The 115343-nt window shown below is 38.8% G+C and carries 95 protein-coding genes, 2 tRNA genes, 1 other RNA gene, 1 pseudogene and 1 other annotated feature (2 of these 100 cut by a window edge); of the genes and pseudogenes, 32 read left to right on the plus strand and 67 right to left on the minus strand.

Annotated elements, in window-relative coordinates:
* The 3 genes in view from ACSYTE_RS05760 to ACSYTE_RS05770 are tightly spaced (at most 58 nt apart) and all read left to right on the plus strand, a layout consistent with a single transcriptional unit that may run on beyond the window.
* Nucleotides 1-1193 carry the 3' portion of a replication-associated recombination protein A gene (locus ACSYTE_RS05760; protein ID WP_491716492.1) on the plus strand. The gene continues 91 nt to the left of window position 1, outside the view, so the window shows 1193 of its 1284 coding nt (coding positions 92-1284); its start codon lies beyond the left edge, outside the window; its stop codon occupies nt 1191-1193.
* 13 nt (nt 1194-1206) lie between these two features.
* Nucleotides 1207-1494: a hypothetical protein gene (locus ACSYTE_RS05765; protein ID WP_491716493.1), complete on the plus strand. Its 288-nt coding sequence runs from the start codon at nt 1207-1209 to the stop codon at nt 1492-1494.
* 58 nt (nt 1495-1552) lie between these two features.
* Nucleotides 1553-2023 (plus strand): universal stress protein, encoded by a 471-nt coding sequence (locus ACSYTE_RS05770; RefSeq protein ID WP_491716494.1) that lies wholly within the window; start codon nt 1553-1555, stop codon nt 2021-2023.
* A 46-nt stretch (nt 2024-2069) separates the two neighbouring features.
* Here ACSYTE_RS05770 and ACSYTE_RS05775 read toward each other — a convergent pair whose 3' ends face one another.
* The 30 genes from ACSYTE_RS05775 to ACSYTE_RS05920 form a co-directional block, all read right to left on the minus strand.
* Complete coding sequence (locus ACSYTE_RS05775; RefSeq protein WP_491716495.1) at nt 2070-2963, minus strand: helix-turn-helix domain-containing protein; 894 nt, start codon at nt 2961-2963, stop codon at nt 2070-2072.
* 51 nt (nt 2964-3014) lie between these two features.
* Nucleotides 3015-3593 carry a DNA-3-methyladenine glycosylase I gene (locus ACSYTE_RS05780; RefSeq protein WP_491716496.1) on the minus strand — a complete coding sequence of 193 codons (579 nt, stop codon included), beginning with the start codon at nt 3591-3593 and terminating at the stop codon, nt 3015-3017.
* An 82-nt stretch (nt 3594-3675) separates the two neighbouring features.
* The gene (locus ACSYTE_RS05785) at nt 3676-4794 is read right to left on the minus strand and encodes a D-alanine--D-alanine ligase family protein (protein ID WP_491716497.1); all 1119 of its coding nucleotides are present in this window, start codon (nt 4792-4794) and stop codon (nt 3676-3678) included.
* Between the two features lie 82 nt (nt 4795-4876).
* The gene (locus ACSYTE_RS05790) at nt 4877-5467 is read right to left on the minus strand and encodes a hypothetical protein (protein WP_491716498.1); all 591 of its coding nucleotides are present in this window, start codon (nt 5465-5467) and stop codon (nt 4877-4879) included.
* 198 nt (nt 5468-5665) lie between these two features.
* The gene (locus ACSYTE_RS05795) at nt 5666-6442 is read right to left on the minus strand and encodes a hypothetical protein (protein ID WP_491716499.1); all 777 of its coding nucleotides are present in this window, start codon (nt 6440-6442) and stop codon (nt 5666-5668) included.
* Nucleotides 6432-7310 carry an ATP-binding cassette domain-containing protein gene (locus tag ACSYTE_RS05800; RefSeq protein ID WP_491716500.1) on the minus strand — a complete coding sequence of 293 codons (879 nt, stop codon included), beginning with the start codon at nt 7308-7310 and terminating at the stop codon, nt 6432-6434. Before ACSYTE_RS05800 ends, ACSYTE_RS05795 begins: the two co-directional genes overlap by 11 nt.
* The gene (locus ACSYTE_RS05805) at nt 7297-7674 is read right to left on the minus strand and encodes a GntR family transcriptional regulator (protein ID WP_491716501.1); all 378 of its coding nucleotides are present in this window, start codon (nt 7672-7674) and stop codon (nt 7297-7299) included. Before ACSYTE_RS05805 ends, ACSYTE_RS05800 begins: the two co-directional genes overlap by 14 nt.
* Before the next feature lie 128 nt (nt 7675-7802).
* Nucleotides 7803-8627 carry a MetQ/NlpA family ABC transporter substrate-binding protein gene (locus ACSYTE_RS05810; protein WP_491716502.1) on the minus strand — a complete coding sequence of 275 codons (825 nt, stop codon included), beginning with the start codon at nt 8625-8627 and terminating at the stop codon, nt 7803-7805.
* Between the two features lie 16 nt (nt 8628-8643).
* Complete coding sequence (locus tag ACSYTE_RS05815) at nt 8644-9336, minus strand: methionine ABC transporter permease (RefSeq protein WP_491716503.1); 693 nt, start codon at nt 9334-9336, stop codon at nt 8644-8646.
* Nucleotides 9329-10363, minus strand: a complete 1035-nt coding sequence (locus tag ACSYTE_RS05820) for a methionine ABC transporter ATP-binding protein (RefSeq protein ID WP_491716504.1) — start codon at nt 10361-10363, stop codon at nt 9329-9331. Before ACSYTE_RS05820 ends, ACSYTE_RS05815 begins: the two co-directional genes overlap by 8 nt.
* 313 nt (nt 10364-10676) lie before the next feature.
* Nucleotides 10677-11810 carry an FtsW/RodA/SpoVE family cell cycle protein gene (locus ACSYTE_RS05825; protein WP_491717306.1) on the minus strand — a complete coding sequence of 378 codons (1134 nt, stop codon included), beginning with the start codon at nt 11808-11810 and terminating at the stop codon, nt 10677-10679.
* Between the two features lie 115 nt (nt 11811-11925).
* Nucleotides 11926-12147, minus strand: a complete 222-nt coding sequence (locus ACSYTE_RS05830) for a DUF2969 family protein (protein WP_491716505.1) — start codon at nt 12145-12147, stop codon at nt 11926-11928.
* A 43-nt stretch (nt 12148-12190) separates the two neighbouring features.
* A complete protein-coding gene (gene yidD, locus ACSYTE_RS05835) occupies nt 12191-12466 on the minus strand; it encodes a membrane protein insertion efficiency factor YidD (RefSeq protein WP_491716506.1) in 276 nt (91 codons plus the stop codon).
* Between the two features lie 24 nt (nt 12467-12490).
* Nucleotides 12491-13486, minus strand: a complete 996-nt coding sequence (locus ACSYTE_RS05840) for a rod shape-determining protein (RefSeq protein ID WP_491716507.1) — start codon at nt 13484-13486, stop codon at nt 12491-12493.
* A 119-nt stretch (nt 13487-13605) separates the two neighbouring features.
* Entirely contained in the window at nt 13606-14919 is a 1314-nt protein-coding gene (murA, locus tag ACSYTE_RS05845) for a UDP-N-acetylglucosamine 1-carboxyvinyltransferase (RefSeq protein ID WP_491716508.1), read from the minus strand.
* A 14-nt stretch (nt 14920-14933) separates the two neighbouring features.
* Complete coding sequence (locus ACSYTE_RS05850; RefSeq protein ID WP_491716509.1) at nt 14934-15173, minus strand: DUF1146 family protein; 240 nt, start codon at nt 15171-15173, stop codon at nt 14934-14936.
* Between the two features lie 134 nt (nt 15174-15307).
* On the minus strand, nt 15308-15730 hold the full coding sequence (locus ACSYTE_RS05855) for a F0F1 ATP synthase subunit epsilon (RefSeq protein WP_491716510.1): 423 nt from the start codon (nt 15728-15730) through the stop codon (nt 15308-15310).
* A gap of 12 nt (nt 15731-15742) precedes the next feature.
* Nucleotides 15743-17158 (minus strand): F0F1 ATP synthase subunit beta, encoded by a 1416-nt coding sequence (gene atpD, locus ACSYTE_RS05860; RefSeq protein ID WP_491716511.1) that lies wholly within the window; start codon nt 17156-17158, stop codon nt 15743-15745.
* 21 nt (nt 17159-17179) lie between these two features.
* Nucleotides 17180-18070: a F0F1 ATP synthase subunit gamma gene (locus ACSYTE_RS05865; RefSeq protein WP_491716512.1), complete on the minus strand. Its 891-nt coding sequence runs from the start codon at nt 18068-18070 to the stop codon at nt 17180-17182.
* A 20-nt stretch (nt 18071-18090) separates the two neighbouring features.
* Nucleotides 18091-19626 carry a F0F1 ATP synthase subunit alpha gene (gene atpA, locus ACSYTE_RS05870; RefSeq protein ID WP_491716513.1) on the minus strand — a complete coding sequence of 512 codons (1536 nt, stop codon included), beginning with the start codon at nt 19624-19626 and terminating at the stop codon, nt 18091-18093.
* 32 nt (nt 19627-19658) lie between these two features.
* Nucleotides 19659-20204, minus strand: a complete 546-nt coding sequence (gene atpH / locus ACSYTE_RS05875) for an ATP synthase F1 subunit delta (protein WP_491716514.1) — start codon at nt 20202-20204, stop codon at nt 19659-19661.
* Nucleotides 20191-20709 (minus strand): F0F1 ATP synthase subunit B, encoded by a 519-nt coding sequence (gene atpF / locus ACSYTE_RS05880; RefSeq protein ID WP_491716515.1) that lies wholly within the window; start codon nt 20707-20709, stop codon nt 20191-20193. Before atpF ends, atpH begins: the two co-directional genes overlap by 14 nt.
* A 43-nt stretch (nt 20710-20752) precedes the next feature.
* Complete coding sequence (gene atpE, locus ACSYTE_RS05885) at nt 20753-20965, minus strand: F0F1 ATP synthase subunit C (protein WP_491716516.1); 213 nt, start codon at nt 20963-20965, stop codon at nt 20753-20755.
* A 39-nt stretch (nt 20966-21004) separates the two neighbouring features.
* Nucleotides 21005-21721 (minus strand): F0F1 ATP synthase subunit A, encoded by a 717-nt coding sequence (gene atpB / locus ACSYTE_RS05890; RefSeq protein WP_491716517.1) that lies wholly within the window; start codon nt 21719-21721, stop codon nt 21005-21007.
* A gap of 252 nt (nt 21722-21973) precedes the next feature.
* On the minus strand, nt 21974-22606 hold the full coding sequence (upp, locus tag ACSYTE_RS05895; protein WP_491716518.1) for a uracil phosphoribosyltransferase: 633 nt from the start codon (nt 22604-22606) through the stop codon (nt 21974-21976).
* 17 nt (nt 22607-22623) lie between these two features.
* Nucleotides 22624-23868 carry a serine hydroxymethyltransferase gene (gene glyA, locus ACSYTE_RS05900; protein ID WP_491716519.1) on the minus strand — a complete coding sequence of 415 codons (1245 nt, stop codon included), beginning with the start codon at nt 23866-23868 and terminating at the stop codon, nt 22624-22626.
* A 53-nt stretch (nt 23869-23921) separates the two neighbouring features.
* Nucleotides 23922-24944 carry an L-threonylcarbamoyladenylate synthase gene (locus ACSYTE_RS05905; protein ID WP_491716520.1) on the minus strand — a complete coding sequence of 341 codons (1023 nt, stop codon included), beginning with the start codon at nt 24942-24944 and terminating at the stop codon, nt 23922-23924.
* A 14-nt stretch (nt 24945-24958) separates the two neighbouring features.
* Entirely contained in the window at nt 24959-25801 is an 843-nt protein-coding gene (gene prmC / locus ACSYTE_RS05910) for a peptide chain release factor N(5)-glutamine methyltransferase (RefSeq protein WP_491716521.1), read from the minus strand.
* Nucleotides 25794-26888 carry a peptide chain release factor 1 gene (gene prfA / locus ACSYTE_RS05915; protein ID WP_491716522.1) on the minus strand — a complete coding sequence of 365 codons (1095 nt, stop codon included), beginning with the start codon at nt 26886-26888 and terminating at the stop codon, nt 25794-25796. Before prfA ends, prmC begins: the two co-directional genes overlap by 8 nt.
* 19 nt (nt 26889-26907) lie before the next feature.
* Nucleotides 26908-27486, minus strand: a complete 579-nt coding sequence (locus tag ACSYTE_RS05920) for a thymidine kinase (RefSeq protein WP_491716523.1) — start codon at nt 27484-27486, stop codon at nt 26908-26910.
* A 175-nt stretch (nt 27487-27661) separates the two neighbouring features.
* Here ACSYTE_RS05920 and ACSYTE_RS05925 point away from each other — a divergent pair, with 175 nt between their 5' ends.
* Nucleotides 27662-29017, plus strand: coding sequence for a MurT ligase domain-containing protein (locus tag ACSYTE_RS05925; RefSeq protein ID WP_491716524.1), 1356 nt, complete (start codon nt 27662-27664; stop codon nt 29015-29017).
* On the plus strand, nt 29017-29724 hold the full coding sequence (locus ACSYTE_RS05930; RefSeq protein WP_491716525.1) for a type 1 glutamine amidotransferase: 708 nt from the start codon (nt 29017-29019) through the stop codon (nt 29722-29724). Before ACSYTE_RS05925 ends, ACSYTE_RS05930 begins: the two co-directional genes overlap by 1 nt.
* A 34-nt stretch (nt 29725-29758) precedes the next feature.
* Here the strand turns inward: ACSYTE_RS05930 and ACSYTE_RS05935 are convergent, their stop codons facing one another.
* The 5 genes from ACSYTE_RS05935 to ACSYTE_RS05955 form a co-directional block, all read right to left on the minus strand.
* The gene (locus ACSYTE_RS05935; RefSeq protein ID WP_491716526.1) at nt 29759-30751 is read right to left on the minus strand and encodes a serine hydrolase domain-containing protein; all 993 of its coding nucleotides are present in this window, start codon (nt 30749-30751) and stop codon (nt 29759-29761) included.
* Nucleotides 30752-30763: 12 nt separating this feature from the next.
* Complete coding sequence (locus ACSYTE_RS05940; protein ID WP_491716527.1) at nt 30764-31621, minus strand: VOC family protein; 858 nt, start codon at nt 31619-31621, stop codon at nt 30764-30766.
* Nucleotides 31622-31711: 90 nt separating this feature from the next.
* Nucleotides 31712-33535: an ABC transporter ATP-binding protein gene (locus tag ACSYTE_RS05945; protein ID WP_491716528.1), complete on the minus strand. Its 1824-nt coding sequence runs from the start codon at nt 33533-33535 to the stop codon at nt 31712-31714.
* Entirely contained in the window at nt 33522-35264 is a 1743-nt protein-coding gene (locus tag ACSYTE_RS05950; RefSeq protein ID WP_491716529.1) for an ABC transporter ATP-binding protein, read from the minus strand. The genes ACSYTE_RS05945 and ACSYTE_RS05950 overlap by 14 nt, the downstream gene beginning before the upstream one ends.
* 195 nt (nt 35265-35459) lie before the next feature.
* Nucleotides 35460-35531, minus strand: a tRNA-Gln gene (locus tag ACSYTE_RS05955).
* Between the two features lie 119 nt (nt 35532-35650).
* On the opposite strand from ACSYTE_RS05955, the gene ACSYTE_RS05960 reads away from it, so the two are divergent.
* The 5 genes from ACSYTE_RS05960 to ACSYTE_RS05980 all read left to right on the plus strand — a co-directional run bounded on the left by ACSYTE_RS05960 (nt 35651) and on the right by ACSYTE_RS05980 (nt 39814).
* Nucleotides 35651-35724: transfer RNA gene (locus tag ACSYTE_RS05960), tRNA-Glu, on the plus strand.
* Between the two features lie 151 nt (nt 35725-35875).
* A complete protein-coding gene (locus ACSYTE_RS05965; RefSeq protein WP_491716530.1) occupies nt 35876-36343 on the plus strand; it encodes a hypothetical protein in 468 nt (155 codons plus the stop codon).
* Between the two features lie 210 nt (nt 36344-36553).
* Complete coding sequence (locus ACSYTE_RS05970) at nt 36554-37408, plus strand: CAP domain-containing protein (protein ID WP_491716531.1); 855 nt, start codon at nt 36554-36556, stop codon at nt 37406-37408.
* Between the two features lie 346 nt (nt 37409-37754).
* Nucleotides 37755-38399: a YoaK family protein gene (locus tag ACSYTE_RS05975; RefSeq protein ID WP_491716532.1), complete on the plus strand. Its 645-nt coding sequence runs from the start codon at nt 37755-37757 to the stop codon at nt 38397-38399.
* 83 nt (nt 38400-38482) lie between these two features.
* A complete protein-coding gene (locus tag ACSYTE_RS05980) occupies nt 38483-39814 on the plus strand; it encodes an MFS transporter (protein WP_491716533.1) in 1332 nt (443 codons plus the stop codon).
* A 77-nt stretch (nt 39815-39891) separates the two neighbouring features.
* On the opposite strand, the gene ACSYTE_RS05985 is transcribed toward ACSYTE_RS05980, so the two are convergent.
* A complete protein-coding gene (locus ACSYTE_RS05985; protein ID WP_491716534.1) occupies nt 39892-40584 on the minus strand; it encodes a C39 family peptidase in 693 nt (230 codons plus the stop codon).
* A gap of 147 nt (nt 40585-40731) precedes the next feature.
* Between ACSYTE_RS05985 and ssrA the strand changes: the two genes are divergently transcribed.
* Nucleotides 40732-41106: a transfer-messenger RNA gene (ssrA, locus tag ACSYTE_RS05990) on the plus strand.
* A 447-nt stretch (nt 41107-41553) separates the two neighbouring features.
* On the opposite strand, the pseudogene ACSYTE_RS05995 reads toward ssrA, so the two are convergent.
* Nucleotides 41554-46266: pseudogene (locus ACSYTE_RS05995) on the minus strand (type ISP restriction/modification enzyme).
* Between the two features lie 261 nt (nt 46267-46527).
* Here ACSYTE_RS05995 and ACSYTE_RS06000 point away from each other — a divergent pair.
* Nucleotides 46528-46974, plus strand: a complete 447-nt coding sequence (locus ACSYTE_RS06000; protein ID WP_491716535.1) for a hypothetical protein — start codon at nt 46528-46530, stop codon at nt 46972-46974.
* Between the two features lie 185 nt (nt 46975-47159).
* On the opposite strand, the gene ACSYTE_RS06005 is transcribed toward ACSYTE_RS06000, so the two are convergent.
* Nucleotides 47160-47735, minus strand: a complete 576-nt coding sequence (locus ACSYTE_RS06005) for a hypothetical protein (RefSeq protein WP_491716536.1) — start codon at nt 47733-47735, stop codon at nt 47160-47162.
* Between the two features lie 335 nt (nt 47736-48070).
* Between ACSYTE_RS06005 and ACSYTE_RS06010 the strand changes: the two genes are divergently transcribed.
* Nucleotides 48071-48211 (plus strand): hypothetical protein, encoded by a 141-nt coding sequence (locus ACSYTE_RS06010; protein WP_491716537.1) that lies wholly within the window; start codon nt 48071-48073, stop codon nt 48209-48211.
* A 56-nt stretch (nt 48212-48267) separates the two neighbouring features.
* Here the strand turns inward: ACSYTE_RS06010 and ACSYTE_RS06015 are convergent, their stop codons facing one another.
* Nucleotides 48268-49239: an Abi family protein gene (locus ACSYTE_RS06015; protein WP_491716538.1), complete on the minus strand. Its 972-nt coding sequence runs from the start codon at nt 49237-49239 to the stop codon at nt 48268-48270.
* 298 nt (nt 49240-49537) lie between these two features.
* Here ACSYTE_RS06015 and ACSYTE_RS06020 point away from each other — a divergent pair, with 298 nt between their 5' ends.
* A complete protein-coding gene (locus ACSYTE_RS06020) occupies nt 49538-50110 on the plus strand; it encodes a hypothetical protein (RefSeq protein WP_491716539.1) in 573 nt (190 codons plus the stop codon).
* A 388-nt stretch (nt 50111-50498) separates the two neighbouring features.
* Nucleotides 50499-51986: a reverse transcriptase/maturase family protein gene (locus tag ACSYTE_RS06025; RefSeq protein ID WP_491716540.1), complete on the plus strand. Its 1488-nt coding sequence runs from the start codon at nt 50499-50501 to the stop codon at nt 51984-51986.
* A gap of 81 nt (nt 51987-52067) precedes the next feature.
* On the opposite strand, the gene ACSYTE_RS06030 is transcribed toward ACSYTE_RS06025, so the two are convergent.
* The 13 genes from ACSYTE_RS06030 to eno form a co-directional block, all read right to left on the minus strand.
* Nucleotides 52068-53708, minus strand: coding sequence for a UvrD-helicase domain-containing protein (locus ACSYTE_RS06030; protein ID WP_491716541.1), 1641 nt, complete (start codon nt 53706-53708; stop codon nt 52068-52070).
* 108 nt (nt 53709-53816) lie between these two features.
* On the minus strand, nt 53817-55475 hold the full coding sequence (locus ACSYTE_RS06035; protein ID WP_491716542.1) for a hypothetical protein: 1659 nt from the start codon (nt 55473-55475) through the stop codon (nt 53817-53819).
* Nucleotides 55465-57342 carry an McrB family protein gene (locus ACSYTE_RS06040; protein ID WP_491716543.1) on the minus strand — a complete coding sequence of 626 codons (1878 nt, stop codon included), beginning with the start codon at nt 57340-57342 and terminating at the stop codon, nt 55465-55467. Before ACSYTE_RS06040 ends, ACSYTE_RS06035 begins: the two co-directional genes overlap by 11 nt.
* A gap of 168 nt (nt 57343-57510) precedes the next feature.
* Nucleotides 57511-58053 carry a hypothetical protein gene (locus ACSYTE_RS06045; protein WP_491716544.1) on the minus strand — a complete coding sequence of 181 codons (543 nt, stop codon included), beginning with the start codon at nt 58051-58053 and terminating at the stop codon, nt 57511-57513.
* Between the two features lie 120 nt (nt 58054-58173).
* The gene (locus ACSYTE_RS06050; RefSeq protein WP_491716545.1) at nt 58174-58536 is read right to left on the minus strand and encodes a hypothetical protein; all 363 of its coding nucleotides are present in this window, start codon (nt 58534-58536) and stop codon (nt 58174-58176) included.
* 132 nt (nt 58537-58668) lie between these two features.
* Complete coding sequence (locus ACSYTE_RS06055; protein ID WP_491716546.1) at nt 58669-59742, minus strand: ABC transporter ATP-binding protein; 1074 nt, start codon at nt 59740-59742, stop codon at nt 58669-58671.
* 14 nt (nt 59743-59756) lie between these two features.
* Nucleotides 59757-60575 carry a carbohydrate ABC transporter permease gene (locus ACSYTE_RS06060; protein ID WP_491716547.1) on the minus strand — a complete coding sequence of 273 codons (819 nt, stop codon included), beginning with the start codon at nt 60573-60575 and terminating at the stop codon, nt 59757-59759.
* Entirely contained in the window at nt 60565-61158 is a 594-nt protein-coding gene (locus ACSYTE_RS06065; protein ID WP_491716548.1) for a carbohydrate ABC transporter permease, read from the minus strand. Before ACSYTE_RS06065 ends, ACSYTE_RS06060 begins: the two co-directional genes overlap by 11 nt.
* A 376-nt stretch (nt 61159-61534) precedes the next feature.
* Nucleotides 61535-62380, minus strand: a complete 846-nt coding sequence (locus ACSYTE_RS06070; RefSeq protein ID WP_491716549.1) for a metallophosphoesterase family protein — start codon at nt 62378-62380, stop codon at nt 61535-61537.
* 22 nt (nt 62381-62402) lie between these two features.
* Nucleotides 62403-63695 carry an ABC transporter substrate-binding protein gene (locus ACSYTE_RS06075; RefSeq protein ID WP_491716550.1) on the minus strand — a complete coding sequence of 431 codons (1293 nt, stop codon included), beginning with the start codon at nt 63693-63695 and terminating at the stop codon, nt 62403-62405.
* Between the two features lie 308 nt (nt 63696-64003).
* Nucleotides 64004-64294 carry a hypothetical protein gene (locus tag ACSYTE_RS06080; RefSeq protein ID WP_491716551.1) on the minus strand — a complete coding sequence of 97 codons (291 nt, stop codon included), beginning with the start codon at nt 64292-64294 and terminating at the stop codon, nt 64004-64006.
* A 40-nt stretch (nt 64295-64334) separates the two neighbouring features.
* Complete coding sequence (locus ACSYTE_RS06085; RefSeq protein ID WP_491716552.1) at nt 64335-65627, minus strand: MFS transporter; 1293 nt, start codon at nt 65625-65627, stop codon at nt 64335-64337.
* Between the two features lie 129 nt (nt 65628-65756).
* A complete protein-coding gene (eno, locus tag ACSYTE_RS06090) occupies nt 65757-67043 on the minus strand; it encodes a phosphopyruvate hydratase (protein ID WP_491717307.1) in 1287 nt (428 codons plus the stop codon).
* A 168-nt stretch (nt 67044-67211) separates the two neighbouring features.
* Between eno and ACSYTE_RS06095 the strand changes: the two genes are divergently transcribed.
* Entirely contained in the window at nt 67212-68126 is a 915-nt protein-coding gene (locus tag ACSYTE_RS06095) for a DMT family transporter (RefSeq protein WP_491716553.1), read from the plus strand.
* Between the two features lie 2 nt (nt 68127-68128).
* On the opposite strand, the gene ACSYTE_RS06100 is transcribed toward ACSYTE_RS06095, so the two are convergent.
* Nucleotides 68129-68725: an NADPH-dependent FMN reductase gene (locus tag ACSYTE_RS06100; protein WP_491716554.1), complete on the minus strand. Its 597-nt coding sequence runs from the start codon at nt 68723-68725 to the stop codon at nt 68129-68131.
* A gap of 114 nt (nt 68726-68839) precedes the next feature.
* Between ACSYTE_RS06100 and ACSYTE_RS06105 the strand changes: the two genes are divergently transcribed.
* The 11 genes from ACSYTE_RS06105 to ACSYTE_RS06155 all read left to right on the plus strand — a co-directional run bounded on the left by ACSYTE_RS06105 (nt 68840) and on the right by ACSYTE_RS06155 (nt 75050).
* Nucleotides 68840-69313 carry a MarR family winged helix-turn-helix transcriptional regulator gene (locus ACSYTE_RS06105; protein ID WP_491716555.1) on the plus strand — a complete coding sequence of 158 codons (474 nt, stop codon included), beginning with the start codon at nt 68840-68842 and terminating at the stop codon, nt 69311-69313.
* 85 nt (nt 69314-69398) lie between these two features.
* Entirely contained in the window at nt 69399-70358 is a 960-nt protein-coding gene (locus ACSYTE_RS06110) for an NAD(P)H-quinone oxidoreductase (RefSeq protein ID WP_491716556.1), read from the plus strand.
* 87 nt (nt 70359-70445) lie between these two features.
* A complete protein-coding gene (locus ACSYTE_RS06115) occupies nt 70446-70790 on the plus strand; it encodes a hypothetical protein (RefSeq protein WP_491716557.1) in 345 nt (114 codons plus the stop codon).
* A gap of 26 nt (nt 70791-70816) precedes the next feature.
* Nucleotides 70817-71239 (plus strand): hypothetical protein, encoded by a 423-nt coding sequence (locus tag ACSYTE_RS06120; RefSeq protein ID WP_491716558.1) that lies wholly within the window; start codon nt 70817-70819, stop codon nt 71237-71239.
* Nucleotides 71240-71415: 176 nt separating this feature from the next.
* Nucleotides 71416-71667: a hypothetical protein gene (locus ACSYTE_RS06125; RefSeq protein ID WP_491716559.1), complete on the plus strand. Its 252-nt coding sequence runs from the start codon at nt 71416-71418 to the stop codon at nt 71665-71667.
* A 285-nt stretch (nt 71668-71952) separates the two neighbouring features.
* Nucleotides 71953-72423 carry a hypothetical protein gene (locus tag ACSYTE_RS06130; RefSeq protein ID WP_491716560.1) on the plus strand — a complete coding sequence of 157 codons (471 nt, stop codon included), beginning with the start codon at nt 71953-71955 and terminating at the stop codon, nt 72421-72423.
* A 20-nt stretch (nt 72424-72443) separates the two neighbouring features.
* Nucleotides 72444-72950, plus strand: coding sequence for a hypothetical protein (locus ACSYTE_RS06135; protein WP_491716561.1), 507 nt, complete (start codon nt 72444-72446; stop codon nt 72948-72950).
* A gap of 33 nt (nt 72951-72983) precedes the next feature.
* A complete protein-coding gene (locus ACSYTE_RS06140) occupies nt 72984-73481 on the plus strand; it encodes a hypothetical protein (RefSeq protein ID WP_491716562.1) in 498 nt (165 codons plus the stop codon).
* 14 nt (nt 73482-73495) lie between these two features.
* Nucleotides 73496-73999: a hypothetical protein gene (locus ACSYTE_RS06145; protein ID WP_491716563.1), complete on the plus strand. Its 504-nt coding sequence runs from the start codon at nt 73496-73498 to the stop codon at nt 73997-73999.
* 31 nt (nt 74000-74030) lie between these two features.
* Nucleotides 74031-74540: a hypothetical protein gene (locus tag ACSYTE_RS06150; RefSeq protein WP_491716564.1), complete on the plus strand. Its 510-nt coding sequence runs from the start codon at nt 74031-74033 to the stop codon at nt 74538-74540.
* Nucleotides 74541-74588: 48 nt separating this feature from the next.
* Nucleotides 74589-75050, plus strand: a complete 462-nt coding sequence (locus ACSYTE_RS06155; RefSeq protein WP_491716565.1) for a hypothetical protein — start codon at nt 74589-74591, stop codon at nt 75048-75050.
* Nucleotides 75051-75100: 50 nt separating this feature from the next.
* Here the strand turns inward: ACSYTE_RS06155 and ACSYTE_RS06160 are convergent, their stop codons facing one another.
* Nucleotides 75101-75754, minus strand: a complete 654-nt coding sequence (locus ACSYTE_RS06160) for a restriction endonuclease subunit S (protein WP_491716566.1) — start codon at nt 75752-75754, stop codon at nt 75101-75103.
* 751 nt (nt 75755-76505) lie between these two features.
* Here ACSYTE_RS06160 and ACSYTE_RS06165 point away from each other — a divergent pair.
* Entirely contained in the window at nt 76506-77600 is a 1095-nt protein-coding gene (locus ACSYTE_RS06165) for a restriction endonuclease subunit S (RefSeq protein ID WP_491716567.1), read from the plus strand.
* 47 nt (nt 77601-77647) lie between these two features.
* Here ACSYTE_RS06165 and ACSYTE_RS06170 read toward each other — a convergent pair whose 3' ends face one another.
* Together ACSYTE_RS06170 and ACSYTE_RS06175 are read right to left on the minus strand one after the other, a co-directional pair.
* Nucleotides 77648-79261, minus strand: coding sequence for a type I restriction-modification system subunit M (locus ACSYTE_RS06170; protein ID WP_491716568.1), 1614 nt, complete (start codon nt 79259-79261; stop codon nt 77648-77650).
* Nucleotides 79262-79272: 11 nt separating this feature from the next.
* Nucleotides 79273-82386 carry a type I restriction endonuclease subunit R gene (locus ACSYTE_RS06175; RefSeq protein ID WP_491716569.1) on the minus strand — a complete coding sequence of 1038 codons (3114 nt, stop codon included), beginning with the start codon at nt 82384-82386 and terminating at the stop codon, nt 79273-79275.
* 210 nt (nt 82387-82596) lie between these two features.
* Here ACSYTE_RS06175 and pnuC point away from each other — a divergent pair, with 210 nt between their 5' ends.
* On the plus strand, nt 82597-83400 hold the full coding sequence (gene pnuC, locus ACSYTE_RS06180) for a nicotinamide riboside transporter PnuC (RefSeq protein WP_491716570.1): 804 nt from the start codon (nt 82597-82599) through the stop codon (nt 83398-83400).
* Nucleotides 83401-83442: 42 nt separating this feature from the next.
* Here the strand turns inward: pnuC and ACSYTE_RS06185 are convergent, their stop codons facing one another.
* The 10 genes from ACSYTE_RS06185 to ACSYTE_RS06230 all read right to left on the minus strand — a co-directional run bounded on the left by ACSYTE_RS06185 (nt 83443) and on the right by ACSYTE_RS06230 (nt 98734).
* Complete coding sequence (locus ACSYTE_RS06185) at nt 83443-84303, minus strand: metallophosphoesterase family protein (protein ID WP_491716571.1); 861 nt, start codon at nt 84301-84303, stop codon at nt 83443-83445.
* Nucleotides 84304-84443: 140 nt separating this feature from the next.
* On the minus strand, nt 84444-85622 hold the full coding sequence (locus ACSYTE_RS06190) for a DUF3290 family protein (RefSeq protein WP_491716572.1): 1179 nt from the start codon (nt 85620-85622) through the stop codon (nt 84444-84446).
* A 90-nt stretch (nt 85623-85712) separates the two neighbouring features.
* On the minus strand, nt 85713-88646 hold the full coding sequence (locus ACSYTE_RS06195; RefSeq protein WP_491716573.1) for a mucin-binding protein: 2934 nt from the start codon (nt 88644-88646) through the stop codon (nt 85713-85715).
* 176 nt (nt 88647-88822) lie between these two features.
* Entirely contained in the window at nt 88823-93400 is a 4578-nt protein-coding gene (locus ACSYTE_RS06200; RefSeq protein WP_491716574.1) for a beta strand repeat-containing protein, read from the minus strand.
* Nucleotides 93401-93551: 151 nt separating this feature from the next.
* Nucleotides 93552-95543, minus strand: a complete 1992-nt coding sequence (locus ACSYTE_RS06205; protein WP_491716575.1) for a collagen binding domain-containing protein — start codon at nt 95541-95543, stop codon at nt 93552-93554.
* Nucleotides 95544-95607: 64 nt separating this feature from the next.
* Nucleotides 95608-96456, minus strand: a complete 849-nt coding sequence (locus ACSYTE_RS06210) for an aldo/keto reductase (RefSeq protein ID WP_491716576.1) — start codon at nt 96454-96456, stop codon at nt 95608-95610.
* Between the two features lie 72 nt (nt 96457-96528).
* Nucleotides 96529-96888, minus strand: a complete 360-nt coding sequence (locus tag ACSYTE_RS06215) for a hypothetical protein (RefSeq protein ID WP_491716577.1) — start codon at nt 96886-96888, stop codon at nt 96529-96531.
* A gap of 124 nt (nt 96889-97012) precedes the next feature.
* A complete protein-coding gene (hxlB, locus tag ACSYTE_RS06220; protein ID WP_491716578.1) occupies nt 97013-97549 on the minus strand; it encodes a 6-phospho-3-hexuloisomerase in 537 nt (178 codons plus the stop codon).
* Between the two features lies 1 nt (nt 97550).
* Nucleotides 97551-98186 (minus strand): 3-hexulose-6-phosphate synthase, encoded by a 636-nt coding sequence (hxlA, locus tag ACSYTE_RS06225; protein ID WP_491716579.1) that lies wholly within the window; start codon nt 98184-98186, stop codon nt 97551-97553.
* An 86-nt stretch (nt 98187-98272) separates the two neighbouring features.
* A complete protein-coding gene (locus ACSYTE_RS06230) occupies nt 98273-98734 on the minus strand; it encodes a winged helix-turn-helix transcriptional regulator (RefSeq protein ID WP_491716580.1) in 462 nt (153 codons plus the stop codon).
* Between the two features lie 65 nt (nt 98735-98799).
* Between ACSYTE_RS06230 and ACSYTE_RS06235 the strand changes: the two genes are divergently transcribed.
* The 3 genes from ACSYTE_RS06235 (at nt 98800) to brnQ (ending at nt 103818) form a co-directional block, all read left to right on the plus strand.
* Nucleotides 98800-101064, plus strand: coding sequence for an ATP-binding cassette domain-containing protein (locus ACSYTE_RS06235; protein ID WP_491716581.1), 2265 nt, complete (start codon nt 98800-98802; stop codon nt 101062-101064).
* A gap of 25 nt (nt 101065-101089) precedes the next feature.
* Nucleotides 101090-101971: a GRP family sugar transporter gene (locus ACSYTE_RS06240; protein WP_491716582.1), complete on the plus strand. Its 882-nt coding sequence runs from the start codon at nt 101090-101092 to the stop codon at nt 101969-101971.
* 111 nt (nt 101972-102082) lie between these two features.
* Nucleotides 102083-102311, plus strand: a binding site (T-box leader).
* Nucleotides 102312-102438: 127 nt separating this feature from the next.
* Entirely contained in the window at nt 102439-103818 is a 1380-nt protein-coding gene (brnQ, locus tag ACSYTE_RS06245) for a branched-chain amino acid transport system II carrier protein (protein ID WP_491716583.1), read from the plus strand.
* 275 nt (nt 103819-104093) lie between these two features.
* Here brnQ and ACSYTE_RS06250 read toward each other — a convergent pair whose 3' ends face one another.
* A protein-coding gene (locus tag ACSYTE_RS06250) for a beta strand repeat-containing protein (RefSeq protein ID WP_491716584.1) crosses the window boundary here: on the minus strand, nt 104094-115343 show its 3' portion. The gene runs 4833 nt beyond the window's last position; the window shows 11250 of its 16083 coding nt (coding positions 4834-16083); the start codon falls outside the window, past its right edge — the gene reads right to left on this strand; the stop codon is at nt 104094-104096.

Here is a 115343-nt window from a genome sequence, read left to right on the forward strand (position 1 = left end):
GTCGAATGGTAAAAGCAAAGACCCTCTCATCAATGATTCTATATGGTCCCCCTGGTACAGGTAAAACCAGTATCGCCAGTGCCATTGCCGGTTCTACTAAATATGCATTTCGCAAACTAAACGCCGCAACTGATTCTAAAAAAGACCTACAAATCGTTGCCGAAGAGGCTAAAATGAGTGGCACCGTGGTTTTGTTATTAGATGAAATCCATCGATTAGATAAAACAAAACAAGATTTCTTATTACCACTCCTAGAGAGTGGGCGCATCATTTTAATTGGTGCTACTACCGAAAACCCATATATTAATATTAGTCCAGCAATTAGAAGCCGAACTGCAATTTTTCAAGTATACCCGCTCACCCCATCAGATATTAAAAGTGCGATCAATCGAGCATTAAAGGATTCTGAGCATGGACTCGGTAAGTTATCGATTCAATTAGATGAAGACTCACTAGCGCTACTAACTACCGCTACCAATGGTGACTTAAGAAGTTCATTGAACGCTTTGGAACTAGCAGCTAATTCAACTGACCCTAGTAAAGATGGTATAATCCACATTCAATTATCAGACGTTGAGGATTGTTTACAAAAAAAGCTGCTCAGTGCTGATAAAAATGGGGATGCCCATTATGATGTTATTTCAGCATTTCAAAAATCAATCCGTGGGTCTGACGCTAATGCCGCTCTTCATTATGCAGCACGATTAATCGAAGCTGGTGATATCAATTCTTTAACGCGTAGATTAATGGTGATTGCATATGAAGACATCGGTCTAGCAAACCCACCATTGTGTGCTAGGACTGTAACGGCAGTGCAAGCAGTGGATAAACTCGGTTTACCAGAGGGACGGATTCCGCTTGCAGACGTTATTATTGAACTTTGCGTCTCGCCAAAATCAAATTCTGGAATCTCAGCAATTGATGCTGCTATTAAAGATGTTAAAAATGGTAACTTTGGTGAAATTCCACCCTACCTTAAGGATGCCCATTATCAGGGGGCTAAAAAGTTAGGCCATGGGCTTAACTACCAATATCCACACGATTTCCCTAGTGATTGGGTAAAACAACAATATCTACCTGATCAGATTAAAAACGCTAATTACTACCAACCAAAGGCTAATGGGAAATATGAAAGAGCCTTTGGTAATCAGTATCAAAAAATTCAGAATGCCCAACGTGGCTATCTGAAATAGAATGGAGAAATTTATGTTAGTCATCATCTTAACGATTATTTTTGCGGCACTTATGTTTGGAATTGGTATCTTTTTATTTAGACATCAAAACAAACCATTCTTAGTGTTCCATCCCGAAAGCATTCCCGCACTGAGTTTATTAGTAAAGGTTTTTGGGATCATTTTCATCATCTGTGGGGGATGTTTTCTAATTCCCCTCTTCATTGCTAATGATAAACTATTATTTTGGATGATGATCATTGCCTGCTTTTTAGTCATTGGTTTTCAGATCGCAATGGCACAATACTTTGGCAAAAAATAAAGTTGCTTTAGCTTGATTTAATTACTAACTAATTTAAAATATATTTGGAGGCGATAGTATGCTAAGTAACTACCAAAACATTTTAGTTCCTGTTGATGGTTCCAAGGAGGCTAAACTAGCTTTCGATAAGGCCGTTGCAATTGCTAGTGAAACTAAGGCTAGTATCCACATGGTCCACGTAATCGATACGCGTTCATTTCAAAATATTTCTAGCTTTGATAGCTCGATGATTGAAGAAGCAACCGAAAACGTTAAAAAAATCCTTGATGATTATCTAGATCAAGCCAATCGATCAGGAGTTACTAACATTGACTATTCAATTGAATATGGAGCTCCCAAAGTAGTCATCGCAAGAGAAGTCCCAGAAAGATACCATACAGATGTAATCATTATGGGTGCCACTGGTTTAAGTGCATTTGAACGGTTAATGATGGGATCAGTTACTGATTATGTCAGCAAAGCTGCTAACTGTGATGTTTTAATCGTTAGAACTGATCAAAATAACCAACCGATTAATAAAAAGAAATAACAATCATAAAAAATCACCTTCCTCGAACGTTCAAGGAAGGTGATTTTTATTTAATAACTTGATTTCTAAGCTGATGAACTTGATCAACAATGTGGGAGTCATCGTTGACATCTCCAAAATGATGGGCTCGATCTAAATAACTAATTGCTTTTTGATGCGCATTGGATGCAATCAAGCTCCGTGCCATTGCTAAGTTCAATGCTCCTAATTGATACATTGAATCTACAGAAAGCAAAAATTGACATGCCACTGTGCTTAAGAGCATTGCTTCATCGTATTTTAATAATTCATGGTGCAGATTAATCGCTTCAACGTAAATATTCACCAGTAATTTAAAATTTTTACGTAAGCTAAACTGATGCAGTTCAAGATATGCACGTGCTAATTCATTAAATTGATTTGCTTGATTTTGATTTTTAAGCATCAAATAGGCCTTAGCAATTCCAATATGGGCCCAAGTCGTATAAAGGTTTTGTTTATTGATGCCACTGTACTTGATTAACACTTCGTTAAAATTTTTAATCGCAGCTTCATAGTCCAAGTTAAGCTTATATTGAATATCCCCTAAGTAACAATAATAGCGACATTTCAGTTCTCGATTAGCTAAGTTAGTAACATTAATTTGTTGAATCAACTGATTGGCATTAACATACTGGCGATTCCAAATAGCTGATTCCACTTTATCTAAGGTCTTGTTTTTAGTTTTTCCCTTTGTAATTACATCATGAACACTTAAGTCTAAGCGTTCACAGATTTTATAAATGGTGTCAATACTCGGCGAAACATTTTTATTTTCAATCTGACTGATCAATCCCTGCGTACAAATCCCCTCGGCAAGTTCAGATTGAGAAATAGCAAGTTGTTTACGTTTTCTCCTAATTTGGCTACCTAATATTTTAATAGAGCCATTATCAATATTATACGTATTAATTGGTTCCATGAATGTCTCCTATTCCTTTTAGATCATCATAATATATATTAACTAAAGTTATCAATCTCTTTTATCAAAATTTATGATTTGTTGGTATCTAAAACACTTGGTCTCATGGTCATTAACGACCCCAGCAGCCTGCAAAAAAGAATACATCGTTGTTGGCCCTAAGCGCTTAAAGCCCAGTTGTTTGAACTGTTTAACGTACGGTTTAACAAAATCAGTTACATCTAATTCTTCAACAGTTTTTCTAAAATGATTTAGCGGTTTTTTATTGGTATTTTGCCACAAAAGATCAGAAAGGGATTGTCCAGATGTTGATAACGATTGCACGACCTTAGCATTATCGATCGTGGCTTGAATCTTCGCGCGATTTCTAATAATGGCTGCATCACCCATCAATCTTTCAAAATCATCATCACCGTATTTACTAACCACTTCAAAATCAAAGTTAGCAAAATCATTGCGTAATGCCACTCGCTTTTTTAATACCGTCAGCCAACTCAATCCCGCCTGAAAAATTTCTAACGTCATTAACTCAAACAATTTTTGGTCATCATACTCTGGGACCCCCCACTCAACATCGTGATAGACCATTAACTGCGGATCCTTTTGCGCCCATTTACAACGATATACCATTGCATTTGCCCCCTTTAATTTAGTCCCATATTATTAAATACGCTAATAATGAAAAAAACATCCAAAAATGGATGTTTTTTTACTATTTAGATAACTTTTCCTTCCCAAGGGGAGTAAAGTCATAATGGAGCTTTTGTCTTCTCGCATATTCAGCGAAGGCCAATTCAATTAAGCGATCAATTAATTCGGTGTAAGAAATTCCAGAAGCGCCCCATAGTTGTGGATATAAACTAATGTTAGTGAACCCAGGGAGGGTATTAACTTCTCCCAAGTAAGGTTCTTCATCCTTAGAAACTAAGAAGTCAATCCGTGCCATGCCCTTTAAACCGAGTGCCTTGTAAGCAGTCAATGCCATATCGGTAATTCGATTAGCTAGTTTTTCAGAAACTTGCACTGGGATATCGAACTTCACTTCACTGGCATCCACGAATTTGTTTTCGTAAGTATAGAATTCGTCGTTCTCTGGCACCCGAATTGCCCCTAATTTAGAAGCAATTGGCTTTTCGTTCCCTAAAATCGAGATTTCAAGTTCTTCAGGGCCTTCGATGGCTTCTTCAGCTAAGACCTTATAATCATATCTAAAAGCATCTGCTAAGCTAGCTTGGTATTCCTCAGCATTGTTCACCTCATGAATCCCAACTGATGAACCTTGGTTAGCAGGCTTTAAGAAGATTTTAGGACCAAGTTCTTTGGCCAGGCGGTCGTATGAATAGTCCTGTTCGTTATCAGGAGTCAATAAAACATACTTGGTATTTTGAACGCCGTAAAGGTTGAGCATCTTTTTAGTGATGTCCTTATCATAAGCCATTGCGGATTCCAAGATTCCACTGCCGACCCATGGCTTTTGCAGGAGTCTAAAGAGGCCTTGAATCGTCCCATCTTCCCCCAAATTTCCGTGAATTACAGGAAAGAAAACGTCTACATCCTTGATCTTACCAAGGTTAGCAATATTAGCCAATGGATCTGATTGGTCAACATTAGGCATTACAGATGCCACTACTGTATCTTCATCTTCACCATCAAAAACGCGATGGGAATCTTCATCGCTAAGGATATAGCCATCCTTAGTCACTAAGAATAAGCTGACTTCGTACTTATTCTTATCCATTGCATCGTAAATATTATGAGCTGAACGCTTCGAAACATCGTGTTCTGAAGAGTTACCCCCAAAGAGGAGTGCAACGTGCATTTTCTTTGTCATTTTTTTACCGTCCTATCTATCGTTCTCAGAAACTCCATTATAGCATATTAATTGATAGAATAGTTACGTTTCAGGATAATTTTTAGTTCCGATGGAGTTGTAATCGTAAAATTATAAAGCGGGTCAACCACGCTAACAAGCTGGTCAAAATTAGTAACGTTACGATCATGTTGATCGGATTCCACGCCCCAGTTGATTGAGCACCTAATAGGATTGAAATCGTCCCATTTACAAAGTTGCGCAACGTTTCTTCATCAATGACGTGATAGCTTACCAATTGATAAGCCCCCCTGACCAATGAGATCAGGCCAACGGTGCTTAGAAAACTAAAGCCTAAGATCAAAATGATGCCGACCCACTTTCTAATCTTCTTCGAAAAGAGGTTAAAAAGGGCCCCGAGGAACTCACCGACCAGAAATATAAAACAGTTCCCGATAAAAGCAAGCAAAAATAACGCCATTAAGTTGGCCACTGAATTTTGGAAGAAACCGTTATAAGGGTTATCAAACAAATTTTGTTCAAATAATTTATCAATAATGGTCAAGCAAAACGTTATCGATCCAATCAAGCACATATCATTTTTAAATATCTGCTTTCTTGCAAAGCCATTTTGTAACTTACCTTGAAAAGAATTATCAAAATCAAACACTAATTGAATGAAAAAGATCAGCATTGTTATGGCAATGCTATTACTAAATACACTGCTTAGATCAAAAAAATTATAATTAGAAACCATTGATAACAAATTTAGCAAAATTATGAAGAAAACAATTGCTCCAATTAAAAGTTTTCCCAAAGAACTGGCATACCGAATTAAATCAAAACGCAAAAGCAACTTAGCTCTATTTTCCAATATTTACACATCCTCCTTCTAACTTCTGCGAACCTGGATACGCATAATAATAAAACGAGCTAACCAAGTCAGCAAGCCAGCACCCACCAACATCGTCACGATCAAGTTAAGTGGGTTCCAGGCGCCGTGTTCGTTAAACCCAAATAATACGCTCATCGTTAAGTTCAAGATGTTTTCAACCGTCTGAGTATCAATAATGTGATTCGAGACCAACATTCCAACTCCAAACGCCGCTCCACTAAATAAAGAGATACTAACGAACAAAAAGCCAGATACAATTAACACAAACAGCCACCCCCGTGTTTTTTTGGAAAATAGATTCAAAAACGCTCCTAAAGATTCGACGACAATAAATAATAAGTAGTTCCCTAAAAATGAGATGATCAAAAGGGCTAAAAAGTTCGCCAATGGATTCGTGAAAAAGCCATTGTAAGTAATATTGGAAACTAACCAACTTAGGTGCAAAATGCGTTCCAAAATGGTAACGAAAGCTGCAATTAATGTAATCATCAAAAAATCATTCTTAAAAATCTGGCTCCTAGCAAAACCATTTTGGATCTTCAACAAAAACAATTGATCAAAGTTCCCAAAAATCAATGCTGCCGAAAAGAAAAGCGGAAAATCAAACCAAGTTATCATCGAGCGAAGCGAAGGTATATCATCACTGCCAAATATATTCATTACGATTAACATTCCAGCTAAAAAAGCTATAAATAACAAGGCTAGTAATCCAAAAACCCTTAAATAGTACTTGATACTCACCATGAGTAAGTCTTTCATGCGACTAGTCATCATTTGCTAACTCCCCCTTCCGCTTGGTTAGGTAGATGAACAGGGTCTGGAGATCGAGCCCCTCGATCTTGACCGTATCAGGAATTCGTTGATCATCATTGAGTGGTCCATAGACGTAGTTCGTCTTTAAGTTCGCCAATTGCTTAGTACCGATCACGTTTAACCCTGCACAGTATTGATCAAGCTCTTTTTCCGGTCCCGTGATCGTATGGGCGTTCTTTAAAACCGATTCGTTGTCACCGCTGACGATTACATCACCATGATCAATAATGGCAACGTCACTAACGATGTTGGCCACCTCATCGATCAAATGCGTCGAGATAATGAACGTCCGTGGATGGTCACTGTAGGATTGGATCAACTCGGAATAAAACAACTCACGGTGGTTGGCATCAAGTCCTAAGGTCGGTTCATCAAGAATCACCACTTCGGCTGGCACACATAGTGCAATGATCAGCTTCACAATTGAATGGTACCCGGTCGATAACTTGCCGAACTTAGTCTTAACGTTCACATCGAACTTGCGGATCAACTCATCAGCTAAGCGTTGGTCAAAGCCGTCGTAAACCGCAGCAGTCGTCTTGATGATGGTTTTGACCTTCGTTGATTCTTGGTACAAATTATCCTGACTCATCATAAAGACCTTGGACAACGCATCGCTGTTATCGTGCATCACGGCATCATCCAGCTTCACCTGCCCGGAATTAGCAAAGATTCGGTCGGTAACGATGTTCAACAAGGTACTCTTCCCTGCTCCATTCCGCCCCAATAAGCCGTAAATTTGATTGGATTCAAACGTTAAGTTAATATCATTCAATACGCTTTGTTTGTGAAAATGCTTGTTTAAATGCTCAATTTTAATCGTGCTCATTTTGATACCCCCGTTGAATTAATTTCAAAACATCATCTTGATTTAGCTTTAATTTATCGGCCTCATTAATTAGGTCTAAGATAAAATCGTCATAGAACTTAGCCCGCCGTTTTTCAACCACCTTTTTTTGACCGTCAATGGTAACGAACGTCCCCATTCCACGCCGTTTTTCTAATAGTCCTTCACTCACCAATATGTTCATCCCCTTTAATACCGTCGCTGGATTAATATGAAACTGTTTTGATATTTCAGTCGTCGATGGAATCTGTTCATTCTCGGGAAACGCTCCCGTAAAGATAGCATCTTCAATCTGGTTAGCCACTTGTAAATAAATCGGCTCTGCACTATCAAAGTCAAACTGCATTGATTCTCACATCCTTCAAAACTTCACTGTTAATAATCAGTTAATTACTTATGTAACTAACTATACATATAGATATTAAAAAAGTCAAACAAAAAAGGACTGGAAAAAATTTCCAATCCTTTTGCGTATTAATACTTATGAGCAGGAACGACCCCACCCTTATAGTGATCATAAATCCATTTTTGAACTGGTTTGGATTCCAGCACCTTCATTAATTTCTTAATTTGTGGTTTATTCCGATCTTCTTTTCTGACTACGACGATGTTATTGTATGGCGAATGTGGATCACTCTTTTGAAGCGCGATCGCTTGTTTCTTAGGATTCAAACCACTTTGCACCGCGTAGTTAGCGTTGATTGCGACCGCATCACCTTCACCGTTTTCATAGATCTCGGGAAGTAGCTTTGGTTCATATCCAGTCTTGAAATTCAAGTGCTTGGGATTGCTTACGATATCTGAGAAGTTCGCTTGTTCGATGCTAACGCCAGGTTTGATTTTGATTAATCCCGCCTGTTGGAACAATTGTAAAATTCTTCCATAATCAGGAGCGTTATTACTTACCAAGATGGTAGCGTTATCCTTTAAGTCCTTCAGACTTTTGACCTTCTTAGAATAAATCCCCATTGGTTCCAAATGAACGGCCCCCACATCAACTAAGTCGCCATTATTTTGCTTATTCCATTGATCCAAAAATGGAATCGTTTGGAAGTAATTGGCATCTAGTTCACCAGAAGCAAGTGCCTTATTTGGCAATACGTAGTCTTGGAAAACTCGGATGTTCAAATGAATCCCCTCTTTTTCCAATTCTGGTTTAATGTGATTCAAAATTTGGGCGTGGGGCACATTTGAAGCCCCAATGGTCAATGAATTTTTAGAATGTGTTTCACCAGGTCCAATCACTAGCAACGCAATAAACGCAATAATTAAGGAAAGAAAGAAACCGACTTTTTTCATTGTTGTACCCCCTTAATTATAGTCCTCGTTTATCAGTGCCCTTAACGAATGCATCCCCAACGTATTGCACAATAAAGACAAAGATCAAAATAATGACAGTTGCCACTAAGGTAATACTATTGTTGTTCGATTGGAATCCATCAAGGTAGGCTAGGTTTCCTAAACCACCAGCACCGATGGCTCCGGCCATGGCAGTGTATGAAATCAATGAAATCGTAGTCACGGTCGCACCGGCGATCAATGCAGGAGTACTTTCTGGAATCAATACCTTCCAGATAATTTCCCAGTTCGTGGCTCCCATTGACTTCACTGCTTCGATCACGCCATTGTCAATTTCACGGAAGTTAGATTCAACGATTCGCGCATAAAATGGTGCTGCTGAAATGACCAATGAAGGAATTGCAGCGGTGGGGCCAATAATCGTTCCCACGATGTTCTTTGTAATTGGTAATAACAACACGATCAAAATAATGTATGGAATCGATCTAAAGATATTGACCAATACTGAAACTACGATATTCAATACTCGATACCAAAATCCCTTTTTATCGCGTGTTTCAAACAAGATGAGCCCCAATACGATTCCGATTACCGCAACTAAAATCATTGCCACTAAAGTCATCCAAATCGTTTCCCAGGTTGCTGCCCACATATTTGGCCAATTAACGTTTTTAAATTGAAAATAAGAACTTAACCCTTGATTACCCACGGCTAATGACCTCCGTTTCTACTTTTAATTCTTTAAAGTCTTGTAATGCTTTTCTTTGTTCTTCTGAATCACCAAGTAATTGAATGACTAATACCCCAATCGTTCCATTTTGAGTTGGGTGTAAAGCCCCCTCAATAATGTTAATTTCTAGGTTTGGCCGTTGTTTAGCAACTTGTGATACCACTGGTGATTGCGAACGTTCACCACTGAAGATCAACTTAATGATCGATCCATTTGGATAACGGCTCACTAACTCATCCAATGCCATCATCGTGTCGCTACCATCAGGAGTATCATTTTCACTAACGAAGCGCTTGGTAATTGATTGCTTGGGATGGTTAAAGATTTCACTCACCGTCCCGCGTTCAACGATTTCACCATTTTCCATTACGGCCACGTTTTTAGCAACCTTTCTAATCGCATGCATTTCATGCGTAATTAGAACAATTGAGATACCAAGGTCCTTATTGATTTTAATCAATAGGTCTAAGATTTCATCAGTGGTTTGGGGATCCAAAGCACTGGTGGCTTCATCAGAAATTAAAATCTTAGGATCGTTTGCCAACGCCCTAGCAATCCCAACTCTTTGCTTTTGACCACCTGATAATTCTGAAGGATAGTCTGATTCACGACCCTTTAAGCCCACTAATGCTAGTAGCTTTTTGGCCTTTTGTTCACGCGTTGCCTTATCCACATGGGCGAGTTCTAGGGGTAACGTCACGTTTTCAATGATCGTCCGTGACCATAGTAGGTTAAAGTGTTGGAAAATCATCCCAATTTGCTTTTGTTGTTCTCGCAAATCACGCCCACTTAGCTTGGCAATATCATGACCATTGATTTCAACAGACCCTGTGGTTGGAGTTTCCAAACCATTTAACATTCTCACTAACGTACTCTTCCCAGCTCCAGAATAACCAATAATTCCAAAGATATCACCGTCTTCAATCGTTAAATTAACGTCGTTGACCGCCTTTAATTGGTTGTTCTTAAGCTGAAAGACCTTTGATACATCTTTAAACTTAATCAACTTAATTTCCTCCTCAAATAAAAAAACTCTTCATCCTAGGGAAAGGACGAAGAGTTTTCGTGGTACCACCTTTTATTTACCACTACTTCGCAGTAGCAGTCTTAACAAGTAATTTTACTTAACGATATAATGGTCGTTAATCATTGACGGCTAATCGATCGACTCACCGTAAACTATTTTGTAAAGACCATCTTCAATGAATGCAACGCTTTCTCACATCGACCGAAAGCTTTCTGACTGTTTGCTAACCATTTACTCATCTTTAACTTACTAATTTATAGTATACAAATTAACTAATCTAATGTCAATCTAGTTATGAAAAATTCTTAGGCCGTCGACTGAACATATAGCTTCTATTATGGTATTGCATCGACATTATCAATCCAATTCCCATCATGTTACCAATCAACGAAGATCCACCCTGACTAATGAACGGAAGTGGAATCCCAGTCAATGGTAATAGTCCGATACTCATTCCAATATTTTCGAAAACGTGGAATAAAATCATCATGATAACCCCAGTTGAAATATATGCATAAAAAACGTTTCTAGTATCGAAAGTAACTCGAATCATTTGATAAATTAAAAGGAAGTAAATAAAAATTAAGATACAGCCCCCAATAAAACCAAAGTTCTCTCCGATGACTGAAAAAATCATATCTGATTCACGAACTGGAACGTATACCTTAGAAACGTTAAATCCAGTTCCAGTAATCCCCCCTGAACCAACGGCTTTAATACTTTGCCATAGTTGATAACCTTGGTTAGTGGTATCAGCAGAAGGGTTCAACCAACTATCAATTCGTTGGAATTGATAGAGTTGAAAACCAAAATGGGTCAATAAATTACGTCCTGGAGTGGAGGTCACTAACCACAATGTAGCCAATCCGACCAGTGCTCCCGCCCCAAATAGTGGCGCTAAAAGCTTCCAAGTAATTTCAGAGACAACCATAAACCCAACAAAGATGGCAACGAACACCAAAATAGTCCCAAAATCATTTTGTAACTTCATTAAAACAACAATTGGTAAGGTCCAAAGAACCATCCGCCATAATAAAAGTAAATCGTTTTTGGGGGTATGGGTGTATTTATCATTATGTTCAACGGTTACCTTTGCCAGCATCAGAATATATGCTGGCTTCATTACTTCCGATGGTTGAAAAGTAAAGGGTCCAATTGCAAACCAGTTTTTCGCCCCTGTCTGTGCAGCGTACGCTCGACTATAGAAGAAGAGCACTAACACCAATAACGCAATTCCGAACCAATAAGCTAATGGTGCTAATTTCCAAAGTTGTTCAGAATCAAATTGCATGATCACGACTACAGCTACCGCTCCAATTGCATACCACAGAACTTGCGGAATCAACTTACTAACTACACTCGAAGAATTATTATCGTGTGACACGGCAACATAAATCGAAGCGATTCCAATTACCGCTAGAAGCATTACACTTAAAATGATTCCCCAATCAATTCGATTATCTCTATCGTTTTTGCTATTTTCATCATCAGTCCGATCCAATGAAATCAAGCCTCCTCGACTATCATATTGACGTTAATTATTAATGGTGTAAATTATACTCACTAATTAACTTTTCAATTCCTTCATCAACTGATTTTACAGGAAAGGTTTTTTTATGACGATAATCAGCTACAATTCCAGTATCTGAGGTTGTAATCTCACCAATAACGTCTGAATTAATTTTTAACGTTTGAATTAAAAATCCCTTCGAATTAGTTTTTTCAGTAATATTAACTTCAATATTTTGTTTCTTTTTACTCATGATATCCCCCCTAAAAAGAAAAGTAGTCGGATCACATGAGCGACTACTTTAAATTCATTGAACGCCGATATTCATCACGTGCGCGTTTATTTCTAAAAATTGTAAAGTGCTTTGGAACGGGGTCGTAACCACCCTTAACAAAGGGATTGCACCTTAAAATACGTGCCATCCCCATGATGATTCCCTTAAGTGCCCCGTGTTCCTTAATTGCAGTAATCGTATATGCAGAGCATGTTGGTGAGTAGCGGCAACTAGGCGGCAACAACGGTGAAATAATTTTTTGATACCCGCGCACCATCATAATTAAAAGCCTACGCAAATAAACACCTACTCTCTAATATAATTATTTGCTTTCAGTTTTATCAATATGTTCAAGCAGTGCTCCAGCACCCCTTGCAACGTTATCAAGTGGTTTTTCAGAAATGACCACAGGCACCGTTAAAGCATCTGAGATTCTTTGATCAATTTTACGTAACAATGCACCACCACCGGTGAGCATTACTCCACGATCAACAATATCCGAAGCCAATTCTGGTGGAATCACCTCTAAAACGTCCTTTGCACCACTTACAATGGTATCAACGGCATCTGAAAGTGCATCACAGATTTCATTACTATCAATTGTAATCGAGCGTGGCATTCCAGAGAGTGCATCCCGTCCCCGCACTTCCATAGTGCGAATTTCATCTTTTTTGTCCTTAACAGCAGTCCCAATTTCGATCTTGATGCGTTCTGAAGTATGATCACCAATAATCAAACCATGATTATCCTTAATGTAACTAACGATCATATTGTTCATCTTATCACCAGCAATCCGAATTGAATTACTTGCAACGATATCACCAAGTGAAATGACTGCGATATCACTAGTTCCACCACCCATATCGATTACCATGTTTCCAAATGGTTGGAAAATATCCATTCCAGCACCGATTGCAGCAACCTTTGGTTCTTCTTCTAGATAGACCTTACCGCCACCAGATTTTTCAGCGGCTTGGATGATTGCCTTTCTTTCAATGTTAGTGATATTAGTAGGCGCACAAATCATAATTTTTGGTTTGGACATAACGCCCTTTACGTTCAATTTATTAATAAAATAAGAAAGCATTTTTTCAGTAACGTCAAAGTCAGAAATAACCCCATCTTTTAGAGGTCTGATGGCTCGGATGTTACTAGGTGTCCGCCCCACCATCCGATAAGCTTCGCTTCCTACTGATAATACTTTTTCAGTTTTAACGTCCACAGCTACAACTGAGGGTTCGTTTAAAACAATTCCCTTACCAACAACATATATCAAAACGTTGGCAGTCCCTAAATCAATGCCGATGTCTTTTGCCATCTTGCAATTTCCTCCTGAAAAAAACTTTTAATGCAACTAATTAATTATAGCATAGTTTATATTAGTTAACATATACAAAAAGGAGTTCTAAAGAACTCCTTTACAATTCAAAACAATTATTATCTATTTTCCTTAGTCCCTTGTTTTAAAATGATTTTACCATCTTCACTAACATTAATTCGCTTAATCTTAGCACCAAGGGCAGCTAATTTACCATGGAAGTTATAGTATCCACGGTCCAAGTACTGTAGATGACCAACAGTTGTAATTCCTTTAGCAGCCAATCCAGCAATTACCAATGCCGCACCAGCTCTTAAATCAGTTGCAGAAACTTCAGCTCCGTTAAAATCAGTTGGACCCTGCATTACGACGGTCCGACCATTAATTGTATAATGAGCATTCATCCGCCGTAGTTCCTCTAAATGCATGAAACGATTTTCAAAAACCGTTTCAGTCATCGTACTGGTCCCATTGGCTAACAATTGCAAAATTGTCATTTGCGGTTGCATATCAGTCGGAAAACCAGGATAAGGCATCGTTTTAACATCAGTCGGCTTTAGCTGCTTAGGACCAATTACCTCAATTCCTTCATCTCTTTCGATGATCGTAACTCCCATTTCACGCATTTTAACGATCAATGGCTTATTATGTTCAGCAATCGCATCCAGAATCAAAACATCACCTTGGGTGGCTGCAGCCGCCACCATAAAGGTCCCAGCTTCAATTCGATCCTGTACAACACTGTGTTCAGCACCGTGCAACTCTTTAACACCTTCAATTTTAAGTGTTTCAGTCCCAGCACCAACCACTTTTGCACCCATTAAATTAAGGAGCATTGCCAGATCAACAATTTCTGGCTCACGGGCAACATTGCGAATGGTGGTTTTACCCTTAGCAAGGGTAGCAGCCATCATAATGTTTTGAGTAGCACCAACACTTGGAAAATCAAGGTAAATATCACTACCGACAAGGCCGTCCTCAGCAAAAGCTTCGACATACCCGTCATGTTGTTCAATCCGAGCCCCTAATTTTTCAAACCCCTTTAAATGTAAATCAATTGGTCGCGATCCAATCGCACAACCACCTGGTAGGGCAATCTTTGCATGACCCAAGCGGGCTAACAATGGACCCATCACAACAATTGAAGCTCTCATTTTTGATACATATTCAAAAGGTGCCTCTGATGAAATATTCTTAGAAGCATCCAAAATAATTTGATTTTTATTTTTATTGAATTCAATTTTAATGTTTAAAAAACGAAGGACTTCGTTCATTGTATATACATCTGATAACAATGGAACGTTATCGAGGGTTACTCTATCTTTACTAGCGAGGATCGAAGCAGCTAACAAAGGCAAAACAGCATTTTTAGCACCTTCGATATGTACTTCACCAGTTAAACGATTGCCACCCTGCACAACAATCTTATCCAAAACAACAAAACCTCCTAGAGCAATTTAGTGAAAGCGGACAAGCCTAAAATCGCATTAATAATGTCGATAAAAAATGAACTACAGATGAATCCAACAACTACGGATAACATCACGATCATCATTTTTGCTTGTGGTTCATGCATCCTAATGTATCGCTCAATGTGAATATCTTGAATCCACCAAAAAGCAATTGAAATAAAAAACAAATGACTAACAATTGTTACAATTGAAATAATCAAACTAGAATGTACCATAAATCCGACCTTCCCTATTTCATTACTATATCACATTTTATACTAAATATCTTTTATATTCCTTAATTGTAACATAGCAAAAAAAGAGACCACAAAAGTTATTACTCTTTTGCGATCTCTTTTATTAAAATTTATTAATGACGAGCAACGTGAATCCGGTTGACGGCACGTTGTAAGGCAATTTGACTACGGGTAATAGTCTGATTGTCATGTTTACTTTGTGCTTCTTCCAGTCTTTGTTTAGCCCGATCACGTGCCCGTTCAGCACGTTCAACATCAATATCGCCTTGCTTTTCAGCACTATCGGCAATAATGGTTAAAACGTTATTGGAGAATTCAACAAAACCACCATTAACGGCAATTTCATCTTCTTTACCATTATCGTATTTAACTCGCGCTTCGTCTACTTCTAGAGAAGCGATAACAGGAAGATGGTCATGCATAATCCCAAGTTCACCAGTTTTGGTTTTAACAATTACTAGATAAGCTTGGTCATTTTGATAGACCATTCCATCAGGAGTAACGATACTAATGGTTAATACTGAGTTATCAGCCAATTAGAACCCTCCTTAGTTGTTAGCGTTTGCCTTCATCTTTTTAGCGTTTTCTTCAACGTCTTCGATTGGACCACAGTTTCTAAATGCATCTTCTGGGATGTCATCGTATTTACCATCTAAGATGGCTTTGAAACTGTCAACAGTCTTTTCGACAGGAACGTACTTACCAGGAAGACCAGTAAATTGTTCAGCAACACTAAAGCTTTGTGATAAGAAGAATTGAATCCGACGAGCACGGTTAACGATCGTCTTTTCTTCATCTGACAATTCATCCATCCCTAAGATAGAGATAATGTCTTGTAGTTCACGGTATCTTTGAAGTACTTGTTGAACTTCATTGGCAACTTCATAGTGCTTTTGACCAATAATAGCAGGGTCAAGTGCAGAAGAAGTAGATGCCAATGGATCCACGGCTGGATAAATCCCTTGTTGAGTTAATGAACGCGTCAAGTTAGTAGTGGCATCCAAGTGAGCAAAAGTAGTTGCTGGAGCAGGGTCGGTATAATCATCGGCAGGAACATAAACAGCTTGGATGGATGTAATGGCACCCTTCTTAGTTGATGTGATCCGTTCTTGTAATTGACCCATTTCAGTAGCTAACGTTGGTTGGTAACCAACGGCTGATGGAATCCGTCCTAACAAGGCAGAAACTTCCATTCCGGCTTGGGTAAATCTGAAGATGTTATCGATGAACAATAGCACGTCAGAACCCTTAGCATCACGGAAGTATTCAGCAATGGTTAAACCAGTCAAGGCAACCCGCATACGGGCACCAGGTGGCTCGTTCATTTGTCCATACACCATGGCAGTTTGCTTAAGAACACCCGAACCCTTCATTTCGAAGTACATATCGTTACCTTCACGAGTCCGTTCACCAACACCGGTGAAAACAGAAATTCCGTTGTGTCCTTGAGCAATATTATGGATTAATTCTTGAATTAAAACAGTCTTACCAACACCGGCACCACCGAAAAGTCCAACTTTACCACCACGAATGTATGGTGCTAATAAGTCGATAACCTTAATTCCGGTTTCAAGCACTTCAGTTGAAGTACTTAATTCGTCGTATGCTGGTGCGTCTCTATGAATTGGCCAACGTTCTGCGTCTGGACCGAATTCAGGGCCGTTATCGATTGTATCACCGAGAACGTTAAAGACCCGACCTAAAGTATCGTCACCAACAGGTACTGAAATTGGGGCTTCAGTATCTTCGACTTCCATTCCACGACGTAAACCATCGGTTCCGTCCATGGCAATGGTCCGAACAACACCGTTACCTAATTCCAACATAACTTCAGTAACTAAATCTTTATCATCATTACCACTCTTAATCTTAAGGGCAGTATTGATATCAGGTAATTTAACATCCGCAGGGAATTCAACGTCAATAACTGGTCCGATTACTTGGATAACTTTTCCAGTACTCATTATTCGTTAATTCCTCCCATATTAATGCTTCAAGGCTTCTTGACCACCTGTAATTTCAGTAATTTCAGTGGTAATTGCAGCTTGACGAGCTCTATTATATTGTAATTGTAACTTTCCAATTAAATCTTCCGCATTATCAGATGCAGCACTCATGGCAGTTGAACTAGAAGCATGTTCAGAAGTTTTGGCATCTAGGATTGCTCCAAAGATCAACCCTTCAGTGTATTGGGGAATTACAACCCGCAATACGGAACCTTCATCTGGTTCAACGTCATAAGTAGGACCGATTTCGGATGCTTTCACATCCCCACTCTTTCCAGTATTAATTGTTTCGTCATCCAATGGCAACATTTTTTCAGCCCGAAAGTTTGAAGTCATTCGGTTCACAAAATGACTATAACAAACGTAAAGTTCGCTAAAGACACCATCATTATACATCGAAGTTACCGTATCAACAATTTCCTTTACTTCTCTAAAAGTAGGAATATCAGAAACGCCCCGGTATTCATAAGCAACGTTTGCACCACGCTTCTTATAAAAATCAGCACCGTTTCCACCAACTGCTAATAATAGGTAATCGTCGTTGTTTGGTGTGTGCTCTTGAATAAATTCATTCGCACCGCGAATCACATTACTATTATAACTTCCAACCATTCCACGATCAGACGTAATAACTAGATAGGCAGTCTTACCCTTGGAGTTTGACTTACTTGAGGAATTAAAGTTATCTAATAAATGAGTCTTAGCTAAATGCAATACAACCGCTTTAACACGTGAAACATATTGTTCATAACTAACCGCATGCTTTTGGATTTGGGTCAACTTTGCAGTTTGCACCATTTCCATCGCAGTGGTAATTTGATGTGTTTTTTTAGTTGATTGAATGCGATGTTTAACATCATTCAAAGACATTGTTTCACCATCCCTTCAAGCTAGTTAGTTTGTTTATCGTCTTCTTGAGATTGACTTGGTTGGAAATTTTGAGCAAATTCCTTAACAGCACTACTAAATGTATCTTCATCTGGTAAGTTACCAGTTTTAACAATACTGTCTAAGATATCTTGATGGTTAGACTTGAAGAAGTCGATTACTTCTTCTTGATAACGTTGGATATCACCTAATTGAACCTTGTCCAAGAATCCACGAGTTAAACAGAAAAGTACAAGGACTTGTTGTTCAACTGGCATTGGATCATGAAGTGGTTGCTTAAGAACTTCAACGGTTCTAGCACCACGGTTCAACTTAGCTTGGGTTGCAGAATCCAAATCAGAACCAAATTGAGCAAATGATTCCAATTCACGATATGATGCAAGATCCAAACGAAGGGTCCCACCAACCTTCTTCATCGCTTTGATTTGGGCATCCCCACCAACACGGGAAACAGAAGTTCCGGCATCGATGGCTGGACGAATTCCAGAGTAGAATGAATCAGCGTTCAAGAAGATTTGACCATCAGTGATGGAAATAACGTTGGTTGGGATATATGCTGAAACGTCCCCTGCTTGAGTTTCAACGATTGGAAGTCCGGTAATTGAACCGCCACCTAACTTATCGTTCAACTTAGCACAACGTTCTAGTAAACGGGAGTGGGTGTAGAAGATATCACCAGGATAAGCTTCACGACCTGGAGGACGACGCAAGATCAATGAAAGTTCACGATAAGCATTAGCTTGCTTAGTAAGATCATCGTAGATAATCAAAACATGCTTACCCTTATTCATGAAGTATTCACCCATTGCAGTCCCAGCATAAGGTGCGATGTAAAGTAATGGAGCTGGTTCTGATGGACCAGCAGAAACAACGATCGTGTAATCCATTGCCCCAAACTTTTCAAGCGTATTCACTTGACTCCGCACAGTTGAATCCTTTTGTCCAATGGCAACGTAGATACAGATCATGTCTTGATCCTTTTGGTTCAAGATCGTATCAATTGCGATTGAAGTCTTACCAGTCTTACGGTCACCGATAATTAATTCACGTTGACCACGACCAATTGGAACTAATGCATCAATGGCTTTAATCCCAGTTTGTAATGGTTCTTCAACACTTTGACGGTCCATGATTCCAGGAGCTTTACGTTCAATTGGTAGGGTTCCATCGCTTTTAATGTCGCCTTTACCATCGATTGGTTGACCAAGGGCGTTAACGACCCGTCCAACCATTGATTCACCTACTGGAACTTCCATGATTCGGCCAGTCCGCTTAACGGAATCGCCTTCACGAATACCATCAAAATCACCTAAAACAACGATACCAACATCATTGCTTTCGAGGTTTTGAACCATTCCATAAACGCCATCTGAGAATTCAAGTAATTCACCAGATAGTGCATTATTTAGACCGTGAGCACGAGCAATCCCGTCACCAACGTAGGTAACGACACCAGTTTCTTCAACTGAGAGCTCGTCCTTGTATCCGGCTAATTGTTGCTTGATTAAAGCACTAATTTCCTCAGCCTTAATGCTCATAAAAGTTTTCACCTCTTCGATTTAGATATCGTTTACTTTAATAGGAGTTGCTTTACGCGATTAAGTTTTGACTTAACGCTCCCATCAAAGGTAACATCTGCTGATTTAATAATTAAACCACCAATAATACTTGGATCGACCTTGCTATCCAAAACAACCTTCTTGGCACCAGTGCGCTTAGCAAAGGCGTCCTTTAATTTAGATTGTTGTTCAGCGTCAAGAGCAACGGCACTGATTAGTTCAGCGTGAACAATATGGTTATATTCATCATAAATGTCAGTAAAGGCATCAATGGTCGCAACCATTTTATCCATATTATCACTACCAGCTAAAACCTGAATTAAGTTTTGAATGTATTTTGAACTAGCACTATCAATCATTGACTTAACTAATTTAGCTTTATCAGCTTCTGGAAAGCTAACGTTGCTCAATACCGGAGCAAAACTAGGGTTATCTTCAAAGACCGCCTTAATTGACTGTAAGTCTTCATAACCAGAATCTAGTTCATTATCAGCCTTTAGTAAGTCGAATAACGCTTTCGCGTAGCGTTTTGAAAATGTAACTTTATCTAGACTCATTTTGCTTCCCCAACCCTTCGATGTAAGAATCAATTAGCGCCTTCTGGTCGTTTGCGTTTAATTCTTTTTGAATGATCTTAGAAGCGATTTCAATAGATAAGTTTGCCACATCATTTTTGGTATTTGCTAAGACGTCTTGACGTTCTTGTTCAATACTCTTGTGAGCATTGTCCTTGATGGTTTGAGCATCGTTTTGTGCGTCAGAGACGATTTGTTCTTGTTGCTTTTGACCTGATTGCTTAGCGTTACTAATAATCGTACTTGCTTCATCATGTGACTTGTCAAGTTCTGCTTGACGTTGCTTAGCTAAACTATCGGCTTCTTGATTTTTTTGCTTTGCAGAATCAATATCGCTAACGATTTGTTGAGTCCGTTCGTTCAACATTTTGTTGATCGGTTTCCAAGCAAAAATTTTAATCAAGAATACTAGAACTAAGAACAAGATTAAGTAGTAAAGCATTGTTCCGTAAGCTAATTCAGCTCCGAATACCAACTGTGAAAGCATCTATTGACACCTCCTTACGTCAATGTAATGTTTGAGTTTTAAATTACTTACCCATAAGAATGAAACCAACAACGACAGCTAAGATAGGCATAGCTTCAACCAAACCAACACCAATAAACATGTTAGTAAATAACTTACCTTGCATTTCTGGTTGACGAACCATTCCTTCTAGTAACTTAGAAGCAACGATACCATCACCGATACCACCACCGATGGCAGCACCTGCTAAAGCAATACCAGCTCCGATTAATCCCATAACTATAGTCCTCCTTATTTATAGACAATTTAAAAAATATTATTCAGCAGATATTTTTCCATTAATATATACTGAAGTTAAGGTTACAAACACGTAGGCTTGGATCGCACCTAGGAAAATTGAGAACGCTTGCCAGATTAGCTCAATTGGTGCTAACCCGATAATGGTGACAATTCCATCTGAGAATGCCAAACCACCGACAAGTTTCAAAAGAATTTCACCGGCATAAATAACCCCGAATAAACGAAGTCCTAAGGTTAGGAAATTCGAAAATTCTTCAAACAATGCGAGTGGGAACCAGAATACGAATGGTTCTAGATACGTATTCTTAAAGTACCCCCCAAACCCAAGCTTCTTAACACCTACGTAGTGAGATAGCGTAATTGTGAACAATGCTAATGTCATCGTAAACATTGGATCCGCAGTTGGACTCTTAATGTAAGTGACACCATTTACATCTACTTGAAGCATTAAACCTAATTGGTTTGACACAAAAATTAAGACAAATAAAACAAATCCATAGAGTTTAAAACTAGCAGCATCGTTATCGCTCATTGAACCACGCGTAGTCGTATTAGAAAAATCAATTAATGATTCTAACACCGCTTGTTTCTTACTAGTGGGACGCACTTGCAAATTACGCGACAACCAAACTACGATCACTAATACGATTGCTGCAGCAACTGTTGCCGCAACCATATTACCAATATTAAATGTTAATCCACCAAGGTGGAAAGTTGAAATTTTATCATTCAAGAATTTCACCTCTTTTCATGTAACCTATCCAACTATGATACACCTATTACAATTCAAATGTAATAAATATACAAGATTATTTATTCAAAAGTGAATTTGTATTTATCTTAATAAATACACTAGAAATATTACCACTGTTTTAAAATTATTTCAAAGCAAAAAGTAAATTTGCGTTAATTTACATTACAAACATCTTAAAGAATATCAAATAAAAAAGTATCGCCTAAAACTAGGCGATACTTTCCTTTATTTCTATTTCGTGCCAAATAAGCGGTCCCCTGCATCACCAAGTCCAGGAAAAATATACCCGTCTTCGAGGTGATCATCGAGGGCTGCTGCAATGATGTCGACATCTGGATGGGCATCTTGAAGCGCTTTGACTCCCTCTGGAGCAGCAACTAAGCAAATAAATTTAATGTTTTCGGGTTTAGCACCACGCTTTTTAAGCGCATCGATTGCCATATTTGCGGAACCACCAGTTGCAAGCATTGGATCCACAACAAAAATTTGCCGTTGGTCAATATCGGAAGGTAATTTCACAAAATATTCATGTGGTTCGAAAGTTTCTTCATCCCGATACATCCCAATATGGCCAACTTTAGCGGCTGGAATCAAATCAAGCATTCCATCGACCATTCCAATGCCGGCCCGTAAAATGGGCACCACGGCCAATTTTTTACCCGCTAATTGCTTTGAGGTCGTCTTCCCCATTGGGGTTTCAATCTCGACATTTTCAACGGGTAAATCACGCGATGCTTCAAAGGCTAGGAGCCGTGCAATCTCATTCGTCACCTCACGAAATTCACGCGTTCCACAATTTTTGTCCCTAATAATCGTTAATTTATGTTGAATCAATGGATGATTCATCACTTCAAGTTTACCCATTATAAATCTCCTTTAGCTTACCATTCGATTGGGTGAGCGTCAGTCAATCCTTGAACTCCAGCGCGAACTTCCTTCATTACTTGGTCATCGTCATGTCCATTAATCACGTCCAAGATTAATTCAGCAACCCGAGTGGCATCGGCTTCTTTAAATCCACGGGTCGTGATGGCAGGAGTCCCAATTCTAATTCCACTGGTTTCTGTTGGCTTGCGCTTATCATTTGGAAGCATTTCTTTATTGGTAGTAATCATAACTGATTCTAACATTTCTTGTAGTTGACGACCAGAAATATCAGTCTTACTTAAGTCTAAGTTTAACAAGTGGTTATCAGTTCCACCGGATACAACACTTACGTTATCGGAATCGTTGAATACCTTTGCCATTGCCTTGGCATTCTTGATGATTTGTTCACAATAAGTCTTGTATTCTGGTTGTAAGTCTTCGTAGAAGGTTTCAGCCTTAGCGGCGATCACGTGTTCTAGTGGACCCCCTTGAGTTCCTGGGAAGACTGCGGAATTGATCTTTTTAGCATACTTTTCTTGGGATAGAATTAAACCACCACGAGGTCCACGAAGAGTTTTATGGGTAGTAGTGGTAACAACATCGGCAATGCCAACTGGACTTGGGTGTAAACCAGTGGCAACTAATCCAGCGATGTGAGCCATATCTACCATTAAATATGCACCGACAGCATCAGCAATTTCTCTGAACTTCTTCCAGTCAATGATTCGGCTGTAAGCAGAAGCTCCGGCAACGATCATCTTAGGTTGAACTTCCTTAGCGGCTTCCATAATGGCGTCATAGTCCAATTCTTCACTGTTAGGGTCCAAACCGTAAGTGAAAGTGTCATAAATCTTTCCTGAGAAGTTAAACTTCGCACCGTGGCTCAAATGACCACCGGCGTTTAGGTCCATTCCTAAAATTCTGTCACCAGGCTTTAAGAAAGCAGCGTAAGCAGCTTGGTTGGCTTGGGAACCAGAATGGGGTTGAACATTGGCAAATTCGGCACCAAAAAGCTTCTTGGCACGATCAATGGCAAGTTGTTCAACAACGTCGATAAATTCACAACCACCGTAGTAACGCTTTTCAGGAAGCCCTTCTGCGTACTTGTTGGTCAAAACAGTCCCTTGGGCTGCCATAACGGCATCGGAAGTGATGTTTTCGGATGCGATCAATTCAATGTTATCTTGTTGGCGATTCTTTTCATTGTCAATTGCTGCCCATAGTTCTGGATCTGCTGCACGATAATCATATTTAATCATTATTAAAACCCCTCATGTTTTATATTCCAAAAATGATACTTGTAAACAACCAGTTATTTTTTAATCTCAAAATGCATTTGACCAGCTGATTTGTTCAACCGATTCATGTATGCTTCACCTAATCCATCCGCTTTGAACCCCTCAGTTAAAATCGCTTTAACGTCGGGTTCGTCATCAAAGTGCCGTAAACCCTTGAACAACAAGTGGCTGGCTGACTTTACATCAGCTCCTAAGCTAAATAGTTCAACGTTTGCGGGCCACTTTGCACTGTTCATTACTGCATCGGTAGTCATTACGCCGACCTTAGTAGGTTGAGCAGCGGCCCATTGACTAGCTTGTTGCCAATCAGCATCGTGATCAACGATGTAGACCTGTGCATTTGGTGCATAGTGTTTATACTTCATGCCCGGCGCTTTAGGCGCTTCGCTGCCAGACACACTATGTTTTTCGTCGTCAACGGTGCCCAGGACCGCACGTAGCTGTTCTGCAGTCACGCCCCCTGGCCTTAAAATGGCTGGCACGTCAGTTGACATGTCTAAAACGGTTGATTCGACCCCAATGTCAGTGGGGCCATCGTCAATGACCCCCGCAATCTTACCATTTAAATCATGATAAACATGCATTGCAGTGGTTGGACTAGGCTTGCCTGAAGTATTCGCAGATGGACCAACTAATGGTACGCCAGCGGTTTTAATCAAATCAATCGTAACTTGATTTTTAGGATTTCTAAACGCTGCAGTATCTAGACCACCAGTGACCGCTTTCGAAAGACTATCAGGCTTTAATTTAAAGATTATTGTTAAAGGGCCAGGCCAAAATGTCTTAATCAATTGCTTAGCAGGTTCGGAAAGTGGTTCTGCGTATTTTTCAACCGCCTCAATTCCAGAAACATGCACGATCAATGGATTATCACTTGGTCGTCCCTTTGCCGCATAAACTTTTTTTACCGCCGCTTCATTAGTTGCATCAGCGCCAAGTCCATAAACCGTCTCAGTCGGAAAGGCAACTAAATCACCGCGCTTAATATCTTCAGCAGCCTGTTTAATTTCATTAGGCTGATAAATGTGAGTTTCCAAACTCCAATCCCTCCTTAATATTTGATTCTAACCATTCTTTGATTACCATTAAAATCCCTTCTGGTCTCAATTTTAGCATCGGGAACTGCATGTTCAAAAATTGCAACTACTGCGGACTCCTGATGAAAACCAATTTCCAAAAAGATTTCACCATGCGGCTTGGCGACGGATCTAAAATGATCAGCAATACCTTGATAAAGCGCAAGACCGTTATTTTTAGCAAACAAAGCTAAATGTGGTTCAAAATTAATAACGCTCTCATTCATATATTTTACCTCATTTTCCGAAATATATGGGGGATTACTGACAATTAAATCGTATTTTTTATAAAAAATTGAAGAAAAAAGGTCGCTTTGCACGAATTTTATTGGTAATTTACGAACGTTCGCGTTTTGTTCAGCTACTTTTAAAGCTGATTCCGAAATATCTGATCCAGTAATCGACCATTTTTTTCGTTCCGCTTGCAAGGCGATTGCAATCGCACCGCTCCCAGTGCCAACATCTAAAACTGATATAGGTTCATCATCGTGCGTTTCTAAAATCCAGTCAACTAGCTCTTCAGTTTCTGGACGGGGAATCAAAACAGCTGGGTCAACATTGAGCGTGTGCCCATAAAAATCAGCAGTTCCAATAATGTATTGAGGGGGTTGTCCGTCTAGATAACGGTTAATATCTTCTTGATACTGGGCTAATTGACTTTCAGACATGAAATCACGATAGTGTAATAATAAATCCGTGTCAGACCACTTCAATCGATGAATCAATAGGTAGTTAGCTACCGATTCATCCATGTTATGGTCCTTAATACACAAAGAAGCCCTTTTCTGGGCTTCAAAAAAAGTAATTGAATTAACCATTGCTCAATTGCTCCAACTTATGGGCTTGATCAGAAATAATCAAAGCATCGATAATTTCTTCCAAATCACCGTTCATGATCTTATCCAACTTATTTAGTGTCAGACCAATCCGATGATCAGTGACCCGATTTTGTGGGTAGTTATAGGTCCTAATCCGTTCGGAACGATCACCAGTTCCGACAGCGTTTTTTCTTTGTTCATCATACGCTGCGGTTTCTTTTTGTTGGTAATAATCATAAACCCGCGCCCGTAGGATTTGCATTGCTTTAGCACGGTTTTGTTGTTGGGAACGTTGATCTTGCATCGTTACCACGATTCCAGTGGGCAAATGCGTCATCCGCACAGCCGATGAAGTCTTATTAATATGTTGACCACCAGCTCCAGAAGAACGGTAAACATCCACTCTGATATCCTTTGGATCAATATCGATATCGACGTCTTCTGCTTCAGGCATGACCCCAACTGTAGCAGTGGAGGTATGAATTCGACCAGCTGATTCGGTTGAAGGAATTCTTTGCACCCGATGGGCTCCGTTTTCAAACTTCAGTTTAGAATAGACCTTACTTCCTGTGATCATCAGGGTGATTTCCTTAAATCCACCAACTTCAGTTTCATTTTTATCAATCACTTCAGTGGTCCATCCCTGCTTTTCAGCATACTTGGAATACATATTGAATAAATCAGCAGCAAAAAGGCTTCCTTCGTCACCACCAGCGGCTCCGTGAATTTCCATAATGATATTTTTATCATCATTCGGATCTTGTGGTAGTAACATGATCTTGATCTTTTCTTCGATCTCTTCATCCTGTTGGGTCAGATCATTTAATTCATCCTTGACCATTTCGGTCATATCATCATCTAAATTATCATTTAACATTGCCTTATCTTCAGCAATCGCATCCGTGATCTGTTTGTACTTATTATATGCAGCAACTAGATCACGCAAACTCCCCTCTTCCTTAGAGAGCTTCATAAACCGTGGTGTGTCAGCAATCACTTCTGGGTCACTGATTAATTCGTTCAACTCGTCATAACGGTCAACTGCGGCTTGCAGTTTATCAAAAATCTTCTCAAAATCGCTACTCATTAATGGTGCGCCTCACTTTCTATATTTTATCTAACGGTGGATTAAAGTAATGCTTACGGCAAACTGGATAGTATGATTCATTACCACCTACTTGAATTTGTTCACCCTCATAAACTGGATGATGATCTTGAAAGCGCAATGGCATCGTGGCCTTGCGATCGCAGAACCAACAAACGGTTTTCATCTCTTCGATCTTATCAGCAAAGATCAACAATGCCTCAGAACCCTCGAACAAATGGTTCTGAAAGTCATTTTTGAGGCCGAATGCCATTACCGGAATCCCTAATTCATCAACGATCCGCGTTAGTTGTAAAACATGGTCCCGTTTTAAGAACTGGGCTTCATCAACTAATACACAGTTAGCATCTGGATTCGTTTGCTTAACGTATTCAAACACGTTCGTATCGTCCATGATTGGCACGGCCTTGCGTTTCAACCCGATCCGCGATGCCACCATGCCAAAACCATCCCGTGTGTCTAAGCCGCTCGTCATAATTATGACCGATTTACCCTCTTCTTCATAATTATGGGCCACCTTAATAATTTCAATTGTTTTACCACTATTCATTGCACCATAGCGGAAATAAAGCTGGGCCATTTAAAAATCCCTCTCTCATATAAATAAACTACTATCCTATTATAGCTGATTTATAAATGAATTTCGATAGCTATGTATTTTTGATTTTCCGTAAAATTAGTCCCTTTTTAGTGGGTTTCAATTTAAAATATGTTAAAATTATCATTTGATTAAATCAATTGGAGGAATGGCGCAGATGTCATTAAGAAGTGAAATTGCTACTTTAGTCGGTAAATCTTCATACTGGTTCTTACACACCTTTTTAAAGGGTGGAAGTTCACTCCCAGGTAAGATTACCACCAAGATCGACCCCGAAGTGTTAAAATCAATGGGTCAAAATTACGATGTAATCATCATTACTGGTACGAACGGTAAGACTTTGACAACCGCTCTAACGGTGCAGGTCCTTAAACAAAAGTATCAAAATGTATTAACAAACCCATCTGGTTCTAACATGGAACAGGGAATCGTGACGACGTTCTTAAGAGCCAAGAATACTAAGGATGCTAAACCAGTCGCCGTCTTAGAAGTCGATGAAGCCAATGTAATCAAGGTTACTAAGTATATCAAACCAAAGGCCATGGTCTTTACCAATATTTTCCGTGACCAAATGGATCGCTACGGTGAAATTTATACTACCTATCAAAAGATTTTAGATGGTGCTAAGTTAGCTCCTGACGCTACAATCATCGCTAATGGCGATGCGCCAATCTTTAATTCTGATGATTTACCAAATAAGCGGCTGTTCTATGGATTCAACGATCACCCAGAACTAGCTGAAAATGATATTAAAGCCAAACCCAATACCGATGGAGTGCTCTGCCCTAAGTGCGAGAACATCCTCCACTACCATTCAATTACTTACAGTAATTTAGGCAATTACTTTTGTCCTAATTGTGGTTATAAGCGCCCCCACCTTGATTTTCAACTAACCAAGATCAATGAATTATTACCGACATCATCTCAATTTGACATTGAAGGTGACCATTTCCAAATTGATATTGGTGGAATCTATAATATTTATAACGCCCTTGCTGCTTACTCAGTCGGACGCATCATGGGGGTTAAACCAGAAAAAATTGCAAAAGCCTTCCATAATAATGAACACATTTTTGGTCGCCAAGAAATCATTAAAGTTGGTGATAAGGAAGTTACGTTAATTTTAGTGAAAAACCCAGTTGGGCTTAATCAAGTCATTGATATGATTTCTACCGATCGAGATCCATTCTCATTCATTGGGTTATTGAACGCTAACTATGCGGATGGGATTGACACCAGTTGGATCTGGGACGGTGATTTTGAACGGTTGCCTCACATGAACATCAAAAAATTTATTACTGGTGGAGAACGGTATAAAGACATTACCTTCCGACTTAAAATTGCTGGGGTGCCAGATGACAAACACGAAGTCCAACCCAACCTAGAAAAAATCGTTGCTGAAATTCCTAACCTCCCGACTAAGAAGGTCTACATCCTTGCTACCTACACTGCAATGATTCAGATTCGCAATGATTTTGCAACCAAGGGTTACATTAAAAGGGGGATTGAATAATGGCTAAATACGAATTAAGAATCGCCCACCTTTATGGTGATTTAATGAATACCTATGGTGATTATGGCAATATTTTAGCGCTCAAATACTATGGTAAACAAATGGGCGTCCAAGTCGACTCAGATGTCGTGAGTTTAGACACCAATTTTAAGGCTGATGATTACGATCTTGCTGTCTTTGGTGGTGGCCAGGATTTTGAACAATCAATCGTCTCCAAGGACCTTCAAAAGAAAAAGGCAGAATTGATCAAATACATCGAAGCAGGCAAGCCAATGGTCGCAATTTGCGGTGGTTTCCAAATGCTTGGTAAATACTACGTTAATGCTAACGGTGATAAAATCCCTGGAATCGGGGCATTAAACCACCACACTGAACAACAACATGATAATCGCTTCATTGGTAACATCTCGATCCATAATGGTGAAAATGGTGATACCTACAAGGGCTTTGAAAATCACCAAGGAGTTACCTATTTAGGTGCGGGTGAAAAACCACTTGGTAAGATCATCAAAGGGTATGGTAATAATGGAAAGGACCAATCAGAAGGTGCCATTTATAAGAATGTTTATTGCACTTACTTTCATGGACCGATCCTAGCTCGAAATGGTCAATTAGCAAAGCGGATGCTGCTAACGGCCCTGCATAATAAATATCCAGACCAAGATTTCAGTAAACAAGCTGCAATTGAAGTTCCAGAATCATACTAATAAAAGACCGTTCGGCAATTGTCGAACGGTCTTTTTAGTTAAGGTTTAAAAATGAATCAATAATCTGATTGCGCTTAGCAATAAATGGTTCATTCGGCGCATTGGGATGAATGCGGTTGGTTAATAAGATCAATGCTTGATCGTTCACCGCATCAATAACCATGGCGGTGCCAGTATAGCCAGTTTGCCAAATATAATCAGTCTTAAAATGATCAACAGCCCAACCATATGAACGACCCAATTTTCCATTAATCGTATGGTCGCTATACAGACTATTAATCGTTGTTGGGCTTAAAATGCGGCCAGTCGGATGTAGCATCTCATCAGTAAATTTAATCAAATCCCCCATCGTAGTGAACAATCCTGCTGAACCACAATCAGCCCCTAACACGCTTGCCTTAGGATCATCGACTCGTCCTTGCAGCACCACATCGTTAGCTAGCACTTCGGTTGCAACGCATTCAGACGGTGTGGGGGTAAACGTAGAATGTTTCATCGCTAATGGTTTAAAAACCCGATCGACAGCTAATTGCTGAATTGGCGCTCCTAGGATTCGACTTGCAATCCAACCTAAAAAGATAAAGTTAACATCAGCATAGACCATTTTATGATTTAAATTAGGTCCAACGTGTAACTGACTTAACAATGCATTAGTCAATTCCGCTTTATTTAATTGATTACGATTTGGAATATAACCCTCAATTCCAGAAGTATGCGTCAATAAATTAAAAATCTTAACTTCAGGAAATTGCCACTCGGGCAAATAGGCGCTAACTGAATCTTGTAGTCCCAAGCGATCTTCTTCTATCAACTGTAAAATTACGGGAAGCGTTGCTACCACCTTGGTTAATGAAGCAACATCATATATTAACCCCCGCGTTAGTTGAATCGACTTAGGAATCCATTGACGATCGCCATAGACAGCATCGCACCATTTATGACCATCATAAAATGCGTATGCTGCCCCTGGAACCGTTCGTTCATCAACTAATTTATGGATAAGGGCAACCGTTGAATCAAATTTCATCAACGTCACCTTCTACCAAACAGAAAAAGTTAAATTAATTTGGTTTGGATCGTTAATAAATAGTAGATGGTCAACTTGGTCATAGTGAACCCCACCATCAATCGACTCGATCTGGTGGTAGAGGCCATCAACATCATTGCTACGAATCATCTTAAAGCTAATGTAGTCGATTCCTAAACCTTCGTAATCATGGTCAGCAACATCAGTTTTTTCAGTTAAAACGATTTGTTGAGAATGATCATTGGGGAGGACCAACGTCTTAGTATCCTTTCGATCGGTAGGTAAGATATCCATTCCGACCGATGCTTGATAAAAAGCTAGCGCCTTTTCAATACTACTAATCCCTAGCTCAATCCAAGATAGTTCGGCATCATCTGGAATGCGTTTGAGACGGGTATCTTCATCACGCAAAAAACGATTCACTGGAATCGTATCTTCTTCTTCATGATGCCATTGAATCGAATGATCATCAACCAAGGTCACCCCATTAATTTCAGCGTATAAAATAATGTGATTTCCTTCTGGGTCTGTTAATTCAATCCATTCAAAGTTATGGTTATATTGAATTGGCGATAACTTCACTCCCAAGTTTTTAACGTGTAATAGCAATTGCTTCAAGCTCTTGCTAGAGGGAAATTTAAATGCAAATCGATCAACATTTGCGGCATTATGTTCCTTAACTGGATTATCGACCTTCCTAAGAGTCAATGAAACCTGGTGTTCATTGGTTCCTAAATAGGCAATATTTTCAGTTCTTTTAACTGATGTTAATCCGACGATTTGAGTATAAAAATCAATCATCGAATCCAAATCACTCACACGAAGTGCAATCAATTTGATTTTAGATCCTGCAGGCAATTGATATTTCATTATGTAATCCACCATCCCTTTTTTACTATTATAACGATTTTGCACACATAAATAAAAAAGAACGACCATAAGTCATTCTTTCTTTAATAATTATTCAACTTTAAGATCATTGCCAGAGAATTGAGCGTTATATAAATCAGCGTAAAAACCGCCAGCTGCCAATAATTGGTCATGATTACCAGTTTCGATAATGTGTCCATGTGCCATGACCACGATCTTATCAGAATTTTGAATCGTAGAAAGTCGATGGGCAACCACAAAACTAGTCCGCCCCTTGATCAACTTATCCATTGCATGTTGAATTAACATTTCAGTTCTAGTATCAACTGAACTAGTTGCTTCATCCAGAATCAATATTTCTGGATTAGCAATGAATGCTCGTGCAATCGTTATTAACTGGCGTTGACCTTGTGAAATATTAGAAGCACTTTCGTTCAAAATCGTATCATAGCCATCAGGCAGTTTACGAATAAATTCATCGGCATGGGCTTCGCGTGAAGCTTTATAGACATCTGCGTCAGTGGCATTCGCATTTCCATATTTAATATTATCAAAAATCGTTCCTGTAAATAACCACGTATCTTGAAGTACCATCGCAATGTGAGAACGCAATGACGGCCGCGGCATCCGTTGGGTATCCAGGCCATCCATTCTAATGGCCCCACCATCAACATCATAAAAACGTTCTAATAGGTTAATGATGGTCGTTTTACCAGCCCCGGTCGGTCCTACAATCGCAACACTAGAACCCTTCGGCACATCTAAATTAAAACCTTCAATTAACGGAACGTTAGGATCATAACTAAAATCAACATCTGAGAATTGAATCTTATCCCCATTATCAACTTTATTCTGGTTTTTTGTATCTGAGGGTTTCATTTCAGATTCATCTAGCACCTCAAAAATCCGTTCAGCAGAAGCAATGGTCGATTGAATCGTATTGGTAATATTGGCTAATGATGTAATCGGTTGGGAAAACATATCGGTATATTGTAAAAACGCCTGAACGTTCCCAATCGTAACGGAACCAGAGATCACCTGAACTGCACCGATAATCGCAACAAAAACGTAGTCTAAGTTCTTGATGAAGTTCATCATTGGAAACATAAAACTAGAGATGAATTGCGCCTTCCAAGCAGATTTATAGTAGGCCTCATTTTGTTCTTCAAAGTTTTGAATCGCCTCGTCTTCACGATTAAACGTTTTAACAACGTTGTGACCAGCAAAGTTTTCTTCTACCTGGCCGTTCACTAACCCCAAGTGTTTTTGTTGAGCACTAAAGTAGCGTTGTGAACGTGGCGCTAAGAAGCCCACGGAAAGTAAACTTAATGGCACCGTGATCAACGCACCCAGCGTCAACTGCCAACTAATCGTTAGCATCATCACAACTACCCCAATGATCATCACGATGCTGTTGATCAATTGACTTAAGTTCGATTGCAGCATCGTTGAGATATTATCCATATCATTCACAGCCCGCGACATGATATCACCATGCGAGTGTTGATCATAGTAGGATACTGGTAATCTTTTCATCTTTGCTTTGAGGTCTTTTCTTAGCTTGTAAACTACTTTTTGTGAAATTGAGGCCATGATGCGTTGGACCCCAACGTTTAAAATTCCAGAAACTAGGAATAAAATCCCCGTTAAAATTAAGATTTTAACGATTGCGCCAAAATTGATGGCCAACAAGCCATTACTGGTCTTAATCCCCTTTGCAACCCCATTAAAGATGATGGTAGTAGCTTCACCTAATAATTTAGGAGTAATGATATCCAAAAGAACGAACAAAATCGTCATTATAAAAACACCAATTAGACTAATTCGCCATGGCTTAAGATATTTAATTAATCTGAAGGTCGACTGCCAAAAGTTCTGGGCCTTACGAGGTTTCTTAAAATTATTTCTTGGCATTCGATTCACCTCCTGACTTAATCTGAGAACTTACAATTGATTGATAAGTATCATTATTAGCTAACAATTGCTTATGGGTACCTTGGCCAACGACCTTACCGTCATCTAGGACAATGATTTCATCGGCATTCGCAATCGTTGAAACCCGTTGGGCAACAATGACTGAAATTGCATTCTGAATTTGTGAATCCGTCTTCAACCCTGCTCTTAAATTAGCATCGGTCTTAAAATCTAAGGCGGAGAAAGAATCATCGAACACATAAATCTGCGCTTTTTTGATAATGGTTCTAGCAATCGCTAAACGTTGCTTTTGCCCACCAGAGAAATTCTCACCATTTTGTTCTACCTTGGTATCAAGCCCATCTTCAGCCTTGATGAAATCAGATGCTTGAGCAACATCTAACGCATGCCAAATTTCATCATCGGTAGCATGTTCATTACCGAACTGCATGTTACTTCTAACGGTCCCCTTAAATAAAACCGCCTTTTGTTGCGTAATTGAAACTAACTTGTGTAATTCATGTTGCGTCATTTTATTAATGGCCAATCCATCAATCTTAATGGTCCCCTTTTCAGGTTCGATCAGGCGCGGAATTAAATTGACTAAGGTGGATTTACCAGAACCAGTCCCCCCAATGATCGCTAACGTCTGTCCAGAATGGACCTTAAATGAAACTCCAGATAATGCACACTCTTCAGCATGTTCATAACGATAACTCACATCATCAAATTCTAAAGTTGCCTGATTGCTTTCATTTGGTTGAATGGGCTGAGCAGGATCAGTGATTGTATTTTCCTGCTCTAATACTTCATTAATCCGAGCTGCTGAAGCAGATGCCCTTGGTAAAAAGACAAAGATAAATGATAGCATGGTAAAACTGATTAAAATTTGTGTCGAATAGCTCATGAACGCTACTAGGTTTCCAACTGCAAAGGATTGACCAGCAATCAATTGACTACCGAACCAAATAATTCCAATGTTCGTAAAATTCAATATTACGGTAAGAAGCGGAAACAACATTGCGGTTAAACGATAAACCTTTAACCCCGTATTCATATAATTATGATTATAGTGATCAAAACGCTCTTGTTCATAATCATCGCGGTTAAATGCCCGAATTACCCGCACTCCAGTCAAGCCCTCGCGAAAGGCAAGGTTCAAATCATCAGTCTTATCTTGAATACTCTTAAATAATGGAATTGCTTGATGCATAATTAAGTAGATAACAATTACCAAAATAATCAACGAGATTAGAAAAATGATCGTTAACTTAGGGCTCATTGTAAATGCCAAAATAATGGCCGTGATCAACATAAGCGGTGACATGATCATCATTCTAAGCATATTGACCATTACGTTTTGAATTTGAACCACGTCATTAGTGGCCCGCGTAATTAATGAAGAATCACCAAAACGACCCAGGTCTTGTTCAGAAAAATAAATTACCTTCCGATAAATTGCAGAACGAATTTTTTTACCCATCAATTGCGATTGAGTAGCTGCAAAATAAATATTACCGGCTGCCGCAGCTACGGATAAGATCGAAAGGAAAAACATTATGGTCCCTTGACCAATAATGTAATTTATATCATGTTTTGCGATTCCTTGATTAATTATCCCAGCGGTCAAAGTAGGTAAATATAAGAAGGTTATTACTTGAACAACCATAAATAAAACAGCCCCGAGGGCTGCCCACTTGTTTAAAAAGCGCTTTGCAAGCTTTATCATTTCATCACTACTTTCTAATAATATATAAACATAGGATTATAAGAGACATCAAAATAATAATTATAGATGGTTTACTTTCAAAAGGAAAGTAAATTGACACAAAATATAATAGAGCAATTGTCAATCCTTCAAAAGCAACTATTAAAAAGCAAAATAAGCCGCTGCATCCTATAAATACAGCGACTTAATAACCGATTGGGTATACTGGAATCGAACCAGTAAATTAAGGATTCAGAGTCCTCTGCCTTACCGTTTGGCGAATACCCAATAATTGTTACCTAACTATAATAACGGTTTTTAAAAAATCTGTCAAACCAAAATCTAGCTAACAATACTTAATTGACAAGTTTTAGGGATTAATCTATACTAATTGGTGTTCTAGTTTTTGCCCGCTGGTCAAACTGGTTTAAGACGTCGCCCTCTCAAGGCGGAGTTACGGGTTCGATTCCCGTGCGGGTGATATGCAAAGCCACTTCTGATCAGAAGTGGCTTTTTTGATTTCATTTCACTATGTTTTTATTAAATCACCATGATTAGAATTGACATTCAAATCTAAAACCAATATTCTGAAAATTAATGAATTATCGTTTTAGTTAAGGGAGATTTTAATAATGAAAAAAGGACTATTGATAGGAGTCGCCTCACTGACTTTACTATTAGCTGCTTGTGGGAAAGCTTCCGATCAGTCAGGGTCAACAAGGGTAAAATATTCACACATTGATACCACTCAATATAAACCAATTAACAAAAGTATCTCAGTTAAAAAATTAAAGGCATTAAAACCGAACAACACCATTTACTTCCACAAAAAATACTCAATTAAGGGTGAAATTGTGAAGGTCGGTAAGAAATTCCAGGGCAGCGCTACGTTTGTCATTAAAGATTCCAAAACTAACTTGACCTATGCTTCCGTCACTAGTGGGACCAAGACTTTTGATGGATTTAAAGTCGGGGATAAAGCAACGTTTGCAATTAATGGGTTAACTAGAATCGCAAAGACAAATAACTTAAATGGCATTACCACTAAGGAAAACCCGAGTCGGCTAAGTACCGTTACGATTAAGATTGGTAAATACTAGTTCCAAACTAAAATTGAATATTAAATAGTGTTTGAAAGACTGAGATCAATATAATGTGAGCTCAGTTTTTTTATTTCAACCCTTTTTAATTAAATCGTTCAATTAATGCTATAATGTTCATGGTTACATAATTCAAAAAAATCAGATGGGAATGAACTTATTATTAACTTTAAGACAAAATCAATCGCGATTATAACCGTAGTCATTACTATGTTCACTTTTGGTATGACTGAAGCCAGCGTTCATGCTGATAATAATCCGTTAGCAGGCCAATCATCGGACACTATTAACCTCGTATTAAATGATTTTAATGCTAACGTTACAGATCGTTATAAAGTATTTGATCCCAATCCATACCTAAGTAATTCTAACTATCCTAACGGGACCAAGGTGATTTATCAATTTGCCAGTACTAATTTGCAATTTACCCAATTCCCCACTGGTGAGACATCAACTGATTATGGTGTCCAAAAAGTTAAAGATATGACCAAGGGAACCATCGTTGATGGACAAATGAGTGACTGGGGCATTAAATACTATCTGGTCAAATTTAAAAAGGCCAAGTTATTATACTGGGTCTTAGCTGCTGATTTAATGTTGCAAAAGCCCAGCGGAAGCATCCAGAGAACGTTCAATACTGATAGTAATCAAAACGTGGCTTTAAACTATGTTAATTATTTGAGATATCAAAATGGCAAAGATCCCCTAACTTGGAATAGCCACCTTTATACATTAGCTAAGAAGCGTAACAACGAGTTACACAACGAATACGTCAAAAATGGTGAAATTACCCACTATAATTCAGACGGTACTTGGAAAGTTGACTCGCTACGCGAAAAACTAGGCTGGTCAGATTACATCCTTGGAGAAAATATTCAAATATTAAGCTCAACTGATAGTCCAGCAACCACCACGATTAATCTAATTAATGAATATATGTACAATGATGCTGTTGGTGAAAAATGGGGCCACCGCAAAAACATCTTAAATAGTAACGCAACGCAAATGGCGATGGCTACCAAGTATATTCATGGTAATTACTACAACACGATGTTATTTGAATAACGTTCAACTTACTAAATAGCGATGCCATTTGCAATCGATGGAATAACTAGGGTTGCTAAGGATAACAACAGTTCCCCCTTGCATTTAATCAAATCTTGATTTTCTTTGACAACTAAAAAAGTTGGTGCTAATATTACCTTGAATTTAATAACAATTTCTTTTAAGAATAAAAGCGGTTTCCGATAGACCCGTTAACGTCTAGTGAATGAATTTTTTATTTCATTCGGGTTTGCACCGCGGGGAAGATCGTCCAAATTATAATCTATTTGGGCGGTCTTTTTTTATTCAGGGAAAATAAATTGTTAAGCGATTTAATCTAACATTAGTTCCAAACGGAGGGCAAAATATGAAAAATTATAAAAGTTATGAAGGGCTACTAATTGGCATGCTCTTAGCAATGGTTAGCGGTAGTATCGATAGCTATACGTTTTTAGACCACGGCGGTGTGTTTGCAGGATTACAAACTGGGAATAATATTTTATTGGGAATTAGTTTAAGCCAACTTCAATTTGGTAAATCCTTGCAATATATTATCTCAATTCTGTTCTTTGCCCTAGGCATATTGATCGTTAAATTAATTCAACACCAAATTGAACAGGAAAGTACCCGCAAGCGAGTGATCATCATTTATGAAATGATGCTCTTATTAATTTCAGGCAGCTTGGCGAAGCTGCTCCCCGACATGCTTATCGTTGGCCTACTAGCCATCGCAGCCTCAGCTCAATTACAAGAGTTTAAAATATTAAAGGGCAATAGCTTTAATCCACTAATGATGACGGGCAACGTTAGCAAAACAATGAATAACCTATACGAAACTTTAAAGAATAAAGATCCAAAGGCCCGCGGCATTTTATTCGATACGTTAATAATCATGTTCAGTTTTATTCTGGGAGCGCTATTAATGGGCGTGATTAATAACTTTGCGAATGTTTTTTCAATTTTAGCCGCAATCCTACCATTATTAGTTGTTTTGTTTTCGCTCAAGGAATAGGGCTGAATTCTCCAGAACATTTGACTTACAGCTAACTATAAGTTTTATCATAATCCTAATAATTAATTAGGGGTTGAATAATTTTGAAAACAATTAGAAGTTTTGGCATTATCTTACCAATTGTTTTGATTAGCTACTTTATAATCATACTAGATATTTCCGTTGTCTTTACTAGCACCGTCAATATATCTAGAGAGCTTCACATGAATTCACAATCTGTAACTTGGATAACTAACATCTACTCGTTGATGTTTGGTAGCCTGCTTCTTTTAGGCGGGCGCCTCGGCGATATTTATGGTAGAAAACGCATTTTTTTAACAGGTCTCACCATATTTAGCACTAGTTCATTTTTAGTGGGAATATCAACAACTAGTGGAATATTAATCACCATGAGAGCATTTCAGGGAATTGGTGCCGCAATATTAGCTCCCACGTCACTTGCGTTGATCCTTGATAACTACAACGGCGATAAACAGGCCAAAGCAATTGCCTATTATGGAATTACAGCAGGATTGGGAACCAGTGTAGGCCTAGTAATTGGTGGAATTATTGCCACATTCACCTCTTGGCGTCTGGGCTTTTTTATTAACGTGCCAATCGGCATCATCCTCTTCATCATTACCGTTTTATTTGTTCCTAGCAAAGCCCCCAATTCAAGGGGAAAATTAGATTACTTAGGCTCAGTATTATCATTTTTAGGCTTTTTAGCAATCGTATATAGTATTGATGGTAGTAATTACCAACTACCTTCTGGAATTATTGGCGTATTGCTCATCGTTATTTTTATAATCAGGGAATTCAAAACCAACCACCCCATCATGCCGCTCAAACTATTTCAAGATCCAGAAAGAGTTTCCGCATATATATCCAGATTTTTCTACATTGGTGTAATGATTTGTTATTTCTTCATCATTCCACGAGTAATGCAGTTTTACTATGGATATACACCATTAATTGCTGCATTTTGCTACATGCCAGAAACAATCGCTCAGTTTATTTTTGGATCAGTGCAATCTAAAATGGCAAGTCGATTTAAGAATTCTACGATTTTATTTTTAGGGATGTTCGTCACGTTTACTGGGGTTTTATTAACCGCATTAATTAATTTAAAATACGGCTATTGGATTAGCGTTGGTTTTCCAATGATTGTTATTGGAATTGGTCAAGGACTATCCTTTAGTCCACTAACCACGGCTGGAGTTGCTAACACTAGCCCCAACATTGCTGGAGCAGCTTCAGGAACCCTCAATGTTTTTCATCAAATTGGTAGCTCCGTTATTCTATCAGTCGTGATTTCGGTCACTGCTAGCTACCGTCCCATTTTAAATGCATATCAACACCAAACCATTTTAATGAGTATTCTAATGGTCATTCCGTTGATAATGGTTTGGAATATTTATCGACTCCATAAGTAGGCCCCTCGTTTAAAAATTAAAAGCTTCCCCGATCTTAATTAATCGAAGAAGCTTCTAATTGTTTCATAAACATTATTTTAGTAACTAATCGCCAGATAGCCAGCCGCTTTCCAACGTTTAACTAGTGCTTTTTTCGTCATGGTGTGCACCCCACCCGTTCGCGGATCAATATAGAAAAATAACTTTTTATTAAAGCCCGTCAACAAAATTGCCGAATTGTCAGCATTTTTACTTCCTGACACCCATAATATAATGGGCCGTTCCCGACGAAGATGATTCCGCAACCGCCGTAATTTTTTATTAGATAAATTTTTAAAGGACCCTGTGCGTTCAACAATAATCGTAAAAAGGTCTGATGGCATTGGATAATCCATTTGAGAATTACTAAATAAACTATCCAATTCATCGACGCTAAAATCACTACCTGAGTATTGAAACAACATTAAAACAGCCGCTAAGTAACTATCTTGAATCGTATCAGATTTTTGTTCAACCGCAGTAACCGCTAACCGCCGATAATTCTCGCGAACACTCTTTAGCGGTAGCCATCCTGAGACAGAATCATTACTAAAAAAGTACCAAGCATGCTTATTGAAATAGCCAAACCTGGTTACCTTAAACTCGTTCTTCAAAGAATGCTTAGGTAGCTTTACTTTATTAACCTTAACTTGATGTTCTAATTCGGGAACGAACCAGTCTGCCATTGGCGAACGCTTTAATTTAATATAAAAAGCATGCGTCTTCTCGCTGGCAATCGTAGTCGATTTCAATTACTTCACCCCATTAAAATTTTGACGCCTAGTATTTTTATTATATCGTAATTTCAGATTTAAGTGGGACATTTTATAATTTGATAATAAAAGCTTATCATTTTGACATTGTTATAAATTATGCTAAGATATTATGAGTACTATATCGGGGTCGTTATGGATTCGACGGGTATAGGTTGAGCCTGAATTGCGCTCCGTGGCATCGACCACGTTAAAAACGCTCAGTTTTCTATTATAACTGCAAACAATAATACAAACAACTACGCCGTAGCTGCCTAAACAGTATGCTCAGCGTGATCCGTCTAGCCTCGTCCATGGGTTAGTGCCGGGTCCTAAATTAAGTGGACTTACGCTAATTGCTCACACCTGAAGTAATTAGAAGAGACTAATCAGGTTAGCTAGCCATGTCTGCCTTGGAATGCGGCGTTTTGACTAGTGAACGCGCAAATAGTATCCCTATGAACGTAGATATTCGGGTGGCAATATGCTCGGACGCGGGTTCGACTCCCGCCGACTCCATTTGTCATTAAAGGCCTGTTATGCTGAAGTGCTATAAACGCTGGTATAACGGGCTTTTTGCTTGTTTTTAAGTCTATCAAGTGCATTTAATTAAGTTAAAATAGTGGTTAATTTGACGGTCATTTGTAGTCAAACCCGTAGTCAATGGCATTCATTTTGGCATTCACTGTTTAATCAAAAATCTATAAAATAAACCGTTGGGGTTTAGGATGTAAGGCTACTCAATTAATCTTGGGTGGTTTTTTCATTTTGTCACTCACACGCTGTAAACGGACAATTTCCATTACTATAAATAGTATGATAATAAAAAGACACCTAATTTATTTCTAGGTGTCTTATTTATTATATTCAGAACGTAATTTAGTTCGTTATTAAATTTAATTAAATTTACTCAATATCAACATTTTTAAAGCATCTAAAATAGAATCCTTTTGTAACTTTTTTGTATACTTAGTTATTAGCTTCTTCATCAACTTCAAACTTGGGTAATTGATTGATTAAATCAACAGTTTGAACTGATACATTAATAATGCTTAATAGCAAGTTTAATATATACTTAGGATCATCGCTATATTCATTTGGATCATCAGTGATTTGGGTTTTCTTGTCCGTTTTAACTTGATATTGATCCATAATCCATTCAATCGCAGAACGACCATTAACAACATAATCATATGCTTTTTCAGGGATGTTAGAAATAGTAATGTCATTGTTGAAGATAATAGTGGACTTATCATTGAATAATTTATTTGTTTCAGGGGCCCGATGCTTAGCAAATTTCATCTTTTTGACCTTATAGTCTGAATTATCATTTGCTTTAATAATTAAATCATCATAGGGACTAACTTCTTCATAATTTAGGTGTAAATCAATTAACTTCTTGCCGATTTCAACGTAACTTTCCTTATTTTTAGCAATCGGAATTCTTGGAACATCTTTAATAATATCACTAGAATATTTATCTTGATAACTACTAGAATTTAATAATCCATATATATAAGCTAAAGAATTTTCCTTTGTCATATTAAGTTGCTTAATAAATTCGTCGGATAAATTATAATTTTTATCCTCTCCATTAACATAAAAAGGAAATACCTGCGTTCCTGATATAACAACATGATAGTCGGATATGCAATTAGTTACAAAAACATCGAAAGATTTATGAGAACCCTTTCCACTTATTAAAAAACTAATATTATTTTTACCCCAAATTTTTTCGAAAGCTCGTGGCCTGTCTATAATATTATTATTATAGTACAAGTTACGTTTTGTGAATGGTCTATACATTATCGGAATAACCTTATGATTATCAGAAATGTATTGTTTAGACAAAAATCTATTTTTTAAAGTTGCACTCCATTTTATTTTACTATCGTCTTTAGTAACATTCTCATAGTTAATTGCATTTTTTAATTCACAATTATAATTTCCTATTAGTTTATTACCAGTATGTTCTGTATATTCTTTATTAAAGTTAATAAGCCATGAATCTCTACTGGTTGTTATACCTGAAGTTTTAACATTAAACACATGATCATTCTTACCAAACAATGGAAGATATTTCGTATAGTTAACGTCCCTTTGATCTAACCAATCATTATAATTATCAGGATTAATGACTTCCCAATTAACATGTAAAATATTAACTTCATCATTAATTATTTTAAGTTTTTCACTCTTAGATAAGTAATCTCCTATATCATGATAATATATTTCATGTTTTTTAGAATCATCCCTTATCAAAATACTTATTGCAATGGGAGCACGACTTCCGGAACCAAAAATCTTTCCACCCTCTTTACGTGATTGCTCTCCAATAGTTCTTTGATTACCACGTAGGTTAAATACATAAAGATGATTAAAATCATTAAAAATTGAATATCTGAATCCATCTAAACTACCACTACTTAAGAAACTACCATTAGTTATAAAACCAATAACTCCATTATCACCAATTCTATCAGAAGCCCACCTAAAAGCCTTTATATAGCTATCATAGTTACTTTTTACAACTGTAGAAGAACTATTTTTAACATATGTTTTTTTTATTTGATTGTCTAAATATGGATAATGTACATTTTCATTATCATCATTAGCACTTTTTTGACCTACTGAATAAGGTGGATTACTTATAATTGCAGTAATTGGTTGCTCCTGTTCACGTCTTAGCCGTTCATTATTTTCACCAAATAATTCATCATCTGAAGTATCCTTATTTTCAGTGCTAGCAAATGTATCAGTAAGCACAATTCCATCGAATTGTTTGTAATCCTTATCAGGATTAATATCTTCAAAAGTTGCTTCAATATTAATAGCTGCAATGTAGTAACTCAATAACACAATTTCATTTGCGTACATTTCATGCATGTACTTACGTAATATATCATCATAAGTAATCTCTTTATTATCCAATTGCTTCTTGAAGTGAGTTAATGTACGGGTCATGAAAGTTCCTGTTCCAGTAAATGGATCAAGAATGTTGACATTCTTATCAACTAATCGCTTCCCAAAGTATTTTTGTAATGCAACATCAACTGAATTAACGATAAAATCAACAACTTCAACTGGAGTAAAGACAATTCCCAATTGTTCAGTAGTTTCTTTAAATCCCTTACTAAAGAACTTATCGTAAAGCGTTAAAATAAGTCTTTGCTTACCTTCAGCATTATCAATTCCACTCGCTCTTAATGTAATAGAATCATAGAATGGTTTTAAATCTTCTTGTTCTTTGTTAAAACCAAATGATTTAAAAGTTTCAAGAACTTCATTCATTGCCTTAGAAACGACATTATTTTTAACAAAGCTGTATTCACCAAATAAAGCGTTGAAAATCGGTTCAGTAATTAGATGCTGCGCTAACATTTCAATTGCTTGTTAATCATTAATGGAATCATTGATGTTATAACGTAATCCCCTTACGAACTTATCAAAAGCTTCTTTTGCTTTTGAATTACTATCCACCAAATCTTTAATTCTTTGAATATGCCGTTTAGCAATATTAGCCACATCTTTGGACCAATCTTCAAGGTATTGACGGTTTCCAACCTTTTGAACCACTTTACCGTAGAAAGCATTCTGCATTTCTTGCCAATCTAAAGGTAGTTCAATTTGTTGAGGTTTATTTTTATTATCGTCTTGCCAAGTTTTATCTGATATAGGATCTTTAGGGCTATCTCCAACAAAATTAGGATCAAGCCTTCCAGACTTTTTCTTATTTAAATCAAGTTTATTAACTTCTGCTTCAAAACGTTCATCAGTGGATCGCAATGCATTTAAAACCTGCCAAACCGCACGGTATCTTTCGTTATTATCCAAAGCCTCACTTGGATCAACTCCCTCAGGAATGACGACGGGAATAATGATATATCCATATTCCTTGTTTGGAGCTAACCGCATGATTCTTCCAACTGCTTGAACAATATCAACTTGTGATTTTTTAGGATTAAAGAATACAATTCCGTCCAAGTTAGGTACATCAATCCCTTCAGTAAGGAACCTAACGTTGGAAAGCATTTTAGCATGATTTTCTTTCAAATTATCACTAGCTAACCAGTCGATTTCTTCATTCTTACGTAAGGCGTTCAAACCGCCATCAACGTGATGAACATCAACATTAAAACTTTCACGTGACTTTGCACCTAAGTAGTCGTTAACAACATGGTTAAATTCATTTGAAAGTGCTTGGGAGTGCTTGATGGTATCAGTAAAGCCGATTACGCGCTTCATTGGAGCACCAGTTATTTCACCAGTAATTCCGTTTCGCTTCACCATGGCGTTCCACACCCCAATGATTTTACCAATATCGTCAACTTTCAAACCATTATCATCAGACATCATCTTCTGCATATTCTTATTAATGTATGATTCACTAACAGCTAGTACTGACACCTTGTAATCAGTTAACCAACCTCCAGAAACTGCGGCTCCAAAGCCTAGTCTAAAGAACTCTTTTCCATATTTTTCCTCATCGTCCATTGACGACACGGCAATACTATTTTCGACAGCTTTCTTTTTGGCATTTTCATCATAGATTTTAGGAGTTGCGGTTTGATAAAGGCGAAGTTTCCCTTTAACATACTTATCAGAATGAACCTTAGTAAACATGCTGTCTTCACCAAGACGCTTAGCGCCAGTTGTTCGATGGGCTTCATCAGCAACGATTAGATCAAATTCAGGATACCCAGCTTCTTGAGCTTGCTGAATAACATCAATCGATTGATAAGTTGAAAATACAACATTAATCGTTAATCGATTATTATCATCATTTAGCTTTAATTTTTGATAGTCACTCATTAATTCATCAACATCAGTCGTGGCAGGAAATCCAATATCGGTGGAATTTAATTCGTCGTTCCCATCGATTGTCTTTTTAGTGGCCTTTCGATCGGATACAACTGATAGGGATGTCATATGGATTTGATCATCAACATCATCATTCCAATTAAATAAAGTTTGAGAAAGTAATTGGATACTTGGTACTAAGTACAACACATTAAAAGTATGTTTAGCTTGATCTTTCATCAATGCTTCAGTAATTTTTAAACTAGTAAAGGTTTTACCAGTCCCTGGGGCCATAATCAATTTACCACGATCGTGATGTTCATAATCACTATGATCAAAGTATTGAACCGCTTTTTCAATTGCTTCTTTTTGATAACTTCTAAGGTGCTTCTCATTGTGTGATGAAAGGTCGTTATCACTTGTAAATGAAAACTTTTGCCATTCAAACTTAGCACGGCGTAATTGTGATAATCCAATAATGGTAATTGGCTTAGAATTACCCCTTAATGCATTTAAAGCATTTGCATTCCAGTCATCAGTAGTAGATACAATGATTCCATCAGCATAGTATTCCTTACCAGCTTCTGCTACAAATGAATTAATGGTATCTTTACCGACTTTACCCTTATAAAACTTAGCTTGAACGGCAGTTAAATTATCATTAATATCGCATGCAACAATATCTACACCTGTGTCCTTTTTAGGGATGCCATATTCTTCAGGAACTTCATTAAGAAGCCAAACATGTTTAAATTTTTGTTTGTAAGTTGGTTCGTTTTTTAAATATGAAACGACCATATGCTCAAAGGCGGTTCCTCTATCACGTTGATTATCAATGTTACTATTATCAATCTGATCAATTAACTCATCAAAAGTAGCCATAGCGTTCTCCTTAAATATTAATATATTAATATTAATTATATTGTGAAGGAATTTATTACACAATACACAAATAGAAAATGCTAGTAATAGTTAACTAATACTAATAAGTGATTGGTAGTTGTACTTTTATTTATCAACAAAAAATAATTAATACAACTATTCAAATATCAAAACTAGGTTAAATTTATAGTATTATAAACTATAAATTGTTATAATTAATTTTGGAAATAGATTTACAAAATTTACATAGGAGTGATTTTAATGAATTTAAAAAAGTTATTATTAACATCATTAGTTTTCGTAACTTTTGGAAGCGTAACTTCAGCTACAGTAAATGCTGATTCATGGAAAAGTGGAACTCCAAGCGAATTTAAAGGAACTTGGGTTGCATCTAAACATAACGCTGTTGATAAAAGCGAAGCTAAGTACGGTAAGTACTACCGTACTTCATTTACCATTAGTAAGGATAATTTTACTATTGGAAACCTTTACTATGGGGCAAACAAAAAGTATAAGACTTCCCAATCTGTAACAGGTGCTGATCCAAAATATAAAGTAACCAATGGGACCTACTACATTGAAGCAAACTATAATAACTCCAAGGAAGAGGTCTTTACTTTTAAGAAGCAAGGATCAGGTATTAAAGCAAAGGGATTTGGTACTTTTTACCTATCTAAGTCAGTTCCAAAAACTTTGAACGCAAAATAGCATTTAATATTATCAATTTTAAAATAGTCTTCGATAACTAAATTGTATTTATCGAAGGCTATTTTTTATTTCTACAATAACTTACCAATCTAAAAAGCTTTAAATTTATCATTCCACAAAAAAAGATTGCTAAATTAGCAATCTTTTTCACTTTATATAAAAGTATATGCCACTACAAATTAAAATTAACTGAAGGATTTGTTTAACCGCTTAATTAGTTCTTGATAGGTTAATGGGTCTGGATGATCATCGAAGTCCAGATTAATAACTTGTTGCTTATCATAAATGATGTCAGAATTTTGACTATTTAGTATCCCTTCGACGGACTTCATCGCATTATCTAATTTCTTAATCTCTGGATTAGTTTCAAATTGATCATAATCATCAATTCGTTGATCATAACCATAGTCAGGACATTCTGACATTGATTTTAAAGTGCCATTCAACGTCTTATACATGCTAACATTTTGGTAGTACCTAAAAACCGAAGTCGCAGCAACTGAAACCACCCGACTAGTTCTAAATCCTGGTATAACATCGATCTGGTTCAAAATGCGATTCCAGATTTTGTTATTATCCAAATAATTATCAGGTACCGTATAATCATCGGAAATTTCAGAATATAAAACCATTGCACTGGGGTGTTCCTCAGCATTCTTAGATATTAAAGTAAGGGCCTTGAGAAAACTAAACTTATCGTCGAAACTACCGTCCATAATAAAGATGTTTCTTTGCAACTGAGCTGCGCATAATTTTTCCATACCTTTACTTCCCTTCAATTATTAATTTGTGGTGCAAGGGCTAATGAGCGAATCGAACGCTCACGAGTTCACCAGAATTAGCTAACTGGATATAAAAAACCAGATATTCGATCGACTATCTGGTTACTGAATTGATATTTCTGAAAAGACAGGAACATAATTCTACCCCTAAACAAATAAAGTGTCAATGGACCCCATAAAATCGATAAAAACAAGCTTAAATCAGGTTCCTAGAGACACAAAAAGTTATCTGTCTCTAATGGGGCTTATTTAACAATCTACTATTTCTTTATGATAAAATGAACTTGGTCAAAAAATAATAGGGGTGTGTCATTATGAATGATAGAAAAAATTTAAATGCTGTTAACAACAATCAAGAAGAGAATGGCCTTGATGATTTTGAAAAAATCATCAAAGCGACTAAAATAGAATTATATTTAGATTCGATTAAAAATCAAGCAGGAATTGGGATTTAATCATCATTAAAAAAATAATAGTAACTGATTTCGATCTTCAATCGAGATCAGTTTTTTTATTGGGGAAGTGTATCTTGTTCTTGCCAATTTGGTGGAAATCCTAACGAATCTAAAATACAATTAATATCAATTGAATCCAGCTTATTAGATAGGGTTCTAAAGCGCTTCCTAATCGTATTATTCAGCGTTGCATATTCCACCCTACTTAAGAAACACTGCATACTAATAAAGGTCGAAAAAGTCTTTCTTCTTTGCATATCCTTTGTAATTCCGTATTGATTATGTAAGAAGGGAAAATAAACAGAATCGGAACGACAGGTAAACCCAATCAAACGGTTATTGTGTGCACAAACATTTCTAATTTCATGAATATTTTTGATAAAGGAGAGCATACATTTGGGTGTAAATTGATCATTAAAATCATGATTGTTCGTAAGAATAAAATCACTTAAATCCAGCGCAATCTTATTTTGCATATTTTTATTCAAACCCTTGATCAGATTATATAACGTTCCAAAATCCAAAAATTCAACTAACACCCATGTAGGGACATCGTCATATGCATGAACATAATGATAGATTGCATTATTTTTATACCTGGCGTTATTACTGATCACACGAGTTAGTCTGGAAAGTGTATACCCCATTTCCAAAGTTTGGGCGTGATCATAAAAATTAATGTTCAAATAGGGGTACCTAATTTTCTGGTGTGCTTCAGAGAATCGATATGAAAAAATTGATCTTAAATGATGTTCAACGTTAATAATACTGTTAAATAAAGTTTGTTTGATTTTCTTATCAAAAAAGTAAAGATTACACACTTCATCGAAAGTAGCATTCGATAAATAAAGATCATCATGTGAGCTCGGATCCTTCTGAAAATACTTGCTATAGCCATTAATAATGTCATAGTAATTATTAGTCAATAAATATTTAAAGGCCCGTTCCTCATCATTAATCACTAGCCCACGACTTTTAAGCAACTCAATTTGTTCATCAATCGCTAGAAAATATTTGTGATTTGCCAATCTTACCCACCCCTTAAACAAAAAAGCCCCTTCATCAAGAAGATGAAAGGACTTTTAGCGTAATAGGCTCCGTAGAGTATCTACCACTCATTCTTGACTACAATTATATCCGTTTTTTTATAAATGTCAATCAATTGCTTATCTCAGATATTTATTCGTATATCTTTAATAATACTATAAAATAAATATTATGCAATTTTAGTTAATTTATAATCACATCCAAATAATCTATCTATTTAAATTAATATTATTATTATGGTATAATTATGATATAAAAATCGTTATTGGAGATGGTTAAATGAAAAAGAAAATTTTGTCCTTATCAGCTTTAATTACATTAACATTTGGTGGATTCGTGGCAGTAAATAGCTTTAATCTTGTGCCCAACGAAATTACCGTGCATGCCGAACATGCAGGACTACCATTGCAAGGAGCTCATGGTGTCGTTTCATTTAAATATACCCCCGATTATGGATACAATGATCCCAAATCAGGGCAAACCGTAAAGTTTTCGTCTCAAGCCCAGGTCAACAAAGCACTCAATTCGGCCCCCGCTCGCAATGAATCTGATCCAAGCAAGAACATCGGATTTAACATTGATTCTAATAATTTTATTTGGTATCGTAACTACTCCACTAATGAGGATAAGGATACGATTGCCCATTCATTCCAAGAGTTCTTCACGCTTTTCAATAAGGAAAAAACCGATCCCAAGTTAATCAAATATGATAATGAATCCAAAAAACTATTCAAACAAATCCAACGCTTAAAAAAGCAAAAGGCAAGTAAAACTAAAATCAATAAATTACAAAACAAGCTCAACAAGTTATATTCTCAACTTGAAAAATACGTTCAATCAATCGAAAATTAATTAAAATATTGCAACAAATTAGGATGCTTGATTTCGATTTCAATTAGCTGTATATTAAACATACTTAACGCAATGGCATTTTCCAGCAATGCTAGTTTACTACCAAGTATGAAGCGTTAAACTCAGACAATTCGTAAGTTCGTTATGTCGATGTCTATCTATAATGAAAACTAATTTAGAACGGAGGGAATCTTTCCTTCCCGGGTAGCTTAATTGATTATCGGAGCTCTCCTTGCTGGAATTATAATTAAATCGTTGATTATATTTGTGACAGAGCGTTAGACACAGTTAACTGCTTATTACGATTCTATCCGTCGTATGTTAACTGATGATTTCCGGTGGACCCGCATTTTGTGGGTCTTTTTTTATTTGCTAGGAGTGAAATGATATGGATGAAGAAAAAGTACTTAGTAACGTCATCAACAAGCGCTATAAACACTTTGATCGTAATTTAAGTCCTAAAAACGCTAAACGGTTCTTCGATTCCGTTGTAACCAACAAAGACAAAATTGCTAGTTATCGATTCCACCCCTTGATTTTAAAATATAAGGAAAGCAAGATTTATCATCGGGCCAAACATCAATTCAAGGGGTACGTAAAATCTAAGAAACGCCCTATTTCATTGGTTGCTCACCACGATGAGCTAGTTTATTCATACTACGCTAATGAACTAAGTACAAAGTACGAAGATTACATTAATAATTTAGGGCTATTCAAAGTTCCGACTGCATATCGTAAACTCCTTAAGGGATCTAATATCACTGCTGCCAAGGAAGTTTTTGATGAAGTCATCACATTAAAAGATTGTTGGATCATTAAGGGTGATTTTAAAAGCTTCTTTAACAATATTAGACATAAAAAATTAGCCACGGCCCTTTGTAAGGTGCTAAAAGTCAATGCTTTACCATCTGACTGGAAACGAGTTTTTAAATCGATCACTGCATATCGATACGTAAATGAATCTGAAATCAGCCCCGCACTTAAGAAACTTGGGTTAAATCGTAATCAAGCTCCATATTACACAAGAAGCCACCGTGAACTTGGTAATTTGATTCATTCGGGGCAATTAAAAGTCAATGGCCCCAATTCAGTGGGCATCCCTCAAGGAACCGCAATCAGTGCCGTCCTCGCAAATGTATACATGATTGAATTTGATAAGCAAATAAATCAATTAGTTGCCAAAAACAAAGGTATGTATCGCAGATACTCAGATGATTTCGTAATTGTTATCCCTAAGTTAGCAGACCAAAAAGAAGTTGATATTCATGATTTTATCAATTTGGTTAAGTCTATTTGTACTACTGAAACAAAGTTAACGATCGAAACGAACAAGACGAAGGTCTTTAATTATGATGCCGTTGATGGGACTAAGCGATTATTCAATAACGAATTCCATCAAGCATGGTTTGACTACCTTGGCTTTTTATTTAACGGTAAAGTGGTTACAATGAGGCCTAAATCAGTTTATAAATTCCATTATAAAAGTAAGAAAATGTTGCGTCATATCCGTAGATTGCAGGTTGATAAGTATAAATTTGATAACCATAAAAGTTTTTATTGGAATATTAACTATCGGATGGTCTGGGATCAAAATGAACGGGTAATCCGCTCAAAATCTGATTTTCATAAGCAACTAACTAGTGAGCATATCAACCAAAATAAACAAAAATTAGCACATTGCATCCCACAAAAGAAAATCGCCACTAAAATGTACCTCACCCACAAAAGATATGGTGAAAAGTACTCAATGGCTGGCTACGCTAAAAGAGCCCAACGGATCATGATCCGTAATAACAATCAGTATCAAGTGAAAATATGGCAACCCATTAGTGATCAAATCACTAAAAATCAAAATTATCGAAAAGATAACTTTTAGCAAAAATCCTAGTTCCAGCAATTAAGCGGAACTAGGATTTTTAGATTGATTCGAAATTATCAATAATTGAGTGCAATTTCATTAAATGAATCGAATGGAACCATCTGAACAAATATCTTGCAATAAATTAGCAGTTTTTGGATTTTTATAAACTAACATTAGAATTTTTTCAGCTCTGGTAATTGAAACATACTGTTGAGCATAAAAAATATTGGCTTCCTCATCGTTCATTAAATCATAGTTAACGGTTCCATCAGAATCGACAATTTCTTCACGGTTAATATCGGCATCCATAGAATCAAAACAATAAACAATAACATTTGGGAATTGCAATCCCTTTATCCTTTTCATGGATAAAACAAAAACTTTATTATTACCATTGTCTTCATCATAAGAACTGCTGTATGATATGAACTTTCCATCCAGTAGTTCGATTATTTTTTTACGATCATCCTTACTGCGATACGTTATCAATATATTTTCGTCATTTTTTAAAGCCATTTTAACCATTCTAATCACCATTTCGTCGTCATCATTCACAGCAAATACTGGATGACCATTTTGATTAGAGGATAAATCTGGTTCGATGAATGCTGAATCAGTTTCCCGATATGAATCGGATTCAACATCAAAAGAGTAGTACAACTTACAATAATCTAGTAAGTCTTTTCCAACCTTTGAAATCTGATACGTGTTCCGATAATTATGCTTGATGCGATGACTATTACCACGGTTAATTTGAAGTCCCAAGCTCTTCCATGACATCCGTCGACCGTAAATGTTTTGGGAAAGGTCTCCCAGTAATGTAAAGTAAGTGTGCCCATTAGTTTTCCGCAAATAACTTAATGCATCGAACATCGCTGGTGAAAGGTCTTGCACCTCATCAACAATGATATAATCATATTTTTGACTTTCGGGAATCTGAATATACTTTACTAACCGATAAACATCGGAATAGCTAAATATCCTAGATTCACCATTCGAATTACGATAAGCATCACGTTTTTGATAGTATTTGTGGTAAATATCATATACTAATTTTCGTTGATTACCACCTTTTTTACCAAGGTTAAAAGAGCTCCGCCCTACCCTACTTACTTGTAAGTAACTTTCTTCATCATTGTATGCAATTTCATTATCCTGCATCCATTTGATTTCATCTTTAATCGCCTTTTTAACATCATCTAGGCTTAGGTTATCTTTTTTCCAAATGTTATTATCAGGATTATCAAGATAGGCTTCATTTACAAGGCCATTAATAATCTTATTATTTATTGTTTCCGCAATTGCAGTTGCTTTGCGACTAACATCATGATTGGCGGCACATTGATTATCAGCGTAGTATCGATTAGCGGACACTAAATAGTCATACTCATGCTTATTTAATAACTTTAATTCTTCTTTCGGAGAACAACTATTTACGATATCCCTAAAGTATGTATAGACCGTATTAACATCAATATTATCTTCACCATTAGCAATCTGATTAATATTATTCTTGATAAATGAATGGATTGCATTATTAAAAGTTAAGATCAGGACTTTTTGTTTGTCAAAAAATAAACTGTCAATATCGGCTAAGAGGTCAACTGCACGATATATAGCAATCACCGTTTTACCACCACCAGCGACCCCTAATATAATTTGATCTTGATTTTTATTAGAAGCTAATGCTTCAATTTGTTCTGAATGTAATTGTTCCCTGGCGGGTAGTTGCCCCATTAAAAACACCCCTCTTAATTAATAATTTTCCGAAAATATTTATAGTAATTATACATCATTAATAAATTAATAATCAACGATATCTAAGTACACTACTTAACCAACTAATTACCTGTTTAATAAGGATAATCCAATTATTAAGGTGTTGATTTGCGTCTCGATAAATGAGCGTAAATTTTGATTGTCGTCACCAGGAATTGTTAAAACTGGTTCAATTCCATTCAACATACTAGTGGTCTCTGCAACGGGATTGATTATCCCAACTTTACTAATAATCCTAAATAGATTTATTGGTAAATTTTTTGGATATCGATCCGATTTAAAAATAACCGAACTATTAACCTTGTAATAATAATCTAGTAACTGTTCGCGAACACCTTTATTATCTTGGGCGTATTTATCGTTTTTATCATATTTTAAGATGTTTTCCATTGCTCGATATTTAGTATCCATAATAAAGCTACCTACAAAAACATTATCCACGTCAAAAAGATCCACTCTAATGTCGGGTTTGTAGTGGATACTATCAATCCAAATATATTTACTAGAAACTTTATTATATTTTTGCTTCTTTTTGTTAAATGGACTAAGCATTACATCGTTGTAAACAACTACAGCGGTAATATCAAATGACTGACCTGCCAACTGAATTGTTTTAGCCATTTTAACCTGGGTTTCTTTCGGCAAACCTAGTCGAATGTTCTTAATTTTTGTTAGCTGATCAGCTAAGCTCCACCCCGAGACATCCCGAAACCCTAGTTGGTTCAGTGCCAATAATGTTCTGATGTAGCCCCAATATTCATATAGATCATAGCTACTCCTTTTTGCTAGTGCAAAATGATTAGACTTAGCGGCTAATGTAATTTGGGATTGGCTTAGTTCGATCAACTGATTTAAAAAATTACTAATAAAGCGATAGCTATAGTTAATCTGATGTGGTTGACCGTTAATTTGAACATCACTAACGGAACTCATCCATGAGTTGCTCAAAAAGTCATTAATCAAATCGCAGTAACCACTAATCAAAGTGTAAGTGTTCTTATTAAAGTGTTCATTTAAAATCATACATATCTGTCGTAAATTCGCCTTTAAGGCTTGATTAGTGCGATTATTGAAGTTAACGGTGTTGTTTTGAATAAAATAATTTTGATTTCCGTGGCGATTCATCATCCTTAAGGACCGATTATCCAGACGCCCCCGTAATGAATGGCTCCAATTATATTGACGTAATAGATCAATATGCGGATGTTTGCGTAAATCAACCAATACATTTTGAAAAATAGCGAAATTTTGATCTAAAAATCGGGCTAAATCATCCAATGCAGTTATATATCTAACCCGTGATTTGCGATCGATCGCCGTTTTAGATAAATCCTTAAAAGCCCGCTCAATATCAATCACCATTTGATTGTATCGTTTGTCAGCATCAAAAAACTTACTATCTATTTTTAACCAAGCGTAGCCAATTTGTTCCCCATTAGTAACCATCATCTTATAGTAGCCTTTTAAATAAGCATCCTTATTCAATTTATTATCATAAAGTGGGATTTCCAGGTCTTGATCAATATAGTAACGCCCGTTTTTGGCGCGTTTTTTATCAATTCCATCGATATTTTCAAGGCCTTCTAAATAAAAGCGTTCGTCTTTGCCAATCTTTACGCTTAGGTAGGTATAGGTATTCTCCTTGGCTATCACCACGTTATCACCCGCAGGGGTAAATCCTATCAAATCACCATGGCCTGGCTTTAAGACAACCCTAGTTTGCAAATCCAATCACCTTAATCTCTCTTAATTTTTGTGTTAATTGCTGTTTCGTTACACTAAAATCTGAAATATCTGCGTATTTATTAAATAGGTTGATCAAATTATTATTATCCAACAATGGTGCTAACATCTGTCTATTCCCACGAATCTTAGGTAAGATTCTTTGGGCGATTTGATAGTCAAATGCAACCCTGGTATCAAAACCGTAGTTATCATTATTGTATGCATTAACATTCGACATAAATACCCTGATGTTATTAATGGTTCGCCAGCTAAAACCGACCGTAGGCATTGCTTTATTAATTGCATCGTATAGTTCATCAAAAAAATTCAAGTAGTTCATTTCAAATGTAAATTGATCATTATGAATCATCTTTTGATAAGTATCAAAAGAGATTTCTTCAGTTCGAACTGCTTTTTTAGCTGGTAAGTTATCCAATTCTGTAAATGGAACCCTTGATAACTTAATTAAGTTAGCCCGATCTAAGACCTTATCTGACAATTCAAAGGTCGATTCATCAATATTAATGGTTCCAATAAACCGAACGTTATCGGAAATAAAGACTTCATGAGGATACACATCACTATTGGTAATCATCGATTGTTCATTAGAATTATAAAGCTTAATTTTACGTTCATTATGCTCTCTTTCTATGGCTGATAGAAACTGTGCAAAGTAATGTTCAACCTTGGAAAGGTTCATTTCATCCAACACGATCAAATATATTTTGTTGGGGTTTCTATTCGCTGCAATTAAGGTATCCGCAATTCCTGAAGCACTCGGTCTATAAATATTTTTAACAACATCAACATAGCCAAGTAGGTCTGAATCACTCTGCCATTCTGGAATTACTGAAACCAAATTAAATTGCTCATCATTTTTAATCCCCATTGCATCAGCATATGCCGTTGCAATCTTAGATTTTCCAGAGCCACTAAGACCAGCTAAGATGGTTAATGGAAAGCTTTTAACGGAGTTATGAAAGTTAGCGATATCTTGCTCATTAAATAAAAACGAATATTTATGGTCTAAAACGTCTACAAAGTGAGCTAAGATCGCATCACCCTTAGTGTTCAATAGTTCTTGATTATATTCATTATTGACTACTGCGGATTGATCAATTGTTTTTTGAGCAACTTGATGTTGATAACTATTACTAGGGACGAAAAAGGCATCACATGAATTGTTTAGTGAATAAAATAAGCCATCCGAAATAGGCGTAGCTTGATAATTAGCATTTGAATCTAAATCATATAGTTCATAATTATCATTAATTTTAAATTGCCCGTTAATCGAAAAGTAGTTATTCCCATCACGCCAAATTAACCCATCAACATTTACTTGATCATCAATCTTTAAATATGAATCGATTTTAATTGGTTTACGGGCGTTAAGTAAACTTAAGAGATTATTAACGTCATTAATGTCTTTAACAGAATTAGGGTTTAACACTAACGATGCAGCATTGAAATCAAGCTTCCCATTATCATTAATAACCGCAATCAAAGAATTATTAGAATTAAAATCATTGATCCCATTACTAAAATCCATATCAATAATGAAAGCTTTACCACTACACCTACTTATCAATTCGTTTTCAAATTTATGTGATTTTTTCTTATCACTAAAATAATCGTTATTAAAAATTTTGCGTTCTTTAAGTAATGCATTTAAATTGAGTCCGCCTACCTTAGTATCAAGATCTTTAATTGAAGTAAACTTTAAATATATATACGGCTTCAATTTACTATGGTACTGCTTATCAAGCATTCCCTTATAGACTAATCTAATTACTGTCTCAACATTACTACTAGTAGGTATATAATTAATAAAAACATTTTCTACTTTCGCAACTGCTTCATGTGCCATTATCATTCTCTCCCTAATAGTTGTTTGAATTTTTTATGTAAACAAGTATTTTTAATAATCATATTATAATGTTAATATCTAATCAATTGATTTTATATTTATTAATCATTTCAAAATTAACATTAAAAAGAGGGTTACTTGGAAAAAATCCAAGTAACCCCCTATTTTTTACATCAATACGTTTGAATTCGCTGATTTTTGATTTGAATACTTCTTAGCTAACTGTTTAGTTTGATAGTATGTTCCTGAATCAACGTTCGATTGCATCGATCTGATTGATAACGTCTTATGCTTATTGACAGTTTGAACCTTAAAATAGCTGCCTGAGCCATATTGTTGATCCCAATCATAAGTCTCTAGCCAGCCACCAGTTTGCCAGGCATAAATCCAATTTTCCTGATCCTTGGTAACCTTTTTAGCATCATGTTGTTTATAAGCATGTAATGTAATCTTAGCATTCGTTTTGCCGTTATTCGTTACGGTCAGTTGATTCTTAGTCAGTTTTACAGCCGTATAACCAGTCTTTTTATTGTATGAATACCAAGTCGTCTGCATTGCCTTTGGAAAAGTCTTTACGTACTTTTTAGTTTCTGCAGTCGTATTGGTCGTGGATGAAGAATTTGAAGTTGCAGCATTTACCGCAGTAACACCAGTGCCCAACAATAACAAACTAGCTGATAAAGTAGTAAACACCATTTTTCTTAATTTCATAATCTATCTCCTTTAGTTTCAAGCTAAATGTTAGTTTACACGAATTCAACGCTAAAGCAACAATATGATATCAATCCTTAATCATTAATTTCCAAACAGCAATCAAATAAAGGGACGAATTTAGTCAACGAACCCCTTTGATTTTACGGTGAAATAATACCGCTGCCCGCCACTAATCGCAAAGTTATCATCCTCATTATCGCTTAAATAAATATCATAATTTTCAATAAATCGATGTGCTAAAGTTGCAATTGCTTCGTTAGTAGCGACCCCAAATAAGTCTTTATCCTCTTCAAATGGTTGATTGACCACATCATCGTGACGATATTTCTTTCCAAGATAAACACTAGCTAAACCCTGGTAAAAAGCAGCAGATAGCAAATCTTCTTGACTAGTGGCAAAGCTATTTAAATGCCCGTCAAAGCGTTTTAGGTCAATCAAATAATATTTATATGCATCAGCAGTGACTTTCTGTAAATTCATTTGCATCCCCCCATGGTTTTAAAACAAGCATAGGTGAATTTAGTAATTGAATCAATCAATAATATACTTGCCAATCTAAAAAGCCCATTAATCCACCCTAGGATAGACTAATGAGCTTTTATTAATGGTCAACTAAATTCTTTCACCAGTTTCTTTATCAAAAACAATTATTTTCTGATTATTAAATGAAAAGCTAACTTCTTTATTACTGCCATCCCAATCGCTTACGTTCGCTTTAAACGTTGTTCCATTCTTAGTTTCAAGGGTTAGCTCATAATACTTTCCATAATCAACTACATATTTAACGTTCGCCTTAATTCCAGAATCTGAATTATTAACTAAAACATTTTCGGATCTGATCCCTAAAACATAACTTTTACTATTATCCAATTTAATCTTATCAGGTAATATTTTTGCCAATGAATATTCATTTTCAAGGTATGGAGTCGCATTTTGGAATGTAATATCAAAAAGATTAATCCTTGGCGTTCCAATAAACTTAGCAACAAACAGATTAGCGGGTTCTTCATAAATCTTCTTAGGACTATCGATCATTTGAATTTTACCGTCATTGATTACAGCGATTCGATCACCCAAAGCCATTGCTTCCATTTGATCATGGGTAACGTAAATAATCGTCTGTTCACTATCGTTATGAAGCCGAATGATTTCATCCCGTGCCTTTTCACGTAATTGAACATCAATATTGGATAACGGTTCATCAAGTAAAAAGATCCGACTCTTCTTAGCCATACCCCTGCCAAGGGCCACCCGTTGCTTTTGTCCCCCTGACAACTGAGCAGGATATTTCTTCTGGTGGTCAACTAAGTCGAGTGACTCAAGAATCTTTTCAACCCGATTCTTGATTTCTGTTTTACTAACCTTGTGAACCTTAAGTGCGTATTCGATATTTTGTCTAACCGTCATATTTGGATAGAGCGCATAATCTTGAAATACCATGGCAATGTTTCTTTCGCCACTTGCGGTATTCTTAACATCCTTACCATCAAAAATGATTTCACCATCGCTTGGTGTTTCAAGTCCCGCAATCATTCTTAAGGTAGTAGACTTTCCGCATCCTGAAGGCCCTAGTAGAACCAAAAATTCGCTGGGGTTAATCTTTAAATTCATATCTTTGATTACTGAACTATTTTTAAAGTTTTTAGAAACATCTTTTAATTCAACGCTTGATCCTGAAGTACTCATTTAAAATCCCTCTCTTATTTTAGTCCCGCACTACTGATATTGTTCAAAATGTATCTTTGAAGCGCAATATAAATCAATAGTGGTGGAATAATCATAATTGTTGCGACAGCCATTGCCAGTGGGAAGTTAGTTCCCCCTTCACTGGAGATATAGTTCTGTAATGCTAATGGCAACGTGAAGCTACCAGTATTCTTCAAAATCAAGGTTGGCCATACATACTCATTCCATGAATTAATGAAGAACAACGCACCCATACTGATGATACTTGGTCTCAATAATGGTAGAACGATATTTCTAAAAATCCTAAAATCACCCACATTATCGATCTTAGCAGACTCAATCAAACTATATGGAATCTTACCCATTGATTTAACAAATAACATGATCCCAGAAGCATCACATAGTTGTGGTAAAACGACCCCGATAATTGTATTCAAAAGGTGCGCTCTCGAAATAACTAAGTAGTTCGGAATCATTGTCATTGTAAATGGAACAAACATCGTTGCCATAAATACAAAGTAAATCCATTTCTTACCCTTAAAAGCATGGTACTTAAAGGCATAGGCTGCTAATAATCCTGTAAATACCTTTCCCAAGGTTACCAAACTAGCCATAAAAAAGGTGTTCCAGATCAATTGAATGATATTTAATTGTTTCGCAAGGGTAATATAATTAGCTAACGAAGGGTGACTAGGGATAAATTGCAGTGGAGTTTGATACGATTCTTGGACCGTTTTAAATGAATTCCCAATCATAAAGATAACGGGTAAAATTGCAACTAAACATACGATAATTAAAATCACGTGCCAAGCGGTGTATTTATTAACCTTCATTGCCAAAAATCTCCTTTCCTTCAACAAATTTAATTTCTAAGAATAAAAAGATGAGGAAAATAATAAAAGTAAAGATTGCCATTGCAGCGGAATCACCGGTCTTATATAAAACAAAGGCGTTTAAATAAGTGTGATAAATCACATTGGATGATCCATAATTAGGACCCCCTTGAGTAATTACACTAATTGGGGTAAATACATATTGCAGCCCCTGCACGACGGTCAAAATCAACACGTACATACTAATGCTTTTGTTCATTGGCATAACAATGTCTTTCACCATCCGCCATTTAGGAATTGCATCCATCTTAGCTGCATTTAAAATATTCTCAGGAATTGCTCCCAATCCAGTTAAGAGCAAAATAAAGTTATAACCGAACACCTTCCAGTTAGCAATCAAACAAAGCACCGTAACTGCCATCCCACCAGAATTGGTCCATTGCGGTAGTTTGACTCCAATCGTGTGAAAGAGCTCAGCAACTGGTCCAGCCACCGGATTCAATAACCAAGAAAATAGCATTGCACCAACCACTAATGAAAATAAACTTGGGATGAAAAAGATGATCTTATAAATTCCCTTCATTTTGGAAATAAAATACTGAACGATAATTGAAATGAAATAAGGAACAATAAAGTTCAAAATTAATAGGAAAATAATATAAACAATCGTATTAAGGATTACTTTTAAATTAGTTGGGTCTGTAAATAATGAAATATAGTTTTTTAGCCCGACAAAGTTTTTATCTGGTGAGATCAAATTCCAATCGCAGAAACTTAAATAAATAGTATACAAAATTGGTATGATCAGAAAAATTAACATTATCAGTCCGGCTGGGGTTAAGTATAGAAAAGATTTCCAACTCCCCTTTTTATTATTAGTCATTTAACCGCTCCCGTTTTATTAAATACTTTCATTAACAACGCGACCTCCTAAATAATTAGGAGGTCAGTTCGTTGCACTATTTAAATTTACCTTTATCTAAAAATTCAATGTCCTCAACTTTAATGTGTCCATTAATATTGCTAGGGCCATGGCCATCGCTTAATAGCTGAACCAAAGTCGTCCCGATATTATTATCGTCAATATCAATGACATTATAGCTAGTTGCGTCACAATAAACGTGATCGTATGGGTCTCGACAATCGATATGGTACGCAGTCGAATCACCGATTACATTAAAGATGCCGTTATAGTTATAACTCGTTGGAAAATGAACATGTCCCGAGAATACTCCAATAACGTTTTTACCATTAATGATGTCGTAAAATTCATCACCATTTTGTAAAATACTATACTTCATGTACTTTAATGGTGCCCCATAGGCTGGGTGGTGCATAAAGATAATTGAACTCTTGTCTGATTTGCTTAACTCATTAGATAACCAATCTAATTGATCACTGCTTAGATATCCCTGTTCAATATTGCCATGCTTAGTATCTAAAAAGTAATAATCATAATCAGGTGAGGAAACTTTATAGTAGCACTTATCCTTAGCTTCTTGATTTAAATATCCCTTATAGAAATCAGCAGTGCGATCATGATTACCTAACGTTACGTAAATCGGCATTCCTAGCTTTTCACTTTGTTGATCAAGATAACGTCTCAACATTTTGTAGTCCGTCTGATTGCCTTCGTGAATAAGGTCTCCGGTAATCACAATAAACTCAGCTTTTGAATTATTTTTTTCAATATCATCAAACACTAGTTGTAGTTTATCATTTGGGCTAAATTGTTGTTTCATTTGCTTAGCACCAGTGGTGTTTTTTAAATGAGTGTCTGTTATCTGAATTATCTGATGAAGCATCTTTAAACCCCCATTTAAACTATTATTGTTGAGAATTAATCTTATCTTGAGCTTCCTTTAGTGCTGAAGAAACATTGCTACCTGCAAGAATCTTACTTTTAGCATCGATCAATGTTTGTTCTGCTTGTAAACCATTCTTAGGGAATGAAGTCCAAGGAACAGCGTTGCCCAATTCTGAGTTAGCAGCCTTTAATAGTGGCATCTTAGTAAAGTATTGCTTAAATTCAGTTGAGTTAGCGGCATCCTTAGTTGGTGGTAAATAACCAGTTGCCTTAGTCCAATCAACAAGTGATGAGTTCTTGTAAAGGAACTTTTCAAATGTCCAAGCAGCCTTTTGCTTAGCTGAATCTTGGGAAGTAATTGCAAGCATTGACCCACCAACTGGAACCTTCAATTCGTGACCAGAGAAGGTAGGTGCAGTTTGAGAAGTTACATCGAACTTAGCACCACTCTTAATGTGAGAAGCTTGGGCAACGGTCGTGAACATCATTGCAACCTTACCAGTGATAAAGTCATCAATTCCTTGATCCCATTGAGTATGCAATGCAGATTTGTCCTTATTAACCATGTCTTGGTAGAATTGCATAGCCTTGATTCCTTGGGAACTAGCAAATGTTGCCTTTCCATTTTCTTGGATATTAGCACCATTACTTAACATCATTGCTTGTTGAGCCCAAGTGTCACTAGGTTCTTGAATGTATACCCCGTAGGTATTACCACTACTTGCTGATTTAATCTTATTAGCAGCGGTTCTAACCCCTTCCCAAGTACTTAAGCTACTGGACTTAATGCCATACTTTTTAAGTAGGTCATTGTTCACATATAGGATAGGAGTACTTAATGAATAAGGTAATCCAACTAATTTACCATCACTGTTCTTTGCGAATGATAAAGTCTTGGATGAGAAATTATTGTTAATAAAGTTACTTCCTGAATCAAATTTGCTTTGTGCATCGGTTGGTGTCATATATTTAAATGTCTTAGAGAAGTAGTTGGAATATGACCATCCAACTTGTACAATATCTGGAACCGTTCCAGATGCTTGTGCAGATTGCAGGTTTTGCATTAATCCTTGGTACATATTAGGATTATACTTTGCGGTCACCTTAATGTTCTTATGTGTATCGTTAAATTCCTTAACTAATTTGTTAACAGTTTGTCCACCCATTGTCTGGGCGTTAACATGCCAATAAGTAATATTTGTTACCTTATCTGAATCTGATGATTTACTTGAGCTACACGCAGCAAGCGTAGCCCCTAAAGTCAAAACTGATAAAACTCCTGCCAAAAATTTTAAAGCTTTATTAGCTCTCATAATTATATCTCCTCGCTTTCAAGAACAATATTATCAAATGAAATTAAACTTAAAGTAAATTTAATGTATTAAGTTTGTAAAGATTATAATTTAATATTGTAAATAAATTAGAATCATAAAAGATATATATGAAGATAAAATATGCAAAAAAAGATCCTAGCCCCGTTAAATCAACGATGCTAGGATCATATTTTTGAAAATATTATTTTAAATTCAACCGATTGTCCTTTAATTCATTTAATTTAACGGCTTTATAGCCATCCTATCTCAATAATAAAAGGGGTGCCCCAATCGGACACCCCCCCTTATTATTTAAAGCTAATTTCGAACTTTTTGTCAGCCCATTCAAAATTAATTTTAGTTTCAAAAACCTGGCTCATATAAAATTCAGTGGTACTGATTTCATCATCACCAGCAGTAATTAAAAATCTTAATTCATCATCATCGTTAGGATCCTTAATTAACTCTTCGTTGGTTTTGTTAATTCCAGATAGGTCGATCGTGAGCCCTTCTAAATCATCAACCCCGGTAAATACTTCATCTGGCTTAAACTTACCCCTACGTAAACACATTAAAAATGGCATTTGTAATCTTTTCAAAATAATTCAACTCCTATTTAATAGTACTTATATCATATCATTATTTAACACGTTTTAAGAGAAATTCGTCATCTCGTTTTATATCACGTACAAAAATTGACGTGCTAAGGGTTGCATAGATTACTAATAAAATTCCACTAACGATCAAGACGTAACTGCCATGCTTAAAAATATCGAACAGCAGCGTATAAACCAACGTCCCCACTGGCATGATTGCAAAACTAGCGGTATAAAGCGTCGCACTAACCCGACCTAAAATATGGGTATGCACGGTACTTTGTAGTCTAATCTCAATTGCAAGATCGAAGATGGCAAATGCAAAGTCCATTAATAGTGCTAATAATAATCCAAAAATGCCCACCATCAAAGGGCTCGGCTTTATTGCAAATAACGTTCCTAGGCCTAGTAACGACAGTCCATTCAATATCAATGCTGCAATCACCTTCTCGGCAAAATGACGCTGGTTTTTAGTGAACGTCATCAATAGACTCCCCAGTAGATAGCCGATCGAATAACCCATTTCAACGAACACCACGGTTTGATTGCTCATATGCAATTCGTTCACAATGATGAATGGACTCCCCGTCACAACAGCGGTAAAGAAGAAATTGACTACGATTTCTGAAATAATCGTATCCCTAATAAACGGTCGTTTCTTCATGTAATGCAACGTTTCTGTGAATTGTTGCAGCTGTGAAGCCCCCTGTGCTGTTTTTTCACTGGGTTCTGCCTTATAAAAATGAAGTGACATCATAATCAGAAGTGCAATTACAGTTGCAACCATTTCCAGGATTATCAATCCTTCAATACTGATCAATGAATATAAAAGGACCCCAAACACTGGTGATAAAATCCGCGAAGCCGATGCACAGGCAGTGGTCAAAGAACTCAGTTTAGCAATTTGACTTCGGTTCACCAATTGCTTAATCGATGCTGAATAGGCAGTGTTTCTGACGTTAACTAGTAACGAATCAATTGCGATGAATAACCCTACTGGAATCAATAATCCCATTCCGTGAAAGTGTGGCAATGCAATTGCTAATAACCCAAACCCAAATAAGCGTAATAAAAATCCCCAAAAGATGATTCGTTTATGATCATGAGTATCCACAAAGTTACCAATTGGAATAAAAAAGATCAAACTCATTAAGGGGGCCACTACCAATCCCATTCCAAAGCTCAGTGGCGAGTTAGTGGCATGCAGTAACATAAAGCTGATTCCATAATCGAAAATCCCAAAACTAAATGCCCCTAATCCATTACTAGCAATCGCCTTTAAAATCTGTAAGTTAGATTCCTTATCAGTTAATGCTAGTCCTCCTTGGTTATCCATTATTAAACACCTCCTCATAAAGGGTTTAATAACTATTCTAAAATTTTACAGAATAAAAGACAACTAAATTGGAATCAAAAAACTCCTGAATGCCAAAACACTCAGGAGCCCTAATAATCATTTTGAAGGTTAATCTAAATCAACATCATTTGGATAGTGAGCAACGGGGGTTAAATCATGCATTGCTTCTTCAATCCTTAAAATATCATTGTATTTTTCAACCCGTTCTGAACGAGCCATTGCTCCAGCCTTCAATTCGCCACCATTAACGGCAACTGCAAAGTCTGCAACGAATGTATCACCAGTTTCACCAGAGCGGTGACTGATCATCGTTCTAAAGTTGTTCTTCCGCGCTAATCGAACTGCTTCTAGGGTTTCAGAAACCGTTCCAATTTGGTTCAATTTAATCAAGAGGGTGTTACCAGCACCCAATTTAATTGCCTTACGGATAAACTTAGGGTTCGTAACAATCAAGTCATCATCAACGATTTGAACTCTGTCACCCAAACGCTTAGTAGCGGTAACAAAGTCATCCCATGAGTTTTCATCCATTGGATCTTCAACTGACATAATTGCGGGGTACTTATCAACTAAATCACTAACGTAGTCAATGAATTGTTCAGGTGTATAAGTCTTGCCTTCAAAATTATAGTTACCACTATCTTTGTCGTAGAAAGAGGATGCTGCAAAGTCCATCGCAATTCCGATGTCTTCACCTGGAACGTAACCAGCTTGCTTGATTGCCTTGTAAAGGGCTTCCACGGCTTCTTCAGTGTGCTTCATGTTTGGCGCGAATCCACCTTCATCACCAACACCAGTTTCAAAGCCTTCAGCTTCTAAGACCTTCTTTAGGGTGTGATAAACATCAGCGATTTTATTGATTCCATCACGGAATGAAGTCTTCTTGAGTGGGGTGATCATGAATTCTTGTGCATCGATATCGTTATCGGCATGTTCACCACCGTTAATAACGTTGTGGAATGACTGTGGTAATTCAATGTCAACCCCACCAAGGTAACGATACAATGGTTCGTTAAAGTATTCAGCAGCAGCACGAGCAGTTGCCATTGAGACTCCTAAGATTGCATTGGCCCCTAACTTAGCCTTATTAGGCGTCCCGTCTAATTCGATCATGATTTGGTCGACTTGGCGTTGATCAAATGGGCTGACTCCATGAAGGGCGTTACTAATTTCGTTGTTAATATGACCAACGGCCTTGGTAACCCCCTTACCCATTAAACGTTTGCCACCATCACGAAGTTCAATCGCTTCGTTTTCACCAGTTGAAGCTCCAGATGGTACTTCGGCTCTTCCCAACGTACCGTCAGTTAAAATAACGTCGGCTTCAACCGTAGGATTACCACGAGAATCAAAAACTTCCCGTCCCTTAACTCTTTCAATATAAACTTCGTTCAAATGCATAACACCAAATCCTCTCGTTTTTTATTTTTAACTTTAGATTCAATTCAATCACTATATTAAAACAGCCGATTTTAAAACACAAAAATAATGGCTCTAATATTAAGTAAGTTTAAAGCTAAAATAGTAAAATAAAAGTAATACTAAATTAAGGAGATTTTATTTTTGACATTTTTAATTGGAATCATCGCTGGGCTGGTGTTGCCTATTCAAACATCAATTAACACCAAATTAAAAAACACCATGCAAGGTTCACCCTTTTTAGCATCAATGACATCATTTACAATTGGAACGATCACGCTATTGATCGCTAATCTAGTCTTAGGTGGCTCACTACTGGTCCCTGGGAACCTCTTTGTTAACCAACCTGCTTGGATCTGGCTAGGCGGAGCACTCGGGGTAATCGGATTGACTGCCAACATCATTATCTTTCCTTATTTAGGCGCGGTCCAAACGGTGGTCATGCCAATTTTAGGTCAAATACTGATGGGAATGATCATTGATAATTTCGGGCTATTCAAAGCCCCCGTTCATCCATTCACCATCATTCGCCTCATCGGAATCATCATTTTACTAAGTGGTATTTTTATGATCGTCATTAAAAAAGATGAGGAAAACGATGTTAAACATGGTAAACACGTTTGGCAATTCATCGGGCTAATCGCTGGAATGTTTCAAGCATCCCAAACCCCAATCAACGGACACTTGGGAATAGTGCTTGGTTCTTCAATCCATGCAGCGCTCGTTTCATTTTTAGTGGGAACGGTGATTCTATTCATCATTGCAGCATTTACAGATCATGGCTACCGAAAAGTTGGTAATGCTTTTGGTACTGGTCATCCTTGGTGGATCTGGATCGGTGGAGCCCTCGGAGCTTTTTACGTCCTAGCCAATGCATACCTCAGCCCAATTATCGGGGCTGGAACCGCAGTCATACTGACGCTGTTAGGGAATTTATTTGGTGGAGTCATTTTTGACCGACTCGGAATCATGGGAGCAACCAAGAAGCATATTACCATCATTCAATATGCGGGGATTATAATCATGTTAGCGGGGGTCATCATTATCAAACTGTTCTAAGCCTACTTAAATGGATGGGCTTTCAATAAGTCCGTGTAAAATGCAATCTTTCTGGCTGTTTGTAACAATTTCTTTCCATAGTAATCACCAGATGGCGCATCGGGTAACAAGGATCCATCGGCTGCAAAGTTATTTTGAACACTGACGATTAATACTTGTGGTGGTAACACTAATGCCCCTAACCTCGTTAATACGGGACCCAATTCGAGTCCCCCAAACTGACCGCCCCGACCATTATTAGAATAAGAAACAATCATTGTCGGCTTATTATTGATCTCACCTGCCAAATAATCAATCGCATTTTTTAACACCGCGGGAAACGAATGGTTATACTCAGGCGTTAAGAAGATGTATCCATCGGCAGCTTGCATGTCGTCTAACCATCGTTGTTCGTTCGTTTTCAAATGACGAGCTGGGTTATTCAACGGTGGTAACGCTTCATAGAAGAATGGTAATTGATAGCTCCCCACCTCTAATAATCTAAATTGGTCGCCAGTTGCTTTTTCATATTCGGTTTGATGATTTTTAAAATAGTTAATTAGATTTTTACCCAAGGCGGTTTCACGCGAACTGCCTAAAATAACATTAATTTTGTTCATAATTATTCCTTCATCCATTTTCAATTTGTATTCATATGAATACATTTTCAGTATATCATTAAATAATTTAAAAGCAATTTTTATTCATGCGAATAAAACAGAAAGGAGTCGCAAATGAGTTCATCAGAACAGGTAATGAGCATCATCAGTCAAATGCTCGCGCAAGATTCAAAGGACGATAATGAAAAACAATGGTTAAAAAAACATGCACCAAGTAAAGATATCGCTGATGCAATTAATAATCTCACTACTCGTGATATGCACGTAATCGCAGCGGTTGGTAAGTTGCAAAGCGCATATGCCAAACAGCTGCCTGAAATCTTGCACCTATCGCAACCCACTATTTCTAGGGCTATCAAAAAATTATGTGACCATCAGATCCTGCTTCGCTATTCAACGCCCCAAAATAGTAAGGATATTATAGTGAAATTAACCCCAAGCGGAATGGAAATTGCCAAGGTCCAGGTCCAATTAAGAAAGCGCATCAATGATAAATTAGCCAATATTATGAATCGATTATCAAAAGCAGAGGCCCAGCAATTCATTACCACCCTAACCCAGATCAAGAACATAGACATCTTTAATTAGTTTTATACCAATCATTTGACAATCAGCTCCTAAAAAGCTAATGTATTTTAAAAGTAAAATAATATTTAGTAAGGGAGCTAACACCATGAAAGCAGTAACAATTCATAGTTTAAAGCAGGCCAATCCCATCGTTGACGTACCAATGCCCGCTGTACCTAGTGGCAATGTTTTAATTAAGGTGCATGCGACTGGCGTTAATCATGTTGACTTGGCATGGGCCAATGGCCACCGTAAGGATGATGACACCATTTTTGGCCTGGAAGTTGCCGGTGAAGTTGTTGAATCAAATTCAGCAGCTGTTAAGGTGGGCCAACGAGTCGCTGCACTAGTTGATGAAGGCGGATATGCAGAATTTGTTTCAGTCTCTGCCAACCGAATCATCCCCATTCCAGATGACTTTAGTTACTCGCAGGGAGCTAGCTTGCCCGAAAGCTATATTACCGCATACCAAACCCTCTTTTGGATCGGTAACTTACAGGCTAATCAAACAGTCTTGATCCATGCAGGTGCCAGTGGTGTCGGGACTGCTGCCATTCAATTAGCTAAAGCGCTGAAAAATGCAACCGTTATCACGACTTCCAGCACTGCTAAGACTGCCATCTGCAAGCAAAACGGTGCTGATTACGCAATCGATTATCAAACGCAAGATTTCGAAACTGAAGTAGATAAGATTACTGACCATAAGGGCGTTGACCTAATCCTCGACTTTATCGGAGCAGATTATTTTCAACATAATTTAAACGCAGTTGCTACTGATGGTCACATTGTTTTGATTGGTGATTTAAGCGGTAGTATCGTTAATGACGTTAACCTTCGCTACATCATGATTAAACGGGTTAGCATCACTGGAACGCTCCTCTCCACTCGATCAGCAGAATACAAGGCGCAATTAATTACCGACTTTGTTGATAAGACCAGTAAATTATTCGAAAGTGGTAAAATAAAGCCATTGGTCAGTGATGCCTTTGATTTACAGGACGCTAAAGCCGCCCAAGAATACATGTTAGATAAGAAGAATATTGGTAAGATCGTTATCAAAGTATAATTTAAGAGTCCATAGTGCTAATTTTTGAGCATTATGGGCTTTTATTAATTTGATAATGAGTTATTATTAGGGAAAGGAGGGATTTATATGAAATTGAAATCCTTGATTGTCATTTTAGGGACAGTATCATTTGTGCTATTTACATACCGTAACGTGGCAAGTGCATCTGGTTATGATTATGCTAATACAGCCACCCATAGTGTCAAAACCACCAAAACGGTCAAGGTATATCGAGTCACAGTTGGTAAAGATGAGGCCGACAATCAATTCCACAATGCTGGTAAAATTAAAAAGGGCACTCATTTATCAGTTAGTGATTGGGTCATGAGTACTGGAGGCGGTTACGTTGTTACTGGTAAACATAAATGGAAAGCAACAAGTAAAACGTTCTACTTTGTTCTTGACGAAAAACAAACCAAATGGTTTAAGTAAAAATAAATTACATAGGAGCTGATAATATGAAAAACAATAAATTTTTAAAGGGATTAATCTTTATTATTGCACTATTTACAGTCGGAGTATCAACAAATTACGTTGCTAATGCTGCAACGTGGCATAAGGGAACCCCTTCTGCATTACACGGAACCTGGGAAACGACGCGAATTAAAAAGGACGGCTATCAATCAAGTAATGGTCGCACCGTAATTAAGAAGAACAGTATTTATTCGACCCATCGCTTTGCGCCGATAAACCCTGATTCTGTAGATGCATTGAGCTATAAAAAAACAGGATCTAATTCATACACTGTTAAGGGGACTTACCATAATAATGGTGTTGGTAGCACTCAGTATCAATTTAAGATCTATAGTAAAGATAAAATCTACTTTAGTGGTAACAGAAGTGGTAAGTTTGGGGATGCCGCTACTTACTACCGTAAATAACATTTAATTTAACAGCATTCAGTGAATGAAATAGCTCACTGAATGCTGTTTTTTTATAACTTTACAACAATTAAATCATTTTTTTACATTAAAATTACATAAGTGTGGTATCATTTAATTGTAATTAAATTCTAATTACATAATTATCGAATTCTGAATGAATTGGAGGTTTTATTATGACAAAAATTAATTTTTTCAAGAATTTGAAGAAGGCATTTTCTGTAATGGTAATGACTGCTTCAGTTGCCACCGTTGGCGGATTTGCTACTCAGTCATTTTATGAAGCTAACGCAGCTTCACAGAATTATACTGAAAATCATAAATCTCAAAAGACAACTAATTCTAATGAAAATCCTAATTATTCGAATAAAAAACGTTCCTCCGAGTCAGAAAAAAGCAAAACCCCTGCATCTGACTTCTCAAAATAAATATTTATTTCATTCAGAATGATAGATAATTATCCTTCATAAGGATTTTATTCCCTCATTGATATACATTTCACTAAAAAGTGGTTGCATTGTCCCCCCTTTGCAGCCACTTTTATATATATAAATCCCCATTCAAAAGTTTGACTTAGATCGAAATCTAACTGCCAAACTTTTTAATTTATATAAAATAAACATCAACAGTTCTCGCAAATTGACATTATTTTGCTGAATCAATACAATTAAGTTATCTTTTCACATTAAATTAAGGGAACTGAGGTTATTTAAATGGAATTTAACGATAACAATTTAAAGAAAGTCATTGTCGAACTCAAAAACAATCTTTTACCAGGTTATCAATACGTTCAGGATAATAAAAGTGCGTCTTTATTACCTGGACACATAATTGAATTAGAGCAAAGTACGTTCCCATTCGATGCCAAAGCAGATAACTACGTTAAAACTAATATTTTTTTATCCCATAAGCGTTCAATTTTAGTAACCATCACTGATTCCAACTCCATCAAGCCAGACGTTGAAAACACCTATGATTTTATTTCAGGTAATGTTAAACCCATGTCAGTTGATGAGTTTAAAGCGCTTTGTGAAAGAACCGTCCCAATTGATAGTAATAAATATCAAATTGATGATAACGGCGGATTAAGTATCACCGTTCCATTTGAAGATAGCGTTATGCTAGTTGATAACATTAATCGATTGCTTAGCTTAAGAACACTATTGATTACCGCTGTAATCTAGAAAGAAGGGACTCCTAATTCATGTTTGTTAATCCAGAACAACTAAACTTTATTAATCAGCGATTAGATGTAGATACCATCATGGGATATACATATAGGGGCTGTGAACAAGTCAAACTGAAAGCTGATGAGAATCAAACTGTCGAAACGTTGATCTTTCACTTTTCCCAATCATTGACGCCCTATTTTAAAGATAATCGTAAAAACGATTCCATTAGTGCAGACATTGCCCTATATCCACTGGGCGGCCAATATGCAATTTCGGAAATTGCAGTTCAACCAGGAGCGATCACTTGCTTACAATTTCTACAGTCCCTCCCTGAATTCCAAAATAACCCCATTCAATTACCGGGATTAATGGCTTCAATTCCATCTATTTTAGACGATCGTTTCTTCTTCAACGAAAGATCAGAAACGTTCAATTTACAATCAGATAAGTATCTAAAATCATTTATTTATGGAATTAATGCATTATTAGGCGCTAGAGCCATTATTTTAACGATGGGCACAAAGTTGACCCAACAGTAAGTTTGCGTAAAAACAATATAAGAGGTGCACAAAATGAAATTAAATAACTCAAGCGTTGACCCAATAATTGAATGTTTAGAAAAGTTTATCCTACCTGGGTATCAATTTTCAGATTGTTTAGTCCGAAATGCTGAATTAGGGGAAGATGCCGTTGAATACTTTATGCTCATTGAACAAAAAATGAATCAATTCAATGAAATAAATGATGAGAATGTGATGCTAGGCATTATTCTTACTAACGACAGTACTTCCAATGATGTTATCATCAATGAGGCCACCCCTAGTCCTGCTGAATACGGATTAAATAATGCATATAGTTTGATTTGTAATCTTTTAGGCAATCAAATCGGCGCCGATCAGTTTAATCAACTATGTAACCAAATTGAACCCATGGATAGTTATAAATATTTCATTGATCAACATGGCTGTCTAACGACGATGGCAGATGAAATCAATCCGATCAAAGTAGTCAGTGGAATTAACATTCTTTTAAGTCTAAGAAGTAATTTGATTACTTCGATATTTGAATAAGGAGGTTCTTAATCATGGACTTTTTTAACGACCAAGTGATTAGTGAAATACGCAGCTTTGCCGAAAATGATTTAATTGCTGGTTACACATACCAGGATTTAAAAACCATCGATTTAAATGTGGAAGATCAAAAGACTCCTGCCATTGCGATTGAATTAAAACAACCATTGTTTCCATTCTTTAATGATGAACGCCAAAATTACTTTGTGAATGCGGAACTTATCATTTTTGTTTCCCCAAATAACGGTGCTTTTATTTACGAAGGTTCATATTTTAACGATTCACTTACAGCCTTCAACCTTTTAAATTCATTACCAGAATATATCGATAACCCAGTTAATCATGAATATTTTGATAACTTAATTCCGAATGTCGTTGACAATCGAATTGGTTTTAATCGGCTGCAAAATACACTATTCGTTCCTTCAAACGTCAGTCTCCCAGAAATTATTTTAAACATTAATGTCCTTTTAGGAGCTCGTAATGCTATGTTAACCTTTGGCATTCTAAGCCACTAGCGACACTGATTCCAGAATCAAATTTTAAAGAATGGATGTGAATATAACGAAATTTAATGATCAAGATATTATTAACGCCCTTGATGAGATCAAGGAAAATATTATTCCAGGATATGAATACACAATCTGTTCAGAGACTGAGTGTGAATATAATGGAAATAAAATTCCAGGATATTTAATCGAACTCGAACAAAAAACATATCCATTTGATGCTCGGAAAAATCATTATCATCATTTAGGTATTTTTTTAGCCCAAATTAATCCCAATTATGTTACATTTATGAATACTAGTTCCAACCGCTATCAGTTTGATAGTACATACCAAACCATCTGTAAGATGCTAAATAAAACAATTGATATCAATGCATTTCGCGAAATGTGTGATGCCATCGCGCCCATTAGTAATAAATATATGGTTAATAATAATGGCGATTTAATTACCCAGGCCCAATTAATCGATAATTCTAGTTTAGTTGATGGTATTAACATCATTCTTGGGCTTCGTACTGCTTTAATGGCATCAGCGTTAAAAAGGAAGTGAGCTAGATTGTTTATAGATAATGAGCAATATGATTTTATTAATAAAAAAATGCAAAATTGCACGATTCCTGGTTATGAGTACCAAGGTTGTGGAATTTTTCCAATGAATGTCGATAACAATACACAGATGCAAACGGTCATATATCAATTTAGTCAGCGGCTTACCCCGTTTTTTAATGATGATCGAAAAAATAAGTATACTAATGTTGAAATTGTGCTGTATCTTTTAAATCGTCAATTTTTTGTTTCAGAAGTTGATTACCATAGTGATGCTTCATCCACAGTTCGCTTTTTAAATTCGTTAGTTGAATATCAACAAAACATGTTTAACATGACTGAGTTTAAAGCCTCCCTGCCAAATGCATTAGACGATAGATTCTACTTTAATGAAGTGACCAATACGTTAAACCTCAAAGTGAATAATAATTTAAATTCAATCGTCTATGGAATCAATGATTTATTAGGGGCGCGGGAGATTATATTGACGATTGGGACGAAGTTGCAGGGATAAAAAATAATTAAAATGGAACTCATCTTTTGAAGGCGAGTTCCATTTTTTAATTATATAAACATATTTTGAAGATAGCCTTTTTTAAGCTGTTCTAGGTGATCGAGTTTGGATTGTTGGAGTTCGATTTGGTGGTCAAGATTTTCAAATGCTTTACTAATCTGCTTTTGTTCATCTAAGTTTGGAATACTAATAATCATCTTTGATAATTGATTAAACGAAAGAGTATCCCTGACTCCACCTTCAGATAATCCTTTCCTTTGTCTATTAAAGGAATCTGTTTTAAACCAATTTAAAAAGTACTTTGAATCTAATTTATCATTCGTTTTAAAAGAAACATATAAAGGTGAAACAACTGAAGTATCTCCATCATCTTTATACGCTATTGATCCAACATTTATTCTGGAAGGATTGTAAGCAAAGTAACCCCTTTTTATAACATAGTAATTAGATAGGTCTTTACTTGCAACTGAATAGTTATTGAATTGATCCATTTGGTTTATAAAGCCGTGTTTATTTGAAATGCTTTCCACATGGTCATATTTTAAATGAATATTCTTACAACCATTTTTTATTAATAAGTCATATAAATGGTAGTTCCTATTAAATAGGCTAATTGATGGCACGGTTTCTTCATTTGAGGGATATAGTTTTTGTAAGTAGCCACGCTTTAGATGCTTTAGTTGATTTAATTTTTGATTTTGCAAATTTATTAATTTATCTAGTGTTTGGAAAAAGTTGCTGATTTTTATTTGTTCATCATCACCAGGAACAGATAATTTTATTCTATTAACATATTTTTTATTATTGATTTATAGTTGCGCCCAAATTTATATGAATTTCATTTTTGAAATGATTTGTACTAAGTAAAGTAAATATAAAATTAGAGTTTATGGGCCTTAATAAAGACATAAATGCTCCTAAAACAGTATGTTCCATATATTTTAATACTAATGAATTTTTACCAATTAAATTTCTACTGCCATTTCTAACAACTATAACAATATCAATTTCTCTTACATTTTCGAAATTTACGATATTATTATTTACATAAATATTATTAAAGTTGACTAGCATAATGTTATTAACTTAGATTATCTTAGAAACAGAGTTCCTAACTCCCTTAAATCCTTCGGACGATAAGTTAGTCCTCCTATTATTTTAGCTAATTCATTAATTTTTTTAATTTTCCATAAATCATTAAAATTATTAAATTTAATTTGTGGATGATTATTGTTCAAATTGAAAACCGCATTTTAAGTAATGACTTAATATATCCAAATGCTGCTTATATCACTGTGAGTATTTTTCCAATACATAAAAATACATCTATATACGGATAAAGTGTCATAAAAATCCATTACATATTTTTTAGTTTTACTTCTTAACAATTATTATACTATATCACTGTAAAATACAAAGCGTGATATTAAAGTCCATTATTAGTAAGGATTAATAATGAATAAAAGTATTTTACAACCAAGCCTTAGATTTAATCAGTTTAGTGGTAATTGGAACGATAAATCTATGAAAAGTATTATAAATATTAAAAATGGAAAATCACAAAAGAAAATAGAAGATAGTAACGGTAAATATCCTATATTAGCCACTAGTGGTCAGATAGGAAAAACTAATAGTTTTCTTTACAATAAAGAAAGTGTTCTAATTGGTAGAAAAGGGACTATTGATAGGCCTTACTATATCAATGAACCTTTTTGGACTGTTGATACTTTATTTTTTACGGAATTAAAAAATGGTATAAATGGATATTTTGTTTTTTCGCTTTTTCAAACAGTAAATTGGAAAAAATATAATACTTCAACAGGCGTTCCGAGTTTAACTAGTAAGAGCATATACAATATTAATATTAGATACCCAAAATCAAAAAATGAACAAATAAAAATCAGCAACTTTTTCCAAACACTAGATAAACTAATAAATTTGCAAAATCAAAAATTAAATCAACTAAAGCATCTAAAGCGTGGCTACTTACAAAAACTATATCCCTCAAATGAAGCATCTCTTCCCCGCATTAGATTCACCAAATTTACATCTATGCTGAGGAAAACTCATTTAAAAAATATAGCATATAGTAAATCATCAAAAATTAGCATTAAAGAAGTTAAAAATAATGGTGAGTTCCCAGTTTATGATGTTAATAAAAAAATAGGATACTTAGATGAATTTAAATCGAAAGAAAAATATATTTCAATAATTAAAGATGGATCAAATGCAGGCCGAACTAAAATAATGCCTAGTAATTCATCAATAATTAGCACAATGGAATATATATACCATAAAAATTCAGATTTAAAATACCTATTCTACGCAATAGGTAATATTAATTTTGCAAAATATAGAACAGGAACTGGAATTCCTCATATTTATTTTAAAGATTATTCTAATGAAATGATTATGGTTCCATCCCTCCCCGAACAACAACAAATCGGCTCCTTCTTCCAAAATCTCGACCACCAAATCGAACTCCAACAATCCAAACTCAACCACCTAGAGCAACTCAAAAAAGGTTATCTCCAAAACATGTTCATCTAAAAAAGGCGTACCCTCAATATCTGAGAGCACGCCTTTACTGGTTATTTTTACTTATCCTGTTGATCCGTCCAAACTAAGTCAGCCTTCATCTTATTAAATTCCGCTTCTACCTTTTGGTATTCAGTATCAATTTCAGCAATCTTTTGTTCCTCAGCCTCAATATCAATTTCAGGTTCTGGTTCAAAAGTATCTACATATCGTGGAATGTTTAGGTTAAAATCATTTTCTTCAATTTCTTGGGACGTTGCAACGTGGGCGTACTTATCAACGTCCTTGCGGTTCCTGTAAGTTTCCACAATCTTATCCAGGTCTTCTGGCCGCAAGATGTTTTGATTCTTGCCCTTTTCAAAATCCTTGCTAGCATCAATAAATAGCACGTCACGGTTATCCCGTTGCTTTTTCAAAACAATTACCACAGTTGGGATTGATGTGGAATAGAATAACTTTTCAGGTAACCCAATCACTGCATCAATTTGATTCTTATTTAGGAGTCCTTCCCGAATTTTGCCTTCCTTTGCGCCTCGGAATAGCACCCCGTGTGGTAGGACGATGGCCATAGAACCGGTTGGTTTCAAATGGTATAACCCATGAAGCAAGAAGGCATAGTCAGCCTTACTCTTTGGTGGCAACGCACCGTATTCCTTGAAACGCGGATCCTTTAATTTTCCTTCATTGTTGTCCCAGTGAGCAGAGTAGGGAGGGTTTTCCACAACTGCATCTACGAAACGGGGGTGTTCGATCCCGTTTTCATCGATTCCGTCAGGCCAATCGCCCTCGAGAGTATCACCGTTTCGTAACTGCATGTTTTGATAACCAATTCCATGCATCATTAGGTTCATCCGCGCCAAGTTGTAGGTCGTGGTATTCAGCTCTTGACCATGGAAACGAACCTTCCCCTTCTTTTGGCCGTTTGGCACTTCGCCTTGAACCGTTAGTAGTAATGAACCAGAACCCATTGCTGGATCCAATACATCAAATGGTTCATCGTTATCTGGTAACCCAATTGTAACCAACTTAGCCAGTACTTCAGAAACTTCATGGGGAGTGTAGAATTCCCCAGCCTTCTTCCCAGAGTTAGAAGCAAATTGAGCAATTAGATATTCGTAGACATCCCCTAAGATATCATGACCATCTTCATCATTATAGTTAAATTTATCAACCAAGTTGACGATCTTACTCAATGCCTTGGCCCGATCGTTCGTGTTGCTTCCCAATCGACTGTTACCAAGGTTAATATCCGCAAACACACCTCGGAAATCCTTTTCAGCACCGTGGTTCAAAGAAGCATTTTCATTAAAGTGATCAAACATGTTTTGGTAGTCTTCAGGAACAACGGTCCCGTTTTCCACCTTATTGACGATACTTTCCCACGTGTCTTCCGGCCGAATTGCGTAACCATCACGTTCCGCAATTGCTTCTAGATAGTCCTCTACGCCATCTTCCTTAGCTGCTTCAGCGTAGGCATCATTAATATCTTGGCCTGGTTTAACTTCAAAGAAGTCTTGGGACTTCAAGAATAATTCTTGGTGTTCTGATAGGTATCGGTAGAACATAAATCCTAAAATATAAGTTTGAAAATCGACCGCATCCATGTTTCCACGTAATTCGTTAGCCATATTCCATAATTGACCAGTAATGTCTTGTGCCTTGTTTTCTGCCATTATTAACACTCCTAAATTTGTTTTTTAATTCTATCGGCAAGTTTTTTAAATGCCTCTTTCATCTTATTATAATACCTGATTTTGCTTAACTTTCTGACGGCTTCATCATTAGCATCCTGCTTATATGCGGATTTACCACGGTTGATCACCGTTTCCAGCTTATCAGAATGTTGCAAATCATCCTTTTCAACGTGGTGCTGGCTAATTAAATCTTCAATTAGATTCTGCACATCCGCGTTTTCCAGCCCCCATTGGTTAATAAAGTTTTTGATTTCAGTTTGTGACCAACTCTGGCCACTACTTTTAATTAATTCCTCAATTTGGTCTGGTTGCAATGGATACTTAACTTCAGTTCTAAAGTCCTTATCCATCAAAGTACGGACCTGCCGTGAGTACTTTTGATCGGTTTGATCAAGTGAATCGAGCATCTTTAAAATTTCGTTCCTTAACTTATCTAATTCCGCATCACTCACGTCTTGATTATGAACGTGATTAGCATATTCAGCAATTAACTGGTGAAGGTAATCGTAATTAACAGTAACTTCTTTGACGTGTTCCATTTTCATTTCGAGTTCGATTGGATCAAGGTGTTCCCGTTCAGCAATATCTTTTTTAACATCATATGCAATTGCCCCAGTCAATCGGGCTTCATCATCTGGTGTCATCCCAACAGATTTGAGAACCTGTTCGCCACCCTCATCAACGAACTCATCGTATTGCTTGAGTTTTGATAAGATTCGGTTGTACTTATTTAGTTGATTATAAGTTTCATTCTGCTTATCTTCACTCTTCGGCGCTGCTCTAAAATGATCAGTTAGGTTAGCTAACTCAGCTACCGTTTGCCTTAATTCTTCTTTAACATCATTGTATTTTTTGGCTAATACAGTGTCATCATCAGGCAAAATAACACCATTTGAGTCAGCTGAATCCGGATTAGAGTAGACTGCTAATGCTTGACGCATCAATTTCTCGCTATTAAATGGCCACCGATAATTAACGATATGTCCATATGGCTTATGAAGCATGTTTTGGATTCGATTGGTTCTAGAGTACGCTTGAATCAAGTTAGCACCCTTTAGCGTCCGATCAACGTAGAGCGTGTTTAAATATGGCGCATCAAATCCGGTTAATAGTTGATTAATCACAATCACTAAGTCCAAGTAATTTTTATCGTTAGCAGTACGGTTCAGTCGACTACATACGTCTTCAAAGTACTCGCTAACAGTCTTACTATCAAACTTAGTGTTAAATTCTTGGTTATATTCATCCATCAGCATTGATAATCCACGATTATTTTCCAGTTGGTTATCATCATTAGAAGTGTTTTGGCTAAAGGTAACCGCAATCTTTAGGTGTTTACCAGTTGCCGCCATTTGCTTTTTAAATTCATTATAATAGGCAATGGCCATTGGCGAAGAAGCCACTCTTCCACCCATGTTGGTTGTAAACATTGCGTTGTAGCGACCGTTGACAGAACGGCTATCCCAATACTTCAAAATGTCACTAACCACTTCGGTAATGTGGGCCGGTTGCATATCGTAAACACTACTGCCAAGCGCATCATCCATATCCTCATCGGTTAATGAATTAATTCGATGATGAATATCGGTATTGGACCATTCAGGATACTTATCGTGGAAATATTTTGGTAGATATTTTTCCTTAAGCTCATCGTAAGGCAGCGTAGTTTGAAAATCGACCTTAAAGCCTAATACATTCTTGTCGGCAATGGCATCGCTAATTACGTAGCGATGGAGCGGTTCCCCAAACACCTGTTGAGTCGTGGGGCCATTCTTAGGGTCAAAGTTAGGAGTTCCCGTATAACCAATCCAAGCAGACTTTTTAAACGCCTCCCTGATTTCATTTAGCATATCACCACTGGCTGAACGGTGGGCTTCATCAACAATAAAAACGGTTCTTTTATCATCAGAAGTAAAATCATCCCTGCTGACCAATCGATACATTTTCTGGGTAGAAGTAACCACAATGTCAGTCTTATTTTTAGACTTAAGCTTGCGTTTCAAATCATAAACATTGGCAGTATCAGACACGATACCACCCTTATTATCTGCGTTCGCATTCGGATCGTATGCTTTATACTCTTCAGCAGTTTGATTCGTTAGTGCGATTCTATCAACCAAGAACACTACCTTATCAACATTAGGAAGTCGAGATGCCAAAAAAGCGGCCTTAAAAGAACTAATCGTTTTACCAGAACCAGTAGTATGCCAAATATACCCAACTTTTTTATTATCATTATTTTGATCACTAAAATCATGCTTTTTCAATTCCTGAATAATGGTTTGAGTAGCATAAACTTGATAATAACGCATTACCTTAATCGATTGGCGATTAGGTGTATTATCTAAAATCATGTAGTTGGTTGCCATTCGATGGGCCATTGGAATCGATAGGAATTGATCAGCAAATTCCTTCCAGTCTTGAATTGGTAATTGATTACCACCATTTTGTTTCCACCGAAATGCAAAGTCAGTATTAAAGTCTTCGGAAGTGGTGTTTGCCATGTAACGAACATCATGCGGGGTCATGGCAATTAAAATTTGTACCGTTGAAAAAATGTCAGAATATTGATTTTCATCAATATATTGATGCATTTGATTTAACGCTTCTTTTGCACTTCTCCCATCCGCCTTCTCCTCAATCTGAATAATCGGCAGACCGTTAATCAACAGCGTCGTATCAAAACGACGATCTCGTTTTCCGCTAATGACGTTCTTTCTTTGCACCTGGCGCACAATTTGGTACACCGTGTTTCCGGCACCAATTTCATCTTGATCAAACAGCGTTAAATAAACATGCTTGCCATCGTCTCGGTCAATTTCCACCTGCGACTTTCCGCCAACACCATATAAAAATACCCCAGCATAATAAGGTGTCTTAGTCTGGCTGATCAACTCTGCTTTAACTTGGTTAAATTCTGCATCACTCAAAGGCTGCATGAGCTTATCCTGATTCAATTGGTAAACAATCTTACGGAAGTTTGCCCAAAGATCATCAGTAGTTTTAATTGAATCAACTTGTTGCCATTGCTTAGTCCCACCTAGGTTGGCCAAGTAATCATATATTTTTTGTTCAAATTGCAATTCGTCTTTTTCTACAGCCATGTGCTTCTCCTGTTTTATGTAAAATTATTAATATATTTATTTTATCATTGATTTAATAGTGATTGTTAAAATTAATAAATATAAACCTGATTTTCATACCATACCAATAAATAACAACAATGGCTAAAGCATTCACATTTTTTATTGACATTGCTATCAAAGCAGGCATAAAATTATTTTAAACTCAATATTAATTAGGAAGTGTTGGTAATGGTAGAAAATTCCAAATGGCAGATTTTTAAATCTGGATGGCAATTGGCTAGCCACCCTACCAAATTAGCCTCAGCAGTACAAAACATGCGTAAACCATTGTTAATTGAATTAGTAGTCCTATTAATTCTACAGGTCTGCTCGTGGTTCTTACTGTTTAATAATAATCACTTTTCAATTGCCCCTGATTTAACGATTATCGGGTTAGTCAGCTTATTTTCCGGTGTCACGAACATCATGAGCGTCGTATTAGACTCAGATGGTAACATGACGAACTTTTTCTGGGGAATGCTTAGCAACATCACTTACATCTACGTTTCATTCAAAGCACATCTATACGGTGAAGTTTATCTATATACATACTTCTTTATTTCTCAATTTGTTGGGATCTATGCATGGAACAAGCGTAATATTGAACATCCCGTGGGGGATAACAATGAAGTTCAGGTCAAGGAACTGTCTGCGCGGGGCTGGTTGCTCTTAACAGTTGCCGTACTAGTTGGCTGGGTCATCTTGGGAATGTTTTTACAACGGGTCCCATTGATCACACCGACTTTAGATCCCCATCCTTGGATCGATTCAATGAGCACGGTCGTCCAGGTCTTTGCTCAAATCCTGCTTATTTGTCGCTTCAGCAGTAGCCAATTCATTCTTTGGATCATTGGAAATTCACTGGAAATCGTTCTTTGGACGGTTAGTTTCAACCCCATCATGATTATGTTGTTCATTGCCTGCAACGTGAACTCATTCTTTGGTTGGTACGTTTGGAATCAAAAATTAAAACAACAAGCTCAGGTTGAATAATGATAATAAAAGGGATTCTACTATAAAGTGGAATCCCTTTTACTATGACTCGGTAAAGACATCTTTGTCTACAAAGTCAGTACTCCCAATTTTCATATGGCCATTAACATTATCAACGAATTTATTGTCACTAACCAAATAGACGCTGCGTACCCCGATATTATCGCCATCAATGTCTACGATGTTATAACTAGTTGAATCTTTATAAACATGATCATGGGCATTACGACAATCAATGTGATATGCAGTAGAATCACCAATCACATTCATTACGCCCTCCCGATAAAAGATTGCTGGAAAATGAACATGACCAGTAAACATCCCTAGCACATTATATCCGCGAATAATATCGTACAATTCATCACTATTTTGTAAAATACTAAAATTCATGTTACCCATTGGAACGCCTGCCGAAGGATGGTGCATAAACATTAAAGAATGGGGATTACTGGATTTTAACAATTCGGCCTTTAACCAAGTTAGTTGCTTCGCATCTAAATAGCCTTGCGACATATTTTTAAACTTAGTATCTAAAAAGTAAAGGTCATAATCATCAATCTCAATTTTATAATAATAATGATCTTTTGCTGGCTCATTTAAATAACCACTAAAAAATTCACTAGTGCGATCATGATTCCCTAAAGTAACGAAAATTGGCACCCCAATTCGATCACTTTGCTGATTTAGGTATTTTCTTAAGTTCTTATAGTCTAACTTATTCCCTTCGTGAATCAAATCACCAGTAATCGCAATCAACGAGGCATCATAATCATTGCGATGCTTAAAGATGTCATCAAATACCAATTGCAGCTTATCATTCGGACTATACTGCTGTAGCATTTCCTTGACTCCGTTAGTATTGTGTAAATGAGTATCAGTGATCTGAATTATCCTGTATGCCAATAACGCCACGCTTCCTTCGTAATTAATAAGTTCCTCATTAAAAGATTATCATTTTAAATTATAAATTAAGTAAATTATTTGTATTTTTTTCGTAATAACCAAAAAGAGCAGTTGCCCAAATATGAGCAGCTGCTCTTTAATTATTTACGCTTAGTTAATACATCCCTTAAATGAATAATCTCATTTGGTAAGAACTTCATCAATGGAGTTCCCTGCTTAGGATAAAGCGTCAATACTAAATCACCGTTAATAATTTGTCCTAAATAAACATCCTTAATGTCATGATGTTGTTTGGCTAACAGTTGCATTAGCCAATCTTGATTTTTCTGAATATGATCTAAAACGTCCTCATTAACGTTCCCATCAGTAATAATCGGTAAATTAGTTGTCGTATCATGGTAATTATTAATATTCAATTCACCATTTTGTTCCAAGGTGACCTTGCTAACTTGTTGTAAATCATTCACCCCAGAATTATTTAATTTGAACACTAGATCACTTGCAGAAACCCCACTTTTAAGTGCTGTCGCAACATCAATCCGCCCCTTATTAATTAACACCTTCGGGCTTCCATTCATCAAGTTTTTAAAGAAATCGCTTTCGTTGATCAAGACCTTGCTACTAAAAATAATCATTGTCCATATCAAAACGATGACAATAAATTCCAAAATCGAAATGCTAAGGTTAAAAACGGTTCCCCCAACAATTCCACCTAAGACGTAGTTTTGCAACTCATCAACTGCATTGGCTGGATCCAAGTTCCCCTTACCAGAAAGGTTAATCTGAAATACTAACATTAAAAAACCAATCAATAGTTTTCCAGCAATGTTTAGATATTGACTGCCACTAACGCTTAAATTTAAACCACCCTTTTTTACATACTCGATCTTATTCGCAAACGGATGCACCCGCTTAGTTGAGTAAACATCAGTCGTCGAATTAATATCGACCTCATAGTATTTATCGTTGACCTTCATGACTAGTTGCTTGCTAATCGTCGGGGAACTGGAGTAAATATTATTAATCGAAACATGTTGATCCTGACTTACTTTTTGCATAATTCTAGCAATTTGAATCGCATCACTTTGCGTAGACGCCTGATTTTGCAGCTTGCCAACCTCCAAGCAAATCACTGCAGCAGCAAATGCAAACATTACAATTAGGATATTGCGAAATTTTAAATTAGTTCGATCCTTAGAATATTTAATTCCAATCACGATAATCATTAAACTAATTAACAAGCCCAAACCAATAAACAAATAATCTAATAGGTGTGAATTATGAGTTAAATATTGATATGAATAAAATTTGATAGCCAATCACTTCTTACGTTCTGATTTATTTTAATATTCAAACAAAAAGGATGCCAAAATCATAACGGCATCCCCCTCCTGTTGATTAAAAATTAATTAATTTCTTTTTCTGATATATAGGCCACCAAAGATGCCCGCAAATGAAAGCATGATCAATCCTAACAATACTTCTGCTTGAACGTCATTCTCTTCACCTGTTTGTGGTAGCTTACTCTTCTTGCTACTATTCTTTGCGCTAGTGCCATTGGTACCTGCACTCTTGGTACTGGTTAAACTAGTTTTATCAGTAGTGGAACCATCGGCACTGTTAGTGTCATCAGTACCATCATCTGAACTCAAGGTAGTATTATCATCCTTAACATCAGTGCTTCCATCGCTAGCGCTATTATCATCACTAGTGGTGTCATCATCTGCACTTGAAGTTGTTGATGAGTCAGAATCACTCGTATCGTCATCTGCAGTTGAATCACTGGTACTAGTGTCAGTAGCAGTCGATGAATCAGTAGTACTAGTAGCCGTTGAATCACTAGCACTTGAAGTAGCTGATGAACTAGCACTAGAAGCATCACTAGTGGTTGAACTAGTTGCAGAACTACTTGAAGTCGATGAACTGGAACTAGAAGCACTTGATGAAGAAGATGATGCAGATGAACTAGTATCGGAGCTAGAACTACTAGTGCTTGTACTATCATTAGCATGGGTAACTGACTTGTATGCAAATAATGATCCATTATTGCTAGTCAAGTCATTAACAACACTCTGCCAATTACTTAAAACATCAAGACTGTAGTCGCTACCAAATGCACTGAGCAATGCGCTTTGGGTAACTGAATTACTATTCGTAAACCATTCATTTCCATTGTTACCAGTAGCATCAACAGCTGTTTGGGCATTTGCGACCCCACTATTATCTAGTGAGTAACCTGTAAAAGTCCCATTTTTATAAACAGCTGAACGATAGTAAGTTACTGGAACTGAGACCTGTTTAATAATTTGACCACTGTTATTATAAAGGCTAAATGACTTGTTAAACGTCCGCGTTAAGTCAGAAGCATTTAAGCCAGATGGTAAATTAGTCGAATTGTAACTGTAAATAGCATACGAATCAGCACTGGACGATGCGGATGAAGATCCACTGGCACTCGAAGATGCCGTAGAACTAGCGGATGAGGTCGAACTGCTGGTACTAGATGATGAAGCAGAACTGCCCGTTCCATAAGTCACGGTAATATTATCTTGACTGTACTTATAATCTGCTGGAACATCAACAGCAGCAACTGAACTTTGTGAAGGTGTCAAGCTTGCAACCGATGGTGATGTAACAGCGGCAAAACTGCTAGCACTCCCAGTTACCTGCCAATTAGTATAAGTGATCACTTTAGTAACATAATCATAAGTTGCAGAACGAGTGTAAGATACGACCTGTGTTACTGGGTTAGCAACTTGCTTACCATTAGCATCAACGTAGTTAATCGTTCTAGTAAAGGTCTTAGCTAAGTTATCCTTAGTAACCCCATTTGAAAAACTACTATCTGCAGCGGTATAAGATGCTGTACTGTGGGTAAAATCAAATTCATAATTATTATTATCAGCATTTAAAATAATTTGATCTGATGATGGCACCTTGCTTGCATCAGTGATCAGCTTATAACCATTATTTTCCAAACTTTGCACTGCACTTGAAACAGAGTATTTAACCGCTCCACCGATTACACCACTATAATTGACCCCACCAATTACCGCATTACTATTCGCTGTATCGATTAATTTAACACTTCCGCTAACGATGGCTGAATTGGCACTGCCCGATGTATTACTACCTGCAGAGCTAGTATTGCTTGATGCACTACTGGTCGCAGCGGTCTTATTATAGTAAACAGTAATCGTAGGACTAGTAGCATAATTACTATAGGTAATTCCAGAATTTATAACGGTGTTTCCTGAAGCAAAAATCGATTTACTAACGTTATTCGTAGCACTAGAATAAGTGTACCCACTAGGAGTATCAACATTAACCGAGTATGAATTACCAACATATAGGTTATCAGCAGTTACATATGCACTCGCAAAAGTACTACCACCTTCTACATAATTAACAACGATTGGAGTGGGCTGAACTTTATAAACCCCAACGGTGGGTTGAATTGGTCCAACATTCGCACTACTGAAGGCGGTATTACTTTGAACATCGAACGTCCACCATGATTTATCGCCATCATAATAATAGCCGTTAGCACTAGTTACTAGTGGGCCCTGACTAATCGTTACAATTGTGTAGGTTGAACCTGGTGCAGTCGTAGTGGAAGCACTATAGTTAATGGAAACATAGCTACTTGCATTAACGGAAGAAGAAGTTTCTGTTCCATTAATCAATTGGTGTTGAACTAGGTTAGCAATTCCCTTAACTGGAGAAACTCCGTTACTATTAGCGTAAACCAGGTTGTCAGACCCATTCGCTACAGCTGCATGGTAAACAGCAGAATTAGTGCCACTAACGGAAAATCCCAATGAAACGCTACTGCCAGATAAAGAATAGAATGCAGATGGTGCTAACTGGTTTGAAGCTGCTGGCGCACTAGATACCAGCGAAACATTCGTTACAGCTGATCCAGTAGGTCTATCTGTCGAACTAGCGGTGTCTTCGACCCCTAAACGATATGATAGTAAGTCATCAGCAGATGATTGAGATGCTGAATCGGAACTGGAGCTCGTCTGAGCACTGCTACTAGATTCACTTTGTGCTGATGAACTAGCAGAAGCCACACTTGAAGCACTTGTTGAACTATTGGTATCACTACTAGTGGCTGATGATGTCGAAGAATCAGTGCTACTTCCCGCACTTGAATCAGTCGCTGAATCGACAGCGCTACTATTAGCTTGACTACTGGAAACGTTTGCTGAAGTATCAGCATGAACAACTTCAGGAGCAGCTCCTGCCGCCATCAATGCCAATGCTGCAGTCCCTACGACGACCCATTGTTTCTTTACTTTATGTAATACTTTTTTGTTATTAACTTTGCGATATTTCATTTTATTAATCACTTTAATCACAGTCCTTTCCTACATAATATGTTATATACAATTTTATATTATTTGTAAATGAAAAGACACCAAAAAGCACCCATCAATATAAATTATCGATGGGTGCTTTTGGTAATCAAAATTAACATAAATTAGAACTTAAGTTATCGTTGCTAATAATTAGATTATTTCTCAGCAGCGTACAACTTAGCAACCTTAGTGTATTTCTTTTCGGCCTTGGCTAATTTAACCTTAGCAGTCTTCTTAGCCTTAGCTGTTTTAGCCTTTGCTAATTTTGCCTTAGCCTTCTTAACTGCGTTTTTAGCCTTGGTAACTTCTTCCTTAGTCGTGCCCGTGCCCCGCTTAAATTCAGATGATTTTGATAATGAATCATTTTTAACTTTTTCCATATATTGTGGAAAATCAGTTGATGGGACAAAACCAACGGCAGATGATGAGCTATCATTCGATGATGAAGCATTAGTGGTCGAAGTAGCGCTAGCTGATGAATAATTGCTATCAGTCACAAAACTACCATTCAATGATGAGATCACAAAAGCTCCAGACAATCTACCAACGCTATTAGCATAAGATACATAGCCATCATCGGATGATGAAGACTGGGTGGCACTCGTAGATGATGCCGCCGGATTCTTAGAATAGGTAACATCAACACTAGATGTAAAGTCGGCACCATTAGGATTAACTGTTGATACTGGTGCTGATGATACTACTTGATAACCGCTAATTGAAGGAGCGACTGCGGCGAAAGAAGAACTTTCTGGACTCCAACTAGTATAGCTAGATTGCTTAGTAACGTAATCGTAAATGCCTTCACGAGTGAACGTTACCGTCTCCGTTGTTGCTGGTTGCAATGAATTATTAGTACCAGAAACCAAGTAATTAACCGTTCTCGTGTAAGTTTGTGTAAAGTCACCAGCAGAAAAGCTAGTTCCACTAAAGTTAGTATCACCAGCAGAGAACGTCTTGGTCTTGTGAGCTAACGAAACTGCATATGATCCTGCAGAGGTGCCAAACGTTAAACTATCTAAAGATGTAGCTACTCCTGAAGCTAATTCATAGTTTTCAGGAACGGAATCAGTAATCGTTTTTACATCAACCGCACTGGATGGATAACCAGAAACGGTAACTGTTGATCCAACGACACTGTTGCCATCGTAGTAGTTAAAGGTATCAGCAACTGAATTCTCTAAATAAAGCACCGCTGTTGATACTGCGGTATTAGAATCGTTTGCCAAAACCGTTTGTGCAGCTGCGGATGAAGTAACCGTGTATCCAGCTACTGAAGTATCAACTGATGAGAAAGATGCACTAGATGGAGACCAATCTGAATAAGCAGTGGACTTAGTTACGTAGTTATAAGTTCCACCACGCGTGAACGTTACTGAAGATGATGTTGCTGATTGTACTGGAGTATTAGTACCAGAAACCAAGTAACTGACCGTTTGGGTAACGGTCTTTGAAAAGTCACCTGCGGAAAGGGTGGTACCACTAAAGTCACTGTCACCTGCTGAGAATGATTGGGTCTTATCAGCCAATGAAACCGTGTATGTGGAACCGCTGGTTCCGAATTTCAAGCCAGAAAAGGAGGTATTGGCACCTGATGCAAAGACATAGTTTGATGGTGCTGAACTCAACAGACTATTGGTGTCAACACTACTAGATGGGTATCCAGAAACGCTAACTGAGGCAACCACGCTGTTGTTTGAATCTACATAGTTAAAGGTATCAACAACTGAATTCTCTGAATAAAGCACCGCTGTTGATACTGCAGTATCAGAGTCGTTTGCCAAAACCGTTTGTGCAGCTGCGGATGAAGTAACCGTGTATCCAGCTACTGAAGTATCAACTGATGAGAAAGATGCACTAGATGGAGACCAATCTGAATAAGCAGTGGACTTAGTTACGTAGTTATAAGTTCCACCACGCGTGAACATTACTGAAGATGATGTTGCTGATTGTACTGGAGTATTAGTACCAGAAACCAAGTAACTGACCGTTTGGGTAACGGTCTTTGAAAAGTCACCTGCGGAAAGGTTGGTGCCACTAAAGTCACTATCACCTGCTGAGAATGATTGGGTCTTATCAGCCAATGAAACCGTGTATGTGGAACCGCTGGTTCCGAATTTCAAGCCAGAAAAGGAGGTATTGGCACCTGATGCAAAGACATAGTTTGATGGTGCTGAACTCAACAGGCTATTGGTGTCAACAATACTAGATGGGTATCCAGAAACGCTAACTGAGGCAACCACGCTGTTGTTTGAATCTACATAGTTAAAGGTATCAACAACTGAATTCTCTGAATAAAGCACCGCTGTTGATACTGCAGTATCAGAGTCGTTTGCCAAAACCGTTTGTGCAGCTGCGGATGAAGTAACCGTGTATCCAGATAATGAAGTAGATACAGATGGGAAAGTTGCACTAGCTGAATCCCAATTGGAATAAGCAGTGGACTTAGTTACGTAGTTATAAGTTCCACCACGTGTGAACGTTACTGAAGATGATGTTGCTGATTGTACTGGAGTATTAGTACCAGCAACCAAGTAGCTAACCGTTTGGGTAACGGTCTTTGAAAAGTCACCTGCGGAAAGGTTGGTGCCACTAAAGTCACTGTCACCTGCTGAGAATGATTGGGTCTTATCAGCCAATGAAACCGTGTATGTGGAACCGCTGGTTCCGAATTTCAAGCCAGAAAAGGAGGTATTGGCACCTGATGCAAAGACGTAGTTTGATGGTGCTGAACTCAACAGGCTAGTAGTGTCAACATATTTATCCGGGTATCCTGAAACGCTAACCGAGGCGACCACGCTGTTGTTTGAATCTACATAGTTAAAGGTATCAGCAACTGAGTTTTCTGAATAAACAACATTCACGGAGAATGCAGATTCATTATCGTTTAAAGTAACGTTTTGTGCAGGAGCAGAGCTTGTTAACGTGTATCCCGTAATCGAATCTGAAACCGCTGGAAATACTAATGAGCCCGGTGTCCAATCACCATAAGCAGTTACTTGCTTGGTAACTGCATCATAAGAAGTTGCAGTCTGGGTAAATGCAGAAGTGAAAGTCGATGCGGCACTAATTGCACTACCATTATTGTCTACGTAGTTAACGGTTCTAGTATATGCTTGTGATTTAGTGGCATCCGCAACCCCACTTACTCCAGCAGAATAAGAAAGGATCTGGTGTTTCAAATAAACCGAATAAGTAGCGTTAGAAGTCCCGAAGGTCAAGCCATTTAAAGAATTGTTATCAGCATTGGAGCCTAATTCATACCCAGCTGGTAATGCTAAACTACCGACTGCAGATGAATAATCACCACTTACCGTTACCGAAGAAGCGCTTGGCAATGCTGCATTCGAATTATTTTCATCATAGAAATTAAAGGTATCTGAAACCGTAACTGGATTATAGTATAAAGAAACCAATTGCATATAGCCAATCGTTCCAGTGACGTAACTAGATCCAGATGCATCTGCGGATGCACTAACGTTACCCACGTTAGCAGCTGCGCTAGTGAACGTGTAGCCAGCAATAGATGGCACGGCTACTGAGAAGCTATTACCAGAATAAATATAACTACCAGTTAAGTACTGAGTGGAAGGAAGCCCATTAGCGGATGAATTACCTGCAAAGTGATAATCGAAGGTTGCAACTGAACCAACATCTTGATTAAATGAAGCACCACCACCAACTGGGCTAATAGTAGGATCAGAATGGTTATTAGTATTACGATCATTAGCTGCTCTTGAATTATAATCGGAATTCAATCCAGCACTGTGGTCAAAAGTAATCGACCAGCCAGCCGTTTCACCTAGCTTCAAATCAATATTGCTATTAAAGTCGGAAGGCATGCTAAATAACAACACCGACGCTGTACTATTAGATGAGAAATCAGCATTTGAATAAATAAACGTAAAGTAACTTCCCATTTGATCACTAGGGATTGCCGAACTACTAATAACGCTATTTGCACTATCAGCGTAGTAAACACTCAAATTAGAAAATGCACTGGCAGCACCACTGGTAAAGAATGGATTGCCACTTGCATCGTTAGCAAATACAATCGCTTCATTGTATGAATAAGTTTGTCCATTGATGGTTTTACTTGCTGGTTGAAGAGTCATTTTAGCGTTATAAACGCTAGCAGCCCCACTAAGAGCATGCTGCATGAAAAAACTATAGGTCGTACTGGAATTATTTCCAGTATATGAGTATCCGGAACCAACATAAAATGCTTTTTCAATTGATGGCGCACTATCCACCAATGAAGCATTACTTACAACATTGGAATCAGGCGTGCTGGCAGCATCTACTCCCTCTAACCGATATTCCAACAATCCGTCTTCAGCAGGCGTTGATGATGGTGCGCTTACTTGAAAGTCGTTACTAGTTACAGCAGTGCTGCTGGTGGTTACACTAGCGCTACTGCTAGTAGCATTGCTATCAGTTGATGAATTTGTGCTACTACCTGTGGATGCACTACTAGTTGAAGTACTGCCACTTGATGATTCAGCAGCGCTACTCTTAGTCGTCTCCGCCGAAGATCCCTCATCCCCACTGCTAGTCTGATTGTTAGTTAGGTTCGAGCTAACGTTAGCATCAGCATTCACTACTTCTGGCGAACCAGCTCCTGCAGCTAAAATCGTTAAGGCTGCTGTCCCTAAAACAACCCATTGTTTCTTTACTTTATGTAAAACCTTTTTTTCTTTGGTTTTCCGATATTTTAACTTATTAACTAACATTTATATCACACCCTTTTCTTAATACAATTTTAATCTATTTAAAATAAAATGCAAAATATAATACACCAAAAATGGATATTAAAAATTGTTATTTATAATAAAAAACCGTCAGCCATTTAATTTAATAGCTGACGATCCTTTATAAAATTAATTATTTATTTTTAAATGTCTTTCTAATCAATAATGCAGCGAGTCCTAGAATAAAAATTCCTAATAGATAAACGTAAAGATTATTCGTATCGCCAGTTTGTGGGAGCCGATTAATGTTTGGTTTTGATCGATTAGATGAATTATTACTTGAAGACCCATACACTACGGATGCTGAACTACTAGAATCACTTGAACCGACAGGTGTACTAGAGTCACTTTGTGAATTAGTAGTGCTTGAGGATGAATCACTATTACTGGATGAGCTATCACTACTCATTGAACTACTACTATTGGTGGTGCTTGAACTAGTTGAACTGCTATTGGAACTTGATGCACTAGAACTATTCGAGGAACTACTACTTAAAGCACTGCTACTAGAAGAAGTATTGTTAGAACTTTGTGAGCTAGCTGAACTGGAGCTACTGTTCGTAGAACTAGTCGAACTTTGTGAACTAGTTGTACTAGAGCCGCTGTTCGTAGAACTAGTCGAGCTTTGTGAACTAGTTGTACTAGAGCTACTGTTCGTAGAACTAGTCGAACTTTGCGAACTAGTTGCGCTAGAGCCGCTGTTCGTAGAACTAGCAGTGGAACTACCAGAAGTATTGTTTGAACTTCCCGTACTGTCAGTTGAACTAGAACTACCAGTAGAATCAGTGCTGCTAGCATTATTGCTAGAGCTAGTTGAGCCACCAGAACTTCCTGAATCACTGCCAGTAGATGCAGAACTACTTGCGCTATATGAATTAATAATATCCATGTCACTACCGCTACTAGAATAGCTAGTAACGTAGTTAGGAACACTATTTTCATTAACTGCGTATTTGTACGCTTTACCATTATTATCATAAACTGGTAAATCATTAAAACTATAACGCCAATTATTCTCCGCTGAAATCGTTTGGCTTAGGAACTGTCTATCGTTTCTAAATAAGTACACTACGATTGAAGATGGTCTAACCTTATATTGATTATTATTATCCTGCCAGATCTTACTACCAGTTTCGTTGAATAAATTATTCAACGTTCCAGAGCCGGTCTGAATTTCAGCCGTTGTTGATTTCGTTTGACTAGAAATATTACTACCACTTAGGACCCCGGTATTCGCATAATCTTTAGCTTTACCATCATCATTAACTCGCGTGTCATAAGTAACTACATATAAGCTATTAATATTCCCCAATTGAACGTTAAAGCCGCCGTTGCCTTCAGTAATGGCACTGGCGTCAACCGTTGAAATCGGTTTATATGGTAAGCCGTCCCAATTAGCGTCCGGATCGAAAGTCGCCTTTGTAACATTTTCAGAACCAGGAATGAGTTGTTGACCCTCACCTAACGTGTCAGTATAAACGGCATTATCCACTTGTGCTTGAGCGTAATTAACTCTAACCACCCAGTGAATTAAGTACGGGTCAGATGTATCTGCGTATCCATACTTAAATACTTTTTCACTACTGTCAGGAGTTCCAGCCCCTGCAACGTTATATGAAACATTCCCTGTGACTGGCCAATTAATGGTAATCGTCTGCGGAAAAGTGGATTCTTTAGATACCCAATTCACCCCGACTGTAAAGGAACCCGTAACATCTGAGTTCAGATTATCAACGTTGGAGTTAAAAGTAATGGTAATTTTATTATTATATGCATCAACAGCTGCATTTGCATACGTTTTACCATCTTTACCAACGATATCAAAATTATAGTCACTTTGCACCCTCAGCTGTGGGGGGATCGTAACGGTAATTTGATCACCGTTCTTAGCCTTGCTAGCTGGAATATTGAACCCCCAAGTAGCGTTGACTCCCTTATAGTAGTCGTAGTTTCCAGAACTATCCTTATTTCCAGAAATGCTAGCCCCAGTTACAAACGAATCTTGCAACATAGCATTAGTATTATCAGCATGCGTTTGCGTTCCTAAAAACAAACTAAATAACGCAATAAAACCTAATGATAAAAACATTAAAAAACTCTTTTTGAAAATTGACTGTTTTTTCAAAATTACACCTCCTTATTCGTAAAAAAGTATATATTAAAGCGATTGCTATTACAATCATCGTACATTAAATAATATCCAACGATTTTTTACTGGTTGGCTTTGGAAATGCCTGGTCCAACAATGCTAGATCATCACTACTCAATGCAATGTCTGCGGCCGCAAGATTGGATCGCATATGGTCTTCATCACTGGTTTGTGGAATCGCCAGGGTTTGGCCATCGCGGATCGCCCAGGCCAACATGATCTGAAATTCAGTCGAGTTATGCCGCCGTGCCACTTCCACCAATGCTTGTTGCCTAGTAATCTTAGCCCCGCGGCGATCAGCCTGATCGATCGGTGCATAGGCAATCAACGGTACTTTATGATCGCGTTGCCAGGGAAGTAAGTCATAATCGATCCCCCGTGAACCAATGTTATAAAGGTCTTCATTTGCCATTACCTCCTGACCATGTGGGACCGCCCAAAGCTCTTGCATATCACTAAGGTCAAAATTCGAGACCCCCCAGTGCTTAATCTTGCCACTTTGTTTCATGGCCACCATATTATCAACCACTTCTGCTAACGGCGTGCTCCCTGGCCAGTGGTAGAGGTATAGATCCAAGTAGTCAGTCCCAAGCCGTTGTAAACTATCATCTAGCGCTTTTTGCATTTGCTTACGCTGCGCATGGAATGGGTAGAATTTGGAGATGATGAATAACGAATCCCGATCAAAATCTTTGATGACATCCCCCACTAACCGTTCTGAATCACCATTCCCATATTGTTCAGCGGTATCGATGACGGTCGCACCATGTGTGATCCCGAATTGTAAGGTCGTTTTTTGTTGCGCATAATTAGCTTCCGTGCTCCCCATGTGCCAAGTGCCCATGCCAATTGCTGGTAGTGAAACGCCATTAAAATTAATTTTTTTCATTTAAAATCCCCCTTGATTAGATACAAAAAGGGACCGCTCAAAGCGATCCCACAAATCATCAATATTAGTTCACTATTCACCCTTATCGAACTTAAGCGTTCCATACAGAGCTTCCCCATATTGGGTCAACATTAAATTATTATTATCAGCCTTTTGGGCAAAATCAGGAACTACATATCCATATTCTTCAACATTAATTGCAAAATTAAAAATCCCCTTCGGGTGGTTACAATCTAACTTCACAAGTTCTGCGACATATTCGTCCCGACTAATGTCATCTTCGTATTCAGCATGAATACTTTTGGCGAGATTAATAAATTCTTCATTTGCTAGTGTAACTGAAACCCGACTATCCGTGTTGGGCTTTTGTTGATTATAAAACTTATCCATAAAATCTTCTTCAATTTTTTCAATTACTTTTTCTTTGTACATTAATAATCATTCCTTTACTTGTAACTAAATTATAACAAGGAATGATTGTGAAATGCTGAAATATGCTCACTCTTTACTTTTTAATAACAAAATCGGCTGATTTCACAATCAACCGATTCAAAGATTATTCTAAATTGGCATGGTTAAGTTGCATCGCATGCTCAGTAATTTGGTAATGGTGCATGTATTCTAAGGTAACGGCATCGCCGAACAGCCACACCGCTTGTTCGAAAAGTGCGCCCATCGGTTGGACCGTATCCTTATTAGTTGTGAACTTACCCTTGCCAGGTAAAACGGTAACGTGATCAACAAAATGCGCTAAATCACTGTCCTTTGTCGCCGTCAGTAGCCAGACTTGGCCGCCCAACTGCTGCGCTTTTTTCACCAGCGCAACGATCGATGGCGTCTTAGCCGAACCGCTAGCTACAATTAATAAGTCGGCATCCGTAAACGCTGGGGCCGTCGTTTCCCCCACCACGGTGACTGGTTTACCGAGCTGGCCGATCCGCATGGCAAATGCACTGCTGGCCAACCCTGAACGTCCCGCCCCGGCAACGAAAATGCGCTCAGCAGAATGGATCAACGTCAGTGCAGCGTCATCAACTGCTACATCCGCAGTGTTTAATTCAGCTAGGATCGTTTTCCATGAACTAGTTGGCAATTTATTCACCCGTTTCGATCATGGCCTTAATTTCACGTGCCGCCTTTGCTGGATCATCGGCAGTTGCGATTCCACCACCGACGATCAATAGGTCTGGTTGTTCGGCAATGATCTTAGCGGCTGTATCGAGCTTAATCCCACCAGCCACGGCGGTCTTAGTGTTCTTCACGTTTGCCTTGATCGTGTTAAACGTTTCGAATGGGGTTTTTCCTAAAGCTTGTAAGTCATAACCAGTATGGGTGGCGATGTAATCAGCCCCCATTGCATCGATCTCACGCGCCCGCGTTGCCACGTCTTCGATGCCGATCATGTCAACGAGCAGTTCCTTGCCATCTTTATGGGCCTCTTCCACGGCATCCTTGATCGATTGATCTTCTGCGGCGGCTAAGATGGTGGTAATGTCTGCGCCGTACTTGACTGCTTGGCCAACTTCGTAAGCTGCCACATCCATGATCTTAACATCAGCTAGTAATGTGATGTCTGGGAACGTGTCGCGAATCTTCTTAAAGCCTTCTAGACCAAAGTTGATCACTAACGGGGTCCCGTATTCAAAGACATCGACACTGTCCTTGGTCTTTTTGATCAATTCGATTGCGCCATCCACGTCTTCTAAATCGATTGCTAATTGTAACTTCATATAATAATTCCTCCATTAATTTATGATTTAATAGTAGGATATCAGAGGCGTTACTTACTAACAATTAGTTACTTTTAGGTAACTACCTAGACGTTCGGATGAAAGTTCTTGGTCTGATAGATTGGATCCAGCTTTAATTGATTGATCCTTTTTTCGCCCCATTCATACATCATCGTCAATATCGGCAGCAGACTCTTCCCGATCGCGGTCAATTGATAGCTGGCCCGTTTGACCTTGCCCTCGTTGTAATCGTGTTTTTCAACGATGCTATCTTGGATCAATTCGTTGAGTTGATTGGTCAATACCTTGCGGCTAACGTTTGGAATAATTCTGGTAAATTGGTTAAAGTGAATCGCATCCCCATGCCGCAGTTCCCATAAAATATACATTTTATGCTTGCCGCTGAACATCGAAAGCGTTAGTTCCTTGGCACAATCAAAATTACCAGACTGCAGCTTGTTGCGCACATCTTGGCGAATATCAGTTTCCATGAAATCTTCATCTCCCTTTGAACTATCTATTGTACGCTCAATTGCCTTTGAGTTCATTATCTTTGCCCAACCCCTGCATTAATTATAAGATTAGGATAATAATTAATTGAGGAGGAAGTTTTATGTCCGAAAGTCAATTCATCGTTGTTCATAATGCACATCAGAACAACCTAAAAGACATTAGTTTAAAGATTCATAAGCACGCAATTACCGTTTTTACCGGTTTGTCTGGTGCTGGAAAATCATCACTGGTTTTTGATACGATCGCCGCTAACTCACGGCGGGAATTGAATGAAACGTTCCCTAGTTTTACCCAGCAATACCTACCTAAGTATGGTCAACCCCACGTTGATAAGATCGATAACCTCCCCGTTGCGATCGTGATCCAACAAAAAAAGATCGGCAAGAACCCGCGTTCGACGCTTGCTACATACACGGGGATCTATTCATTGATGCGCCTGTTGTTTTCAAGAGACGGTAAGCCCTGGGTCGGGTACTCAGATACGTTCTCATTTAATTTGCCCCAGGGGATGTGTCCGAACTGCCAAGGACTGGGCTATGTTGATGATATCAATCCCGACAAAATTTTAGATTACAATAAATCATTAAATGAAGGTGCGATCACCTTCGTTAGTTTCGGTCCGCACACGTGGCGGTGGAATCGCTATGCCCACACGGGATTATTCGATAATGATAAACCAATCAAGGACTATACGAAGCACGAATTAGATCTATTGTTGTACGCTCCCCAACAAAAGCTAACGGATGCCCCAAAGATTTGGCGGAAAAGCATCTTATATGAAGGATTAATCCCGAGAATCAAACGTTCGATCATCAACAGCGCCGAGGGTAAACACCACCAAAAGGCAATCCAAGAAATCGTTGACCACCACGCCTGTCCAGTTTGTCATGGTACCAAGCTCAGAAAGCCGGTCTTGGGTTGTAAGATCAACGGCAAAAATATCGCTGACGTCTTGCAGATGGACCTCATCCACGGCCTCGCCTTTTTAAAGACCATCAAGACCCCGTTGGTCCAAGGGATTATCCGCGAACTATCGACCAAGATTGCATCACTGATCGACTTGGGGCTGGGTTATCTGACTTTGGATCGGACAACCGAAACGCTTTCTGGCGGTGAGACCCAGCGGATCAAGATCGCAAAGTTCATGAACAGCTCGCTAGTCGATATGGTCTACATCCTAGACGAACCCAGTGTCGGTCTGCATCCCAAGGACATCCAGTTGATCAAACACGCCTTGACCAAGTTGCGCGATAACGGCAATACGGTCTTGATCGTCGAACACAATCCAGAATTGATTCCGATTGCCCAATACGTCGTTGAGATTGGCCCTAAAGCGGGAGCGGAAGGTGGCCACATTACCTTCGACGGCACCTATGATGAACTCTTAAAATCAGACACCTTAACGGGTAAATGCCTGCGCGCTAAATTAAAATTTAATGAACACCCGCGTAAAGCTACCCAGACGCTCGATTTAAAAAACGTCTCAGTCCACAACCTAAAAGACGTCAGCGTCCAAATTCCCCTCGGTGTTGAGACCGTCATTTCTGGGGTCGCTGGTTCAGGAAAGAGCTCGTTAATGCAAGCCATCAAGGACCATTTGACCGAACCTTACATCGACCTATCACAAGACGCAGTCGGTGCAAATATTCGCGCCACTCCCGCCACCTACCTCGATATTTTAAATGAGATCCGCAAGTTGTTCGGCGATGCCAACCATGTTTCACGGACCCTCTTTAGCTACAACGGAAAGGGAAAGTGTCCCGTCTGTAAGGGGAAGGGTGTCGTGATCACCAACATGGCGTTCATGGACCCCGTTATTCAGACCTGCGAGGCATGTAACGGGAAACGCTACAACGACGAAGCCCTCAAATATCAATACCAGGGTAAAGACATCAGCCAAGTCTTGAATATATCGATTGCCCAGGCAATTCCGTTTTTCAAGCAAACCGCCAAAATCGAAAAACCATTAATCAATATGCAAAGGGTCGGTTTGGACTACCTTTCACTCGGTCAATCATTAGATACCCTATCTGGCGGGGAGTTACAACGCCTAAAGCTTGCCTTGCAATTGAATCAAACGGGTAAAATCTACCTTTTGGATGAACCGACCGCTGGGTTGCACATGTTCAATGTTGGCACGATCATTAAGTTATTCAAGGAGCTCGTGGATGCTAATAACACATTGATCATCGTAGAACATAACATTGAAGTGATCAGTTCCGCCGATTGGCTAATCGACGTCGGCCCAGCAGCGGGGCGCTACGGTGGTGAAATCCTTTATTCGGGAACGCCAATTGATTCGATTAAATCTAAAAAATCGGTTACTGGCCAAGCCATGTTGGAGTATAATAGACTGCGTAGCTAATTTTTTATAGATAGAAGGAAAGATTTTGGATATTCTAATTGGATTAATTCCCGCATTGCTTTGGGGAATCACCCCGTTGTGGGTCCACTTCATGGGTGGTAAGCCGATCCAACAACTATTGGGAACGACTTATGGAGCCCTCGTTGTTGGAATCCTAGTGTGGTTGATCAAAAAGCCAACCATCACCGTAGATGATGTATTCTGGTGTGTCTTGGGTGGGGCCTGCTGGTCGCTTGGCCAGTTGACTCAGTACAATGCATTCCGTAAGCTAGGGGTTTCGACCACCACCCCAATCGTTACTGGCCTTCAATTAGTCGGGGTTAACATCATTGGAGTCCTCTTCTTTGGTAGTTGGGAATCTGGCTTTGCAAAGGGTATCGGTTTTACCGCCGTGATCCTAGTGGTTATCGGGGTCGTATTAACCACTAGAACCGGTAATGGTGGCCATGAAAACTCGATCAGCAAGCGTGAGTTTACCAAGAGCTTGATCGAATTGATCGTCGGTTCTGGAATTGGGTACACTGCCTGTTCAACCTTCCCTAAGATTACTGGTTCTGACGGTTGGTCGACGTTCCCACCCCAATCGTTAGGGATGTTTATTGGTGCGATTATCTTTTCGCTTTTGATCAAGGATTTTCGCGAACAAAAGCCCCTGTTTCAAAAGGCCACCTTCAAAAACATCCTGACCGGATTTAACTCCGGGATTGGGACGGCTGGATACTTAATCTCGATTACCTTAAACGGGGTTTCAACTGGATTCACCCTTTCCCAAATGTGCGTGGTGGTTTCCACGTTCGGTGGGCTGGTCATTCTTCGTGAACACAAAACTGGCAAGGCACTAGTTTATACAGTTGGTGGTGTCGCCATGGTGTTAATTGGTGGGATTATGACTAGTTTTATTAGATAATATTAAAAAAAGTTGGGCAAGCGTCCAACTTTTTTAATTTTATTTTAATTTTTTTATCAAAAAAAGGTTGACTTATAATCATTTTACCGATATGATTGTTACAAATAAAAGAGACATGCTTTGAGAAAGAAAAGTAATCATGATGGCGAATTCAGCGAGCTCCGTTAGGTGAGAGGGAGTATTCATATTCATGACGAACAATCACTTTCGAGCAATGTGACGAAATCAGTAATCTACATTGGGTACGCCCATTACAGCGTTAGCGTATGTTAGTACGTATTTAGCGACGAGTGTTTTTGTGCTCGTAATTAAGGTGGTACCGTGTGTGAGCACCCTTATTCTTTTGGATAAGGGTGCTTTTTTATTGCAATTTAAGGGGGTGGTTTCATTGGAAAGCGACATTAGTCCGATTCAGATTATTAATTCACAGTTAGGTTTCAAAAAATATATTACGGAGGCATCATTTTATGCAAGATACAGATTTAAATCCCAATCCATTGACTTGGAAACAATATTTAACCGTCAGTTCGTTACTATTCGCGCTTTTCTTTGGAGCCGGTAACCTCATTTTCCCAATTCACTTGGGGCAAATGTCAGGTGCAAACTGGGTGGTCGCCACCCTCGGTTTCCTTTGTACGGGGGTCGTATTACCCCTCCTTTCGGTCCTTGCGATCAGCATTACTCGTTCTGAAGGGGTCTATGACATCGGTAAACCCCTCGGCCCTGCCTTTGCCGTCACGTTCATGGTTTTGATTCATGCGACCATCGGACCATTATTCGGAACCCCCAGAACTGCATCGGTTCCATTTACCGTTGGGGTGGCACCATTTTTACCAGCTAAGTACGACACGGTTGGGTTGTTAGTCTTTTCCGCCCTATTCTTTGGGTTCGCATATTTCATTTCATATCGTGAATCCTCCATCATGGACAAGGTCGGCAAGGTTTTAAATCCGCTCTTCTTATTAATGCTATTCGCAATTTTCCTATTCGCTTTCGCTTCACCAATGGGGAAAGCCAACTTACAAGCAGTAACCGCTCCATACCAACACAACGGATTTTTGAACGGGTTCTTAGAAGGTTATAACACCATGGATGCCCTTGCTGGTTTAGCATTTGGGGTTACAGTAGTCCAAGCCGTCCGCCAACTTGGTAAGACCAAGGCTACTAGCAATGCCAAGGTCACTGCAAAAGCTGGTGTCCTCTCTGTAAGCGTGGAAGGTCTAATCTATGTTGTCTTGATCTGGCTCGGTGCAACTAGTCTGAACGATTACAAGCTCGGTCCAGATGGTGGGGGCACATTCTCCCAGATCATGACTCACTACTTTGGTAGTGCCGGGCAAGCTGCATTAGCCGCATTGATCACGTTAACTTGTTTAACCACTGCCGTTGGACTAGTAGCTGCATTTGCCCAGGATTTCCACAAGCACTTCCCAGTGTTTAGTTACCATGCTTGGTTAACATTCATCTGTTTAGCATCGTTCTTAACTGCTAATTTAGGATTAGACCAAATCATCTTATGGTCAACTCCAATGCTAATGTTCCTCTATCCATTCTCAATGGTACTGATCTTATTATCAGTTACCTCCCCACTATTCAAGCGCGACCCAGTCGTATACGGAATGGTCGTATTGTTCACAGCGGTTCCCGCCCTGTTCGATATGTTTGCAGCATTCCCACCAGTCGTTAGCCAAAGCGGCTTCGCATTGGCACTCGCTAAGTTCCAACAAGGCTTCTTCCCATTTGCCAGTGTCGGAATGGATTGGGTCGTTCCAGCACTGCTCGGTGCAGTCTTAGGACTAGCTTGGCACCTTGTTAGAGTAAGAAAAGGTGTCTTTGCCAACGCATAATCAATTTCCCACATAGCTTCACGACATAGTTTCATATATCATAGCTTTAATCACATATTAATCCATCAAATCAATAATTAAATCTTTAAATACAGGCGTCAATAATTACTCAATTGTGATTATTGACGCCTTTTAATTAGCATTATTTCGATTGTAAAGTCGTCCTAACAATAAGATCTTAGTACAATGGACCGCCTTTAGTAGCCATCATCGAACAATTAAGCCCAAATTAAAAAGCCTTCAAAACGAATTGATCAGTTTTGAAGGCTTTTTAATTATTTCCGTCTCTTCCGCTTATATGCGGCGAAGAAGAATCCAGATAATCCTAATGCAAGTGCTCCCAACAAACTATAACGAACCGTTGTTTGACTTTCGCCAGTTTGTGGTAACTTACCCTGCTTATTATTAGAAGCTACGTTGGAATCATGACTAGCATGTAATCCATGTTTAGATTCATAATATCCACTTGAATTAGGTCTAGATGGACCAATTGCAGTACTTCCATGATGGTTAGTGGTTCCAGCACTATTTGCTGAAGAGTGCGCATTCGAAGCATGACTATGGCTATGACTAGCATGACTACTGTGTTTTGATCCACTCGCAGCACTACTTGCCGCGGAATGGTTGCTAGCTGCAGCGGATGAATGTGCAGATGCAGATGCACTCGCTGATGCAGATGCACTTGCCGAGGCGGACGCACTCGCTGATGCTGATGCACTCGCTGATGCCGACGCACTTGCTGATGCCGACGCACTTGCTGATGCGGATGCACTTGCCGAGGCCGAAGCGCTCGCTGATGCGGACGCACTTGCCGAGGCGGATGCACTTGCTGATGCGGACTGTGAATCAGCAGTTGAGGCACTGGAAGCAGTGCTGCTAGCGCTATCAGCAACCGAACTAGCTGATTTAACTAGCTTAGCCAATGATGAAATTGCAGCTGAAGCGGAACTAGCAACTGAAGCAGCAGAAGAAACAACGATCGATTCACTACTTGCCTCACTAGCAATTGATTCAGCAATCGAAGCCTCGCTAACGGCTTTTGAAACATCATGCGCAGCAGATGCTGACGATGCTGCAGCACTAGCACTAGCAGTGAGCTTAGCATAACTACTCATTGCTTGATTTGCAGAACTAAGAACGCTTGCAGCACTCTTAGCAATTTCTGCATTACTGTTCATGTTGCTTGCCAATGAATGGTTATAAGCAGCGGCTGAACTAGCATCAGCAGCAGCCTTAGTAATGGCTGAGTTACTTGCATCCATGTTAGCAGTAGCTGCCGTTTCACTAGCAATCTTATCAGTATTGCTAATTTCAGAACTAGCAGTATTGATGGCCGTACTATTTGTAATTACGGCTGCACTTGCCTCATTAGCATGTGAACTAGCGGTCGCTGAATCGTGATCAACGTTAGAATTAGCGGAACTAGCCCGTCCACTAGCAAGACTATCATTATAAGAAATGGCTTGACTAGCGGCTTGACTAGCAGTTGATGCTGCATTTGAAGCAGCTGTAGAAGCGCTGGCTACCTCAGAGCTCAAGTTATTAGTTGCACTCTGGGCACTATTGGCAACGCTAGCATCACTGGCGCTGCTGACAACGTTCTTGGCACTACTAATGGCATTATTAGCACTACTAATAAATGCAGAAGCGGAGTCAACCGTACTGTTAGCAGAACTAGTAACACTGGCATAGCTGGATACCACGCTGTTGTTAGAAGCCGAAGTAACTGAATCTGCTGCAGATTTAGCTGACTGAGTTGCACTGGCAGCTTCACTAGCAGCAGCACTAGCCTGACTGATGGCAATTGAGTCGGCAATGATCTTCGCACGATCATATTGGACTTGGGCGTCGTTTGCATCTTGGCTTGCGATGTTAGCATCACTTTGCGCCCGACTAGCGGCACTCGATGCAGATGCATTTTCGGATTGCACCGCACTAGAGTGAGCAGAAGCGCTGGCGGCAGAAGCACTGGCTGCTAAAGCGGCACTCGCCGCAATGCTGGCCTGTTCGACAGCCAACGGTGCGTTACTTGCTTGCGCAGCTGAACTAGCGGCAGATGATGCTGAATTAGCTAGTGATGCGTCGTTCGATGCATCATTTGAATAACTATTGGCAGCAGCGGCATCACTCTTGGCGGCGCTCATAATGCTGTTAGCATCACTCTTAGCAATGATCACATCGGCTGACTTAACAACTGCATCAGAAGCATCTAATGATGCTTGTGATTTAGCACTCTCAATTGCAGAATCGCTGGTGGTAATCGTTTGGGCATGTTGATTAGCAGATTGCGCATCAACCGCCTTAGATGAAGTTACTACCGCATTCGATTCCGCACTATCATTAGCAGCAATTGCATACGAAGGATTAGCACTGGCAGCAGGAGCTGCGATCGAATTAGCACTCGCCGCTTGACTGCTTGCACTGTTGGCAACCGCTTCGGCACTAGCAATCACGGAAGCAACGATACTGGATGCCGCACTGGCCGCAGTCGAAGCAGCAGTCACGTTCGCACTCGCGGTTTGTGAAGCACTGGTCGTTGAATCGTTCAAGCTATCTAATTGTGCCTTGAGGGATGTAATCGCAGCGGAGGCAGATTGGACAGCTGAATTTTCATTTGAAGCAGCAATGGATGCCGTTTGAGCACTGCTTAATTCACTGGCAGCACCACTAGCATCCCCTGCCGTTGATGCATAGCTAGATGCGGCAATATAAGCTGATTTGGCGGCACTACTATTAGCAGCAGCACTGGCGGCGTTTTGGCTCGCAACGCCAGAAAGGGATGCAATTTGACTTTCAATCCCACTGGCTGCAGATACGGCTGAACTAGCGACCGAACTAGCATTACTGAACGCTGCTTTGGCACTACTCATCGCGCTCATTTGACTACTGATGTAGGTGCTATTGAAGTTGTTGAGACTGTTGACCAATGAATCAGCACTACTCAAAGCTGGTGATTGGCTATTGATAGCCGTTGAAGAATTATTGATCTGATCAGCAGTCGAGCTAGCAACGCTGGACGTTGATCCGATAATAATACTAGCAATCCCAGCGGATTTAGCATTATCACTAGCTGAGCTAGCAACAGCATCAGCGGAATCGGCATCACTATTAGCTACTGCCGCATTGCTGATGGCAACACTGGCACTTTTAACGGTAGCATTAGCACTATTGACCACGCTAGCAGCGGAAACGGCAACTAAACTGGCTGAACTAGCCTTAGCTGCAGCAATCGATGCATTATCGGCTTGAGTAGCAGCAGCGGTGCTGGCAGCAGCAGCAATTGATGCCATTGAATTAGCATTACTGCGCAGCGATGCCGTTTCAGCACTAGTAACCCCAGCTGAATTGGCGCTGCTGAGGTCTGCGCTGGCTTGTGCGGAGGCAGAACTAGCAATCGATGCTTGATGACTGGCTTCCAAAGAGGCACTATCAGCAGCGGATTGAGCAGAACTAGCATCTGAACTAGCACTGTTCAATACGGACGTAGCATTAGTAGCATTTAAAAATGCAACGCTAGCAACAGAGCTCTGAACTGAATTGTAGCTACCAACTCTAGTGTCAACGTAGCTACCTGCCTGGCTATCAGCAGCGCTGTTAGTTGATGAATTCGTTACCGAAACGCTCGAATTAGCGGTTGATAATGAATTAACCCCGCTGTTAAAACTATGGGCAACACTGGTGCTTGAGTTAACTAATGAAGTGCTGCTATCAGTTCCACTATTAGCAACGCTAGCATGGTATGAATTAACCACAATATGGGCACGATCATTGTTGATAACGGCATCGTTGGCTAGCGAACTAGCTGCTAGTGAATCATCAGTGGCATTGCTTTGTGCCTGTTGGGCAGTGGAAGTGGCAACAACCGCTTGGCTACTAGCTACTGAAGCAGCATTAACAGCTGAAGCCGCTTGACTTTCGGCAGCAACTATCACACTGATCAATGACGTGATGTTTGGAGCCTTACTGTTAGCAATAGCATTGGATACCGCAGCGGAAGCAGATGCGACCGTGGAACGTGCAGAAGACACGACCACTGCAGCTGAGCTAGTTGCAATAACGGCACTCGATGCAGTTGCAAAGGCACTCGATGCTAATGAATCCTGGTTAGCAGCATTGGAAAGCGCACTGGAAGCACTCGCGTTGTCGTTGCTAGTGGTGCTATTAAGGGATGCTAACGCACTACTGATTGGTGCATTTAAATATTGACTAGCAACCGTCTGCGTATCGGCGTTGGCTGATGATGCAACGGATGCACTAGAACTAGTAGTGGAGTGCAATGAACTAGTGGCCACACTAGCAACGGATGCGGAACGGTCATCGGCTTGGGCAGCTGAATAGCTGTTCACTGAAACCGTAGCGTTTGAAATAATAGAGCCTGCAGAAGAAGCCACCGAACTAGCCACCGCTGCACTCGCACTATCGGCAACCGAACTAGCTGATTGAATCAACGCGGTGAACGATGAAATTGCAGATGATGCAGAACTAGCAGCAGCTGAGGCACTCGAAACAATTGCCGATTCAGAACTAGCTTTGCTAGCATATGATTCGGCCGCAGAGGCAGCACTAACCGCTGCTGAAACATTTCCAGCGGTAGATGCTGATGAAGCAGCGGCACTTTCACTAGCTGCTTGACTTGCATAACTGCCCATGGCCTGGTTGGCAGCACTAAGCGTTCCAGCAGCACTTACCGCAGCACTAGATTGAATCGTAACCTGGCTCGATAACGATTGGTTAGTAGCGGCAGCTGAGCTAGCGTCTGCTGCAGCCTTAGAAACCACGGCATTGCTAGGATCATTGCTTGCGGTAATCGCAGTCTCACTCGCCACGGTGGCGGTATTGTTAGTTGCAGATGAAACGAATGCACTCGATGATGTATTCGATGAAACATCAGCACTAGCGGTACCGTTAGCAGCGCTGGCGACACTGGCATTACTATCAGCAGCACTAGTAGCAACGCTGGCCCGCTGACTAGCATCGGAATCGTTGTAAGAAACAGCGGCACTGGCGGCTGAACTTGCGGTCGCAGCAGCACTTGAAATGGAAGCTGACATGCTAGATACCAAAGAGGTCAGACTGGCAGTTTGTTGTTGAGCAGCACTAGCGGTACTTGCATCTGTAGGATTACTGTTCGTCGCTCCACTAGTGACCGACTTTGCAGAAGCAATCTCACTTTGCGCTGAGTTGATTGATGAAGTGATTGAGGCAATCGTACTGTTAGCTGAACTAACGGTTGAAGCCTGGGTCGAAACAAAACTATTGTTCGATGCTGAGACGACCGAGTTAACTGAACTAGCAGCTTGATTAGCAGCCACAGAACTATTAGCAGCATCTGAACTGGCTTGGCTAATCGCAACTGAATTCGAAGTCGTTGCAGCATGGGCCGAAGCAATCGTTGCCCCGTCAGCATCGGCACTCGTGATCTGTGCATCGGAACTAGCTAATGAGGATAGACTATTGGCCGATTTGAGATTATCGCTTGCAGCAGTGGAATATGAACTAGCTAGCGAAGCAAATGAGCTAGCGGATACCGCTGCCGTTGATGCCAAACTAGCGTTACTTTGAGCCGTTGGCCCGTCGCTTTTATCTGCAACCGCGCTGTTCGTGTTGTTCAAATACGAACTGGCTAGCGAAGCCTCAGATGCAGCTTGGGAAGCAGCAGTACTGGCAGCCGCAGCGTTACTATTAGCACTGCTTACAAAGTTGACTGCGTTACTTGCTGCGGAACTAGCTTCAGCAGTCTTTGAGACCGCATCAGAAGCGTATGAAGAAGCACTTACCTTTGCACTGGCAATTTCAGAATTACTGCCAGCCGAAATGGTTTGAGCGTGGCTGTTCGTGGCAACTGCATTTGAAGCCCGACTCGATGCTAAACTAGCGGATGATGATGCCGAAACTTGGGCGTCACTGGTGCTATTTGCATCCGTGTTGGCCCCCTTCGCATCTGAATCAGCACTAGTGGCACTGGATGCTGCAGAATGACTGGCAGCACTGGCCGTCGAACTAGCTGATGAAACAACGGAACTCACGTAACTAGCGGCAAAGCTAGCAGCGGAGCTAGCTTTAGAAGCTTGTTGACTAGCATCGGTCATGGCCGTTTGGGCGACTGAGTTTGCGGATGCTAACTGGTCCGTCAAGGATTGTACAGCGGAAGCGTGGGCACTAGCGGAACTAGCTTGATCACTTACCCCACTGGCTGGAGAAATGGTGTTATTGTTGGCAGTCGAAGCAGCGTTAGAATCACCACTCTGAGCTGCGGCAGCGGATGCAGAGGTTGCAGCAGATTGGACACTGCTATTGAATGATTCCGCACTGGTAACGTTCGAGGTAGTTGAAGCGGAAAGCTGTGCAATCTGAGCCGTAATAGAATTGGCTAAGCTAGCAGCTGAACTAGCAGTGCTGACATCCTTACTGTAGGCGGAATTAGCGCTACTTACTGCGCTTGCGGCACTAGAAACGTCAGAATAACTACTATTATTAGAGTTTAGAGTTGCTATTACTGATACTGCATTTGAAACCGATGCAGATTGACCCTGGACCGCAGCAGAAGCGTTTCTGATGCTATCAGAATCACCACTGGCGGTTGCTGAGTTGGTGTTAATGGCACTTGAAGCAGTCTGTGCTTGGGCCACGTTTGAATTAGCGGTCGATGCCGTAGAGGAAGCATCATCGGCATAGCTATTGGCAATGATGGCGTTGCTAATGGCAGCGTTGGCACTGATAAGCGTCACGTTAGCATCTGAAATCTTTTGCTTATCGGTATTAACTGCCATTGAAGCCGCCTTGGCACTATCAAAAGCCGCACTCGCAGCACTCGCAGCACTAGATGCCGTTGCTTGGGCAGATTGGGCAGCCGATGCCAACGAACTAGCACTTTCCTTCAATGCAATTGCGGACGCACTAGTGATTGATGGTGAATTAGCAGCGCTTAAAGCAGCAGCAGCATTTGATGATGCCGCACTAGCGGTTGATTCCGCAACGCTGGCGGTAGTCGAAGCTGCGTTAGCATTGCTAAGAGCAGTCGAAGCACTAGCGCTTTGTTGAGTCGCATCCGCGATGGCGTTGCTATTTTCAGCGGCAGCACTAGCAGCAATGGATAGTTGATTAGCATTGTAGCTGCTGATCCGCGGTGCAGAACTCCCTGCTGCTTGACTGGCTTGACTAAAGACGGATTGATTAGATTGAGCAATCCCACTTGCCGTAGTGTAACTGGAATCTAAACTGTCCTTCGTGTTCCCAGTATCAACCGCATTCGAACTTGCGGAACTTGAGGAAACCACCGTCGCACTGTGGGCCACGCTAGTGTTGTATGAATCCACGGTAACGTTGGCCCGAGCGTTGTTGATCACGGCATCGTTGGCCTTAGCACTAGCGGTGGTGCTGTCGTTCAATGCATTATTTTGATAAGACTTAGCTAATGAATTGTTCTGGTTGGCAATCGATGCTTGAAGCGATGAATCACTCGCAGCCTTTGATGCAATCGACTGTTGCTCAACAACGGCTGAAGCAGCCGAGCTAGCCAATGGCCCGTTGTGTTCTGATTGGGCGATCACAATTTCAGCACTAGCGGAAGCCAACGCACTATTGGCATTGGAAAGGGCAACCGAATCATTGTTGATTGCAGAAACCGCATTGGATGCCGCATTATAAGCAGAGTTAGCACTGGAAAGTTGGACCCCAGCATCACTAAATGCATTAGAAGCAATTGAATTATCAACACTAGTGCTTGAAGCAAATGCTGATAATTGGCTCCCAATGGTGGAATTGCTAGCATACGCACTGGCTAGTGAAGCCGTCTCACTGTGCGCTGAACTAGTGGTGCTCGAGTTGCTAGAAACCGCTGGGTAAACGGAATTAACAACACTAGAAGCCATCGCAGCTGGATCGTCATTAGCTGAAGTAATTTGATAACCCTTCGCTTCGTTCGATAAACTGTTGGTAAACGAACTACCACTAGCAATTGTGGATGACACAATTGAGGATGCTGCCGATGCCGCTTGACTAGCCATCGAATTTGCCTGAGAGAGCTGGAAGTTTTGCGAAGAAATCTCGGCTTGGTAACTAATCAACTGGCTATTAACGGCACTCGCGGTGGAGTTCGCACTGACCGCCGTGGAATTAGCAGCACTGGCAATTGATAGCTGAGCGCTCGCCTCGGAAGCAAAAATGGAGGCTGAGCTAGGATCAACGAACGGAACCGATGAGCCATTAACCGCTACTGAAGAATTAGCGTACAATGATGCTTCACTAGCGTAAGAAGCAGCTTTAGATGAGGCAATCGAAGCCGCATTGGTAGCAGAACTAACCGCCGTCACGGCGCTAGAATAACTACTCATATCGCTAGTGACCGCACTGTTGATACTGCTAATTAACGTACTTGCAGAACTAGCAGCAGAACTAGCAGAACTCATTGACGCCATTTGCGAACCAAACGATGGCAGTCCAGAGTTGTAGCTAGCCAGGCTATTCACGTAGCTAGCCATTGATGAAACCGCCGTACTATAACTATTGGCAGAAGCGGTAGAATCAGCAATTGCGGAACTGGTACTAGTTATGGATGGGTTCGTATTAATTACCGATTGGTTGTTAGCGGAAGCCGATGCACTATCGGCATCTGCAGACTTAGCAGCGTTAGAGGCGTTATCAGCATAGCTGTTTGCAGCAATTGCGTTGCTAATGAAAGTAGATGCAGACTGCGTATATGAATTGGCAGATCCCGCAAAGTACCAATCTCGACCAGCCCGAGTGGCTTGTTCGCTTGCAATTACTGACTGGGCAGCGGCCACTACCGAAGCCGATGAAGCTAGGACAGCTGTACTGGAAGCCACACTGGCCACGGAACTAGCTAGGCTAGGATCTCCATTAGCCGATGCGCTCGTGGCAGCCGCACTCTCACTAGCTGCATCCGCACTCAGTGACTGGGCAACGCTATTGGCAGATGAAGCCACAACGGCCGCTGAATTAGCGATCGACTTAGCACTTTCCGCATCACTGGTTGCACTCCCGGCTACCCAAGTCGCACCACCAGCAGATGCAGCGATGCTCTTGACTGCTTCTGAAGCTCTGGTGTCAGGATAGGTGCTAGACCAGTACTGGGCACCACCATTGTAACTATTGGCACTATCATTATTAATAGAGGTGTTATAAGTCATGCCACTAGTTAAACTAGCTGCACTGGAAGTAAGCGAATTATTTGCACTAATATCTGCTACATCAGAATTAGTGTTCGAAATCTGAGTCCCCGCTTCTTGAGAATACAGGTTAGCCAATGCCATGCTGGCGTTGACTTTAGCCTGGGAGGCCGCAGCTGATGCAGCATTGCTAGCACTAATTGCGGTACTCTTAGCAATCGAAGCGGTCACGCGTTCCCCACTTACCAGCGCTGAATCGGATAGCGCAGCGCTGTTGTAGGAACTGGCTAGTGAAGCCGCTTTAGCAGCAGCTTCAGCACTACTCATGGCACTCGGGGCATTACTATTATCGCTATTGTCTGAATTAGTAGCACTCCATAAACTATTGGCAATCGACTCCTGCACTGCTGCTTCGGAAGCTTCGTTGGAAGCGTTGATTGCATGTGAACTAGCAAGCGAGTTGACCGTGCTTGCGGTAATGGTAGCTGAAGAAGCAATAACACTATTGTTGTTGGCATCACTATAGTTAGAATTAGCCGCAGAAACATACTTAACTAGGTCGCTATTGTTATAGTAATTAAAATTCATTGCACTAGCGGAACTAGCAACTGAGTTAGCGTCATCCCGACTACTCCCCGCACTACTGGTCGAACTAGAAAGCCCTGAATTGGCGGAGGCGGTAACGCTGTTGTAATTTTGCACAATTGCAGAATCACTCTGGGCGCCAGAATTAGCCGCACTAGCCTGTGAACTAGCAGAACTAGCGGTACTACTTGCTGAACTAGCGGTGGAAGAAGCGCTGCTCATTTCACTAGTAACATAGCTCACTGCAAAACTAGTGGCGGAACTAGCAGCAACGGAGGCGTTGGTGGCATTTGAATTAGCCACACTTAAGACAACTGCTTGTGAATTAGCATCAACCGAATAGCTATTAGCAGATGCTGAAGCAGTGGTTGCAACGGCAGATTCAGAATTAGCAATCGAAGCAGTCGTTGAAGCTTGAAGATAAGCGGAACTGGCAAAACTAGATGCCTGTGATCCAGATAGACTGCCGTTCAAATTCGTTGCATATGAAGATGCCAAGTTATAGTAACTATTAGCAAGTGAGGCGTTCAAACTAGCAACTGAATTAGCACTACTTGCGATGCTAGCCTGGGTACTAGCCCCAGTGCTGTCATTGCTAAGCGCAGCAGTTGCAGAACTTGCAGCAGAACTTGCAGAACTCAATACGGATGCGGCAGAGTTAACCGTATCACTCCAGCCGGCAACTGAAGAGTCAACGTGGTTATGAATGTTTAAATTCTGGAACGTTGCGACATTTGCATCGACTCCATTTGAAGCCGTTGTGATGGCGCTAGCGGAATTGCTACCCGCCGTTGACAAGCTATTGACCGCACTGTTAATACTGCCTGCCACACTGTTAGCTTGGGAAGTGGTTTTTGCATCGTTGCTGGCCGTATTAGCAGAAGTAGCAGCTGAATTAGCAGATTGGTGTGCTTGGTGGAATTCAGAAGCTGCCGAGTAGTTCGATTCAGCAATCGAATCCATGCTATTCCCAGTCGAAGCAGCTAAACTATTCCGATTGCTATCACTTTGCGCAGATGATAAAGCAATCCGTGAAACGTTACTGTTCATGGCTGCGACGGAAGAAGCAGCGAAGTTAACGGAAGCAGCAAAGCTCCCAGCACTCCGATCAGATGTGGCTGACGCACTTTGCGCAACGCTATTAGCAGAGATCGCAGTTGAGTTTTGAATTGAGATTGCACTCGCCGTACTATTAGCGCTCACATATGCAATACTTGCATTATTAGATGCGGCTTGGGCATTGGACAGCGCTAAACTAGCAAGCGAAGCTGCCGAGCTCGCCTGACTAACGGCACTAGAGATCCAGGAGCTCCCCCGATCATTATTACCACCCTGGTTGTTGTAAATATCCTGAGCACTTTGTAATGCAGCGGAAGCACTGGCATAAACGGCACTTAAGCTGTTAACGGTCGAAGTTGCGGCAGAACTAATGGCTTGAGTGGACTTAACGACTCCCTGGGCACTAGTTGAAGCAGCAGCAACCTGTGAGGCATTGGAAGAAGCCTGTAATGAGTATAGGTTCGTAACCGCCCGATTCCCTTCAACGATGGCATTGGAATTAGCAGTAGTTGCAACGCTGGTGTAGCTACTTGCGGAATTAGAAGCCGTTTGGGCTAAAGCAGCATAACTAGCTGCTGCTGAATTGGCACTATCTAGAATTGAACGTTCAACCACTGCCACACTGGCATCGTTGGACGTATTAGTAGCGTTGCTTTGCGCCAATCCTGGGTTTGGATCACCACCATTAATTCCAGTGACGGTACTAGCTTGGGATGCATTCGAAGTGGCATCGTTACGGTAGTAGGTTAAAAG

It is taken from the genome of Nicoliella sp. ESL1120, from assembly GCF_058508515.1.

Coding starts and splice junctions, on each gene's coding strand:
- ACSYTE_RS05765 (WP_491716493.1), top strand. CDS start 1,207: ATGTTAGTCATCATCTTAACGATTATTTTTGCGGCACTTATGTTTGGA.
- ACSYTE_RS06085 (WP_491716552.1), bottom strand. CDS start 65,627: ATGGATAACCAAGGAGGACTAGCATTAACTGATAAGGAATCTAACTTA.
- ACSYTE_RS05775 (WP_491716495.1), bottom strand. CDS start 2,963: ATGGAACCAATTAATACGTATAATATTGATAATGGCTCTATTAAAATA.
- ACSYTE_RS05805 (WP_491716501.1), bottom strand. CDS start 7,674: ATGCAGTTTGACTTTGATAGTGCAGAGCCGATTTATTTACAAGTGGCT.
- atpH (WP_491716514.1), bottom strand. CDS start 20,204: ATGAGTCTAGATAAAGTTACATTTTCAAAACGCTACGCGAAAGCGTTA.
- ACSYTE_RS06210 (WP_491716576.1), bottom strand. CDS start 96,456: ATGAAAAAAATTAATTTTAATGGCGTTTCACTACCAGCAATTGGCATG.
- ACSYTE_RS05970 (WP_491716531.1), top strand. CDS start 36,554: ATGTTCACTTTTGGTATGACTGAAGCCAGCGTTCATGCTGATAATAAT.
- ACSYTE_RS05935 (WP_491716526.1), bottom strand. CDS start 30,751: ATGAAATTTGATTCAACGGTTGCCCTTATCCATAAATTAGTTGATGAA.
- ACSYTE_RS06200 (WP_491716574.1), bottom strand. CDS start 93,400: ATGTTAGTTAATAAGTTAAAATATCGGAAAACCAAAGAAAAAAAGGTT.
- hxlA (WP_491716579.1), bottom strand. CDS start 98,186: ATGAAGTTACAATTAGCAATCGATTTAGAAGACGTGGATGGCGCAATC.
- ACSYTE_RS05790 (WP_491716498.1), bottom strand. CDS start 5,467: ATGCTGATCTTTTTCATTCAATTAGTGTTTGATTTTGATAATTCTTTT.
- ACSYTE_RS05975 (WP_491716532.1), top strand. CDS start 37,755: ATGAAAAATTATAAAAGTTATGAAGGGCTACTAATTGGCATGCTCTTA.
- ACSYTE_RS05840 (WP_491716507.1), bottom strand. CDS start 13,486: ATGGCAAAAGACATCGGCATTGATTTAGGGACTGCCAACGTTTTGATA.
- ACSYTE_RS06150 (WP_491716564.1), top strand. CDS start 74,031: ATGGATGTGAATATAACGAAATTTAATGATCAAGATATTATTAACGCC.
- ACSYTE_RS06215 (WP_491716577.1), bottom strand. CDS start 96,888: ATGTACAAAGAAAAAGTAATTGAAAAAATTGAAGAAGATTTTATGGAT.
- ACSYTE_RS06130 (WP_491716560.1), top strand. CDS start 71,953: ATGGAATTTAACGATAACAATTTAAAGAAAGTCATTGTCGAACTCAAA.
- ACSYTE_RS05950 (WP_491716529.1), bottom strand. CDS start 35,264: ATGATAAAGCTTGCAAAGCGCTTTTTAAACAAGTGGGCAGCCCTCGGG.
- ACSYTE_RS05825 (WP_491717306.1), bottom strand. CDS start 11,810: ATGCTTCTAGCGGTAATTGGAATCGCTTCGATTTATGTTGCCGTGTCA.
- pnuC (WP_491716570.1), top strand. CDS start 82,597: ATGGTAGAAAATTCCAAATGGCAGATTTTTAAATCTGGATGGCAATTG.
- ACSYTE_RS06125 (WP_491716559.1), top strand. CDS start 71,416: ATGACAAAAATTAATTTTTTCAAGAATTTGAAGAAGGCATTTTCTGTA.
- prmC (WP_491716521.1), bottom strand. CDS start 25,801: ATGGTTAATTCAATTACTTTTTTTGAAGCCCAGAAAAGGGCTTCTTTG.
- atpE (WP_491716516.1), bottom strand. CDS start 20,965: ATGGGATTAATCGGAGCTGGTATTGCTTTAGCAGGTGCTGCCATCGGT.
- ACSYTE_RS06000 (WP_491716535.1), top strand. CDS start 46,528: ATGAATTTAAAAAAGTTATTATTAACATCATTAGTTTTCGTAACTTTT.
- ACSYTE_RS06135 (WP_491716561.1), top strand. CDS start 72,444: ATGTTTGTTAATCCAGAACAACTAAACTTTATTAATCAGCGATTAGAT.
- ACSYTE_RS06045 (WP_491716544.1), bottom strand. CDS start 58,053: ATGAAATTAAGAAAAATGGTGTTTACTACTTTATCAGCTAGTTTGTTA.
- ACSYTE_RS06110 (WP_491716556.1), top strand. CDS start 69,399: ATGAAAGCAGTAACAATTCATAGTTTAAAGCAGGCCAATCCCATCGTT.
- ACSYTE_RS06165 (WP_491716567.1), top strand. CDS start 76,506: ATGAATAAAAGTATTTTACAACCAAGCCTTAGATTTAATCAGTTTAGT.
- brnQ (WP_491716583.1), top strand. CDS start 102,439: ATGCAAGATACAGATTTAAATCCCAATCCATTGACTTGGAAACAATAT.
- ACSYTE_RS06040 (WP_491716543.1), bottom strand. CDS start 57,342: ATGGCACATGAAGCAGTTGCGAAAGTAGAAAATGTTTTTATTAATTAT.
- ACSYTE_RS05965 (WP_491716530.1), top strand. CDS start 35,876: ATGAAAAAAGGACTATTGATAGGAGTCGCCTCACTGACTTTACTATTA.
- ACSYTE_RS06070 (WP_491716549.1), bottom strand. CDS start 62,380: ATGCTTCATCAGATAATTCAGATAACAGACACTCATTTAAAAAACACC.
- ACSYTE_RS06005 (WP_491716536.1), bottom strand. CDS start 47,735: ATGGAAAAATTATGCGCAGCTCAGTTGCAAAGAAACATCTTTATTATG.
- ACSYTE_RS05770 (WP_491716494.1), top strand. CDS start 1,553: ATGCTAAGTAACTACCAAAACATTTTAGTTCCTGTTGATGGTTCCAAG.
- ACSYTE_RS05795 (WP_491716499.1), bottom strand. CDS start 6,442: ATGATGACTAGTCGCATGAAAGACTTACTCATGGTGAGTATCAAGTAC.
- ACSYTE_RS05865 (WP_491716512.1), bottom strand. CDS start 18,070: ATGTCTTTGAATGATGTTAAACATCGCATTCAATCAACTAAAAAAACA.
- ACSYTE_RS05945 (WP_491716528.1), bottom strand. CDS start 33,535: ATGCCAAGAAATAATTTTAAGAAACCTCGTAAGGCCCAGAACTTTTGG.
- ACSYTE_RS05800 (WP_491716500.1), bottom strand. CDS start 7,310: ATGAGCACGATTAAAATTGAGCATTTAAACAAGCATTTTCACAAACAA.
- ACSYTE_RS06175 (WP_491716569.1), bottom strand. CDS start 82,386: ATGGCTGTAGAAAAAGACGAATTGCAATTTGAACAAAAAATATATGAT.
- ACSYTE_RS06120 (WP_491716558.1), top strand. CDS start 70,817: ATGAAAAACAATAAATTTTTAAAGGGATTAATCTTTATTATTGCACTA.
- ACSYTE_RS05810 (WP_491716502.1), bottom strand. CDS start 8,627: ATGAAAAAAGTCGGTTTCTTTCTTTCCTTAATTATTGCGTTTATTGCG.
- ACSYTE_RS06050 (WP_491716545.1), bottom strand. CDS start 58,536: ATGAATTTACAGAAAGTCACTGCTGATGCATATAAATATTATTTGATT.
- prfA (WP_491716522.1), bottom strand. CDS start 26,888: ATGAGTAGCGATTTTGAGAAGATTTTTGATAAACTGCAAGCCGCAGTT.
- ACSYTE_RS05920 (WP_491716523.1), bottom strand. CDS start 27,486: ATGGCCCAGCTTTATTTCCGCTATGGTGCAATGAATAGTGGTAAAACA.
- atpF (WP_491716515.1), bottom strand. CDS start 20,709: ATGCTTTCACAGTTGGTATTCGGAGCTGAATTAGCTTACGGAACAATG.
- ACSYTE_RS06195 (WP_491716573.1), bottom strand. CDS start 88,646: ATGAAATATCGCAAAGTTAATAACAAAAAAGTATTACATAAAGTAAAG.
- ACSYTE_RS06065 (WP_491716548.1), bottom strand. CDS start 61,158: ATGAAGGGAATTTATAAGATCATCTTTTTCATCCCAAGTTTATTTTCA.
- upp (WP_491716518.1), bottom strand. CDS start 22,606: ATGGGTAAACTTGAAGTGATGAATCATCCATTGATTCAACATAAATTA.
- ACSYTE_RS06155 (WP_491716565.1), top strand. CDS start 74,589: ATGCAAAATTGCACGATTCCTGGTTATGAGTACCAAGGTTGTGGAATT.
- ACSYTE_RS05930 (WP_491716525.1), top strand. CDS start 29,017: ATGGCTAAATACGAATTAAGAATCGCCCACCTTTATGGTGATTTAATG.
- ACSYTE_RS06025 (WP_491716540.1), top strand. CDS start 50,499: ATGGATGAAGAAAAAGTACTTAGTAACGTCATCAACAAGCGCTATAAA.
- ACSYTE_RS06115 (WP_491716557.1), top strand. CDS start 70,446: ATGAAATTGAAATCCTTGATTGTCATTTTAGGGACAGTATCATTTGTG.
- ACSYTE_RS05780 (WP_491716496.1), bottom strand. CDS start 3,593: ATGGTATATCGTTGTAAATGGGCGCAAAAGGATCCGCAGTTAATGGTC.
- ACSYTE_RS05940 (WP_491716527.1), bottom strand. CDS start 31,621: ATGAAATATCAATTGCCTGCAGGATCTAAAATCAAATTGATTGCACTT.
- ACSYTE_RS06235 (WP_491716581.1), top strand. CDS start 98,800: ATGTCCGAAAGTCAATTCATCGTTGTTCATAATGCACATCAGAACAAC.
- ACSYTE_RS06100 (WP_491716554.1), bottom strand. CDS start 68,725: ATGAACAAAATTAATGTTATTTTAGGCAGTTCGCGTGAAACCGCCTTG.
- ACSYTE_RS06060 (WP_491716547.1), bottom strand. CDS start 60,575: ATGAAGGTTAATAAATACACCGCTTGGCACGTGATTTTAATTATCGTA.
- ACSYTE_RS05785 (WP_491716497.1), bottom strand. CDS start 4,794: ATGACAAAGAAAATGCACGTTGCACTCCTCTTTGGGGGTAACTCTTCA.
- ACSYTE_RS06145 (WP_491716563.1), top strand. CDS start 73,496: ATGGACTTTTTTAACGACCAAGTGATTAGTGAAATACGCAGCTTTGCC.
- atpA (WP_491716513.1), bottom strand. CDS start 19,626: ATGAGCATTAAGGCTGAGGAAATTAGTGCTTTAATCAAGCAACAATTA.
- ACSYTE_RS06170 (WP_491716568.1), bottom strand. CDS start 79,261: ATGGCAGAAAACAAGGCACAAGACATTACTGGTCAATTATGGAATATG.
- ACSYTE_RS06055 (WP_491716546.1), bottom strand. CDS start 59,742: ATGAGTACTTCAGGATCAAGCGTTGAATTAAAAGATGTTTCTAAAAAC.
- atpD (WP_491716511.1), bottom strand. CDS start 17,158: ATGAGTACTGGAAAAGTTATCCAAGTAATCGGACCAGTTATTGACGTT.
- ACSYTE_RS06075 (WP_491716550.1), bottom strand. CDS start 63,695: ATGAGAGCTAATAAAGCTTTAAAATTTTTGGCAGGAGTTTTATCAGTT.
- ACSYTE_RS06140 (WP_491716562.1), top strand. CDS start 72,984: ATGAAATTAAATAACTCAAGCGTTGACCCAATAATTGAATGTTTAGAA.
- ACSYTE_RS06230 (WP_491716580.1), bottom strand. CDS start 98,734: ATGAACTCAAAGGCAATTGAGCGTACAATAGATAGTTCAAAGGGAGAT.
- ACSYTE_RS05830 (WP_491716505.1), bottom strand. CDS start 12,147: ATGAGTAAAAAGAAACAAAATATTGAAGTTAATATTACTGAAAAAACT.
- ACSYTE_RS05925 (WP_491716524.1), top strand. CDS start 27,662: ATGTCATTAAGAAGTGAAATTGCTACTTTAGTCGGTAAATCTTCATAC.
- ACSYTE_RS06030 (WP_491716541.1), bottom strand. CDS start 53,708: ATGGGGCAACTACCCGCCAGGGAACAATTACATTCAGAACAAATTGAA.
- ACSYTE_RS06010 (WP_491716537.1), top strand. CDS start 48,071: ATGAATGATAGAAAAAATTTAAATGCTGTTAACAACAATCAAGAAGAG.
- ACSYTE_RS06105 (WP_491716555.1), top strand. CDS start 68,840: ATGAGTTCATCAGAACAGGTAATGAGCATCATCAGTCAAATGCTCGCG.
- glyA (WP_491716519.1), bottom strand. CDS start 23,868: ATGATTAAATATGATTATCGTGCAGCAGATCCAGAACTATGGGCAGCA.
- ACSYTE_RS05850 (WP_491716509.1), bottom strand. CDS start 15,173: ATGGTACATTCTAGTTTGATTATTTCAATTGTAACAATTGTTAGTCAT.
- ACSYTE_RS06020 (WP_491716539.1), top strand. CDS start 49,538: ATGAAAAAGAAAATTTTGTCCTTATCAGCTTTAATTACATTAACATTT.